This is a genomic window from Pirellulaceae bacterium (genome assembly GCA_029243025.1).
Lineage (GTDB): Bacteria > Planctomycetota > Planctomycetia > Pirellulales > Pirellulaceae.
In genome coordinates, this window is sequence record JAQWSU010000039.1 from 1 (window position 1) to 81,130 (window position 81,130).

At 51.8% G+C, this 81,130-nt stretch carries 60 protein-coding genes; 34 read left to right on the plus strand and 26 right to left on the minus strand.

What is annotated here, in order from left to right; translation table 11 throughout:
* Nucleotides 1–843 precede the first annotated feature (843 nt).
* From P8N76_17660 to P8N76_17675, 4 genes are all read right to left on the minus strand, one after another.
* The gene (locus P8N76_17660) at nt 844–1,083 is read right to left on the minus strand and encodes a hypothetical protein (GenBank protein MDG2383503.1); all 240 of its coding nucleotides are present in this window, start codon (nt 1,081–1,083) and stop codon (nt 844–846) included.
* An 843-nt stretch (nt 1,084–1,926) separates the two neighbouring features.
* Nucleotides 1,927–2,058, minus strand: a complete 132-nt coding sequence (locus tag P8N76_17665; protein ID MDG2383504.1) for a hypothetical protein — start codon at nt 2,056–2,058, stop codon at nt 1,927–1,929.
* Nucleotides 2,059–4,005: 1,947 nt separating this feature from the next.
* Complete coding sequence (locus tag P8N76_17670) at nt 4,006–4,194, minus strand: hypothetical protein (protein MDG2383505.1); 189 nt, start codon at nt 4,192–4,194, stop codon at nt 4,006–4,008.
* A gap of 26 nt (nt 4,195–4,220) precedes the next feature.
* A complete protein-coding gene (locus P8N76_17675; protein MDG2383506.1) occupies nt 4,221–4,406 on the minus strand; it encodes a hypothetical protein in 186 nt (61 codons plus the stop codon).
* Nucleotides 4,407–4,647: 241 nt separating this feature from the next.
* On the opposite strand from P8N76_17675, the gene P8N76_17680 reads away from it, so the two are divergent.
* From P8N76_17680 to P8N76_17690, 3 genes are all read left to right on the plus strand, one after another.
* Entirely contained in the window at nt 4,648–5,337 is a 690-nt protein-coding gene (locus tag P8N76_17680; GenBank protein MDG2383507.1) for a PEP-CTERM sorting domain-containing protein, read from the plus strand.
* Nucleotides 5,338–5,706: 369 nt separating this feature from the next.
* Nucleotides 5,707–7,107 (plus strand): hypothetical protein, encoded by a 1,401-nt coding sequence (locus tag P8N76_17685; protein ID MDG2383508.1) that lies wholly within the window; start codon nt 5,707–5,709, stop codon nt 7,105–7,107.
* A 407-nt stretch (nt 7,108–7,514) separates the two neighbouring features.
* Complete coding sequence (locus tag P8N76_17690) at nt 7,515–8,342, plus strand: haloacid dehalogenase type II (protein MDG2383509.1); 828 nt, start codon at nt 7,515–7,517, stop codon at nt 8,340–8,342.
* 111 nt (nt 8,343–8,453) lie between these two features.
* On the opposite strand, the gene P8N76_17695 is transcribed toward P8N76_17690, so the two are convergent.
* Nucleotides 8,454–13,712 carry a lamin tail domain-containing protein gene (locus P8N76_17695; protein ID MDG2383510.1) on the minus strand — a complete coding sequence of 1,753 codons (5,259 nt, stop codon included), beginning with the start codon at nt 13,710–13,712 and terminating at the stop codon, nt 8,454–8,456.
* Nucleotides 13,713–14,287: 575 nt separating this feature from the next.
* Here P8N76_17695 and P8N76_17700 point away from each other — a divergent pair.
* The gene (locus P8N76_17700; protein MDG2383511.1) at nt 14,288–15,544 is read left to right on the plus strand and encodes a hypothetical protein; all 1,257 of its coding nucleotides are present in this window, start codon (nt 14,288–14,290) and stop codon (nt 15,542–15,544) included.
* Between the two features lie 2 nt (nt 15,545–15,546).
* Here P8N76_17700 and P8N76_17705 read toward each other — a convergent pair whose 3' ends face one another.
* Genes P8N76_17705 through P8N76_17720 form a run of 4 tightly spaced genes read right to left on the minus strand, consistent with a single transcriptional unit; the run spans nt 15,547 to nt 19,790 of the window.
* The gene (locus P8N76_17705) at nt 15,547–17,010 is read right to left on the minus strand and encodes an O-fucosyltransferase family protein (protein MDG2383512.1); all 1,464 of its coding nucleotides are present in this window, start codon (nt 17,008–17,010) and stop codon (nt 15,547–15,549) included.
* On the minus strand, nt 17,003–17,953 hold the full coding sequence (locus P8N76_17710; protein ID MDG2383513.1) for a hypothetical protein: 951 nt from the start codon (nt 17,951–17,953) through the stop codon (nt 17,003–17,005). The genes P8N76_17705 and P8N76_17710 overlap by 8 nt, the downstream gene beginning before the upstream one ends.
* Nucleotides 17,950–19,257: a UDP-N-acetylmuramoyl-tripeptide--D-alanyl-D-alanine ligase gene (gene murF, locus P8N76_17715; protein ID MDG2383514.1), complete on the minus strand. Its 1,308-nt coding sequence runs from the start codon at nt 19,255–19,257 to the stop codon at nt 17,950–17,952. The genes P8N76_17710 and murF overlap by 4 nt, the downstream gene beginning before the upstream one ends.
* Complete coding sequence (locus tag P8N76_17720) at nt 19,254–19,790, minus strand: GNAT family N-acetyltransferase (protein MDG2383515.1); 537 nt, start codon at nt 19,788–19,790, stop codon at nt 19,254–19,256. Before P8N76_17720 ends, murF begins: the two co-directional genes overlap by 4 nt.
* A gap of 348 nt (nt 19,791–20,138) precedes the next feature.
* Between P8N76_17720 and P8N76_17725 the strand changes: the two genes are divergently transcribed.
* Nucleotides 20,139–20,321 (plus strand): hypothetical protein, encoded by a 183-nt coding sequence (locus P8N76_17725; GenBank protein ID MDG2383516.1) that lies wholly within the window; start codon nt 20,139–20,141, stop codon nt 20,319–20,321.
* A 223-nt stretch (nt 20,322–20,544) separates the two neighbouring features.
* On the opposite strand, the gene P8N76_17730 is transcribed toward P8N76_17725, so the two are convergent.
* Nucleotides 20,545–21,525, minus strand: coding sequence for an alpha/beta hydrolase (locus tag P8N76_17730; protein MDG2383517.1), 981 nt, complete (start codon nt 21,523–21,525; stop codon nt 20,545–20,547).
* Nucleotides 21,526–22,089: 564 nt separating this feature from the next.
* Here P8N76_17730 and P8N76_17735 point away from each other — a divergent pair.
* Entirely contained in the window at nt 22,090–22,671 is a 582-nt protein-coding gene (locus P8N76_17735; GenBank protein ID MDG2383518.1) for a hypothetical protein, read from the plus strand.
* On the opposite strand, the gene P8N76_17740 is transcribed toward P8N76_17735, so the two are convergent.
* The gene (locus P8N76_17740; protein ID MDG2383519.1) at nt 22,639–22,905 is read right to left on the minus strand and encodes a hypothetical protein; all 267 of its coding nucleotides are present in this window, start codon (nt 22,903–22,905) and stop codon (nt 22,639–22,641) included. The two genes, P8N76_17735 and P8N76_17740, sit on opposite strands and share 33 nt — an antisense overlap.
* 253 nt (nt 22,906–23,158) lie before the next feature.
* Here P8N76_17740 and P8N76_17745 point away from each other — a divergent pair, with 253 nt between their 5' ends.
* The 8 genes from P8N76_17745 to P8N76_17780 all read left to right on the plus strand — a co-directional run bounded on the left by P8N76_17745 (nt 23,159) and on the right by P8N76_17780 (nt 33,427).
* On the plus strand, nt 23,159–24,088 hold the full coding sequence (locus P8N76_17745) for a sulfotransferase (GenBank protein ID MDG2383520.1): 930 nt from the start codon (nt 23,159–23,161) through the stop codon (nt 24,086–24,088).
* 270 nt (nt 24,089–24,358) lie between these two features.
* Complete coding sequence (locus P8N76_17750; protein ID MDG2383521.1) at nt 24,359–25,864, plus strand: cytochrome P450; 1,506 nt, start codon at nt 24,359–24,361, stop codon at nt 25,862–25,864.
* On the plus strand, nt 25,861–26,661 hold the full coding sequence (locus P8N76_17755; protein MDG2383522.1) for a class I SAM-dependent methyltransferase: 801 nt from the start codon (nt 25,861–25,863) through the stop codon (nt 26,659–26,661). The genes P8N76_17750 and P8N76_17755 overlap by 4 nt, the downstream gene beginning before the upstream one ends.
* Entirely contained in the window at nt 26,661–27,629 is a 969-nt protein-coding gene (locus tag P8N76_17760) for a sulfotransferase (protein ID MDG2383523.1), read from the plus strand. Before P8N76_17755 ends, P8N76_17760 begins: the two co-directional genes overlap by 1 nt.
* On the plus strand, nt 27,617–29,134 hold the full coding sequence (locus P8N76_17765; protein ID MDG2383524.1) for an FAD binding domain-containing protein: 1,518 nt from the start codon (nt 27,617–27,619) through the stop codon (nt 29,132–29,134). Before P8N76_17760 ends, P8N76_17765 begins: the two co-directional genes overlap by 13 nt.
* Nucleotides 29,135–29,154: 20 nt before the next feature.
* On the plus strand, nt 29,155–31,497 hold the full coding sequence (locus P8N76_17770) for a molybdopterin-dependent oxidoreductase (protein MDG2383525.1): 2,343 nt from the start codon (nt 29,155–29,157) through the stop codon (nt 31,495–31,497).
* Nucleotides 31,498–31,850: 353 nt separating this feature from the next.
* Nucleotides 31,851–32,285: a hypothetical protein gene (locus P8N76_17775; GenBank protein ID MDG2383526.1), complete on the plus strand. Its 435-nt coding sequence runs from the start codon at nt 31,851–31,853 to the stop codon at nt 32,283–32,285.
* Nucleotides 32,282–33,427, plus strand: a complete 1,146-nt coding sequence (locus tag P8N76_17780; GenBank protein MDG2383527.1) for an RtcB family protein — start codon at nt 32,282–32,284, stop codon at nt 33,425–33,427. The genes P8N76_17775 and P8N76_17780 overlap by 4 nt, the downstream gene beginning before the upstream one ends.
* A gap of 524 nt (nt 33,428–33,951) precedes the next feature.
* On the opposite strand, the gene P8N76_17785 is transcribed toward P8N76_17780, so the two are convergent.
* Entirely contained in the window at nt 33,952–35,616 is a 1,665-nt protein-coding gene (locus P8N76_17785) for a hypothetical protein (GenBank protein MDG2383528.1), read from the minus strand.
* 464 nt (nt 35,617–36,080) lie between these two features.
* On the opposite strand from P8N76_17785, the gene P8N76_17790 reads away from it, so the two are divergent.
* Genes P8N76_17790 through P8N76_17805 form a run of 4 tightly spaced genes read left to right on the plus strand, consistent with a single transcriptional unit; the run spans nt 36,081 to nt 43,535 of the window.
* Nucleotides 36,081–39,179 carry a DUF1588 domain-containing protein gene (locus tag P8N76_17790; protein ID MDG2383529.1) on the plus strand — a complete coding sequence of 1,033 codons (3,099 nt, stop codon included), beginning with the start codon at nt 36,081–36,083 and terminating at the stop codon, nt 39,177–39,179.
* Nucleotides 39,180–39,181: 2 nt separating this feature from the next.
* A complete protein-coding gene (locus tag P8N76_17795; GenBank protein ID MDG2383530.1) occupies nt 39,182–40,576 on the plus strand; it encodes a DUF1552 domain-containing protein in 1,395 nt (464 codons plus the stop codon).
* A gap of 44 nt (nt 40,577–40,620) precedes the next feature.
* On the plus strand, nt 40,621–42,006 hold the full coding sequence (locus P8N76_17800; GenBank protein ID MDG2383531.1) for a Gfo/Idh/MocA family oxidoreductase: 1,386 nt from the start codon (nt 40,621–40,623) through the stop codon (nt 42,004–42,006).
* Entirely contained in the window at nt 42,003–43,535 is a 1,533-nt protein-coding gene (locus tag P8N76_17805; protein ID MDG2383532.1) for a sulfatase-like hydrolase/transferase, read from the plus strand. The genes P8N76_17800 and P8N76_17805 overlap by 4 nt, the downstream gene beginning before the upstream one ends.
* Nucleotides 43,536–44,165: 630 nt before the next feature.
* Here the strand turns inward: P8N76_17805 and iaaH are convergent.
* A complete protein-coding gene (gene iaaH / locus P8N76_17810) occupies nt 44,166–45,575 on the minus strand; it encodes an indoleacetamide hydrolase (GenBank protein MDG2383533.1) in 1,410 nt (469 codons plus the stop codon).
* A gap of 98 nt (nt 45,576–45,673) precedes the next feature.
* The gene (locus tag P8N76_17815) at nt 45,674–45,847 is read right to left on the minus strand and encodes a hypothetical protein (GenBank protein ID MDG2383534.1); all 174 of its coding nucleotides are present in this window, start codon (nt 45,845–45,847) and stop codon (nt 45,674–45,676) included.
* Between the two features lie 1,171 nt (nt 45,848–47,018).
* Between P8N76_17815 and P8N76_17820 the strand changes: the two genes are divergently transcribed.
* The 6 genes from P8N76_17820 (at nt 47,019) to P8N76_17845 (ending at nt 55,025) form a co-directional block, all read left to right on the plus strand.
* Nucleotides 47,019–48,374, plus strand: a complete 1,356-nt coding sequence (locus P8N76_17820; protein MDG2383535.1) for a PQQ-binding-like beta-propeller repeat protein — start codon at nt 47,019–47,021, stop codon at nt 48,372–48,374.
* 86 nt (nt 48,375–48,460) lie between these two features.
* Nucleotides 48,461–49,192, plus strand: a complete 732-nt coding sequence (locus P8N76_17825) for a hypothetical protein (GenBank protein ID MDG2383536.1) — start codon at nt 48,461–48,463, stop codon at nt 49,190–49,192.
* Nucleotides 49,193–49,267: 75 nt separating this feature from the next.
* Nucleotides 49,268–51,634 carry a kelch repeat-containing protein gene (locus P8N76_17830; protein MDG2383537.1) on the plus strand — a complete coding sequence of 789 codons (2,367 nt, stop codon included), beginning with the start codon at nt 49,268–49,270 and terminating at the stop codon, nt 51,632–51,634.
* A 195-nt stretch (nt 51,635–51,829) separates the two neighbouring features.
* Nucleotides 51,830–52,429: a DUF2271 domain-containing protein gene (locus P8N76_17835; protein MDG2383538.1), complete on the plus strand. Its 600-nt coding sequence runs from the start codon at nt 51,830–51,832 to the stop codon at nt 52,427–52,429.
* Nucleotides 52,430–52,447: 18 nt separating this feature from the next.
* A complete protein-coding gene (locus P8N76_17840; GenBank protein ID MDG2383539.1) occupies nt 52,448–53,068 on the plus strand; it encodes a PepSY-associated TM helix domain-containing protein in 621 nt (206 codons plus the stop codon).
* Nucleotides 53,069–53,468: 400 nt separating this feature from the next.
* The gene (locus P8N76_17845) at nt 53,469–55,025 is read left to right on the plus strand and encodes a hypothetical protein (GenBank protein ID MDG2383540.1); all 1,557 of its coding nucleotides are present in this window, start codon (nt 53,469–53,471) and stop codon (nt 55,023–55,025) included.
* A gap of 77 nt (nt 55,026–55,102) precedes the next feature.
* Here the strand turns inward: P8N76_17845 and P8N76_17850 are convergent, their stop codons facing one another.
* Nucleotides 55,103–56,557, minus strand: a complete 1,455-nt coding sequence (locus tag P8N76_17850) for a sialate O-acetylesterase (GenBank protein ID MDG2383541.1) — start codon at nt 56,555–56,557, stop codon at nt 55,103–55,105.
* An 837-nt stretch (nt 56,558–57,394) separates the two neighbouring features.
* Here P8N76_17850 and P8N76_17855 point away from each other — a divergent pair.
* The gene (locus P8N76_17855) at nt 57,395–58,630 is read left to right on the plus strand and encodes a serine hydrolase (GenBank protein MDG2383542.1); all 1,236 of its coding nucleotides are present in this window, start codon (nt 57,395–57,397) and stop codon (nt 58,628–58,630) included.
* A 261-nt stretch (nt 58,631–58,891) separates the two neighbouring features.
* Here the strand turns inward: P8N76_17855 and P8N76_17860 are convergent, their stop codons facing one another.
* The gene (locus tag P8N76_17860; protein MDG2383543.1) at nt 58,892–60,097 is read right to left on the minus strand and encodes a sialate O-acetylesterase; all 1,206 of its coding nucleotides are present in this window, start codon (nt 60,095–60,097) and stop codon (nt 58,892–58,894) included.
* Nucleotides 60,098–60,202: 105 nt separating this feature from the next.
* Complete coding sequence (locus tag P8N76_17865; GenBank protein ID MDG2383544.1) at nt 60,203–61,435, minus strand: serine hydrolase; 1,233 nt, start codon at nt 61,433–61,435, stop codon at nt 60,203–60,205.
* A 120-nt stretch (nt 61,436–61,555) separates the two neighbouring features.
* Between P8N76_17865 and P8N76_17870 the strand changes: the two genes are divergently transcribed.
* Together P8N76_17870 and P8N76_17875 are read left to right on the plus strand one after the other, a co-directional pair.
* Nucleotides 61,556–61,738 carry a hypothetical protein gene (locus P8N76_17870; protein ID MDG2383545.1) on the plus strand — a complete coding sequence of 61 codons (183 nt, stop codon included), beginning with the start codon at nt 61,556–61,558 and terminating at the stop codon, nt 61,736–61,738.
* 196 nt (nt 61,739–61,934) lie between these two features.
* Nucleotides 61,935–62,708, plus strand: coding sequence for an HAD family hydrolase (locus tag P8N76_17875; protein ID MDG2383546.1), 774 nt, complete (start codon nt 61,935–61,937; stop codon nt 62,706–62,708).
* A 245-nt stretch (nt 62,709–62,953) separates the two neighbouring features.
* Here the strand turns inward: P8N76_17875 and P8N76_17880 are convergent, their stop codons facing one another.
* The 4 genes from P8N76_17880 to P8N76_17895 all read right to left on the minus strand — a co-directional run bounded on the left by P8N76_17880 (nt 62,954) and on the right by P8N76_17895 (nt 67,877).
* Nucleotides 62,954–63,097, minus strand: coding sequence for a hypothetical protein (locus P8N76_17880; GenBank protein MDG2383547.1), 144 nt, complete (start codon nt 63,095–63,097; stop codon nt 62,954–62,956).
* A gap of 609 nt (nt 63,098–63,706) precedes the next feature.
* Nucleotides 63,707–64,822 carry a thioesterase domain-containing protein gene (locus P8N76_17885; GenBank protein MDG2383548.1) on the minus strand — a complete coding sequence of 372 codons (1,116 nt, stop codon included), beginning with the start codon at nt 64,820–64,822 and terminating at the stop codon, nt 63,707–63,709.
* Nucleotides 64,812–66,479 carry a fatty acyl-AMP ligase gene (locus tag P8N76_17890; protein MDG2383549.1) on the minus strand — a complete coding sequence of 556 codons (1,668 nt, stop codon included), beginning with the start codon at nt 66,477–66,479 and terminating at the stop codon, nt 64,812–64,814. Before P8N76_17890 ends, P8N76_17885 begins: the two co-directional genes overlap by 11 nt.
* 84 nt (nt 66,480–66,563) lie before the next feature.
* Entirely contained in the window at nt 66,564–67,877 is a 1,314-nt protein-coding gene (locus P8N76_17895) for a cytochrome P450 (protein ID MDG2383550.1), read from the minus strand.
* On the opposite strand from P8N76_17895, the gene P8N76_17900 reads away from it, so the two are divergent.
* A complete protein-coding gene (locus P8N76_17900; protein MDG2383551.1) occupies nt 67,817–68,080 on the plus strand; it encodes a hypothetical protein in 264 nt (87 codons plus the stop codon). The two genes, P8N76_17895 and P8N76_17900, sit on opposite strands and share 61 nt — an antisense overlap.
* A gap of 122 nt (nt 68,081–68,202) precedes the next feature.
* Here the strand turns inward: P8N76_17900 and P8N76_17905 are convergent, their stop codons facing one another.
* Nucleotides 68,203–69,123, minus strand: a complete 921-nt coding sequence (locus P8N76_17905) for a sulfotransferase domain-containing protein (GenBank protein ID MDG2383552.1) — start codon at nt 69,121–69,123, stop codon at nt 68,203–68,205.
* Nucleotides 69,124–69,708: 585 nt separating this feature from the next.
* Between P8N76_17905 and P8N76_17910 the strand changes: the two genes are divergently transcribed.
* The 4 genes from P8N76_17910 to P8N76_17925 all read left to right on the plus strand — a co-directional run bounded on the left by P8N76_17910 (nt 69,709) and on the right by P8N76_17925 (nt 73,931).
* Nucleotides 69,709–71,193: a UbiA family prenyltransferase gene (locus tag P8N76_17910; GenBank protein ID MDG2383553.1), complete on the plus strand. Its 1,485-nt coding sequence runs from the start codon at nt 69,709–69,711 to the stop codon at nt 71,191–71,193.
* A 58-nt stretch (nt 71,194–71,251) separates the two neighbouring features.
* Nucleotides 71,252–72,208 carry a hypothetical protein gene (locus P8N76_17915; GenBank protein MDG2383554.1) on the plus strand — a complete coding sequence of 319 codons (957 nt, stop codon included), beginning with the start codon at nt 71,252–71,254 and terminating at the stop codon, nt 72,206–72,208.
* Nucleotides 72,209–72,229: 21 nt separating this feature from the next.
* A complete protein-coding gene (locus P8N76_17920; GenBank protein ID MDG2383555.1) occupies nt 72,230–72,580 on the plus strand; it encodes a hypothetical protein in 351 nt (116 codons plus the stop codon).
* A gap of 121 nt (nt 72,581–72,701) precedes the next feature.
* Nucleotides 72,702–73,931: a hypothetical protein gene (locus P8N76_17925; protein MDG2383556.1), complete on the plus strand. Its 1,230-nt coding sequence runs from the start codon at nt 72,702–72,704 to the stop codon at nt 73,929–73,931.
* Between the two features lie 564 nt (nt 73,932–74,495).
* Here P8N76_17925 and P8N76_17930 read toward each other — a convergent pair.
* Entirely contained in the window at nt 74,496–75,245 is a 750-nt protein-coding gene (locus P8N76_17930; protein MDG2383557.1) for a molybdopterin-dependent oxidoreductase, read from the minus strand.
* On the minus strand, nt 75,242–76,009 hold the full coding sequence (locus tag P8N76_17935) for a cytochrome b/b6 domain-containing protein (protein MDG2383558.1): 768 nt from the start codon (nt 76,007–76,009) through the stop codon (nt 75,242–75,244). The genes P8N76_17930 and P8N76_17935 overlap by 4 nt, the downstream gene beginning before the upstream one ends.
* 460 nt (nt 76,010–76,469) lie before the next feature.
* Here P8N76_17935 and P8N76_17940 point away from each other — a divergent pair, with 460 nt between their 5' ends.
* Entirely contained in the window at nt 76,470–77,300 is an 831-nt protein-coding gene (locus tag P8N76_17940) for a hypothetical protein (GenBank protein MDG2383559.1), read from the plus strand.
* 110 nt (nt 77,301–77,410) lie between these two features.
* Here the strand turns inward: P8N76_17940 and P8N76_17945 are convergent, their stop codons facing one another.
* A complete protein-coding gene (locus tag P8N76_17945; protein MDG2383560.1) occupies nt 77,411–78,916 on the minus strand; it encodes a sulfatase in 1,506 nt (501 codons plus the stop codon).
* Between the two features lie 126 nt (nt 78,917–79,042).
* Nucleotides 79,043–80,452 (minus strand): DUF1501 domain-containing protein, encoded by a 1,410-nt coding sequence (locus P8N76_17950; GenBank protein MDG2383561.1) that lies wholly within the window; start codon nt 80,450–80,452, stop codon nt 79,043–79,045.
* 185 nt (nt 80,453–80,637) lie between these two features.
* Between P8N76_17950 and P8N76_17955 the strand changes: the two genes are divergently transcribed.
* The coding region (locus tag P8N76_17955; protein MDG2383562.1) for an ABC transporter permease subunit at nt 80,638–81,130 on the plus strand (493 nt) is incomplete at its 3' end.

Sequence of the window (81,130 nt, forward strand, 5' to 3'; positions counted from 1 at the left end):
AATGTCCAGTTTGCCATCTCGGCATTCAAATTGCCATCAGGCCGTCACGGCGGCGGTAGATGCGACTGCGACAATCTGGGTCGCGAGAACCCAGTTCGATGTCGCGCCGGCTGCTAACCAACTTCAAGAAAGTTCGAGGAGCGTTGGTTACCTCCGAGTCACCGTGGAGGTCTCGAACTTTTGCAAAGCATTGCTGGTTCACGACTTCGGGAATGGGGTCGCGCGCGCGTCGTTACGAAGAGCGTTTGGAAAGGGGAGCCTTTTAAAACGGATGCCCATTCCCGCATCCCGCAAACGTGTTAACCAGGCCGAAGCAAACGCTTCGGCCTTTTTGCGTTTGAGCCCCGGATTTCCGGGCTATCTATCAAGACTCGCGGCGATTCTCGCTTGTAGCGTCTCGAAAGGCCCCAGCTTCGAGAAAGCCCTTTCTCGCTCGCCACCCCGGATGAGACAAAGCACCCTCTCTCTTTCTCTGGGTTAATACTGACACTCTGGTTAACACTCTGCGCGCGAAAGCGCAACATCGAGAGTTTGCCGTCGCAAAAGGTACAGAGAGTTCGAGAGTTTTTATACTGGTTTCCGCTGCGAGACAAATGGTCTCAAGCTCTCTGGCCGACTGAAGCGACGAGATTTGCCGTGGACAAGACATTGCGAACTTTTGATTCTCACGAAGAAGCTGAGAGCCCACTCGACCGTCTCTGATCTCGCGCCTTCACTAGGTTAAATTCGAGTGATATCACGGTTCGCTTCCCAGGATAACAGGCCAACTTCGCTGAATCGCTGGCCGCAACCCGGTGATTTTGGACGTTATGCCGTAAATCAAAATGGGCTCCACCTATCGTTTTATCGTCGAACCGCGCGAGCCATCACCGATCCTTGAGTGGTTCCGGGAGTCTGCTTTTCCTTTAGTTGCCCGTCGTAGTTCGACTTGGCTTTTTCATCGAGCAGGCAAACCCGTGCGGCTGAAACTTCGTTAAGCAATCGCTCGGCCAGTTCAGCATCAGGTCCGGATTGATACTTATTTGGGTTACTAGGTTCTTCAGGGTGTTCAGGTCGATCGCGTTTAGTACTGTCATTATTCATCTGTCCTTTCGTTGTTAGGTGGTCTACCTCTACTTCGAGTCGACCGTATTTGGATCTCGCAGCCGATCGCCTCGGCAAGCTGTTCGCAGGACTCGACGGAAAGCCCCGCCTCGCCGTTCCGGAACCGGCGTAGTGCCCGTAGGTCTAATCCGGAGTCACGAGCAGTGTGCGAGAGATTGGCGACATTTTTTAGTCGCATCCTCAATTGCTTGAAGGTGTTTAGTTGTTTTGTGCTCATGTCAGTTAGACGTATTGCGAGGGTAAAAGTCCCCTCGTTCTTGGGGACTGTTTAGGTTTTTTTACGGGGACAATGGAGGGTAGGAGGGCCACGTGAATTACAGTCTGATGACATAGATTCAGTACAAAAACGGGCTTTTCCGCCTCGGGCGGGCCCCCCGAAGCGTGGCCCGAAAATATTGTTAGAGCTCCCCCCATGGGCTCCTGAGAGCCGTTTTAAGCGATTCGTGAATTTCGAAAGACTCTGTGAAACAAGGGGTTTCTTATCAGGGCGAGTACATAGGCATCGGTAGAGGTGCGATTGGACGTTGGCGGGTCCAGGTGGTTTTGAGCGGGCGAGTCGGAATCAGTCCTGGAGTTTCCTGCGACTTTGATGGCTCTCGGTTCTCTCTGTGTAAATGGGGCACCTGGGGGGTCTGCGCGTATTGATGCCGACCCACAGTACTGTTATCGTTGGGGCAGTTGAAGGCGTAGAGTATCACCGAGAATTTGAGACATCATCATAGCCAGACTGTCTTTCCTTTCAATTGGCGTCGTTCTCATTGTTGGGATGGCAGGCAATGTCCAGGCATCGTTAGAGCAATCTCAGCGGCTATGAAGATTTCTTTAGTGCCCTCCCCCGAACAGGCCAAAATGGTAAACCCAATTAAGGATCGATCCGGCAATGTAGCCAGAGCTATAGACAGTGCTATTGGAGGTTGCATCCGGGACATCCAGCGAAATATCGGAGTATGGCATAGGCTGAACTCCTCATATACATATTCTCAATTGAGGAATTTGGAATATGGCGAGTTTTTAAAGATGATGATGAATTGTGCCGCGGAAGCCTCTGGAATGCACCATGAAACACGGTCGCATGGCACCATCGAGAGAAATGCTTATAAAGTTGGCGTAAAGGGAATGAAGGGCGTTGCCAAACACGGGCTGGATCACTTTGGAAAGGGCGTGAGATTAGTATCAGTTCCGACGCCGATAGCGCATTCGATCTCGTTGGTATCGGTGGGTGGAATAGGAGCCGCGATAGGGCCATGGGTGACTGCCGCCACCATCCTTTGGGAGTATAGCGGCGATATCAACCCACAAAATTTACACGACCTAATTGGTAATAATAGTTACAAGTGCAACTGCGGAGCCAATCACGGATCTGAACCGACCGATTGCGACAGTGTCATTCGATGGATAATCGATCGCAAAGATTACGATCTCATCTGCACAGCGACATCGATATTTCTGGCTGGCATTCCTAAATTGGTGAAATTTGGGTACCGTTTCTCCCGGAAGCAGGTGAAAAAAGTCAGATGGGTTCCTGACGGGACGGCAGTTTACGCCTCTCCCGGGATCGGGGCATCTTGGAATCCTGATACTGATAAATGTGAGTCATGCGGGGAACCCTTTAAAGACCGTTCATTAATTGGAATGAAAGGACAGAGGCACCACTGTCGACTGTGCGGCTTTTGTTGCTGCAGTAAATGTTGCTCCTACAAGGGGCCTGTCAAAGATCCTCTAAAGTGTGGAGAGCAAAAACGGCAAGGCGGTGTAAGCAATCAAACGAAACCCAGTAATGAACGCATATGCATTTCGTGTTTGGCAGACATGAGAAAGCACCGACAGGGGCTCCAGGGGTATCAAACCGGACCCAAAAGAATGTCGCGGTACCTTGTGGACAATGCTATGCCGATGAAGAATTCCGCTGCCGGTTGCAATCGAGCGGCGGCCGCGATTTATGTTTTAGCCAGGGGGGATGTAAAAAAAATGCTGGCTTCTCTTATCGCGACCGATGGACACACGGCAGTTGCTCGGTGGGCAAAGATATAAGCGCACGTCACTCCATGCTGCCCTTTCCCCTATTCTTGACCTCCCCCCCCCTTAAACGATGCCCCATTTAGAGCGAGACTCTTCGGCCAGCGATTTCCTTGAGCAGGCCAACGTTGAATTTGAGCAACAAATGTCGGCCATGGTTTTCCTTTCGTCTGTCGTGTTGGGCTTTGGCGGGCGTCCTGTCGCTGTGCCTTGAACGTGGAGTCGGTCAACCTGCGGTAGGCTGTACGCACTGAAATGCCGGCGAGAGAGGCCGCATTCTCGATGTGGTACCCAGAAGCACGAGTGGGGGACTGGTCCCGGACCGGTCATTTAATCGAAGAGTGGTAAACCATTTTCCGTCTAGTACCTGAACGCAGCACTCTCGAGAATCGCCCGGCAATTAAACGCAACGTTGCCCGTCGATGTGAATCTTTCACTTGCCGCCCCCATGCTTCGACACACGGTACTAAAGATCGCTGCAGATGCGAAGCACACTTGCCTGGCCCTGGATATGGCCGGCCATGGTTTCTCGAGGAAGCTGGCAGAGACGTGACCAAGAAAGCTGTTGAGGACTCGTGCTTCAAAGTCCAGAATGCTCTGAGGAACAGCACGGCTATGCCGCACACAACGCAAAGCCCAGTAGCTTGTCTGTTCGTGTTCGTTCGAGTTTTACTTTCGTTTTCTTTTGTCAACGTACGTTCGCGTCGTAGTAACCCGATACGAGAGGTTTTTGGTTTGTCGCGCGGCTCCGATATTCGTGTTTCCGGTTGCTACTTCAATGGAATCTCGGCGCCCTCGTTCTTGGACTTCTGGTAGATCCCCGACATCGCGTTATACGTCTTGCGCAGCTTGGCGATCCATACTTCGAAGTGTTTGCTGTTGTGTTCATCGCAACTGGCGATCAGAACCTTGATCCCCCAACTGCTCCAGTTGTAGTTCTTTCGTGCGTGCAGATAAAGATGTAGTCCTTGGCTGCTCCACGCTTGTCTTGTGCACGTGGTAGAACTTGTGAATGGTGGTGATCTCCTCCCGCATCAGCGGATTGCCTGTTTCGGCGTTCGTCACTGCGATCATCGTGGATAGGTTCGACTTCTTCAGTATTACGCCGCCAAACACCTTGTTGCTATTGCGAACGCTTGCTGAGTGAGCGGCACGGTTTCTTTTTTAACGACCGTGAGCAAGCGATCGATGAACTGAAGTTTTTCCTTGGTGAGCTTGGTGAGATCGGCCTCGGTGGGAATGTCCATCGCGGGCAAATCGGCATGGCCTTCTACGTCCGTCGACAACGTGTGATTTAGTTCTGTCGTTGCACAGTTCCTTCGAGAGTTCGGTCCGTCGCTTTAGCCGGACCTTTTTTTATGAAGGATCCGATCGTTCGGGTAATGAAACCGCCGCTTTGGAAAAGAGCGACATTCAAGTTGATAAACCTTTGAAACAGCCAATCACCGAGCTTAGTGTGGAATTTGACGAGGCGAACTCGAGATTGAAAAAGTTGCATCCTTGAATGAACAGCTTGGAGTAGAAACCGTGAAAAACCTAACTTGGAAAACCTACCTCTGGATGATGTGCCTCAGCCTGCTCATTTCGTCAGCCGATGCAACAGTGATCGTTATCGATGATTTTGAAGACGGCACGGTCGCTTTGCAAGCAACGAACACCTCAAGATATGTTGAATTTAACCAACAGGCCACTCCATCCGCGATTGGTGGCTATCGAAACGGCAGAGTTGTGTTGAAGAGCGAGTATCTTTCCGCTGCGGCAAACAGTAATCCGATCCCGGGTGTCATGGCCTTTTCTTCCGGATCTCAAAGCCTTGCACAATTTGTATTGAGATACGCCGGCAAGGATTATGAGGGCCTGAAGGGAATCGATCTAAGTGATGGCGGCACCAACCAAGTCATCAATGTTGACTTTACCTCGGCCGACTTTGGAGCGCAAACCAGTATTATCCTTTTTGACATCGATGAACACTATGCCCGCATCGAGCAAGACCTTTCGAGTGGACCGGGCGTCGTCAGCTTCAAGCTTTCCGAATTCGCTACCGAAGGTGTCGACGTGACGGCGATCGATGTAATTGACTTCATTATCGACGGTGAAGAGAGTGGTGACTACGTCATCGACAGGATCTATGCGACGGTCCCGGAACCAGGCACGATCGCAATCTGGGATCTTTTGGGAGTCGGGATGGCCTTCTACATTCGTCGAAAACGTGTGTAGTTTTGCTTTCGAACTATTCCTTCAAGATAGCGGTCCGCCTATGGCGGACCTTTTTCTGCGCCATGACTTGTTGAGGGAGCACCCCAACCATCTCCCCCTCATGGGAAGGTCGAACGGTAATTTTGCTTGCGATTAGATGTGATGATGCATCCCTACTGGTTTTGTGCGATGCGACTTCCAAACAGCGAATTTCTGCTTGTTGTGGTACGCTCTAGATCGGCGTGGAGAATATACAGGAAATGACAAATGAATTGCGGATGTTGCCGGAAAAACTAAGCCGCATTTCGTTTCGATCCCTTCGCGTTCACAGAATCGAATCGGTCGGGTGAAAACTGATCTCTCCCAACTCTTTAGGAAAACATGACTGCGATGCGATGTTCGATTGTTTGTTTGATTGTTGTTTTCCTCCTTGTCGGTTGGGACACTCTTAGAGCCTCCGCAAACGAACCACTCCATGTTGGGGACAAGAGCGTGCGGACGATCGCCTTCCCTGGAGCGGAGGGATACGGACGATTTGCTCAGGGTGGTCGAGGGGGCGATGTCTATATCGTCACCAACCTGCAGGATGATGGGAAAGGTTCCCTGCGATATGGCATCGAAAATCAATCGGGGCCACGAACCATTGTGTTTGCTTTATCAGGCACCATCGCACTGAAGTCTGAACTAAGAATTACGCAATCTCATCTGACCATTGCCGGTCAAACTGCTCCCGGTGATGGTATTTGTATCAGGGATCACGGACTCAAGTTGAAGGAAGTTCGGGACATCATCATGAGGTACATCAGGATCAGGATGGGAGATCAAAACAAAGGTTCTTCCAGCGGTGGTGATTGCATCACCAGTTCAAACATCTCTGACGTTGTTTTTGATCATATTTCTGCCGGATGGGGTATCGATGCGATCCATGACAATCGCGAGGGAGGCAATTTCACGCTGCAATGGTCGATTTATGGGGAAACGTTGCACGACACCATTCATTATGAAGGGGCGCCTCATTCAAAGCTGGGCTCTTTCCGAGAAACAACGAAAAATATAAGCCTTCATCACAATTTGCTTCACTCAACTCATGACCGACATCCAAGCATGGGAGGTGGATATGACACGCCGGCCGATATGGTTATCGATTTTCGTAATAACCTGATTTACAACTCGGGTGGGCAAACCAACTTGGGAAGTGGTCGCCGAAACGTAATTAATAATTTTTATAAAAATGGACCGGAGACGAAAGCGAATAAGCTGCCAATCAGGATTAAAGCAAAGTCGGGCAAGGGACCGAATCCAACCGGATTTGCATCGGGTAATCTCTTTACCTGGAATCAGGATTGGACGGATGACAATTACTCAGCAATCCAATATGAACAAGACGGTGACAAGTATCTAAGCACCAACCAGGCAGTATGGGAACTGCCGGGTGAACTGGTTTTGGGTGCTGATAAACCTGTGACCGATTCGGCTGAAGAGGCGTATCACAAAGTCCTCCGATATGCCGGCGCATCGGACAGTCGGGATGCGTGTGATGAACGCATCGTAAAAGAGGTGAAAACAGCTACCGGACGGATCCCCGACTCTCAGCAGGAAGTGGGTGGATGGCCTACGTTAAAATCGCTGCCTGCACCAAGGGACGTGGACCAAGATGGGATGGCTGATGCTTGGGAAACAGCAAATGGACTCAATCCAAATGATGCTGAGGACAGGAACGAGGACCGGGACGCGGATGGATTCACCAATCTTGAAGAGTACATGAATAGCCTTGTAAAAATTCCCCGATAAGAGATGCTTCGCGGAGCAGGCTCGGATTGAGCGGTCAGACTGAAAAGCGACTCGCTATCAAGCCTTGTGGATGTCTCAGCACAAAAAAGGCACCTTTTTCAACGCAGGGGAATTCGTGAGATCGGCAGCTAGCTGGTGGCCATTTATTGCGCTCGGCCGTTGCCATGCGTGCAGGCGTGTTGCTCTTTCACCCTTCGGTCGATTTCCGCTCGTGGGTGGCTTCGCCGATTTTTCTGGAAAGTGCAGTTTCTAAAGGATTGGCGTTCAATGCACGAAGGAGCAAAATGTCGCTGCTCGTGATTTCCTTAACGCCCAATAGCCTGGAACCGTCGAGTAAACTATCACGATGGCAAAAAGAAAGCCGAAAAACCGGCTCAAAAAAATCAACTCGCAACTGGAAGTACAGAATGATGAAACGTAGACACTTGCTAATGGCTGGAACTGCTCTCGCCTTGACGCCACTCAGAAACGTGACGCCTGCTCACGCATCTCCCGCTGAACAGAAAGCGAAGAAGGGGGAGCGATTTGATTCCATCAAAGCTCTCACGTTTGATGTTTTTGGCACCGTCGTTGACTGGCGTTCGTCAATCATCCGAGAGGGGCAGTTGTTGTCGCAAGAGAAGTCGCTCGAGGTGGATTGGCCTAAATTTGCCGACCGCTGGAGGGATGGTTACATGCCAGTCATGCAGCGCGTACGAGAGGGGCAATTGCCATATTCCAAGATTGACGTCCTGCATCGCCTGATACTGGACGGCCTCATCAAAGATTTTGGGCTCGAGGGACTTTCTCCCAGCGAAGTGGATCACCTGAATCGTGTTTGGCATCGTCTTATGCCTTGGCCGGACTCCGTGCCAGGGCTGAATCGTCTTCGTGGGCGTTTTGTCGTTTCAAGTCTTTCGAATGGTAACGTATCGCTACTTGTCAACATGGCAAAGAATGCTGGGATACCGTGGGACTGCGTCCTTTCCGCCGAACTCACTGGACATTACAAACCTGACAAAGAAGTCTATGTGAAAGCAGCCGATCTGCTTGGATTAGAGCCAAGTGAGGTCATGATGGTTGCTGCTCATCCGATCGATCTTCGCGCGGCTGCCAAAGTTGGATATCGAACTGCTCTCGTGCTTCGACCTTTGGAACGCGGTCCGGATCGTGGCCTTTATTTCGAGCCGGATCCAAGTGAATTCGACTTAACGGTGAATGACTTCTGGGATCTAGCCAAGCAATTGGGGGCCTGATCAAAACCAATCGCTGTTCTGGCCGCCAGTCAATTCGGACGAGTCGCCTTGCTGGTCGGTCAAGGCTCTTGAATGGTAGGCCACTGTTGAATGACGTCGCCGAGTTTCACGTCATCGTTGACGCGAACGGTTGATGAAAATCGCATCCACGGCAGCCGCGATGGGTGATCGATAGGCGCCGGAACTAAACGCTGCCACCAAATCACCAGAATCAAACTCGCCATCGCCGTTCCAGTCGCCTTCGGCCCAGCCCGAGTTCGAGGCGATGCCATCTTCATACTCGTTGTTTTGCCATATCAAGACGAGATCGCTGGAGTCGAATACGCCGTCTAGATTGGTATCACCCAGATTTGTTCGCAACACGTTGTGTATCAGAAAGTTCCGGTCCTGATCGTCGACCCGCTCGTCGACGTTGAGATCGAATTGCGGTTCAGGGCTAACCGCCTGAATCGCAGCGGACAAGAGATCGATGTCGGCAGCGTCAATGCGTCCACTGTTGTTGATGTCAGCTGAGATGGGCGGCCCGTTACCTGGCGTTCCTCCGACCAGCAGGCTCGATCGCCAACCCTCGGCAAGACTCCACTGGCCAAGGTCTAGGGCGTGTGCATTGACGACCTGCAGTGAATATCCGCCGCCGTCAGTGGTCACGTCCCACGAGTCTTCGTATGAGAATTGCTGAATCGTTTGATCGCTCGAGACCAAGGTGATCGTTTCACCACGATTGCTCAACTGTCCGGTCCACTGTCCGGCCACCGGCAATCCTGAACCATAGCGAGTCTCGAAGGCTGCCAAGTCTTCGACCACTAGCACACGATCTCCTGGGGCAAGTTCGTTGATCAAACTTCCCGAAAAATCAAAACTCACACCTTGACTGTTGTCCGTGTTCCTGACGAACCGAATATCTTTCAAGTTGATCGATTGCTTACCTGGATTGACGATTTCGATGTACTCGAAATCATCATCGTTGTTGAATCCGGCTGACTGCTCAGAGGCCGAGGGAGCGGCCGGATGATACATGATCTCATCGATTCGTAATGGGTTTTTCCGAGTGAAAGTCGCTTCCGCGAGCGCGCTCCACTCACCCTTGGAGAATGCTCTGGCCTGTACCGTCGATGTTGCTTCGAGACGCAGAGGCTCGGAATACAACTCGGCCGACTTGGATAAGGACGATTCTTTCAAAACACCACCTTCCAACACCGGCGCAATCAAAAAATCTCGGCTTCCAGACCTTGAGTTGAGTCCGTGGATTGCGAGCACATTGCCCTTTGGTTTTAGGATGGGAAGGTGTGAGGTTAAGTTCAAAACGGTATCAGTCGGCTCTCGACGCACATCGACCTCTGCCCTCGATTCGAAGGACAGATCGTCGGGAGCATTGTTGCGTGCAACTTCGATTCCATTGAGATAGGCAACAAAACCATCGTCAACGTCTAGCTGCAATCTTAGGCGATCGGTTTGCGCGATATCGTCCGCATCGAACTCGACTCGAGCGTAAACCGTGGCGTTTTGTCGATACATGTTTTCGGAAACATTGGTGGAAAAATAGTCAACCAGTCGAGAGCCGAAGCCAATCGGTCCGGTGACGTTTGGCCACTCTGAATCGTCGAAATCGGTGGCTGTCCAGGATTGCCCCAACGATTCGTTGGCGGGCACATGGAATCGGGTTGAATTGCCAAATTGCACCCAGGGTGTCCAGCTAATGCCTTCGGGGCCAGAGCGAGGGTCGCTGCCGTCGGCGGTGAAATAGACCGTCGTGCCATCCGCTCCAGCGATGCTCAGCTGGTCTCCGATGCCGACCTCGCCACCGTGTTGTTCGAATCCGTTGACTTCAAATATCGGAGCGTCGACGTGAGGATAGAGCCCGTGACTTCTCATCTGGTCGAGCACAATGTCAGTGCGGAACGGAAAGTAATTCTCCAGCATATTATCGACCGCTGGTTGCCAATGCTCGCTGGGTGTGAACTGCGGGCCCAGCCAATCGCCCCATCGAGCTGATTCAGCAACCACGGCGTCTTTGATCTGGTCGGCAAGTGTTGACCAAAGCTCGGCAGCTGCCCGGGGAGTGTAAATGCCGTCATGAAACAAATGACGTTGGACGCGGTCGGCAAAACGCAGACGATACTCAGCATTTTGACGCAACGCCATATCGATGACACCGGGTGAATCGGTCCACCAGAATTCGAAACCCACATCGTTGGTGGACGTCGATTTGTCCTTGTTGACATCCGATTTTGGAAATGCCAAATCATTGTCCCAGGTGAAAAACTTGAATCCCTCACTCTCCGCCCGCTGGTCGCGCACTGCGTAGTAGTTACCGGGCCAATCCAACGACCCGTGGTATTGGCCGTTGATGACGTAGTCAATGAAACTGTCGACATCGATTAACACTTCGTAGTTTTCATTGCGGGTGCCGTCAGGATTGTTCCCCTGGATAAATTGGTAAGCGGTGTCGCTGACCAACCCCTGCTGCGAAAGACTCAGCAATTGATTCCACTTTTCGATGCTGCCGTCGACTGCCCGTTGTGGACAACAAAACTTGACCGTGTCGTAATCCGAGTCGTCCCCCCCGATCCGGTCGGCCAAAAACGCGGCGTCAGGTCGTTCGGTCGGGTTGTAGAGCCCCCAATAGAGTCCGTTGAGGTAGAGATGGACGAACTTGCCGGCCGTTGCTGGCTGTCCCATTGCCGCCTGTGATGCTTTCGCCCATTGATCCCGGATATAGGTTGAGTTGGGTCCTGCTGCATAGGTCCGGTCGTTGATGGGCCATCCGTCGCGAATGTTGGCTCGTAAGGCAATTGAATTGAATGATTCAACTTCTGCCTCCGGAAACAACGGATAATCGAGCCGGCCGGGGCCATATTGATTTTTGAACAACAACCTCATTGAATGCTTTGGCGTGGCTGTCGGATTCCGCGACGTGCCGCCCATGATCTGCAGACCCGCGTCAATCTGGAAGCCCCTCGTGCCATCGGGCAAGATGTACTCAAGCGATGCAGGGCGTTCCCATGCTGTTCCCCGTGATTCGGTGTTGGAATAAATTCCACGTGTTCCAAACAGATCTTCGTTGTCCATCACGATCGACATCGTCGGTAGCGAGAGAAGTGAGTCGGTGATGACTGCGTTGTACTGTTCCTCCGTCATACGAGGATCGCCTGCGATGAGAGCCAGATCGGTCGGATCCTGTTCCATTGCATAGTCGGCAGTCCTGCGTCTCCAGATTTCTGGAAAGCCGGCTGGGTCGCTTGGCTGTGCCAATACCGAATCGAGGAAAATGTAAGTGTGTGTCTCAAAATTCGAGGGGAGCAAATCAGTGTGAAACGCGCCGGCTCGCAATGTTGTCGTTTCATTGATCGAAACCATGGCGATCGGAGGCGTTCCGTTTATCCCCGTCACGGCGTTACCGTTTGTGAGTGATGGTGTGGAACCATCGGTGGTGTAAACGATGGTGGCTCCCGGTGTGGACGTGCGGATTTCGACGGCAAATGCGTCGGTGTCGGAGCTTGAAAATATACCTCGGTGAACACTCAATTCCGGATCGGCGACCAGGGGGTCACGGTTGGGAACGCCTGGGCTCGGCGTGGCGAAATTGTTGTTTGTGTCCAGCGTCGTGACTTCAGTGGAAAACAGTTCGGCCGAGATAAGAAAGTCCGCGTCGTCGCGGGTTACATTCAACCCCTGGATCGCCAGCACATTGTGCTCGCCTGCTTGCAACTGCGATAGGTGAGATGAGATATCGATCTGTTCAGATTGTGTCGCCGCAACATGATTGGGATACCATTCAATCCGTGATGCGGTGGCCGTGGAATCCCAAGCGGGCGAAGCCGGGGCGTTCCGTTGGGCAATCAGTTCACCATTCAGGTAGGCCACAAACCCGTCGTCATAGCGCATCCGTAACATGAGTCGATCGACCGCATCAATGTCGGAGATCGAAAACGGGATGCGCACAAACGCCGACGCGTTTTTCCCTGACATGGCTCCGGTCACGTCCGTGGCGATTAACGAGCCAAAAACTCCTGTCGCCGGGTCGCCATCCGTTACGTTGGCGGCGGCGACTTGCGCTGCAATCCTCTCGGCACTCAAGGCCTCTTTGAAAATGGCAACTTCATCAATCAGTCCATCCCAGAAACGTTGAGAATTGTCGGTTCGTCGGCCAAGATGCAAAGGTGCACCAGGAATTGACACGTCTCCGTCGTCGAGAACGACGCTGCCCGTGTCGTCAATTCCGTTAATGTAAACTCGAGAATTCGTCAGTGAATCTCGATCAACAGAAAATGCGATGTGATACCAGACATTTTCCATAAGCGGCGTGGTGCTAGAAATGTCCACCCGTTGTCTGTCATCCACAACAACGTCCAATTGAATGTTGTTTGAAATCTGCCACTCGATTTCAAAGTAGTCGTCCACTCCAGCCCGTTTGTTCAGCAAAACACGGCGATTCGCGGAGTCCTTTTTGGCCCACAGGCTAATCGTGAAGTCGCCCGTTCCAAGCTGCAGGTCATCGCTATCGGAAATCTCAATGTAACCCGTTTTGCCATCGAGACGAACGGACGCATCGCCGTTTGCTCTCTCGCCAATCCAGTGACTGGCCTGTTGAGGGACTACGCCATCCACGAATGCGCCGTTGTCAGAAACTAATCCGTTTGTGGCTGAATCTTGGACGGGACTGGCAGCTTCGCTTAAGTGCCAATAGGAGGTGGGTTTGTCTTCCAGGATGGTCGTCGCGTATTGGTTGAATCCGCCTGCGAAACGGTCTTCAAAGCCAATCCCTGATCCTTTGGGGCCTGCCGTCCAGTCGCCCGTGTTAAAGCTGGCATCACCCCAATGGGAGGCCAAGTCTTCGGCTTTGGTCGGCACCAATATGTCCACTGCGGACGTTTCCGAAATAAGTTTTGTCGACACGTGTTGTTGAAGGATACCGTGGGAGCGGTCTTCGCGCTGAGCTGGAAACTGTGGTGAAAATTCGCTGGCTAGGGTCGTACCGTCCGGTTGTACCAGGGCTAGGTATTCTCCGTCTGCGTTCAGGCTGAAATTGGTATGCAGTTCCGCCGTTGGTTGGGAGCGACTCTTGCCGGAAGCGAAGACGACCAGGTACTCACTTGGTCCAAGCAGCCGATCGGGAAATCGCCATTTCTGCAAATCCGTCGTGTCATCGGTGAGCGACCAACCCCGAAGCGAAACGGGTATCTCCCCTTTGTTGTAGATTTCAATCCAATCTTCGTAATGACCGTCTTCGTCGGCTAGCGTGCGAGTGTTGTCTGCCATTATCTCGCTAATCAAGAGGTCGCTGACGAGGAGTATTCGGCTTTCGAGCGACTCGTATCTCAATCGAGTCAGATCGTGTGATCGTGGTTTGGATTTCTTCCGGCTATGCATGGAATTTTGCCTTTTTCGACGGGTCGCTGGGATCAACTCAGCTCTTGGGTAGACCACGAATTTGCCTGAATCTTTTGCCGGTAGCCTGAAAGCCGACAACGAGAATGCACCTGGGCAAGACGCGTTTCTGAGTCGGTTATTCGTGAGTCGAACAGGCTGCCCATCTACTGATGAATAACGGACTGGCTATTCTAGCAACTGGATGAACACGGATTCACCAAGAAATCGTCGAAATACGAAGCTTGTAGCGACTGAGTTTCCCGTGCTCTTCGTTTTTTCTGCAAGGGATCATCCGCCTCCGTGCGATGCCGCATTGGGGGTTTGATTCGAATGCAAGATCAGAAGGGTTGGCGCCCGAAGGGTTCGATTCCACGGCTCCCAAGTCCGCCGACCGACTCGCAATCACTGCGTCGAGGATTATTATCTCAGCTCTGTTATCTCCCTGGAAGACTTCAATCGTTTGCGCTTCACAAAAATGTTAGGTTTACCATGGTGGCGGTGTTGGCCGATAATGAATCGTTGCTGAGTTATCGAATATCAATCTTTCTTGAGTGACCGCGGAGTTCGAACAAATCGTGAGGATCTATCAACACCAGATTACCGAAGAGGCTGATGACGTCTGCGTTTCAGCGTTCGTCGAAGTCAAGTCTGCGCGGATCGAGTTTCCGAAAAAGCTCTGGTTTCGGTTTCCCTCACGTTATCGAGCTAATGTCAGCACAGACATGAATGCGTTTGCAACGGCGTTACTGCCATTGAGCATGTACCTGGGCGAGGACTTGCTCGTGGATGGGGCGCTGTCTCCTCACTTATTACAGGGGCTGAACGAGTATCAACGGATTCAGTGTGGCTGGAAGCCGAGCCCTTTCCAGCCTGTCAAGATTCACTGTGAGCGGTTGGAGGAGAGTAAAAAGGATAGGGTTCCGAGTGCGGTCGGTAGTTCCTTTTCGGGGGGTGTCGATTCGTTTCAAACGTTGTGGCGTCATCTGCCGGAAAACGAACCGATTCCGCAGTACCGCATCACCCATTGCCTGATGATCAATGGCTTTGATGCGGATACGGATGTTGAAAATGCTGGACATTTTTTGGGTATTCAGCGCTCTATGGCCAGCGCCCTTGAGCGATCTGGCGTGGATCTGATCGTTTGCCGCAGTAACTACATGTCTTTTAGCGATCCGAACCTTCTCAAGCTAACCTTCGGTGCCATGGTGACCGCACCGGCATTGGCACTGGGCGGGCTGTTCTCCTGTTTCTTCATTCCGTCTTCCTATCGCTTTGATGAATTCTTCCGTGATGGATCACACCTGGTGATGGATCACTTGGTTAGTACGGAATCCATGCAGACGATTCATGATTCCTCCCATTTGGATCGTCCTCAAAGGACCGCTGCCATTGCAGAATGGGATGCCACTCACCGCGCGCTCAGGGTATGCTTCAATGCCACCGGAGTCGAACAGGAATCCAATACCATCAGGAACTGTGGCCGTTGCGAGAAATGTGTTCGCACCATGAAAACGCTAGAGATTCTTGGCAGCCTGGAGAGGTTCAGTACGTTTCCGGGCCGCGCCGGACACGCTGCCGTGTGGGCCTGTTACTATGGCGACAAGGGGGCTCGGATTCACGGTCGGGAGGTGATGAAACTGGCCTGGCAGCATCGCAAGTGGGGCATCTGGATGGACTATTGCTTAGCGATGGTTTTGAGCATGATCATCAAGTGGCCGCGCGAGGGGTTGCAGAGGATGCATTTGTATCTTGAAGATACGTCCGAGGTTTATGCCACCAACATGCGACGACTGTTTCCGCGTCTGCGTAGAAGGGCGTATTGGATTAGATAGACTCAAATTGATAGCCAGGTATGCTTATCGATCTCACCCCACCAGGGAAGTTGCTCAAGTTTCGAGCTAAACTTTGGCTCCGCATCAATGTGTTTGCCAGCATGCAACGACATATAACCGCGCCACTGGATGATGCCATTGGAGAAGGTCGAGAGGCGAGTGCCGACAAACCGCCAAGCGAGACAACAGCTCAACATATCGAGTACGCCCGCCAGCTTGTCGTCGTCGCTTTGGGAAGTGGCCCAGCAAACCGTCTTCCATCCCTGTGTGCGGCAGGCGCTGAGGAGATCTTCATCCCATGCGTCGCTGACGATCAATACTCTGCTTGCGGAATCAGCGCCGTGTTGCCGCAGGGATTTGATAATTTGTGTCGTTGAAAGATGACGTATCTTCGCTTGTCCAAAATCACCACGTCGAATGTGAGCGGCCAGATAGTCACCAGGTTGGAGACCGTGCTGCTCAAGCAATTCGGAAGTTTTATCCAGCAGGTCATCTCGTAGTCGAAAAGCGTCGTGCAACAGTTGATAGTCTTGAATATCTCTGCCAAACACATGGGCAAGAGTGCCAAACATTCGAGTTGTACTGGGAAAGTACCAGCATTCTCGGTGTTGTTGTGCATCGAATTCTGCTCGTTTCAGCCGTCCCGTGCTGATCACCGCGAGACGGGCCGGTACTTTCCAAACATCAGCCGATTGATTCTTCGCCTGGAGCACAGGGACAGCCGCCCTGAATGCCGCTTCGTTGAAGTAATCGAACAAATCGGTTTTGTTTCCGGGAATCAAATACCAGCGGTCGGCCGGTGGCAGCACCAGGGCACGCTGGTATCGCCTGGCCAAGCAGACCAATACCTCGGCTTGCATGCGGATATTATTCCAGCCACCCGGATCCCATTCAAACCGGATAAGCCGATCGCTGCGATGTGGCGTGCGTTCGATCGATGGAGAAGGGTTGCCGATTGGTGCACCCAAAGCCATTTGAAGCCATTGACGTCCCTGCTCCTGTTCGACTGGGCAGGGTTGGGGTGGGCGGGCAATGCGTTCGATGAGCGGATGCGGAAAAACCCCCAGTGACCGGCCCTGCTGGAAGTAGTGCGACAGCGGGTTGATTCCCGAGCTGGCCGCTGCGGGGCAGTTCTCCAGGTAATAACGTGTGTCGAAGAAAGGCCCGGGGTTCTGACGATCTTTTGCACCCTGTGCAATGAAATGTTCCAGCGGATTTCGCTCGGATTCGGCCTGGCCCAACATCTGGGTCCGATAGTATTCCGTATCAAAAAGTTCATTCGGATTCTTGTTGTCATTGGCACCGAAAAAAACGTAATGCAGCACGGGTGACAATCTCAATAGGTACCTGTCAGCTTTCAGTTCCTGATAAAACTGACTCCGATAGTGTGCCTCGTGCAGCAGATTCGAGCGTCGAATCAGCTGAGCAGCTTTGAGCTTTTGGAAAAGGGAAGACGATCTAGCCACGGGTCGTTTGCCAGTCAATGAATTGGTGAATCATTCGAAGTGTTCTCTGATCAGTCAGGGAAGCCGCCTGTTCGGGCTGTGGGGGGCGTTGCCAAGGCCGGTCGATGGTGTGCCGAGTGTATTTGCGTTTGTCCCAGATTTCCCTGCCGTTCCGGTTCAGAATCGCCTGCGTGTAATGGGAGATCGGAGCGCTGGCATCATTGCTAATTTCATCCGGCCAGTTGTTGCACGTGCCGAATGCCCGCAGGGCGTGACTTTGTAGGCCGCCGGCGCCGATGGCGATTACCAGTCCATACATTTCTGATTTCCAGTCACGGGAACGTTGATAAATCGCTTCCGATACGCTTGCATAGGTTTTGCTGATCCTGCGCATGTCCGCCACCGAAATGCAGAATGGAAACATGATGGCAGACTGAGGGGGCGGGCAAAATGCTTCGCTGTTCTCGCCTCCTTGTTGCAGGCACCAGGAAGGATCGTAGCCCCACCAGGATTGCCCCACGACATGACCTGGACGAACCATCGATCCATTCGCTTCCCAGGGTTGATTGAATATCATATCGGGGTCCAGCCACAATAGCATGGCTTCCTCATTCAGTTCAGGATGGGACTCCAGGAAACATTGCATCGCCAATGCTTTATTCAAACAATAAAAATGAAACCGGCCGTGAAGTTCCCCTTGAAACCAACGCTTTAGGCTCGGCACCAGGTGTCGAAGCAGGGGATTACCCAGTCCGGAATAGGAGGGTGTGACCAGCGTATATCCAACCGCAGATGGATTGACCGGCTCATTTCGCCTGCCGACCTCCCGGGAGACCAGACGCACGATCGTCCCCGTCTGGCCGCTGAAGCCAACGCTGAAGTCCAGCAGGTCAGCCTGCCACTGCTGGTAGGGCGAATTACTCATGCTGTAAATGATGTAAAGTTCAGACGCGGGAAGCTTCATATAACGACTCGCTTTCCTTGCCAGCCGCGTTCCAGCATGGGACATTCTTCACAGCTCACCACGCGGGTATCGCAGAAACCGATGTCGCATTTCACTTGGCGACCGGTCAGTGCCAACATGACTCGTTCCAGTCTCTGGGTATCGCGTCCCTTTAGCAGCACGCTGTCTCCCGGTTTGAGCTCCCGGCACAAAATGGCGGCTGCTTCGAGCACACTCCCTTTGGCGTCAAATAGGGCTCTGTTCTCCATTCCGCCTTGGCGGGCGCCTGCGGCATAGCGTTGAAAGTTACCGCCTACGAATACGGCGAGATCCGCCATCGTCGCAATTCGGTTTCCCAGCTCCCGGTAAATTGGCCCCTGGCTGCCTGGCGGTTCCGAGACTTCGCCCATCACCACGATACGTCGTGCCGCAGGCGTATCGGCGAAGACATCGAGTGCTGCCTGCACGGTTTCAAGGGTGGATTTGTAATCATCTCGAAGCAGTAGTATGTCACCATCAAGTTGTTGGGTTTGCAACCTACCCGGCGTGGGAGGCATCGTTTGCAGCGACGCCAGGATCTGCTCCAACGGCAGCCCTTCAGCCATCGCAACCGCAATGGCTGCGAGCAAGGTGTAAACCATGTGTCGCCCATAAAGCATTGTGGAAACCGGGTGTGTCTTGCTGTCCACATGCAGGAGGAATTTCATGCCGTGCGGCCAGTCAAGGATCAGTTCACTCGCTCTCACGTCGTTTGAGGCTTGAAAGCCAAAGGTTACGATGCGGGCTTGCGTTTGCGACGCCATCCACATCACGTTCTCATCGTCTCCATTCAAGATGGCGAGTCCGTCAGCAGAAAGCGCCCGTACCATTTCAACCTTTTCGTTACGGGTAGTGTCCAGCGATCCCAACGAACGATGGTGCTCACTGCCGATGGAAGTCACGACAGTAACATCCGGTTGGATCATCTGCGCATATTGGCGCATCTGTTCGGTATCATTGATTCCCACCTCGAGCACGGCATGGTGGTCACGGCGTCTGATGCGGAAGATCGCACCCGCCACGTACGACCAGCAGTTGAGGTATGACTTCGGATAAATCGGCCGCTGCAGGGCGGTCGTCGCGGCACGCGTGGTGGTTGTTTTTCCAAACGAACCAACAACGGCCACAATCCGGGTATTGCTTACCCATGTCCTTCGGTAAGTCCTGGCTAGACGAGATAATAACGGCCAAAGACGATAATAGATGCCGTGGAAAAACTGGATGCGCCCAAGCGGCGTGCGCAAGAGGTCGGGGATATCTCTGAGGCGATAGCGTCCCTGGTTCACGAGAGCGTCCAGTAAAAAAGGATTGGCCTGATGCCAGGTAGTTTTAGGATAGGAGCCAGCCGGAACCGTGTGCCTTCGTTGCCAAAGGCCTGAATGGAAGCGAAATTCATTCGATCAATAAGGCAGCAGATCGATTGATAACCATCCTTGCTTAGTTCATCACAAACAGTACGGAACAGAAATTGAAACACTCCCTTGCGACGTGCTGCGGGGAACACAAATACCGAATGGACGAAGCAGTGGCCCAGCGGTAGCTGTGGCAATTTCATGCCAAGGAATTTCATTGATTGACGATTGATCCACAGAAATCCTTGCAGTTTTCCACCATGATGGGCGACGTAGCAGTCACTGCCGAGTGTCGTGTATTGGTCGAATAATGCGGAAGAGTAACCCTCCTGGCGTCGGGTGATTTCTTCAAGATCGCCGGGCTCAGCCATCCTGATCTCGAGGGCCAAACCTGCATGGACCGGTGCGGTTAATGAAAGGAGACTTTTCTTGCCATAAAAGAGGTCATAGTATCGGGCACCGAACATCCGGGGTAATCGTCCGGCCATCGTTTGCCAGGCAGGTCTCCTTTGATAACGTGAAGACGTCATAATAAGAAGTGTTTCGGCAGTTCTTGCAATCGATGGAGATTTGAAATGTAATTGATTCAGTCTTGCGGCGTGTACTGGTTTGACAAAGAGGTTGCGGTAGGCTTTCCAGAGATCCGCTTCCATAAAATGGGTGTCGCGATACCGGAGTTTCTGCCGGATAAGGGCATTTCAGCCGAATGAGGTGGCTTTCACTGATTCGGGATCGGGTATCCGGACCTGTGTCGTTTCTACAGCTTGCAACTCTTTGATGGCCTCGATGCGTTTGGTATCGCTTGGTATTTTCGAATGAATGACGATTCGTTTTTTTATGCTCCAATCTGCTATGACTTGTTCGGTTTTATGCAGTTGAATGCGTATGAAAATAGAGATCGTCTGGACCTACAAGACAGGCGTAATGTCACCCATGAATTCGGTGCAGCCTATTTGATTGCCGAAGGTGTCGAGCCCGATTTTTCTACAGGCAGATGACTTGGAGTCCGAACCTCAACCCCTGGAGCGATCGTAGGGGGCACGAATTAAAATACTTCGTGGAAACGTGAGTTGACAACCGCACACGTTCCGCAGGTCGCCATCTGTTGCCCGTTTCGTGCGTTACGCGGTCTCAGTCAGTTGAGGCAGTTAATCGTAGAGTCAAATTAGGGGCAGTCGCAGAGGCCGTTGGCCCCCAACGGTTCGAACTAGTTGGGGAGCACTAGTTGGGGAGCACCTGCGCATTTTTGAGGAATTCCCAGATCACTTGGTGGATCTCTGTGCGTTCCTCGGGAGAAAAGTCTCCGTGCTTGCGTCCTTCCACCCAGTGCAGCCGATTACTGACACCCTGGGTGTTTAATTCTTTGTGAAGTAACTTCGCCTGGTCCGGCAAGACTGCCGGATCTTCTGTGCCGTGGATCGTGAGTATGGGTACGGACGATTCGCGAATGTAGTGAACGGGCGACAACGTTCGTATCGCCTCGTCAAGGTCATCGGTTGGATCAATCCACGGGTCAGGGGCGCCGCTGAGACGAGTATGGTATTTCGAGTGTGCTTCGTAGTCGGGAACGCCGAACCAGTTGATGATCGCTGCAACCGGTGGCTTGTCTTCCACAATCAGTTTGCCTCCGCATAGACGATCGCCTTTTTGCAGTAACCCAGTTAGCAATGCCAAGTGTCCGCCGGCTGAGTCGCCGTAGACAACAATACGAGATGTGTCGATGGGATAGGTTTCGGCATTTTGATGAACCCATTCCAACGCGGCGAGGCAATCATCGACGGCAGCGGGCGCTTTCGCCGTCCCGGCAAGGCGATAGTCAATGTTGACGACGACCCAATCACGAACCAGAAACGGAAGCAATTTTAAAACTCGCGACTGGCGATCACCTTCCACCCACCCACCTCCGTGAATGTAGAGCAACGTCGGTTTTTTACCCGACGCCGGTGTCCACCAGGGGGGCTCACCCAACCAGGTGTCTGGAACCCAGACGTCAAGCTTGACGTCAACACCATCCGCGCGTTGGTACACAATGTCAGGCACCACGCGGGACTTCCAGGCGACCGCTGTCAAAGGATCAACTTCAAGTTCCTCAGCTTTGACTTGAGAGCCTTCCGAGGAGTTACCCGTTTGGGGTCGTGCATTGCAGCCGCTCATTATGGCAAGTAGCACAATGAGGTGACCGACAAGAACCAAGGTTTTCATCTGATTGGATCCATTCCTGCGCGAGGAAAACAGAATGCGCGCCAAAAGTATCAGTGGATTTTGGATTTTGACGGAGTTTGAATCATCCAAGAAGTGATGCTGGAAGTCAATGATTTAGGACTTGTCTTCCTCCAGACGCCCGGTGGAAACAGAACGAACAGCGATGAACGCAGGCGACCTCCTTGTTCCCTTGGACTGCGCAGCCCGACGATGCATTGAATTGTCACCTGTCAGGTTGCTCTTACTGGAAATGTCTTGCGACGTGATGTTCAATCCATCTGATTGGTCAAAAATAGAGCGGTTTCCAACTACAGATTACGTGTGCTTTGAGGTAACCTGCCGTTGCTCAATACTGCGGAGTACGAAAACCATGAAGAATGATGAGATGAAAACTAGAGTTGGAAAAATGGAGGCTGCAGCAATCTTTTGTTGCTTGGGGTTGCGTAGCATCACGGTCTTGCGAGCACCTTTCAGACAACAATACAATGGTGATCCGCTTTGCAATTAATCTGTTTTCCCAACTGTTCCCACCCATTGAATCGTTTTCTCAAAAGGATCTCGGAAATGAAAAAGTGGATACTGATTTCTGTATTGACAACCTGTTACTTAAGTGGATTCGCATGGGACGGTGCGGGGCAATGGTCTCTGACCGTACACGCTGCTGATCATGACGGCGAGATGCAATCGACTCGCGGTGACTTCCAGGAATACTGCAAGACCATGAAGGGACGGTGGATCGGTGAGGTGGTTTGGGTCACCGACTGGCCTGGTTTCGGAAAAAAAGGTGACAAGGTCACGGGTTATTCCGATTTCAGAACCAGTCAGAATGGCAACGTGATGCACGGCCGATTTAATGCCGGGCGCGGTTCGGGTGTTGGCATGTACCATTACGATGCGGGTAAAAAGCAAATCCAAGGTCGATGGATTTCCTCAGGTGGCAATGTTTGGAATCAAGTGATTTATAAGAAGAATGGTCAGTGGCATGAGGCGGAAACAGGTAGTACTGTCGATGGAAAACCAATCAAGCAGTCGTCTATCCGCCATATTTCTGATAACGGTAAGACGCATCGTCGGTCTGGAACTGTTCAGGTTGATGGGAAGACAGTTGATCCTCTACAAGATACCTGGCGCCACATCGGTGACTGACGCATTGCTGTCAGAATGCGGATTGAACTGAAGCGGATGCAGTGTGATTTGCCCACGGCTGTCGAACGGCTCATTGAGCGGCGACACCTGTGGGCGAAGGTCGATCTCATTCTCGGATTTTAGAAAGAATACGATCATCTCGGGCGCCTCTCCTTGCCGACAAACATGTTCTGGTGCAGTCTGTTGAGCCGTGCGCGACACGGCGACTTCACTGGCCGATCTCCTTCGTCGCATGTCAAGCCAAATCGTAGCGACTCCGCGTTCGATGTTGCTAGAGACTTTTCTGTAGCTTGTCCCGTCGCTTTTGGGTGACGCGTGATGTGTGGATGTCGTTCGTAACAGGGCCCTTTTTTAGAAAGCAATATATCTGGATTGGATTCTTCAGCATGAATTGCATTACAGCCACGGAGAATCGCATTGAAGTAGCGACGCTCAAAAGCTGCATTCGAGCCAACCATTGGAACTTGAATTTTCCGAAAGAGCGACAGTGAGTGATCATCAATTGCTGAAAATGCCGGATTTCTATGTGGTTGGCGCCGGCCGCGCTGGGACGACGTCGTTGAGTCACTACCTGGCGCAACACCCGAAACTCTATGTACCGTCTTCCAAATCGTGCAGCTTCTTTTATGCGTCTGATCTGACAGGATCCCCGCTGGCGGATAATCACGCAGCGATACCGGAGTGGTTTGTTCAGGACAAAGTCAAGTATCATTCATCCTATTCATCGGCTCCGGTCGCGGCGATTCGTGGGGATGTTTCCCCGGTTTATCTGGCATCCACACGCGTGGCTTGTCGGATCGCTGCAGCCCGTCCGGACGCGAAGATTATCGCGATCATGCGGAATCCTGTTGATCGTGTCTATTCGCGATATGTAGGCCGCCGCCGCGACGGCTTGGAAACGACAGCCACATTTGAAGAATTGGTAGAATCTGAGATTAGCATGGATCTCGTACGTGATGATGCGCACGCGACTTATCTAGCAGGCGGCATGATGTCGCACTATCTCTGCTCTTATTTCGATGCATTTCCCGCCGAGAATATCCAGATTCACTTCTATGAGGAATTCGCGGGGAATACACGAGAGGTGATGGCATCAATCTGTCGCTTTCTGGCCGTGGATGAGGATTTTCGGTTCGATGTGGATCGGATCTACAACGCCAGCGGAGGCCGCATTCAGAATGCGGCCGTCGGGCGGATCTGGGCATCAAGCTTGCCTTTACGCAAGGGGTTACGGCCTTGGTTGCCGAAGTCGCTACGGGATTCCATGTTCAGGAAAGTGACGGCCAAGACTGAGAAGGTGCCGATTAAACCGGAGACTCGGCGCAGACTGATTGACGTCTATCGTGATGACATTCAGAAAATGCAACACTTGACGGGCCGCGACCTGTCTGCGTGGTTGAAACAGCCAGCCGTATAAGCGTGGGCAGTCCGCTCGAGTGAACCCAGACTGCTGTCGTCGAAATTAGAGTTGAATTGACTGATTGCCGGCGGGTTGCCTGGGAGGCTAATTATACTGGAAGTGAATGGCTTTGAACGGCCAGGAACGCATGAGCACGACCCCTATTAAGACCGAAATGTAGGTTGGCCTTGCACCCTTTGTTGCCAATCGTTCGATCTGCTTCTTAATGATTGAGTTCGTTTTAGTCTACCTTCTCCCAGTTGATTCGACATGTGTTGGTGGTTGATTGTGTTGAATTTGATACCTGTAAATTCGTTCTGGTCATTGGTGGCAACGTTAATTGCGCCGGCTTGGATGGCAAGTGTGTGTGGTTCGGCACGGTTTGCGAAGGTGTTTCCACATGAGGCTTGGTTCACGCGTCTCATCTTTCTGGTCTGGTCCAGTGTGGTAATCGCTTCCTGGTACTGCCTGCCAGTGTTGCTTCCATGGTTGTTGCTGTTGGCGGTTGGTACTTGGACGGTGATATTTTGCTGTGATTTGCGTGGGCAAAGAGCTGCGCGTGGGACGCCTCCCGGACGACTCTGGATCTTGGCCGGGGTTCGAGCACTCGCCGATCGTGACTATTACCTTCGCAATTTCGAACGGTATGGGCCTGTCTTCAAGATGTCGCAGTACGGTGCGCCCACGATCTGCGTGCTTGGACAGGAGAGGATTGAAAAACTGATCAAGGGTCACTCGGGATTTCTGGGACCCAGCACTTTGCCTATCTCCAACAGCGTTGAAGGGACCTTTCTACGCTATATGCCGAAGGTGACCCATGCGTTTTACGGAAAGCTATTTCGTCGCGCAATGTCGATGTCATTCGAGCCGAGTCAGGTTCGGCAAGTGGACCGCATCTGCGAAAGTCACCTCGCGTCTCTCGCAGAACACGAGTCAAGTCCCTATCCGGAGTTACAGTCGCTCGCCAGACGCTCGCTGAACCATCTGTTGTTGGGGCTTGGTGCGGAGACTCCCGAGGGGCAGAGGTTCGATGAACTGGCTCGCGGGTTCGCAAAGGCGGGTATCGGTAGGTCGCTGGTCCACCGCGATCGACAGGCATTCGCGGAGCTGCGGCGGATTCTTGCCGAGAAGGTGGAAATGGATGCGGCGGATATTGCCCGTGATGCTGATGCGGCCGATGGAACGTCCGTGCTGGTACGATTGCGACAGCTAGATCCGGCCATGCCAGACCGCGTTTGCCTGGATAATCTGATTGTCATGCACCGCATCGCGACCGGTAACGTTTCATCGCTGCTTGTTTGGCTGCTGTACCGTTGGGCCACTGAGGATACCATTGTGTCCGAGATCAGGGCGGAGCCATCTGATACGCGTGAATCGTTGCTGGCTCTTTTTCTGGCTGAGACGCTCCGCACGAGTCAGAGCGAGTACCTCTACCGGCGTGTGGTGAAAGAGTTTGATTTCGAGGGCTATCGGTATCCAAGCGGCTGGTTGGTTCGTGGCTGTGTGTGGGAAAGCCACAGCACGACCGATGCGATCGACGATCCGGCGCGGTTTCAACTGCGACGTGGGGACGCAGACTATGATCGTCGACACTTTATTCCGCTCGGTGTGGGCAGCCATGCCTGCAATGGTGGCGGTGTAAACGAGCTGATTTGTCTTGCCTTCCTGAAGCAACTCCTGTGCGCAGCCGATGTTCGCGTCACCTGTGCGGAACCGCTACAGCGTCAGATGAGGCATTGGAGTCATTGGCAACCGAACTATGCGATGCGGGTCAACTGTGGGGGAATCGCATGACACAATCAAACGACTTGACCCGACAACGCCACTGGGAAAAGATGGCTGACGAGTCGATCGACAAGTTTTCAACATCGTTATGGCGTTGTTTCTGCGACCAACTGTACCTTCGATTCCTGAACGAATGGACGGGCGATCGGCGGTTTCGAGCGGCGTTGAAGACTGATCTCTTTGACGAGGTGGTCGGCGATGGACTGGCGGAATGGCTGCTGTCAGCCAGTGATCGTGTGGAGGGTATTGACCTCGTATCGACGATTGCTCAGCAAGCCGCTCGCCGTCATCCAGGGCTCGTCGCACGTCAGGCCGATGTGAGGTGTCTCGACGCCTACCCTGTGGACCACTTTGATCTTGTGGTGTCTAACTCGACGCTGGACCATTTTGCCGACGCATCCGATTTGGCTGTGGCGATCGCGGAGCTTTCTCGGGTGTTAATGCCCAACGGTTTGCTGTTCATCGCGTTGGACAATCCTCAGAATCCGATTGTAAACGTCCGTAATCGCTGCTCGTCATCCTCCGAGGGGAACAGTCAACTGATACCCTATTTCATGGGCCACACCGTATCCCAGGCCGAACTCTGTCGAATGGTGGAGACGACCGGTCTGATCGTGGAGCGGAGCGATCATTTGATGCATGTTCCCCGCGTGCTTTTTCTGCACGCCAGCAAGATCTTCTCGCCGGAGTTGCGGTCGGGACAGGCGCTGCTCGGACTAATGCATGCCTTCGAGGTTTTGAATTATCTGCCGACGCGATTTTTGACGGGGCACTATTCTGCCGTGTTGGCGAGGAAACCGAACTGATGCGAGAAAATAGTTGCCGGCCGGCGTTCTTTGTGGTGGGTGGCAGTCGTTGCGGCACCACCAGCCTGCACCACGCGTTGGTTCATCACCCGGGAATCTTCGTGCCACGCAATAAGTCTCCAAACTATTTCACGGCCGAAGATCTGGCGGACTTTCCGGGGTCGGTGGCGATGGCTGCCATGAAGGGACATGCGATTACGAATGAGTCCGAGTACTTGGAACTGTTCGCTTCCGCAGCCGACGGGCAGTTGCCAGGCGAGGTCTCGCCCGTGTACTTGCAGTCGATCAACACGGCGGGCAGAATTTCGGCCTTTGCGCCAGAGGCGCGGATCGTAGCGATTCTTCGCGATCCTGTTGATCGAGCCTTCGCCCATTACATCGGACGCCGCCGGGATGGCCTCGAGTCGCGCACGAGCTTCGCCGAGGTGATCGCTCCGGAACTGGCCGATCGTGGACCAAAATCGGTGGCGTTTAACCAGTATCTGGCGATCGGACGCTATGCGCACTTTTTGAAAAGCTTCTACCGCGAGTTTCCCGCCGAACGCATTAAGCTTCTATTCTTCGACGACCTGGTTCACGATCCTATTGAGGTGCTCCAAGAACTATTTGCCTTTCTTGGCGTTGAGCAACTGGGGGATCGATTACCGCTGGAGCAGAAGAATCGAGGGGGCATCATTCGTAATCCCCTGCTGCGAGCCGTCTGGACTCGGTCCGCGTTGCTGCGAGCTCGTCTTCGCCAGCATATACCGGAAACGGTCCGTGATTCGGTAGGCCGGACATTCCTGGCAAATATGCGGAGGCCGACCCTTGAGGCGAGTATTCATCGTGATCTGACCGAGTATTTTGCGGATTCACTGAGTGAACTCAAAGCCTTCTGTGGAGATCAATTGGGTAATCGATGTCCATCCGTGCGATGGCTTCATCAAATCGAAATGAACAGGAAACGAGCGGACACGTGGACAGTGTAATAAGATCTTCCGTTGAGTTTCAGGTGAATGGCCGTCGATGCAATGTCTCGGGAGAAGATGTTTTTTTGACGGTCAGTGAGTTCGTGCGTGAAAAACTGAGGTGTACCGGTACGAAGACGGCTTGCGAGGAAGGCGACTGCGGTTCATGCACGGTGCTGATCGGGCAGCCGTCCGAACACGGCATGGATTACCGATCGGTCAACTCATGCATTCGCTTTGTCTTTCAACTCGATGGTTGTCATGTGATTACAGTCGAGGCGTTGGCGGCAGACGGTCAACTCACACCCGTCCAGCAGACGATGATCGACTGCCACGGTTCGCAGTGTGGTTTCTGTACACCGGGCTTTGTGATGGCGATGACCGCCGTGTGTCACAAGCGAGCGGAGTCTTGCGATGATACGCGGCCCGTTGATTGGCCGGTGGAACTCGCCGGAAACCTTTGTCGCTGTACAGGCTACTTGCCGATTTTCGAGGCAGCTCAACGATGCGAGTTGCTGGGTGCAGAGACCGTGAACTGGCCACCGATTACAGAGACATTCCAGGAAAGGTGTGCGTCGCTCCGAAACCTGCCGTTCGATGTGACTGGTACGCATCGCGGACAGCCTCGCAGGGTTCTCAGCCCCGTCACGTTGGACGACGCACTGCGCATCCGCGCTGAACATCCCGATGCGCAGGTGATTGCGGGCGCGACGGATCTAGGAGTCCGCTGGACGAAGTCGCGGCAGGCTGTATCGGAGTGGATCGACCTCGGACGCGTCGCGGAGTTGCGGGGGGGCGTCGTTGTGCCGGCCGGTAACGGCAGTCGATCAGGGAAGGAAGCCGATTCGCGGGAGACGCCCGCGATCGATGCGGGAGCGATGGCGACCTGGTCGGAATTGTTGCAGCTTGCCGAAAAGGTGTTGCCGGAATTTGCCGAATTGCTGCAACGGTTTGGTGGTCCTCAGATTCGCAATGCGGGGACGATCGGGGGGAATCTTGTCAATGCGTCCTCCGTAGCCGATTCACTGCCACTGCTCTGCGTCATGGAGGCCGAGTTGGAACTGGCTTCGCGTGAGGGGCGACGTTGGGTCGGGATTAACCAATTCTTTACAGCGAATCGCAGGACCTTGCTTCGAGACGATGAATTGTTGGCTCGCGTGCGACTCCCGCTGCCCTTGTCTCGCCAACGATTGCGTCTCTATAAAGTGAGCCGACGTCGCGACTTGGACATTGCGACAATCACAGCAGCCATTTGCGTGCAGGTAGAAGACGGACGCATCGAACAGGCCGCGATCGCGGTTGGGGGAGCGGGGCCGACGGTGCGGAGACTGAAGCGGGTTGAGGGCTGGTTGATCGATCGCCCCTGTGATGAAGAGACATTCACGCGGGCAGGCGAGGTTGCGGTGCAGGAAGTGTCGCCCTGGTCCGATGTACGCGGATCGGCCGAATATCGTCGCCAACTCGTGCGGAGTCTCCTGCTGCGGTACTTTCATGAAATGGCGTCTGGAATTGAGGCTGCTGAGTAGATCGCAGGTGCGGTAAGACAATGACGCAAAAGCTGAAGCAAAAAACATCTGGATCGGTCGGCACGCCAATCGCCCTTGAATCGGCGATCGGTCATGTGACGGGAACGGCCGACTTTCTAGCCGATATTCCACCTCGGTCGGACGAGTTGTGTGTTGGACTCGTCGTGAGTCCGCTGGCAAGTGGGCGAATCATTGAGGTCGATGTGGCGACGGCACGCACCTTGCCCGGCGTTGCGGTGGTGCTCACGTCGGATGACCTGCCAGCCGCCCGGCGGTTTGGGCCATTACAGGCGGATGAACCCGTCCTGGTGGAAGGTGAAGTGTTGTATGTTGGTCAACCGGTGGTCGTGATCGCGGCCGATTGCCCGGCGACGCTGGACCAAGCCCGGAAGCTGGTGCGGATAGAGATCGAAGAGACGCCGCCGATCCTTTCGGTCGACGAAGCGGTGGCACGGCAGCGGTTTCTGGGGCCCGAGGTGCGGTTCCAGCAGGGCGACGCGACGTCGGCGATGACCAGGGCTCCGCATGTGCGGGAGGGAGTGTTTCACACGTTGGGGCAAGAACATTTTTATTTCGAGACTCAGGCGGCACTGGCGGTTCCCGGAGAGGATGGGCAGATAACCATTCACTCGTCGACGCAAGGGCCGACGGAGATTCAACGCGTGGTATCGCTCGTGCTTGGCATTGGCATGCACCAAGTGGTGGTTGCCTGCAAACGAATGGGGGGTGGATTTGGAGGAAAGGAGACCCAGGGGACGTTGCCCGCGGTGCTGGTCTCGTTAGTCGCACGGGCCACCGGCCGAGCTGCTCGGATCGTTTATCGTCGGGAGGAGGACGGTGAGTTGACCGGTAAACGGCACGCTTACCGCGCCAATTGGCAGATCGGGTTCGACGACTCAGGACACGTGCTGGCCTATCGCGTGCATTTCTATTCCGATGGCGGTGCAGCCATGGACCTGTCTCAGGCTGTCTTAGAACGATCGATGTTCCACGCCGACAATGCCTATTACCTTGAGCATGCTGACATTCGAGGACAAGTCTGTTTCACGAACTTCCCGCCTGCGACGGCGTTCCGAGGTTTCGGAGGTCCTCAGGCAGTGGCAGTGATCGAGAACGCGATGCAGGAGATGACGGCCTGCTTGCATGGGAAAGGTGTCACAACTCTTGCCGCCGCAGACATCCAGACACGCAACCTCTACGGCCACGACGAAAGGAATGTTACTCCCTATGGCCAGGTCGTCCATGGAAATCACTTGGACCAAATTGTGGGGAAACTGCTTGTGAAGAGTGACTATCGGCCACGTCTGGCGGAAATCGAGCGGCGAAATGCGGTCGATCGTATCTGGCTCCGTGGGCTGGCGATGGTCCCTGTCAAATTTGGTCTGTCGTTCACGACCAAGATGTTGAACCAGGCGAACGCGCTGGTGCTGGTCTATGCCGATGGTACGGTGCAGGTATCGACAGGCGGTACGGAGATGGGGCAAGGATTGTACACGAAGCTTCGACAATTAGTCGCAGACGTGTTTGGTCTATTGCCTACGAGGGTGGTGATCATGACCACCTCAACAGAAAAGAACAACAATACGTCACCGACGGCTGCTTCGGCGAGTACCGACTTAAATGGCGCGGCAGCCGTATCAGCCTCGGAGACAATTCGCACGAGGTTGGCGATGTGGGCTGCGCGACATTTTGCTGGAGCGTCGAATCAAGCAGTGGAGGACATCGATCGGATCGCTTTCGAACAGGAATGGGTGTTCGATCGACGAGACCCATCACGCCGAATAAGATTCGCTGATGCTTGTGAAGGGGCGAAGGCGGACCGAGTGGATCTGGGGGCCCGAGGCTTTTTCGCGACGCCCGGAATCGATTTCAACCAAGAGACAGGGAAGGGGAATCCGTTTTACTACTTTGCCCAGGGCGCGACGGTAGCCGAGGTGTGTATCGACCGTTTCACCGGCGAGTTGACGGTGCCGCGCGCGGATATCCTCATCGATGTTGGACGGTCGATCAACCCTGCTATCGATCGGGGGCAGTTGATAGGTGGATTTGTGCAGGGGATGGGCTGGGTGACGAACGAGTGCCTGGTCTACGATGAGCGGGGCCGATTGTTGACGACGAATGCCTCGACCTACAAAATTCCCGCGGCCTCCGATGTGCCGGCCGAGTTTAACTGGGAGTTTTTCGCGACTGACGACTCGGTCACTGCGATTGCGGGCAGCAAGGGTGTGGGCGAACCGCCCTTCCTGCACGCGCTGGCAGTCTGGTCGGCGGCCAAGCACGCACTCGCTTGCGCGTCTCCATCCGCTGCCCGAAAACTCGGCCTCCCCGCCAGTGCCGAGGCGATCCGTGGCTCGCTGGGATAAATCTTCCGGAACGCGAGTCTCGCGTCCCTCGATGGCTCATTCGATTGCGGCGTTTCCCGCTCGTTGCGTCAAGAAATCGAAATTCACAAATAGCGCGAACCCTTGGGGCTGAGTGATGTCTGTCAAATCGATGCCGGGTCGTCGTCTCAGGTATCTTGCCGTAAATTTCAGTCCATATCTAAAACCCCCAAGGAGCTCTGAAATGCGATCTCGAACACTAACAAGTGCGCTGTTGAGCTCGAGCTTTCTGTTGGGGTAGTCCCGTCGTCTGCTGAGCTCTCACCGCAACGATTTCCTGTAGCTGATTTGTTTTTCTGCGCGCCCTGTGTGCGCCATTCTTCGAGAGAGCCAATATGACCCTTGATAAGCGTATTCGCGAGCAGTTGCTTGCGCATTGCGGACAACTTCACGACGACGATGGGGTAGATCCGCGTCAATTTTTTCGGAAAGAAAAAAATCGTACTCAACAGCATTACAAGGCTCAGCAACTCTGTAAGCAAGTTGCTGAGACATTAGCGCTCGTCTTAGCTAGCGAGTTTGCCGATGATCGACTTCACAATCTGCAGATCGAAAAAGTTGAACCGGCGCCTAATGCTTCTCAATTGTCCGTGACGTTCCGTACAGAGACGGTCTGTACTTGTGTTGAAAACGAAGCGATCCTGACACGACTCAACATGGTTGGTGGGCAACTTCGCGCTGCGGTAGCCGCTGCGATTACGCGAAAGCGTGCTCCGAAGCTCGTTTTTCGATTGGTCGGCCCGAGTGATGGCAAGGAGGTGGACGCATGAGCAAAAACGCCTCGAAGGGGAAATTGCGAACGTGGCTCACTGAGCCGTTGACAAAAGAAGTCAGCAGGTCGCTTCACCGCTTGGTGAATGCAGACGATGTCCAAAGAATCGTCGTCATGCCGGACGTTCACTTAGCCGCCGATGTTTGTGTCGGCGCCGTGCTGGCGACATCTCAACTCATTTATCCGGCAGCTGTCGGGGGAGACATTGGTTGCGGCATGGCTGCGGTGCGTGTGGATGGCGAGGCCGATTTACTGCACGGAGAGCAGGCAGCCTCGCTTTTGCTGTCGGCTTTATACAGTCGAGTGCCCACCAATCGCCACTCGCGGGACACCGCGCCCCATGCGCTGCCGACGGAATTGGGAAGTATTTCTCTGAATCATCCCAGCTTAGACCGACGTAAGCACCGAGATGGGCGTGTACAACTGGGTACCCTTGGGCGTGGTAACCACTTTCTCGAGTTTCAAGCAGATCAGGAAGGTCAACTGTGGTTCATGGTCCACAGTGGCTCTCGAGCGATGGGGCAGGCAATCACCGACTATCATTTGTCTCAGGCGGAAACAGGATTCACTGGCTTGAAGTACTTGGATTCGGAAACGATAGCCGGACAAGATTATCTGCACGACATGGAGTGGGCGCTTCGTTACGCTGAGCGGAATCGACTTTGCATGGCGAGAACCGTGGCAAGACTGTTGCACGACTTATTTGGCGTCGAGACGGATTGGACGTCGCTTATCCACGGTCACCATAACCATGTGGTTCAAGAAAAGCACTTAGGTGAAACGTTGTGGGTCCACCGAAAAGGTGCCCAATCATCACGACGCAATGAAGCGGGGATTATTCCGGGGTCGATGGGAACCGCCAGTTTTTTGGTGTCCGGCCGTGGTTGCCAATCATCGCTCTGTTCTAGTTCTCACGGAGCTGGACGCAAGCTGAGTCGCGGTAAGGCTCGGCAGGCGATTAGTACCTCGCAACTACATCGGCAGATGAGGCGAGTGCGATTCGATCATCGTAAGGCGTCAGTTTTGCGAGAAGAGGCCCCGGAAGCTTATAAGGATATCTATGCTGTGATGCGGGCCCAGAAAGAGCTGACTCGAATTACGGCTGAGCTGAAACCCGTTCTTTGTTATAAAGGGCATTGAATATTTGCCTTCTTATCGGCCTTCGGGGACACCGAGGATTTCTGACCAATCTCAGGTCTCGACTCGAAATTGTCGAAATCTGAGCTGAGGCACAGTTTGCAGCTAGGCCATGATCTTTAATGGATCGCAAAAAAAAATCTTACTAGGTCGGAATGTGCGATCGATGAGAGCCTTTCAACTCACTCACCTCTATCTTGATGCGGCTCGGATAGACAAAGATCTCAGCGAAGCCAATTGATTTTTTTTAGCTTGTCGTGTGCAGCCATGCGACACCCGCACTCCGCCGATTTTATCTTGGAAGGGATTTGATCTTCTGTTGAGATTCGCAGCAGGTAAGTCCCGTGTTGTCCATCGTTTGATACGACTTGCCGTACCTTGTTGTTGTTTGATTCGAGTTGTTTTGGGCTTCTTGCAAAGAGCGTGCAGGGCTGTGTCTCGCGCGGTGGCTGCCATGATGACAATGGCAGGCGATGGTGTGATCAGCGATGGATTGTCTCGTCCCCACAATCTCCCGGAGGTTTTTGTTATTGCGGATTGTTTTCTTTGGCGTCAAGGAAATCCAGCAGCAGTTGCTCGCTAATTCCGTGTGTGGCCCCGTGACCTTCGTTGTTCACCTTGCAGTGAACCACATCGCCATCCAGGTAGCTGAAGATTTCGACATTCTCAATGATTTTTGAGGGTTGAGATAACTGGTTTCCAGCGTGTCCCATTTCTTTCGCCCATAAAAAGGTCGATTCTTCGGCTGGAACAAACGCCAGCTTATCGCCCTTGGCGGGGATCACCTGGGAAGGCCCACCGAAATAGGGAACCAACTTGTCTTTCACGCCGGAAATATTCAAGAGTCGCCTGCCGCCTTGGGGAGTTGCGATTTTCCGGTAATTGTTGTCATCGCCTTTGGCTTTGAAATGTTCGCCGTCATGCTGCCACACGTTCAGTTGGCTAACGCCACTGATGTAATTACGAATGTTTGGCAATTTACTTTCGATTGCCAATTGGTTCACGAGTGCGGCGCCGTTGGATGATCCCATGATGGTGAAATTGTTGGAGTCCACGTTTTTCCGCGAAGCCAGCTTCAGAACGATGGCTTCGAGAAAACCGACGTCATCTGCTTTGGATCGCTCTGAAACGATGTTCCAGCTTTCCCGGTACCCCTGAGGAAATACCATGATATAACGTGCCGCGATCCGTTTTCGATGTCGCATTATCCCTCGCATGGCTTCCTGAGCATTACCCCCATTACCGTGTAAAAAAATGAGCACGGGCATTTTTCGTTGCTTGCTGGAACTATCCGGTTGTTGGGGGTTCGGCACACTGACGTAGTAAGGTCGCTTGAAATTCCGCTCCTGCGACCACGTCTGCGTCAAAAAATATTTGCCGGACTTCAGACGCGACTGGCCGTCTTCCGGAGCCTTCGGTCTCTCGGTCTTCACGGATACTCCGCGCCTGCCTTCCAATTCATTTTGTAGTTTGCTGATTTCGGGAGCTAGTTCTTCAATCGCCTCATCCCGATCGTTCTCCAGAGCCTCGAAGAAGTGGGAGATTTGTTCCACGAGTTCTTTATCGGCGTCGATCTGTTCCTGTAACGCATCCAGTTGCTGTTCAAGCTTGTCGCGAATCGGATTCGCAGCTTTCGGGCTGAGCGAGTGGAATTCGCCGTGAAGCTCTCGCAATTGTTTGAGCCGATCGACGGTCTTCTCCAGGTATCGACTCCAGCGAGTCGCCTCTTCAATCCCTTCGATTTCACGTAGCCGATTTGTAACTTCCTTGATCTCGTCGATTCGTTCGTGGAGTTCTCCATGAGCCTCCAACGCCTCGCGGAGATCGTCGATCCGGTGCTCGACGGCTGAGATTTTTGATTCCACTTGTTCCGTGAGCTTTTCGTTGTCGGATGACTCTGCTTGCGCCAACTGGTGGACTAGTCGATCGAGTTCTTTTTGGACCGCAGCGATACGATCAAGTTGCTCGAGTCGTCGTTGAATGCGGCGGGTCGCCTGCTCAAGGCCCAACAGCTCGTGACGTAATTCAGACTGCTCATGCTGAATCTCTCTCAGATCTTCGCTCGTGACGATAATTGCGGTATCGTCCCGAATGTTTTGAGTAAATGCGGCCCCAGCGAACAGTAGGGAGAGAACGATTGATCTAACGCAGGTGAACACGCGTTCGTGCGTCAAAGATTGGAGTTTGAGCATGACCGGTCTTTTTATCGAAGGTGAAAAGAGTAGGGAGTATTGGTTGACTCACGGCGCGGAGGATGCCTGGATTAACGGAAATTGATGCGGCCCTCTCGTAGTCTATCAAGCAGCAGGGAAAGGTGTCAGATGCGTTTTCGTTGGATTTTTGTCGGGTTTTAACTCGAACTGATCGTCGATGAGGGAGTGAACCAAACATCTGCTTGGAGTGACAGCAAATACTGGGTGAGAAACCTCCAAGCCTTTTTTGATTTGGAGTCGCTGAGCCTGATTCAGGCAAAGAATATAAAACGCCTTGCTGCTTTGGATGTTGCAACGAACCAACTCTTTCAACTTTAGGAATTTCCACGGTGATCGCGGTGGTGGTAGAATAATCGGCAGCCTTTACGGGGCATTGCCGAGATTCCCAAAGTTTAGGCCAGTGTTGGGCCAAGATGTCGAGAAGAGGGCAGAGAAACGACAACATGTCAGTGATTCGACTGTTTGTGACATTCATTCTGGTATCGATTTATGGGGCAGCGCAGGCTCAAGAATCTGTGATGGTGCCGAAGACCGCTGCGAACGTGTTGCAAGCGTATTGCATCGACTGCCATTCTGCCGACACGGACGAGGGAAACGTTCGTTTTGACTTGATCGGCGAACTCGATCTCGACGCGCGACTGGATCTCCTGAACAAGGCGCAAGAACAACTCTTTTTTGGGTTGATGCCGCCTGGCATGGAAGAGCAACCTGCGGATGTCGAGCGCGCGACGTTAATCGAATGGATATCTACTGAGCTCCGTCAACACAATGCGTCAAGTTTGGATGAAAAGCTTAAACGACCGGAGTACGGTAACTATGTCGATCACGACAAGCTTTTCTCCGGCGAATTCAAAGATCTGCCCGGATCTACCAGCGACCGGCGATGGTTGATCAGCGAGCATATTTTCAATGCAAAGATCAATCGGCTGCTGGACTACGAGGGAGTCCGAACGATTGATGGTCAACGAATGACTGTAATTGGCGACAACGGAGTCGGATTAGGGACAAGATTTGGTGGGGGCACTCTACGGCAAAGTATTGTCAACCCGTTTCTGCTTCCCAAAACGGTTGGTGTGCGGTACTACGACACCACGGCGTTAACCGGTGGACATTTGCTGACGATGATTGCCAATGCCAGCAAGATTGCTGGATACATGGCTTCCGAACAGGCAATGAAGTCGCACTATCCTGCCATGTCCCAAGTGATGCAGTTGGAGTTACGGAATCGCGAGATTCTGCGAGTCCGTCAACAATTCCTTGATCAGTTTATCACTCAGGTTGCCAGCGAATTGTATGGGGAACAAAACGACGAGCTGTTGCCGAAATTTGTGAGAATTGAGCTGGAACTGCCGGTCCTGCCACTCGACTCAAAAGGCAATCCAAAAAAGAAAGAAAGCAATCTCGGACTGCTCGACCGATACGATTCCGATGACATGCGGGCAATTTATCTAGGTATCGGCCAGTACAAGCGGGATGAGATCACTTTCGAACAGGTGATTGAACAGTGCGAACGCGATTGGTTTGTTTTCGGTCTTGCTGAATCGCGAATTCGTGAGCGTGTGGGAATTATGAACTCCCTCAATCGGTTGTGGGAGATGGACCTGATTTATGAAGACGTCAAAAGAAAGAAGCTGCGTCCAGCATCATACCAATCTTTGAGTGAATCAGAGATGCATGTTGTTCAGGCGTCGATCCTGAAACATCGAAAGCCTGGCGATACTTGGCAGCAGATTATTGACAAGTGCATGAATGACTGGCGGAAATTGTTCGAGCAGCAACGGGAATCAGTCGGTGCGCCGGGTGACGAGCAGATCGCCAACGTGGTGTCCGAACTTTCGGTGAAGATTCACGGACGTCAGCCAACAGCCGAAGAATTACAAGAGAAAACTGCGCTGACCAGATCGTATCTTGAGCGGCTCGGCACACAGGACGCTTTGGTCAGGCTGATCGAGACGCTGATCCTGAGTTCCGAATTTGTCTACCGTACGGAGTTCGGTCAGGGGCTGGCCGACGAACACGGCCGACGAATGATGTCGCCACGCGAGGCAAGTTACGCCATCGCCTACGCGCTTACCGACAGTCGTCCGGATGAAGAATTGGTGGCGGCGGTCGAAGCTGGCAAGATGAACACCAAAGCAGACTACCAGCGCGAAGTTCGTCGGATGCTCGAACGTCGCGATCAGTTTTACGTTATTGACGAGTCAGTACAGAAAGCCGGTTTTAACGCCAGTGTCACGAATCAGCCAATTCGTAAGCTGCGTTTCTTTCGTGAGTTTTTCGGGTACGGCAAAGCGATGACCATTTTTAAGGATGATGCGCGTTTCGGAGCGGGTCGGTACGATGATGCAAAAGGTCGTCTTGTAGATGAAGCCGATATGCTAATCGCACATATTCTTGAAGAAGATCAAGACGTTTTTGAGCAGTTGTTGACTGCCGATGAGTTTTACGTTTATCACTCCGGTGATAACGCCGCGATGCGTGTAGCCTCGGATCGACTACGAGTTATTTACGAGTATTTCAAGCCGTTTGACTGGGAGGATTTCAGCGAAGAACAGCTCTACGAACATTGGCCGTTCATCCAGAAAATGAAGATGCGTGGAACCGTCTTTCCGGATTTTGAAACCAACCAGCGACGCCGCGGCGGCTGGGTTAAAAGTTTCAAGACAACCATGACGAGTCTTGAACAGCGTTTTGCTAAAGGGCAAAAGTATGCCATCCCGTACGACGAGCTCCCCATGGCCTACTGGCACAAAGGAAACGCTACTGGTCGAACTGGCCAAGTCATGCGTGCTCACGAGGTGACCACCTATTTTAATATTGACTATCGCGACTGGGACTATCCCATCAATCAGCCGGCAAAGATCCCTAACCGCAAGGGAATGTTGACGCACCCCGCGTGGCTGATTGCTCATGCTCAAAACACCGAGACAGATCCAGTTCGCCGTGGTAAATGGATTCGCGAGAAAATGCTGGCGGGAACGATTATCGACGTCCCGATAACGGTGGATGCGGTGATCCCGGAAGATCATCACCAGACATTGCGTCAGCGTCTCGAAAAACGAACGGCTGATGAATACTGTTGGAAATGTCACCAACGAATGGATCCGCTGGGGCTTGCCTTCGAAGGCTACGACGACTTTGGGCGGTTCCGCACGGAAGAACGAATCGAGCACCCAGAAAATCTGATTCGCGAGGCAGACCGAAATTCGATCCCGAAAAATGGTATCCGCGTGGCGGAATATAAGACGTTGCCGGTCGATACCCGCGGTGTTTTGACGGGCACGGGATCCCCGTCGCTCGATGGGGAAGTTCGCGATGCCATTGACTTGACCGAGCGTCTGGCAAAATCGGCAAGAGTCCGGCAGTCGATCATTCGGCACGCGTTCCGTTACTTTTTGGGACGCAACGAAATGTTGTCCGATTCCAATGCACTCATCGATGCAGAGCAAATCTACCTCAGTAGCGGCGGCAGCTTTGATGCAGTAATCGTGTCACTGTTGTCCTCTGATTCGTTTATTTACCGTAAGGGAAATGAGAACTAGCGATGCTATTTAGCCGAAGACACTTCCTGAAAACATCGACGGCGACCGCCGGAGCGTTGGCGATTTCGCCGTCGTTTAATCATCTCCTGGCAGAGCCGAATCGGCTTGCCGCTCAGCCTCATCGGTTTGTCTTAATTCGTAAATCCAATGGCAATTTGCCCGCCATGTTTTCACTTCCGTCCTTTTCGGATCAGGAGAAAAAACAGCATAAAGAGAAAGTGGCGTTCGAGGCAGATTTGGACAGGCACGAATTGCCAACCTGGCTGCGAGCGTTGGATGGACATAAGGCTAACCTGACGATGTTGCATGGCTTATCAATGAAGATGAGTGGTGGCGGACATTATTCATTTACAGGTTGTCTGGGCGCCTATAAGGCAGGTCGAAACGTCGTCAATCGAATCAAACGAGCAACGATTGACTTTGAACTTGCCAGACTGTTTCCTTCGCCGTTTGGACATGTGGAGTTATCGCTGGCTTCCGGTTCAGGAACGGTCGCATTTCGCTCGGGAATTGTCCCCGGTTTTTCGGCTCCGGCGCCAAAGCAGCGTAATTATTGTTACGCTGATCCGCAGGCCGCCTATGATGAACTATTCAAATCCGTGACAAATACTGACGCGGTCGCATCGGAAAACGACTTGCTTGATTACCTACGTAACGAAGAAGGCGGGCGACTTTCCGGACTTGCCGGTTCGGAACGACTGAAGGTTAGCAATCACGTCGATTCAATTCAGGCAATTCGCGAACGAAATAATCGGGTCGCCTCACTATCAGACATCATCGAGAAAAACCTGCCAACTCTCGGAAAGGTGCACGCCAACGGCGGACCCGACGCGACACTCTTGCAGAAGCAAGAAGCATTTACCGAAGTTCTCCTGTCGGCGCTGATCACTGGTCTTACAAATGTCGTGACTTATACCATCGATGATCTTGGAACGCCCATCTCAACGATCCCGGGAAACAAGTCGAAGACGTCGATTCATCAGGTAGGACATCAGTCGCCCTCAGGTTTTCACGAAGTTCGGGAGCTCTTGCTGGCCAGTCACATGAGGCAGATCGCTCGAATTGTCGAAAAGTTGAAATCCGTTCCCGAGGGCGACGGCACGATGTTTGATAACACGACGATCATCTACATGCCGGAGACAGGGGATACGCATCACGGCTGGGGCACGGAAGCACCTATGGTGATCTTGACAGGTGCCAACTCAAAACTTGATCTTGCTGGCCGCTATTTGCGCCTTCCCTACCACGCGTCGGTGGGACATCAGACGTTGGGGAACTGGTACACCACACTGCTAAACGCCTACGGTAATCCGATTGAACACTACGGTGACCTCGATCCGGAACTCGAACGCAAACAGATGAACCAGACAGGCTCGATTAGGCAATTTTTGGTCTGACCTGGCGAACCGATGAGTCGGAATAACCTTCCGGTGAGAATTCAATGTCAATAAATCGTCCTCACATAAGCCGTCGCCGTATCTTGAAAGACTCGGTTGGAATTGCTGCAGCGTCGCTTTGCGTTGGGACGAACTCTCGTGCTTTTGGTTTTGAAAGTGCCAACGCACGTCCGCGAATTGCCGTGGTGGGTTGTGGAATCCGGTGGGATAAACAAGTGTTCGCACCGGATGGCCGTTACGGAGTCGGCAAGGAGTTTCCTAAGTTTGGCGATATCATTTCGGTTTGCGATGTGGATGCGAATCGGCTTGATCGAGCGACGGGTATCGTCAAAGGCTGGCTTGGTAAAGTTCCAGTAGCCACGACGGATTATCGAAAGATAATCGACGATCCGAAAATAGACGTGGTCCACATCAGCACGCCAGATCACTGGCATGCCAAAATCGCGATCGAGGCGATGTTGGCAGGTAAGGACGTGTATTGTGAAAAGCCAATGACGTTGACGATCGAAGAAGGTCGACGAATTTGTGATGTGTGTCAGAAAACGGGCGCCGTGTTTCAGGTTGGCACGCAACAACGTAGCTCGCGACGGTTCCTCAAGGCAATCGCGATGATTCGTGACGGTCGGATTGGGGGATTGCGCCGAGTGCAGTGTGCGGTGGGTGCCGCTCCGATAAGCCCCGATCTTCCTGCTGTCCAACCGCCCAAAGAGCTTAACTGGAATCAATGGCTGGGGCCGGCGCCGCTGACGGCTTATCGATATAAGCCAGAAGCGCCGAATATCATCAAATCATGGTCGCGATCTCATTACGAGTTCCGTTGGTGGTATGACTATTCGGGTGGCAAACTGACCGACTGGGGTGCGCACCATGTGGATATCGCAACCTGGGCGATGGACAAGATGGATACCGGGCCGCTCTGGATCGATCCAGTTAGAGTCGAGCATCCAGTCACGTTCAAAGATGGCGATCCGACCGTTGATAACCGGTACAACACTGCCACGAAGTTCAACATCAAAGCCAGTTACGATGACGGAGTAGAACTGATCATCCGCCACGATACGGACAACGGAATTCTTTTCGAAGGAACCCAAGGACGGATCTTTGTTAATCGCGGAAAACTTGTTGGTAAATCGGTGGATGAACTTGCCGCCCATCCGTTACCCGATGGAGCACTTGAGAAAGTTTATAAGGATCGAGAGCTGACCAACCACGTCGCGAATTTTTTCGAAGCGGTTGCTATGCGTCAGCAGCCGATTTCGGACGTCTTTAGCCACCACCGCGCGTTGACGACTTGTCACCTTGCCGGGATTGCTGCCCGACTCGGTCGGAAGATTCGATGGGACCCGAAAACCGAAAGAGTTGTCGACGACCAGATGGCTCAATCGCTGGTTGCGCGTGAGCAACGTCGAGGCTTTGGAATCGAGATGTGAGTTCGTTGCGCGGTGACTTGGTTGCTTGCCAAATTGCGAGTCTCCGCAAGCTGGAAGCTTGTACCGAAACGGGAAAAGATAAAGTAATGCTCAAGCATCATCAAACGATCGCGAAATCAGTCGTCATTCCTGTCTTCGTTACGTGTGCTGTGACGTGTGCCTTCAGTTTCGGAGATAGCACGGCTGCTGATGCCGTCAGGCAGCCTAACGTCGTTCTGATCATGGCGGATGACCTGGGCTATGGCGACCTCTCGTGTTACGGCAGTGATATGAACAAGACGCCCGTGCTAGATGAGCTCGCGAGCGAAGGCGCGAGACTGACCAGTTTCTATGCCGGTTGTACAATCTGTACTCCGTCAAGAATGGCTCTGCTCACGGGCGCCTATCCGCCGCGAACTGGCTGGCATGGTGGGGTCGTTGGCTATGGGATGAAACCGCACAATGGTTTGGCCCCCGCCGCGGTCACGATTGCCGAGATCTTTCAAGACGCTGGCTATCAAACGGCGCTAATGGGTAAGTGGCATCTGGGGGATACGCCGGAACTGTCTCCGATGAAACAAGGATTCGATACGGCTTTTTACATCAATAAGAGCAACAATCAGACAAAGAAACTTTGGCGAGGTGACCAGCTGATTGCTGATCCATTTGACAATCGGCGTCTGACAGAGCAGTTCACGTCCGAAGCGATTCGATTCATTGAACAGAATCGGAAGCGACCTTTCTTTCTGTACCTGCCACTGAGTGCCCCCCATTTTCCTGCTCAGGCTCATCCAGACTGGAAGGGCAAGTCGCAGAACGAGGCATATGGCGACGTTGTGGAAGAATTGGATAGCCGTGTTGGCGAGATCCTCGGCACCCTTTCGGATTGCAAGATTGCAGAGAATACTGTCGTCGTATTTCTGTCCGACAACGGTGTGGAACCGGGGCAGAAGAAATGGGCACGGTCGAATCCTTATCGAGGTTTGAAATGGGATTCGCTTGAGGGTGGTAATCGCGTGCCTTGCATCGTTCGATGGCCGAAAAGGATTCCTGCTGGTCAAGTTGTGGATGAATTGATTGCTGCCATTGACTTGTGTCCAACGTTGATCAACGCATGCGGCATTGAGTTGCCGGAACCATCACCAAGCAGCCCCAGACGTGACGGTGTGAACGTGTTGAGTACTCTCATGGGAAAAGCGGATCAACCTCACCCCAGGTCGAGCTTTTTGTACTGGCACGGCTGGGGAACCTTGCAAGCGATTCGAGTTGGAGAGTGGAAGCTCTATCTGGACGAAATAGAAGCAGTACCAGAATCAGAGCACGGGCCGGTGCTCATTAATCTCTCAAATGATCCGGCCGAACGGACGAACCTCAGTCAGGAACATCCGGATCGAGTCGCTGCCATGTTGGCTGAAGCAGCCAAGCAATTGTCTGACATCGAGGTGAACGCTATTGTCTTGGGCGGCCCTGCAGTTGACGAGAAGAGAGTTGCAAAACGCGCGAAGTGGTTGAAGTCATCAGGCCAGGGCAGCAATTCACTACGCCTTTAAGCACACTTGAAGGCGAGCTGCTAAACATGGAACAAAAAACAATCCCGATAAACGCTCACCCGTTGATGCAGGAATGGTGGATTCATCAGAGATCTTGCGGGCACTTGAAATTCGAGAGTTCATCTATTCGAGCGTAACCAGTCTCGTGGTTGCCTTCAGGGTTGTCTCGATTGGGTTAGTGAAAATATTTCGAGATAAGCCGATCAATCTCGACCGTCTTGAACTGCTCGATGAACTGGTAATGTTCTTCATTTTTACTGCGAAGCCCAGCCTTGTCACATGTCTCTGTTTTCGTATCTGCTATTGTTTCATGGTGCCCGTTAGAAAGGACCGGGAAATGGGGTTGCGGTGTTGTTCGATGCGCTCTCCGGGCTGATGTTTAACGCCTTTACTGCTATCACCGTGATCGAACACCTTTATGATTGGTAGGACGCTTTCGAGCGGTGAAATGGGGAGCGAAAGGCAGCCTGTCTTTCGAGCCTTGAAGAAGCCTTCCTCGTTCCTTGCTAATCAACGAAATTCGAATTGAGCGTCCACGGAACACCCGGTAGAGCGAGTCGCATGTGAGTTCATTTCAGTAAGGAATCACGTTTTGACGAGCCAATGAATGGAAACTCGACGATGCGGCGACTAGCATGAAGGTGCAGGTAGCCGTGGCAGGATATGCTCAATCGCCTGGGCGATCGACAGTAACATGGCATCGTTGTTCACGGACGAGTCAATCTCCAGCCCGATAGGCAAGCCGGTATCTGTTTGTGCCGCGGGCAAGCTGATTCCAGGAATACCCGCAACGCTACCTGGGCTAGTATTGCGAATGAAGGTCATGAAGGTGGGTGTTCGCTCGCCATTGAAGGTTACGGTTTCATCGTCACCAACAGGAGAAGCGGGGAGCGGTGTGGTAGGAAAGACGATTCCAGCCACATCGTGCTGGTCAAAGTAATTGCGATAAATCGCCTGCAATTGTGGCCGTAATACATCGATTGCGTGTTGATAAACTTGACCGGAAACGGCGGCTTCGCCCTGTAGGCTTTGCAGCATTGTCTTCACATCAGGACTCGCGCACTGTGCAACGAGTTGCTGGTAGTTGAGTTGCAAATTATGTGTCGTAAGATACGAACTCAAATCGGCTACTGTTTCATACAACGCGATCGGGAAACCGGCATCAAAATCCAGTCTGGCAATGTCGTCGATGTTGGCCTCGATCAGGATGACGCCAGCCTCTTGTAACCTTTCAAGTACATGTTCAAGCAAACGCCCTGTTTGTTGCTCAAGAGGCTCCCAGAAATGTTTACGGGGGATGCCCAACCGCAAACCTTTGAGGGGAATGTCGATAGAGGGCGTCGGAATACCGGTGACGACGGAATCAAGTAATGCACAATCGGCCACACTTCTCGTCATTGGCCCTGCTGTATCGCGTGTATGGGAAACGGGTAAAATGCCTTGCTGGGACCAGCGACCTGTGGTCGGACGGAAGCCTACAACGCCACAGAGGGCCGAAGGTATCCGAATCGAACCGCCGGTATCGGTTCCAATTCCACCAGGAACCAGCCGAGCTCCCACGGCCGCGCCGACTCCGCCACTCGAACCACCAGGGATGCGATCTTGATCGTAGGGGTTACGGGTTGTACCGAAATACGAGTTATTAGTGGTGACTCCGTAAGCCAGTTCGTGCAAATTTGCTTTGCCAAAAATAATCGCTCCAGCGTCGATCAGTTTCTGAACAATTTTGGCATTCGTTCGAGGTTGATTGTTCCGAAGTCCCGGCGTGCCGCCGGTCGTTGGCATCTTGGCGGTGTCGAGATTATCTTTGAGTGCTAAGGGAATACCGTGCAGTGGTCCCAATGTCGAGTTCTGTGCCCTCGCTTGATCGGCTACCCGTGCCGCTCTCAGGACTTGCTCGGAATCATGGAAGATGAACGCATTCAAGGCATGAGAACCTTCTGCCTTCGAAAGCAGGGCTTCCGCAAAGGTACTGGCGGTCATTGTTCCGCTGCGAATGGCTGCTGCAGCTTCACTGATGGTTAGGGATGCGAGATCCATGAACACTCGTTTTTAGTGAAAATGCAGTTGTTGGAAGGCTTGTGATCAACGAACGTTTGGCAGAGTTTAAGAAAGCCTTGCTGAATTGCAAGCTTCAATCACCAGACGACACGTTTACGACGAGTTTCCAAAACTTTGGCCCTTTGAATCTCGTTGCTGATGAGATTGATCTGCTTACCTGATGCGAAGGGCGGAAGCACGATCGATAGCAGACTTTTCAGCCCTGCTTGCCGAGCCGACTCTGTCGAAGTCTCGGATTCAGCTTCACTCACGGATCGGTGCCTCGTTTTTCGGAATGAGGGCAAAGCACGATCGACCCATCGTTAGGCAGGTTGCCACTCGAACGCGGGCATGGTTGATTCCATGCCTGATCGGCTGATTTCCGAATCGCCGTTGAATGAGATCTCGTTGTTTTTTTCTGGCACGCACCTTCGGGTGGGAGCAATATGCATGCCGGATAGGAAAAATATGCATGCCGGATAGGAAAACGTCATCTCGACGTTGGCAGGAACCGAGGCTTTGATGGTCGATGAATTCACTTTGGAAGGTCGCTGTTTTACGCAGGAACGGTAGCTCTTCTACGCAGGAACGATTGTGTGCCGATCATTCGATACGGGTAAAAGGCAACATTTGAAATGTATTAAAATCTGCTTTCTCCAACGGGGATTCCTTTTCAAACAAATTCATCTTTTGTTTTCGATGGGGAATTCTTCTGGAAGATTACCGAATCGATCGCTGGGGGCCACTGATCTTAGAAGCTGAATTAGTTTCTCGAGTTTCCGATGTTTGACGTTTCTTTTGGGCCAGCGGACAATTTTCGCGTCCTCGTTCGCAGGCCATTGACAATCGCAGTAATCCGAAAACAATAGACGAGAGCGAAATCGAGACGAGTTCTTTTTCGATTTTTGCCAGCCAGCAAACTCAAGATAGCTAGCCTCTAAGGGTTTTCCACTGTTCCTTCGATCGTCGATGTGACCAGGGTTTCTAATTTTGTCCCGCTTGAGTGTTGCTTCAGCCATGCTGATTGATCGTTATGCCGAAGTCGGCGTTAGCTTGTCAGATCGTGCACCATTTCTGCCGCTTTGGATAGGGCTCGGGGACTTATGGTTGGTTTCCGTGATTCAATTCTTAGCGCGGACCAGGGAGGGGATTCCCTGTGGAATCTTCCATTCATTGGGAGTAAGGGGGGCGAGTCGCGAAGAGGTTCCTGCGGGGGGAATCTGCGTTTGTGCTGATAAATGCCGACGCGGTATTGCGCTGAGCAGGGGTGTTTATTGCACGATGGGCTTGGTCTTACCGGTCTTTGTAAACAACCAGCGAACTCGTTCGTCAGCCGGTTGGGTAGATGCAGTGCGCCATTGGGGAACTGCGAGACAGAGGCGATCGCATTGTGATATTGGATATTGGAGAGGATTCGGGTGCTTGAGCCGAGTGAATTGAATCATGAATGAATTAAAGCAACGGCGTGAACGTTCTGTTTTTTGTTTCAGTCAATTTGGGACATGTGTGCTTGGCTTGTGTTTGTGTTTAACTTTGAAGTTGGATGCCAGTTTGTTTGCCGAATCACCACTGTGGAGCAAATTTCAAAATGGTGGGCAGCATGAAGTTCGCAACCAAATGCCTACCGAGTGGTCTCCCGATAGTAACATTGCCTGGACGGTAGACATTCCTGGCTACGGGCAATCATCGCCAATTGTTTCAGGTGATCAGGTAGTGGTGACATCTACCAGTGGAGAAAAAAAAGACGAGTACCACGTGATTTCTTACGCCTTAAAAGGTGGTGGAAAAAACTGGCAAGTCGACGTCAAAAATCCATCTCCGTTTGCGAATACGCCGATGGTGAGTCGCGCCGCTCCTTCGGCAATTGCGATTCATAACAGCTTCATTGCTTTTTTTGAGGGAGGTCTGTTGGTGGGGATATCTGCCAACGGTGAAAAGCAATGGGAACGGGATTTGGTCAAGGATTATGGCTCAATTGAAGCTCGTCACGGACTGGCTGCTTCACTTGAATCAGATGGTACCCGCGTTTTTGTGTGGGTTGAAAGGAGTCAAGATCCCTACGTCCTAGCGATCGACCCGAAATCCGGTCAGACGCTTTGGAAGGCCGAGGGAGTGGGTTCAACGTCCTGGGGATCTCCCCGACTGGTTCCGGTTGATGATGGGGCTCACCTCGTCTGCAGTGCGATTGGGAAGATCGTGGGGATTGACCCATTGTCGGGCGAGCGACTTTGGGAATTCGATGGGATTGCTAACAACAGTTCGAATACGCCCACGCCTGTGGGGCCAGGGGAATTTCTCATTGGCGCCTCAGAGGGGAGGGGCCAGAGTTCGGGTGGAAATGCTGCTGCAAGCAATGGTTTGATCCAACTTGTCCGACAGGATAACGGCGACTGGAAAGCATCTTTTAAATGGCAAGCGAAAAAAGCAACATCCAGTTTTGGCAGTCCGGTCGTAGCTGGAGGAACTGCTGCCATCGTTAACCGTGCTGGTGTGTTGTATCGACTTGACCTTGAAACCGGTGAGCAGATCTCGGTTGATCGGACCCAAGCTGGGGGAGTTTGGGCGACACCCATCGTGGTTAATGAACAGATTTATCTGTTCGGATACAAAGGGACAACCAGTGTGATATCACTCAAGGATGGGAAGTCGATAGCAGAAAATCGCTGTTGGTCAGAGGCTACCGAAGAAGGCGAAACACCGCCGTTCGGCGGTGGTCGCGTTTTGTATGCGGCTGCCGTGGCTGGAGGTCAATGGCTGATTCGAAGTGGTGACAAACTTTATGCCATCCGGAACCAGTGATGAATCGGATGCCTGCCAGGCAACTCCGTGAAAATACGATTGATCCACAATCCACATTGCAAAAAACGTCACAAGGAGAATCTTTGATGAAACGGTATACGCAGACCAGTGTCTTGTTATTCAGTGTCTTGTTATTCAGTGTCCTGTTATTCAGTGTCCTGTTACTCGCCGCAGGCACGGCAAACGCTCATTTTCCCTGGTTGACCATTGAGGACGGTAAGGCAACCTACTTCTTTGGTGAAGATCCGGCTGACCGTACTTACAAGTTGCCACCCACTATCGCGAAGGCAGAAATCACGATGCGATCGGGAGCTGAAAAATCGGCGGTTGAAACCAAGATGATCGAATCAGACAAGTTCATTGGCAAGCAGTCAGTCGCTGTGCTCCCGGGCAAAGTTGATTTGATAAGCCAAACCATTTTTGGTGTCTACAACGGTGCGAAATTGCAGTATTACACTCAACATCTTGGTGGTGTTATGCCCACCAGTTTCTCTGCTTGCAAGCCGATCAAGGGTATGGATCTCCAAGCACACGCGGTGAATACAGAAAGTGGCGTCGACATCTATGTGCTTTGGCAAGGAAAGCCGCTTGCAGATGCAGAAGTGACCCTTTTTTGTGATGAAGGCCATCAGGAAGGTGACGGAACCACCGGTAAGGATGGCAAAGTTTCATTCACGGATAAAGAGGTCGAAGAGGGGATTAATGGAATCATGGTAGGTCACACGCTGGCTGGCGATTCGGGGCGCGTCGGTGACCAAGAATACGACTCGGCCATGCATTACCTCACTGCCACGTTTGCCGATCCCGAGGATAAGTGAATTTCCGCAACCGTTGTTCACTGAAAGAAGTGTAACTGATTCACGCTCTTTAAAGGCTCAAAGGATTTTACCGCGATGAAGTTCCGATTATTGATGCTATTCGCGGCAGCCAATACGGTTCTGAGCCCCACGATGACGTGGAGCCAGGATCCGATCACGCCGCCGCTGACCGTTTCCACGTCGAAGATCCACAAGCCGCTTCCGGAATCATTAACCTCCTTCGGAGCGGCGGTTGTCGATGATTACTTGTATGTCTTCAGCGGTCACAGTGGCGAGGCACATGGATTTGGCAAAGATTTGCTAGTTAATCACTTTCGCAAGACTCGCTTTGATGATCCTCAGGCGGAGTGGGAAGAGTTGGCAATGCACGACTCTGCTCAGAGTACGGCTCTCGTCAGTGATGGCGTATCCCTCTATCGAATTGGCGGACTCTCCTTTTTGAATGGGGAGAAAGAAAACGAAGTCCTGTTTAATTCCACTGCCTACTTCACGCGATACGATTTGGATAATGACAACTGGACTGAATTACCGCCGCTGCCTGTCCCACGTTCATCGCACGACGCCGCGGTTGTCGGTCGAACGGTCTACGTTGTTGGTGGTTGGAATCTTCAAGGTGAGGGTTCTCGAGATGCACCGTGGCATGACAAAATGCACGGCTTTGATCTGGATGATCCTGATGCTGGTTGGCAAACGTTGGATGGACCTGGTTACGATTTGCGAGCCCTGTCCGCGGCCTCGCACCAGGGAAAACTGTACGTTGCGGGTGGAATTAGTCCTACTGGATTCTTAAGAAAAACATTCATCTACGATCCTGCTCAAGGGGAATGGACTCAAGGGCCAGACTTGTTCAATGATAGCGCAATGACTGGATTCGCCACCAGTATGTTTGCCGCGGGCGATTATCTTTACTGCACAGGTGCTTCGGGCGTTGTCTATCGATTGGCCGATGACGGTGGAGCTTGGGAGGTAGCGGACCGACTGCTATTTCCACGGATGTTTCTCCGTTTGCTTCCGGTGGGTACGGAACGGCTCATCGCAGTTGGCGGCACGGGTGGCGTGATCGGCCGTACCGCTGCGATCGAATCGCTAAGTGTCGATCCGAAATCGAAAGTCGGTCCGAAATTAGTTTCCTGGTCATTACCCTATGAGGGGGATGCCAAACATAGCCAGACTTTGATCATGGACGGCACAAAGCTTTATGCTTTTGGTGGTAACAAGAGTTGGGAGCCTCATGACTTCAGCCGGGAGGCTTTTGTCAAACAGGCATTTGTATTCGATGTCCCAAATCAGAGGGTGGAGCAGTTACCGGATATGCCGATGCCGGTGCAAAGTGGTGCTGGCGCCATTAATCGCCACAATAGCGAGCATCAAACCTTGGTTGTGGCCGGTGGTATGAATCATGCATCCTCCCAATTTTCGGCTCTACGAACTATTCTCGAGTTCGATCCGAACCTCAAGCAATGGTCTCAATCGGAAATCTCTCTGCCTGCACCTCGTTCAATGGCAGCGGCGGTCAATTTTGACGATGCGATCTGGATTTTCGGAGGTAGTGATGCGGGTTCGGGACACCGTCTGTGTGAAACCATCTTGCATTGGTGGGGAGATCAGACTGCAGTTGCGCCCTTGCCCGACGTCAAGCTGCCGCACGATCGACGTTCCTATGGCGGAGCAAGGATCGGTGATGAATTCTTTCTGATTGGCGGCCTCGGCGAAAAGATGAGCATCGAAACCAGTGTCGATGTTTTTGATATGAAAAATCGAACTTGGCGGGAAGCCAGTTCACCTCTCGTATCGCGGTTGTTTCCTAGTGTTGCGGTTGATGGAAAAAGAATTTATCTGTTTGGCGGATTCAGTAACTCAGGCGGGATTTTTTCGGAATGTTCATCGCTCGAAGTGTATGACAGTGAGACGAACGTTTGGAGTACCGTGGCTGAATCAATTGATGGAGTCGATGCTTCGATGAGGCTGTTTAACATTGCTGGACGACTGCTTTTTTTTGGCGTCGATCGTGAGAATGATCATCAAGTCAAATTTGTATTGTTTGATCCTGATCCCACAGTGATGCCTGAGGCAGTGGCAGCGATGAATTTTATGAGTCGAAGTCGCGGTGGGGATACCGAGCGAAATGCAAAGGCGCTCTTGCGCCGTGATACAGACAAGGATGGATTTCTTAGTCAGGAGGAACTCGGAAAACGTATGGCGACATTCTTTGTTGACGCCGATGTCAATGCGGATGAACGAGTGAGCTTCCAGGAATTAAAAACAAAGCTCGAGGCGGATGAAAAGGCTGCTGCCGCAGACCAGCGCGATGCGGAATCGAAAGAGCAGCAAGAGGATGTTGAGCCTGCAGCATCGAACTCCGATCGCACACCAGATTCAAATCACAAGGATAAACCGACGAAAGTGGATTCCAATCCCAAGGATGACAAGGGGACAGCCTAGCCGAGCAAAGCTAATTGCACGCCTCGAATCGTCAGCCAGGATTGACAAGAGTTAAGCGTGTTGATGCGTCTGATCGCCTGATCAAAAATTTAGCCTGGTCGGGAATTCGTTGCTTCTTCTTACAACGCGTTCAAAGCTTGACGGATTCCCAATCTCATTCAAATTCAGAAAAAAACGACGCAAGGATAAACTTCGATGAAATGGTACCTGCTGATCAGCGTCCTGCTTTTCACTGTCGCTATCGCCATTGCTCCGGTAGATCGCCAAGCGAGCGATCTACGCGCAGAGGATGCGTCGGCGGGTACTGCCAAATCAGGAGTGACCGACGAGGGGTTACACGTTTGGTTTTCACTCGAACGTCCCAAGGGTCGCCGTTACCGCCGGCCTTATTTGGCTGTCTGGCTGGAAGACGAAGACGGTTTTCCCGTAAAAACAGGTGTGCTGTGGCTGCAAACCGATCAGCCAGGTCCTCGATGGCATCGAGACCTGACCCGCTGGTACAGGAATGATCGGATGCGGAAATTGGTCGAAAAAAACGATTTGATCGATGGTGTCTCGGGAGCAACTCGTGGGCCGGGCAATTACCAGGCTCACTTCGACGGTACGGATAATACCGGAAAACAACTTCCGAATGGAGAGTACACTCTGTGCTTGGAAGCTGCCCGTGAGCATGGAACTTATAAAATTATCCGCGAAAAGATTCGGTGGGGTGGTGAGCAAATTGCAAAAAAAGATCTCAACGGGAATATTGAGATCCCAAGAGCGTCCTATCAGTTCGTCCCCTTGCAGCAATAGGCTTTCTTGTTCGCCACCATGAGCTCCAGTAAGTTCTATCCCAGCTTTCGAAAAGAGTGGTACAGGAAAAGTGCTGCTGCCTTTCGTTGGTTGCACATTTATCTCTCGATGCTCGGTTTCGGGGCCATCATGTTCTTTGCCGTGACTGGTATCACGCTTAACCATCCCACATGGCTTGGTGGAAGCGAACAGTATGTCGAAGATATCTCTGGGGAAATTCCTGTTGAGTGGTTGCGGAAGAACCCAACGGAGTTAGAAATTGCAGAGACGCTTCGCGAGCGTCACCGGTTGCGAGGCCGAGTAAAAGAATTCGAGAGCGACGAGTACGAATTTATGCTCGTCTACAAGACCCCCGGATATGCGGCTGACGTTTTTATTGACCGTGAAACTGGGAATTACAGCGTGACTGTGACTTCCACCAATCTCGTTGCGGTGATGAATGATCTGCACAAAGGGCGCGACAGTGGCGCCGTCTGGAATATCTTGGTGATTGACGGTTCAGCGATACTGATGCTATTGTTTTCACTCTCTGGATTCGGGCTTTTGTTCTATATCAAACGGCGCCGAATGACCGGGTTGACGACTGCTGTCGTTGGGACACTTCTAATGTTCGGAATTTGGATTTGGTGGATTCCTTGAACAGCCTCTCTGACTTCGAGTCAACGGAAATGATCGGTTTGTAATGGCGGATTCGCACGCTCCCGCCTGTTTCTAATCGACACGATCGTCGGCAATGCTGCGTGCATGACCGAAAGCATTTCAACGAAACGGAGCGATGCCATTGGGCACGGTAATGCCAACGAAGACGGAGTTTTTGATTGTAATGATTTGGCGCGACGCTTTTAGGCGAGTGAGTGCAGGAATGCGGCAGTTGGCGGTGACTTTGTAGTGAAGCGACTGCCCTTGGGCTGATCGCCACCTGGTCTGCAGGATTTCATGGTGGGTAGAACTTTCACTGTCGCGTCTATTGAAAAGGTAGACTTTCTGGTAACGGTTATTTTCTGAAGCAGTTTTTAGGTCGATTCTGAGGTTGGCACACGTGGAATTCAGATATCTCGAATCGGATGAGATTCCGAAATTGAGTTGGTGTGGCTGCCTTGAAAAAGGTAATGACGAAGTTTTCGTTGTTCATGGTAACGGAGTTGAGACGACCGACCGCTGTTTTCATGAGGGCGTCTGGTCCGGACAATTTGCAGACCATGCGATTGACCAAGCCATCATGATGTCTGGATCGGGGGCTCGCGTTTTCAAAGACGACGTCCTCTTCGTTACCCCTTCTCATCTCGGTGAAAAAATCTACACGGCTCAACGTGGATCGTTGTTTTATGCCGCGAATTCACTTACGTGTCTCTTTGCCGCTTTGGGAGAGAAGCCATCGATTGACGAACCAGACTATCATTTTCGGGTTTTGGAGTCATATCGACGTGGAAACAGTGTTGAATGTATTGACCTAAAGACGGATTCCGGAAATTCAATTCAAATACGGAATACAGCGAATTTTTATGTCGGGCGTGATTTGCAAATTCGCGTAACGCCAAAACCGGTTTCTCCATTTCCAAAGAATTTCGACATTTACATCGAGTCGCTCCGTGAGGTATCTGCGAGGTTGATCGCAAACGCGACGGACGTACAACGCAAGCAGTCTTTCATTCCACTCACCACGGTCAGCGTAGGATATGATTCCACGGCCGTAGCAGCCCTCGCTGTTTCATTGGGTTATTCCGATGCGTTGTGCATCCAATCAACGTTGGAAGACGGTCGGTCGGTTGCCGAACGGCTTGGTATGAATGTGATGACCATCGACAGAGAAGCATTCATGCGGAAGAAGTGCAATTCTTCAGAATTCTATGTTCTTGGGCTGGGGCACGCTTCGGTGTTTTCGGAAGTTGAGTCGGAATTGCCAGGGCGACTGCTGCTTACCGGATATTACGGTGATTCCATATGGTCTTTAAATCGCGAGATCTTCGAAGGGGCGGAGATATCCAGCATGCCCACTCCTGAGGGGATATCGCACGCTGAATTTCGGTTGCGTGTCGGATATTGCACGATGGCGCTTGCATCGTTCGGTGCGGAGCATGGCGTTCAAATACAAGCTGTTTCTCGATCCAGAGAAATGCGGGCGTGGCAAACACGTCCCCGGAGTTACAGTCGGCCCATTCCGCGGCGAATGGTCGAAGCTCAAGGAGTCCCTCGGGGATTTTTCGGCCAGGTGAAGAAAGCCACGGGGCATGTCTTTATTTGGGACTCAATGTCCCCGAGTTTAAAACGGGAATTTAGGAATTTCTTGGCTCAGATCCCCGAAACGTTATTGGAAGATCGGCGTTCTCTGGCTGCAAGAGCAGGGGGATTCGGAATCAAGCTGGCTTATTTCGTTTTGTCGAAGGTGCCAAGACGATTTGTGCAATTTCATCGATCAATCCAGCGATGGCGCTATGTGGCAAGGACGCATTGGCTTTGGGCTTCGAAGGAGCTCTACGCCTACCATTGGGCAATTGAAAAAAATATACCCCGATACAATGCCGTGCGCAAAAAGCTTGATGACCTTCTGGGCAAGCCATGCAAGCAAACGCCTTTCCACAAGGAAGCGAGGGATTGAGTTCCAAGAACGCTCTGACTTGATCGAGTTCTTTTGAGTTAGCGATTGCTGGGACTTTCCAGCTTGGTGGAATGCGATCAATCGACCGTCGTGAACGGTGAGGCGGGTAGACCTTCCTTGTTGTATAGATTCACGCGTGGGTTTGAGTCGTAGGCGTAACGCACATTCTGTGGCTCAGCAACCTCATCGCTCCAAACGACAACCGTTTCGCCGTCGATCGTTGCTTTCGCTCGGTGCCAGTTGCCATCCTTGTCCTGTACGGAGAACTCGGCGATCTCGGCGTCAGGCGTCTCGCTTACAGGATCGAGGTAGTACTCACCACCTTTGTCGGCGACTAGCAGTCCACTGCCGACATGATCGAAGGTAATGCGAGCCTTGTTGCCCTCGATCTTATGCGCCGCGTAGAGCGGGCCGGAGGGAACGATGTTTTTGTGGTAGTTATTCGCCAGTGCCCACAGCGAAAGTCGATGTCCGACGTCTTGTTTGTTCCTTGGATGAATATCCTTCTCCGCGCCGATGTCGACGATGACCGCCATGCCCGTGTTGGGGACACGCAATGCGCGGCGCTGACCTTCACGGATCGGTCCCCAGCCGCCACCAGCTGGTTGGCCAGTATGGTCGCTGCCGAAGTCTGCCAGCTGCACCCAGTAGAACGACAGGTCTTCATTCTGAAAGACCGAGCGCCAGCCCTTGACGAGCGCTTCTTTCAGGTAATCGTAACGCAGCCCGTCGCCCGCATTGGATTCGCCCTGGTACCAGATCGCCCCGCGAACGCTTAGCGGTGTGAGCCCCGCAACCATCCCGTTGTAGATTTGCGTCGCGCCGCCTTTGTATTTGCCTTGCTTCAGATCGGCGACGTAGTCTGCCAGCTGCGGTACCTGTTCGAAACCGACTGGCGGTGTGAACGGCTCGATACGTTGACCGCCCCAGTTCGTGCCGATCAGCCCGATCGGAATACCCAGTTCCTTGTTAAGTGCACGGCCGAAGAAGTAGCCGACAGCGCTGAATCCGCTGATCGTATCGGGCGAGCAGACTAGCCAGTCCGCTTCCTGTGCGTCCTGTTGCGGTTCGTTCTGCGTAACATGTTTGGGCACGTTGAAGAAACGAATGGTCGGGTGGTCGGCTGCGGCGATCTCCTGCTGCCCGTTGGCTGCCTGGTTAACCGCCCATTCCATGTTGGACTGGCCTGAGCAAATCCAGACCTCGCCGAGTAGGATGTCCTTGAACTCGATCTTCTCCTCGCCGCTCACGACTTGGAGCTCGAGTGTCTTGCCTTCGGCCTTTCGCGCCGGGAGTGCGACGAACCACTTGCCATCCTCGCCAGCTCGGAGCGATGATGTGGCCGCTGTTTTCAGATCGCTTAAACTTACCACGACTTTTGCCCCCGGCTCCGCCCAGCCCCACACGCGGATGGGCATCTCCTGTTGGAGCACCATGTGGTCACCGAATACGTTGGCGACTCTTAGCTCGGCGTTGGCCGTCGGGGCGAGTAGTAGTAGCAAGATGAAGGTGAGCGAGCGTCGCAGGTTCATTGTTCTCTCCGTTTGATGCATATTGATTCTTGGCCCGTATTTCCCAATCGAGTGGCGGCCGGAACCGCTTCAAGTGTTCACTGGCCCGATGGTAACATTTTTCGCTTGCGGTGAAAAACGCCGCCGAGGACGAAGATCCTCGGCTTTCTTGGTCTTGAAGTTGAGCGAGTTGGGATCGCTGATCGAAAGCGTAGTCGTGCGAACCGGTGTCTTGCGTGAGAAAGTGTCGCAGCGGGGCGTGATTCTTGTTTGGCTGGCAGGAAATACCAGGCTGGTCCTGGGATGAATTCATCACTGAGCAAAAAAAGCTGGAAAGAAAAATTATACTGACTGATCAGGCATTGAGTTTTCACGAAAAGGTAACCAACTCGTTGTCGAATCCGCATTTGCTGGCCGTATCGGGGTGTCAATTTATTGGCTCTTTCGTTCCTGCCCCAAGTGGGGGTGGTTGCAGCCAAGATTGTCGCTTGCGCGACGGTAGCTTTTGGTGACCGCGGTCGAAGGTGTGCCCCGTAAACGAGCGTAACAAAGGATTTCCTGCTCTGTCCCAACGTGCCGAGGGGGTCTCGAATCGACAACTAAATGCTTAGCGCAAATTGGAACGAAAGATGCGTTCGAGAAAATAGCTTGGACTGTCTTGCTTGGGGCGTCGTCAGAGACTAGGTTCTGGGAGAATCACCTGTAAGGATCTTCTGATACACCGCGTGGAAAAGTTGTCTGACAGGATTCAACGAGATTCGTGGCCGGTTGCTGTCTTCAGTGCTGACCTGCGAAGCGGTGCTTGGCCACTTTGTTTTTAAGCTAGTTCCTACACAATTCAAGTGAGTTAATCTAGCAATGAATTTATTTACATTCGGCCGTATCGGCATTCTCGGAATTGTAATCCTCGCGCCTAATTGGTCGTCTGCAGAAGAGCTGAACGGAGTTGTTCGACGGTATCAGCAATCTTTGATCGATCAAGATCGCACGGGAAGTAATGCGGTCATTCTTTTTCGCGATGGGCGTCGTATCTGTGATCAAACCGTGCAGTCCGGTAAGCAGGGGGATCGAGACATCAACTCACGGACTTTGTTTCCAATTTGGTCCATGAGCAAACCGATCACGATCGTTGCGACGATGCTCTTACATGAGCGCGGTAAATTTGACTGGAATGACGAAGTGTCAGCCTATATTCCTTGCCTGAAGGATCTCCGGTACAAGGAAAATGGGCAGCTCAAGAATTGCAAAGAACCGCTTCGTATTATTCACCTCATGACGCATCAGTCGGGATGGTCGTATCCAAGGCGCGAGAATGAAATCGACGTGGGATCTGTACCTGATGTTAGCTTTGATTCAATTTATCCAAACCAGACAAGGTTTGACAATCTGCAAGGATTTGTGGAAGCCTGTGCAAAACAGCCGTTAGCCTTCGAGCCCGGAACGCGCTTCTTGTATGGGGTTAACCAAGCGATTCTCGGACGTTTAATCGAAGTTATTTCTGGTCAGTCATTTGAGACGTTCCTGCAGCAAGAACTTTTTGAACCTCTTGGCATGATCGATACGGGATTCTCACTGAATGCCGATCAAAGAACTCGATTTCAGCCCTTGTTCATCAATACAGGTTCGTTGAAGGGTTTTACCTATCTTCTTGACGAGATGAGCTACAGTCCCGGCAGTCAGGCCTGTTTTGGTGGGGAGGGCCTTGTGTCGACGATGGAGGACTATGCCAGATTCTGTGAAATGCTTGTTGCAGGTGGGGAGTTTCGCGGAAAACGTATTCTATCTGAGGACAGCCTTGCCACCATGACGAAAAAGTGGGCCGACGGATATCCCCAGGAAGCCAATGCTGACCCTGATTTAGATGGGCATTACTTCGGCTTCTCTCTTTTCATTCTGGATGATCCTGAAAAGAAAGAGAAGAATGTGCCGCGAGGAATTTACGGATGGGCCGGCTATCACAACACCCATTTCTGGATTGATCCTGAAAACAATCTGTTGGGTTTGTTCATGAGTCGAGCACGTCCGTTTGACTGGGGGATTCCATTCGGCTTGAGAGAGGTCGTCTACGAGCAGCTTACAGCCGAGGATGAGTAGAAAGCGGGCCGGGGAGGGTTGTTGATGAAACGTATCCGAAACCTAGTTGTGTCGTGGTTCCTAATGCGTTTTTGTGCTCTGCTGGAAAAAATTAGGAGTGTGCACTTTTTGAATGCCACGGTCGACTAGGATTTCTGTCTCTTATGAGGCTACGATCGGGACAGAAACAATTTCGTATCAACTTAATTGGCACTTGGCACGAGCGAAATCGGAGGTCGTGCTCTGCGCTCCCGGGATTTGGCAGCCAATTCGATAACCGAACTATTGGTGGATTAAGTCGACCATTGAATTGGCAAACGCATCTCCAAGTCGAACGAAGAACGCACCGCTTCCAAGATAGTGATAAGGACGGTCACTGCCAACCGTGTCCCATTCATGGAAATGCTCCGGCCAGCCTTTTTGGAAGACGTCATTGGAGTACAGAGAGTACTCCTGATAACTCTCGACAGCTGCCACATTGTTGGCGGCTCCCAAAGTCTCGGCGGCTTCTCGTTGGGCGAGGGAGACTTTATTCTCCGCCACTTTTTCAGCCGTTACTCCTGTTCCTAGCACTCCAATTACAAATGGCATGTTTGGAGTCTTATACTCTTCACGAACATCGTTGACAAAAGCGACCATATTGTCTTTATAGTTGTCTCGGAATTCAGGGGCGAACTGATCGTTGAATCCCTGGAACCAGACGAAGCCATCGATTTCATAGCCCGTCTTGGGATCATACTCTGGATGATGTTCTTTCAGATTTGCGAGTACCTTCTGAATGGCTTCGTTCATCATTCGATAATTCGATCCAGCATTCTTGCTGATTTCATCGGCCTTGTCGCTTGTCTGTTCCTTCTTGTTGAGTTCATAGGTTCCGGCGGATGGAGGACGGAAATTATAATGAAGCGATTTGCCACCCCAGGAGGTTTTAATCAATAGGATGGGGCCGTCGATCTTCTGCGCGAGAGAGAGGCCGAAGCCATATTCGGGCCCGATTTTTTCCGTTGAACCACCGTAACCGATTCCAAGCTTACCCGCTCTCTTGTTGCCGTCGGCAATCGAGCTGATATAGACTCGATCGGAATCAACACAAGCTGAAGTGACTTTTTCTTTGTACGCTTCATGTGCGGCTTTGAGGTCTTTGACCTTAGCTTCCAGGGCCGTTTTTTCTGGCCCGTCGCTCATCGCTTTTACCTTTTCGTTGGAGATTCCTCCGGTCAGTTCGTCCAGCTTTCTTCCCCGCTCCAATTGCTTTTCCAGAGTTGCTCGGGAAACAACGCTATCCTGGCCTAAGACCGATTGCACGAGTTCCTGGTCACGAGTGTTGTCCGATGCAAGTAGAGTAGCAATTGTATGTGCTCGTGCGTGTCCCACCATATTCGATTGCCCTGCCAGGATGAAAATCTTCAGAGGTTCCCCAGCAAAGGTCGAACTAGCGATTAGAAAGAAGAGGGTTGCAACAGCCGGTTGCTGGAATTTTTTCGGCATGATTGAAACTTCTTTTTTTAGGTGAAAGAATGACTTGGTTTTGTCCCAGGTGTTGATTCTTTTCGTGGGTGAGCATCCGGGAAGATTATCATACCCGATCGTAATCTACTTCGATCCATAAACAGCCTGCCGAAGTTGTTTGGGGATCTCATAAGTGAACTCTCTAGCCCTTGTCATAAAGAGAACGTACAGCTCGTTTTGTGGATCAATCCAGAAATGGGTGTTGTGATAGCCAGCCCATCCGTAGATGCCACGTGGAGCTTTCGAAGTCTCCTTGGCCGTATTGTTTAGCACAAATACACTGAATCCCATGTCCGTTCCTGGCCAGTCATCGGGGGAAATTTCCTTACTGTGGATTTCCGTCATTTCCTGGATGCTCGCTTTTGAGACGAGGCGGCTGTCCCGATCAACGCCTGCTTTGGCGAGCATAGCACAGAACCTCGCGTAGTCGCTCGGGCTGGAAACGAGGCCATCGCCGCCGAAATGCGCACGGCTCGTTGGACTGTAATTCAATTCATCGAGAAGGTGCGTGAAGCCCTTCAAGCCACCCGTATTGATGAACAGTGGCTGGAAGCGTTTGCGCCTTTCTGAATTGAGCGCAAAACTGGTGTCATTCATCCCGAGCGGGTCGAAGATCGTCTTCTTTAGATAATCGGAAAATGACTGCCCGGAAAGCACCTCCACAAGCCGGCCGAGGATGCCCTGGCTATTCCCGTAAAGAAAATCAGTTCCGGGGTCAAACGCCAGCGGATAGCGAGCCGCTACTTCGCAGTATTCCTGCAGATCACGAAACCGAGTTTGATTGGCTTCGGGTTCAATATTCTCGGCCGGGATGCCGTCCATCGCATAATAACCGTAGCCGGATCGATGCGTCATCAAGTCAATGATCCGTAGCGGTGTTTTAGCTGGGCGTATCGTCTTACCTTCCCGTACCGTAAGTGTTTCAAAGCAAGCAATGTATTTCGAAATTGGGTCATCCCAATCGAAGAGACCTTTTTCGTGGAGAGTCAACATCGCGACAATCGTGATCGGCTTGGACATCGACCAAATTGGAAACAGCGTTTTGGGGGTGACGTCGCGATCGCCCTGTTTGCCAGAGTTCTTAATCGCCTCATAAATTACTTTGTCACCTCGGGCTACGATCACGATGTTGCTGCCGGTAACCTCATCACGAATTAAGTTTTTTTGAACGTATTGCAAATCCTTTGCAATACGTGGATTGAGTCCATGCATGAATTGATTCGATTCGTCGCTATGAGCTTGAGTTGATGAGATGCATGTTGCTACAGTGAGAGTGATGAAACAACGATGAAGTAGTTGAATCGTATTGTAATTCATATTGAGCTTTCGTATGAGTCTGACAATTCGCCATACAGAGGGCGCCTCGTACCATTCTAGGCGATTCTGTCTGTTGATACGAAAACCTTCTCGACTTCTTCCGCAGTGGTTACCTCTCGAATGATGCTCTACGTGCTGGTCGGCTTGGGCATCGACATTCTGTTTCTGTTTTTCTGCTTTGTCGAGGACGGAAATGATTGTTCAGCAGCAGAAGAGGCATTCAAACGCTTTGCCGCAATAGATATTGCCCCGGATGAGTCACAAGTTGTAACATTGCAACGGACAGATCTGGTAGACATGTGATACCGCAAGCTTGTGGTTCTGGATTCTCGAGGAAAACGTTGGTCGGTTCTGCAGTTCAATGCAGACGAGTTGATTTGGCAGCACGAACGGATGGTGCAGATCCGAGTATCGTTAATGGTTTTCTAATCGTCCGCTGAGGTTCGCTACCATGGTTTACGCTGAGTCTTCTTACAAAAAATCTTCGTGAAAACCAAGGATGGCCAAAGACTCACATTATCGATCTATGGAACGACCAAAAGCAGTCTTGTTTGACTTGGATGACACCCTCTACGACCATCTGCATAGCGCACGACAAGGGCTGATTGCATTGAGTCGGCGGCATCCGACCTTGCGGGATGTGCCAGTACCTGTGTTAGAAGAACGTTATTCTCAAGCTCTTGAAAAGTTGCACCTGCAAATGCTCAGGGGGGATCTGACCCAGACGGAAGCACGAAGCCGGCGGATGCAGGAATTCTTCGGTAGTTTCCAGATTCGACTCACCCATGACGCTGCAATCGCTGAACACAGTCGGTTTCGCCACGACTGTGATCGGGCTTTTGAACTCGTGCAGGGGGCAGGGGAAATCTTGCGTTGCTTACGAGAACTCGAAATGAGAATGGCAATTATCACAAACAATCTCGTTTCAGAGCAGATCAGCAAGTTGAAGCAGTTGGGCATCGAGAACTATTTCGAGGTCGTTTCCATTTCAGAAGAAGTGGGGGTCTCCAAGCCTGATCCCAAGATTTTTGAAATCACCCTCAATCGACTCGCACTCCAAGCCAACGAGGTTGTCATGGTTGGCGATTCCCTGGAAAGTGATATTCGAGGAGCGCAGGCGGCAGGGATACGAACGGTCTGGTTGAAACGACGTCCGGAGTTGCAGGGTCAGCTGCCGCCGGGAATCGCCGTTATCGAGAGCGACTTTTTGAAACACGAAGAATCGTTGGCCCGCATTCTCAATCATAGGGCCAAGGCAACGCCCGGAGATTAAAGCCGACCTTGCTAACAGTCTCGACTGCCGCCCGAGAATGAACAGAGGATCGAGCTACGAGCTTATTCGAAGCTGATATTGAGTCGGAACATCGGACCGTGAACTAGCCTGTCGTATGCGTGAGCGGTGATGATATCCCAGGGGAACTCACTCCCCGCGCAGAAGATCCCGACATCACCTTCGAGCCACAGTTCGTTGCCTGGGCGGATCATTCGCCGAATTCGTGCCCCGACGATGGGGTCGACTCAGTCGATGCGACCTGGACTCGCTTTGGCGGTCTCCTTTTTGACGTTGAAACCGTTGACATTCAATGTCTCGGTCGACTCAAACATCTGATTCCAATCGCGGGCGGCGCCGAACAGATCGATCGTGGTGGTGCCACTAGCCACTTTGCAATCTCATCGACTATGCCTAATTCAACGAGGGCCGGTTCGATGTCGAGGCCGACGCCAGCTGAGAGTGATTGGTCGGGCCCGGTATTGACGGCTGATTTTGAACGCCTGATACCCGCATACATCATTTCGGGAAATAACTCTAACCGGCCTTGCCGTATTTTCGTGTAACCCATGACAGGCATTTTGCTCGGGCTTTCCACGGTCTCAATCGGATTGGCATCGACCTCGATTGATCGACCGATAACTGTTTGCGTTCCTGTGCTCCAGGGTAGCCAAGTGTACGGGACTACATCAATGGTTCACCTGGTTTGTGGAGGTGGCGCGCAATCGTCGGTTGAACAGTCATCGCAGCTTGAATCGCAGTTGCCATTGGCGTGAGACTTGGGAGCAACGAATCCCAGGATCGATACGAACTCGAGAAGGCATGCTCAGATTTGTAATTCTATCAAATGAGCAGCAAGGTGTTCGATACTTGCTTTTGGGCAGCATGTTTTTGCTTCCCAAATACGCAGCCAGATGAACATAAAAAGATTTCTCGACGTCAAACGGTTTTCAGCGATGGACTCTCGATGTTTTGCACGTTGATGACGTTTCAGAGTATCGTCAATGGTCTGCTAGACGTTCGTTAAGGATCGTTCCGATCTGCTGCCCTGACTCTTTATTCAAAACATGTTCATGAAGTCCGGGGACTACTAAATATTCACATTTGGATTGAACGACATTTTGCCAATGATGATGTTCAATGGTGTGGGTAACGGCGAATTCTCGACTGTGTATCAAGGTTACAGGGCCGCTCATGACGCCGGGCCTGTAGGCGTTAGCAGCTTTCACGCTGGATGTAACATCTGCTTGCCCAAAATGCTCGCTCGCGAGAAAGCTTAAGTCGTTCCTGACTGTCGCGGTAAGTAGGTGTTGGAGGCGATAAACGAGGTAGGACCAACGGCGTCGTAATCGCGCAATCAGTGATTTCGGTTGCTGTATCGATTCTTGGGCCAGAAAAAGTGGCAGCTTTAGACATTGCTGCAACCGAACACCTAAAGTCAACAATCTTCCGAGCTCTGATTTGTGTTGGAAAGGTTTCGGGAATGGAGGATCGATCAAGACCAGAAGTCCAATCTCTTCGCCATCTTGTTGAAGTTGACGAGCAACCTCAAACATCAATAACCCGCCGAAACAATAGCCGCAAAGGTGGTAAGGTCCTTTGCGTTGAACTGCTCTTAAACCATCAATGATGGTTTTTGCAGCCTGTTCAATTGTTTGGTTTTTTTCTTCAGGAGCTTTGAGCCCATAAGTCGGTTGTGATTTGTCCAGGTAGGTCAACATGTGATTGTAGAGGTTAAACCCACCCACAATACTTTGGCCGACGAATAGCGGTGGTCGATTGCCATTGGGTTGAATTGGGCGTACTGTGGAACGGGTTGCGGTCGTAGAGAGATAGGGATTCGTAACCGTTGTCTGATCCGTCGCACCGTGGATTTGGGGAGATTCACTTTCCAAATGGGTGGATAACAGTCGAATGGTGTCATTTTCCCAGACTTCGTCAGCGGAAACATCTTGTCCGAGCATTTCGGCGAGTTCCCCTGCTATGTTGACGAGTGACAGCGAGTCGACGCCCAGTTCCAAAAAGCTGACGTCGGCGTCGAGAGACTCAGAGGGAACATTTAGGAGGTTTGCGATACGATTCTGTAGCCAATCATGGATGACTAAATCATTTGTCATTGGGTAGCATCTCCAAGCTGTTACTTCGATACATATCGCGACACTCTTGTCTTTGTTTTTTTCCACTGCTGGTCTTTGGTAGGGTGCGGGGTCGAACGAAAACAACCTCACTAATTGGAATGTCGGCGTGGCAACTTATCGCGGTCCTTATCTGTTGCTCCAGATCTCGAATCGCAGCGATCTCGGGATGACGTTCGTAGATCGCGACCACTAAGATGACACGTTCAGATCGCTCTCCCTGAACGCTAAAGGCGATGACACAACCTCTCAGTTTCGTTGCGTCCACCTGCTCGGCAATTGCTTCAAGGTCCTCTGGGTACAAATTTCTTCCATCCAGAATCATGATGTCCTTAACGCGTCCAGCAATGTACAATTCGCCATCGCAAACAAACCCAAGATCGCCGGTTGCGAGATACTGGTCAGGGTTATCCAATGGCTGTTGGCAGTAAGTCTGTTCGCTCACCTTGGAGTTGTTCCAATAACCGGGAGTCACACTGTCTCCTGAAACCCAAATCTCTCCCAAGCTGTTCGGAGGCAAGGGTTGGCGATTGTTTGGATCCACAATTTGTATCTTCGTTTTGTCCGCTGGTATGCCGCAGCTTACAAGGGCCTGGCCCGCAGGATCATCGATCACCTCGCCGTCTCGTAATGCTTCGCGACTCACGAATTTGAAGGTTGGTCGTTGATTCAGCGGTGTACTGCTTACCAATAAGGTTGACTCTGCCAGTCCATAGCATGGACGCATCGACTCAGCGGCAAAGCCACAAGAGGAAAAGCTTTCGATGAATAGCTCGATGGAAGAATCGCGAACCGTTTCAGCTCCGTTCCAGGCAACTCGCCAGGATGAAAGGTCGAGTTCAACTCGCTGATCGCTGTCGACTTTTTGACTGCAAAGGTCGTACGCAAAATTAGGAGCTGGCGAAATTGTCCCGCGATATTTTGAAATCGCTCGTAGCCATCGAGCGGGCTTCATGACGAATGCTTCCGGGCTCATGAATACAAATGGACAGCCGCAGAAGAGCGATACGAATAACCCTCCCACCAGACCCATGTCATGAAATAACGGTAACCAAGAGACAATGATGTCTTCTGGCCCACAGTCGGATGCCAAAGCGATGGCACGACAATTCGCAAGTAGGTTGTCATGAGTGACAATAACACCCTTCGGATCTTGGGTCGATCCTGATGTGTACTGTAGATAGGCGGTATCCGTATGGGGTGTCGGTTTTGAACATGGACCGCCCAAAGCCAACTGTTCACACGTTAATATCGAACACTGGTTGTTTTCTTCAAAGCTGGAAAATAATTGCGACCGTGCGGCCATGGTTGCTTCGGAGGTGATCATGGCGCACGCTTCCGCATTCTGCGCGACCCGCGTCAATCGGTTGTGGTGGCGTTTGGGGCGAGGAACGCTGAGTGGTATGGCAATCGCCCCAATCCACATACAGGCAAGCATGGCATGCAGGTAGCTGAGGCCAGCGGGGAGAACTATCTGAACCCGCTCACCCACAAGATTAAGACCTCTTAAGGCACCCGCCATGCACATCACGCTTTCTAGTAGCTCGCTGTAGGTCTGGATCGATTCTTGTTCCTCACCATCGATCAGAAAGCAGATTTGTTGACAGTCCGACGGGCTTTTCAAGTGACTGCGCAGCACATCGATAATGTTCTTTGAACAATTGTCCCTATTTGAATGTGATCGTAATGTTGGACGGGAGCGATGAAGCATGTCAGGTTTTTCTTAACGTGATTCCAATTGAATCATAAACGGTTGGCGCATCCGTAAGGAAAGGAGAGGGAGGAAATCTTCGGGTAAGGACGCCGCGCGGCGAAAACGGAATTGTTGAGCGAGAGTTGCGGCGACGATAACGGCTTCCAGCAGTGCGAAATGCTTGCCAATGCAGATGTGTCGGCCAGTTAGGAACGGAATAAAGGCGCGGTTGCTTTCTGAGCTCCGATGTTGGAATCTGTCTGGATCAAACTGATCCGGGTTGTTCCATGCATCGGGCCGCCGATGAATCACGAAAGGACTGACAACCACATTGCTGTTCGCTGGGATCAGGTAGCCACCGATTTCCATCTCTCGAATTGCCGTTCGAGAAATCATCCAAATTGGCGGATAGAGTCTCAGCGTTTCGTCAAGGATCTGCCGCGTATAAACCAAGCGAGGAACATCTTCCATCGTGATGGGTTTGCCTTGCAAGATATGATCAACTTCATCGTAGAATGTCTGCATGACCTCCGGGTGGGACAAAATGGCGTGCCAAAACCACGACATGGTGACCGCTGTTGTTTCGTGTCCTGCGATGACAAAGCTTAGGACTTCGTCCCTAAGTTGCTTCTGAACCGCCTCAGCGTCGTTGTTTTTGAATGTCTCGCAGAGGCTGCTTAGAAACGGCATCCGACCCGCCTCGGAATTTTGGGTGACGTTAGATACCATTTCCTCAAGGGTCGTCATCGCGCTGCTTAATTCTTTATTTGCTCGCGGTCCGCGAATTAAAGGCAATCCAAAAACGGCACTGTTGGTGATTTCTCCTATCTGTTGTAAGACCAGTGAGAATGGTTTGAGAAACGCATCGCCGAGGTCACAGTTAAACATCGGCCGCGTGATATTGGACAAGGCGATGCGGTTCGTCAGATCCGCAAAATTCAGAACGCGATGGTCGGCCGATAGTCCGTTTGTTTCTTCTATCGTGACAGCGCGAAAAAGGTCCACCAGTTTGTTTATGCGTGCGGGAGTGAATTCAGGCAATAAGGTGCGTCGACTCCGTTCCCAAACTGGGCCATCCGACACTAATAGACCATTCCCAAGAATAGTCTTTAGTGGCGAATGGTCACTTCGCACGTAGTTGTGATTGTTGAGTACATCCCTCGCCAATTGAGGCTCGTTGACAAGTGTGAAAGTACCAAATCGGGTTTGGTATCGAACCACGTCTCCATAGGCGTCAACCATTTCCTGCAGGATATCGATTGGGGACCTACGATCTTGCGGAAATGCCAATTGGTTTGAGGGACCCGGGGGGCATGGGGCTGTCGACTGATTATTTTGTGGCATTCAAACGACCAGTCTGGTGTGAGGATCTAGCAGAATTGGCAGCCATGAAAGATGCATTCTATCGATTTCCGATTTTTCAATGGATCGACGTGGGGGCCGATTTCTACGAAATAATGTCGCTTTGCAAGTATGGTACAGAAAAGACCGGACCGGATTTCCGAGGATGCGCGCACGCCATGAAAATCGCGGCGGAATCCATTTAATTGCTGTAACGGTTTCAGGTGTCACGAATTCAAGGAGCAAGTAGGGCTAAGTCAGTTGTCACTGGACTGATGATGCCACGCTGAGGGACGCAATTCTGCGGCGACTCTAACGCGAATTGCGATCAATGGCCCCAATGACTCAAGTCGCGTTGAAGGATTTCCGCAATTTGTTCCACATCAGCGCGAAAGTAATCGCGTAATTCAACACGTAGGTCTTCCGGCATTGGTTCCGTAATCGTGATTGGTTTTGGGCAGACTGCGCTGAAGACGCCGAGGATTATCTGCCTCGGAAGACCGGTAAAAAATTGGCCCGCAAATTGGAACTGTCTTGGGAATCTTCGTCGAATCCAATTGATCCGTTCGATTTCCAAATCAGTCGTTTCGTTTTGAGGAGTGCAGTCAATCCGTACATCGGTTTTTAGATCGAGGAAGTCAAAGAGATCAGAGCATACGTGATGTGGTTGGGCGACCAAATCGTCAAATAGAATGAATTTCAGTTGCGAACGGTCGAATTGCGCGGTGTAGCGATCGACCTGATTCTTATACGATGCGGCCGCACGATAAAGAAGGAGGCTTTTCATGAGCAGTGACCGCGGCAACTGTTCACCTCGGCGTCTGGCGGGTTCAGCAGCCAATGCATCCCGAAAGGATCGAATTGTTTCGGACCCATTTTTGACAGCGAAACGAAACAGCGAGTAAACCATTTCGACTGGGTCACGCAAGATGATCATGATTTTCGCATTCTGATTGAATTCGTAAATGCGCTGTGCCGCAATCTTGGAGTAGAGGTACCAAACGGATGCTTCGCCGCGTATCAAATAATCATTTGCATCTTCAAATAGTTCTAGATAGGACTCCTCAGTATTGAGCGGGGGTCCTCGGAAACGCCATTTCAAATCGGTGGAAAAATAGTGCGGCTCCTTGGGATTTGACATAAAAATGTCAGGGTGCTGTCCAAGGTGATAGTACAACGATGTGGTTCCGCATTTCGGAGCACCAACAAGGAATAGATTGGGTTTGGTGGATAGATCTAAATGCGTCATTAATCATTTCATGATCAAGTGACAGCTGGGGAGCATTCGTTGTTCACGTTTTTTGAGATTGTTTTGAAAGTCGAATATAGGAATGCCATGAACCATGAATGCCGTTTGTTGACCGCTGATCGGCGAGTCTTGCAATAGTCTTAGCGAGGTAGTTGATTGTGCTTAGGTGAGATGATTGCCGGTACTCTATTATAGCATTTACGACGATCAAAACGATTCAGCTGAGACCGTTTGTTTTCAGTGTCGTTGAGGAAGCAATTCGTGATTCGGACGCTGGCGTTTTTTCTGTATTGTCTTTCTGCACCGAGCTAGTTGAACCGCGGGTTCGCTGAGACGCAGTTGATCATTTGAACTTTGTCTCTGGCTTCTTGTTCTAAGGTTCGGTTGTCAAAGTTGATTGACAATACGGTCGCTTGTCGGCAACTGTTTTGTCCGCAAGGAAAAGTGTCGTTGGGTGTGTTCGACTTATTGAACTTCATTAGGAGGCAACTCGGGAGTTGTCGTGTTCGGTTACGTTCCGTTGGCTTTCGCCATTGAATATCTTTAGTCCTTGGGTAGATTAGCTATGTTGGGAGGTTTCGTTCGGTGCAAAGAGGTGAGGGTGACACAGTGTTAACGCCAGTTCCTCTCAAGCTTCCGGACTCTTTTGAAACGCCCGTTATCTTCGTCGATCTCGAAAGAACCTTGATTGATGCAGATTTGATGTATGAAGCGATCGTCGATGCAGTTCGTAGCGATACTCGCAATCTGTGTCGTATTCCGCTCTGGGCTGCTGCCGGATCGTTGACGCTGAAAAATGAAATGCGGCACGTTGCAAAGCCGAGCCGTTTTCTTCCGTTCCGCGATGAATTGCTAAGCTTCTTGCGTTCTGAGCATCAATATGGCGTGCGGATCGTACTCGCGACTGCCTCACACCAAGATTGGGCGGAGGCGATTGCTTCCAGAGTTGACATGATCGATGGTGTTCTGGCAACGGACGCCCGCACCAACCTGAAAGGTGCTGCAAAGCTGGCTGAGATTCAGCGTTTTTGTCGTGAGCACGAGTATGACTCTTGGGGCTACATTGGAGACGACGATTCAGATCTTTCCATCTGGAAGGCTGCTACAGTTGCCTATGCCATTGATCGGAGTTCAAGAGGCATTCGAAAGTTTGAGGAAATTGAATCGTCAGCGCGTGTGTTCGGATCATCCGTTTCGAGCTGGCGAGCACGGGTGGAAAGCCTCCGACCCTACCAGTGGGTCAAGAATTTGTTGCTGTTCGTCCCGCTGATAGTCAGCCACCAAATTTTCAACTTGCCGTTACTGGTTCTGACGTCGTTGGCTTTCATTGCTTACAGTTCCACCGCGTCTTTCATCTACCTGCTCAACGATTTGCTGGATCTGAATGCCGATCGGCAACATCCGGTTAAACGGAATCGTCCCTTGGCTTCCGGTCGTTTGGCGATCACTCAGGCGGCAGGCATCATGGTGATCTTGGCAATCATCTCGATTGGCTTCGCCTCGGTTCTTCCGTGGGGATTTCAGTTTGTCTTACTGCTTTACGCAATGGCCAGCGTCTCCTACGCCTTCTGGTTGAAAACCAAGCCGATAGTTGATGTGATGTTACTGGCAAGCTTATATACGCTTCGCGTGATTGCAGGAGGCGCGGCTTCAGATGTTGTCCCCTCTGCATGGCTATTGGCGTTTTCTCTGTTTCTCTTTACTTCTCTGGCATTTGCAAAGCGATATGCCGAACTGTATCGCTTGCGGTCGGAGGCTGGTGACAAAGTTCCTGGTCGGGGCTATCAGGTTAATGATCTTGGATTGTTGGAGACGTTTGGAGCAATTAGTGGTTATTTGGCTGTGTTGGTGATCGCTCTTTATATTCAAAGCCCTGCCATAAATGCCCTTTATCAGAGGCCCGCGTTTCTTTGGCTGCTGTGTCCCTTAATCTTGTACTGGGTTAGCCGTCTTTGGCTCCTTGCCCGCCGTGGATCGCTCGTCGAGGACCCCGTTGTCTTTGTGACTCGGGATCGCGTTAGCCTGGTCATCTTCCTGGTGTCAATCGCGGTATTGGTCGCCGCAACCTAGTTGCGAGATTTATCATGCGAAGTGTCGCGAAACTACTGACTAGATCACAAGATACCGAATGGGTGGCAAGGGTTTAATCGATCGAAGAGATTTCTACGCCTTAGGGGTGGCGGGAATTCTTTGCGCGGTAATTTCCTGGGCCTGTTCTGAAGCCGTGTTTTCGAGTGTGATTACCTTGAATCAAACCGATCCCTCAAGCGAACAAGAGCCTCGTCCGTATTCGGAACTCATCCGACAAGGTAACATTTGGTTTGATGGCGATCCCTTAATCGTTTACTCGCAGATGACCGAGTTGTGGTCGGGGGCTCATGCTCTACGAGGCCAGCGTCATCCTCTTTTCTCACTTTTTACGACTCCTCTGGTCATAGCTATCCACGACCTAACTCACGTACCGTTTTCGATAATCATCAGGGTTTTACTCGCGATTTGGGCAGCCGCTGGTGGCAGTTTGTTCTTTCTGATTTGCCGCCAAATTACAGGGCGACTTTTAGAAGCATCTGTCTGGACTCTGCTTTTTGCGAGCAGTTCTGGATTTGTGTTTTGGAGTGGCATTCCCGAATCGTTTCCCTTTGGAATGGTGACTATTCTATTGCCGTTCGCAATGTTGGCGTACCTGAGCAGGTTGCGGCATTCAGAGATGCAGTTCACCTTGGCGACGTTCCTGTCACTTGTGGTCACAGTAACAAACGTGATGAGCGGTTTTATTTGCACGCTACTTGCTTTTCGTCCTAAGCAGAGCCTGGGAATCTTCAAGACAGTGGTTTGTCTCGTCGTCTATGGACTCTTCTTGCAGGCGTTTCTGTTGCCCCAGACTCAAAGAGTAAATTGGCTGCAGCTGAACGTGAGTAAGCAGTTGCGTTGGGGCAATGCACCGGAGTCGGGCGGTGCTTTTATGAAAGCAAGAGACGTTCTCGTTTGCGGGCAATTAATACCCGACGTCGCACAACGTGCAGTTCCCATTACAGCGGATAATGTAATGGCTGGACTTACGGTCCAAGCGGAGCCTTTCACGTAAGTCGGACAATTTGGTGTCGTATTGTGGTTGTTGCTTTTGATGCTCGGGGTTTATGCGGGTGGGCGAGTTGCATGGAGAGGTGACCACTTGTTTTTCGCGATTGCTTTTGTGGCAGCTGGCCAACTGGGACTTTATCTGCTCTATGGACAAGAAACATTTCTATACGCCGCACACTACGGGCCTGTGTTCACGTTGCTTTCAGCGTTCGTTGGTCGGACTCAGTTTCGTACCATCGCGACTTGCTTGGCGGTGATGTTATTGTTTAATCAAATTGCGCACAATTCGGCGGAATTTAATTGGAGCAGACAATTTCTCAATCACAGTGTAGTCAACAATCAACTTGTTATCTTGCATGATGTAAATCACAATTGATTAATCGAGATTGCAGGCGTGAAGGAAAAGTGTATCGCAGCGTTCGTTAAGGCGCCCTTGTGAAGTGATCCCTGTACCGAGCGCCTGACATGCCATCTTCACTAGCTAGACGGTTAGTGAAATGGCGGAACGACAAAGAAACTTCAGGACTTCGAAAGGGGAGAAGATGTCGTTGGAGGTAAACACTCTAAAAAAAATGCTTCATGAGGAAATAGACCAACTTGAAGACATGGCTGTCAGAAGAAGGTTACAGTATCTCATGGTTTGTTCCCCACCTGAAAAGCGAGAACAGCTTGCAGCAAGCTTTGTGGAAGTTGTTTCCAATTATTTAAAGGAGAATGGAATACAGAATCCTCCGATTCTTGATCAGGCTGAAGAAGATCGTGTGACCGTTCACTTCGAGGAGCTGAAAGAGGATGGTATTACCAGACTTGGGCCTCTTCTTTCTCCTCAACAGGCATCAGAGATTCGGGGCCATTTAGCCCATTGCCCTGTGTTTGGTGGTGGAACAGTAAACTCCGGAACGAAAACAGGATGGGAGCCCATCTCGGAGGCTAAAAAAAAACATGCGCAGTGTTCCTACAAGCTCAATGACTTGGTCGAAGCTCCTCACCTTCTCGAAATGATGTCATCTCCCGTTATGATTCGCCTCGCAACGAGGTATCTTGGCGCACCTCCTACGATTTTTTCCCCGAACCTATTTTGGTCCTTCTCTCATTCCAAAAAAGCCTCTGCGGGTCAGGTGATACACCGGGACTGGGATGGTTTTCGTCACCTTGCTCTTTTTGTCTACCTCGTCGATGTCGATAAAGAGAACGGAGCCCATCAGTATTTAAAGAAGAGCCACGCCCTGGATTCCATTAATGAACTCTTGTTGAGAGAAGAAGGTAAAAGCGAGTTGCCTTCAAAAAGCGATCTCTTTTATTATCATTTTGATGATCCATGCCCCGGCAATGAGCGGCTTTTGTCTCTCTTTTCAGAGGAGGAGGTTTCTCTGAGCGGTGTTGCTGGTGAGGCCTTTCTCGTCGATCCCTTTGGTCTCCACCGAGGTCATCCTCTGATCAAAGGCGAGCGTTTGCTCTTTTGGGCCCGATACAGTTTTTACCACAACGGAAATGCCGTCGATATTTCGAGATCCCTGATTCCGATGGAGTCCGTCCGTCAACGGATACCGAACGACCGCCTGCACAAGTACATGCTTCGAACCTTTATCGAGTCCGAATTTAGCGTGCTTTCAGAATCCGAATTACATTTGCCATCGTTCTTGTTAATGGATCCACCTCTAAGGTTTCATCAACCTAGAGAATCGGGAATGTTTGACCTTCTTCGTAAGTTGCTTTCCTGGAAATAAAACAGAGTCTGTTGGTTCAGACGACGACGGCAACATCGAAGTGGTGGACGGTGGAGTCATTTCGATAACGCTTGTCAAGTCAATTTATTGAAGGATAAGGCTCTGCTGGCAGATCGCCTCGAAAGGAATGTGCCTGCAAAAAGTTCTACACGCGATCTGACTTAGGGTTGGAGACTGGCCATTTTTATTCACGACCTGGGTTCTTGTAACCATCTTCCCCAAAGTTCTCGACGTTGTCGATTCAAGAACGAAGTAATAGGCAAGCAGAATTATTATGCCAATCAAGAATCCAGGTGTTTCGTCAAGAAAGGAAGCCCCTCTTTCGCCGCCAATGACCAAAATGACGACGCGAACACGAAAGGAACAATAGTTTGGGCAACATAGTCGATGGGTAAGTTTCTGAATCACGCTCTTCGACTGGCCGGCAGGATGGACAGTTGAGCGTCCAATGAGTGCGATACGGTTGTGGAGGCGTACGGATTTTCTGGAGTATCGATGTGGTTCTTTCGGGACTCTATGCGCCTCAGTTCTTCTGTTGGGTATTCACTTTTGATTTCGCGATGATCAGATACCGGCATACCAGGACCACCCGTTTTGGATGGATCCGCTCTCACCGCCGTCATTAAATTTATCCGTAACGACGATGCCTTTCAGATATTTCATGCTTTTGTATCCCAATTGCCGCTCAATTCTAATGCGCAGCGGGGCCCCGTGAGGGATGGATAGATCTCGGCCATTCATCCCGTATGCGAGAATGCTTTGGGGGTGCATCACATCAAGCATGTCGAGGCTGTCGACCCAGCCATCATACGAATAGAGAGTAACGAAGCGGGCTGTAGGGAGCAGACCTGCCGCATTCAGGACACGACTTAGGGGCACGCCTGTCCATTCCGCAATGGCGGACCAGCCCTCTTCGCACGTGTGCCTTGTAATCTGCGTCTGGGAGGGGAATTGTTTCAGGGCGGCCAACGAAAAAGAGCCGGGGCGACTGACTAGGCCTTCGACCGATAGGCTCCAGTCGGAAAAATAGTTGCGCTGTAATTGGCCGTAGATTTCACTCGGATTGGGTCGGTTGCTATCTGCCGGATTTGTGGTGCCAATGGCAGGAAACGAAGTGATGTCGTCGTGACTGTATTCCTTGACCAGTGACTGACCAGGTAGCAGAGTTCGGTGTGCGGCATAAGTGAGATTGTCACCCATCCGTAGAATGTTTCCGTAGGTCGGTGGTAGCTCTTTTGAGCAACCGGGGAGGTAGAGTCCGCCAACGGAGGCCAGTCCTGTAACGAGTGCTTTGCGACGTGTGTGTTGTTTCATTTCGACGCTTTTTTCCCCAAGGTCATTGCGAGCATCTGGCGTTTAAATCCTGACCTGCTGACCATTACCACATGCACGAGTAGAAACATGAAGAGAAAGATGGAATCAAAAAAATGAATTGTGCGGGCAGACTGGAATCCGCCAAACATGCCTGACAGGAAAGGGAAAGGAGCCGTAATCGCCGGTGACATTGCGAGCCCCGTAAGCACCATTAACGGGAAGGCAACGAAGATGACGACACAATACGCGAGCTTCTGTAGTAGCCCGTATTGAGGTCCACCCGTGGCAGGACGAATCTTCAATTGCAGATGGCGTTTTAAATCCTGCAGAAATAACGGCGGAGTAAACTCGCCTTGTCGGGGAACGAGATATCGCCAGAAATACCCAGTGAACATACCGGTCAGGACATAAATCCCACCGGCAATGAACAGGAACCAAGCGGCCAAGAAATGCAAGCTGCGCCCCCAGTTGTTCTGATTGTAGATATCGTAGGTGCGACTCGAGCTGATGGGCGGGGCTTGACCGCCGAAAAAACTTTCGCTGCCCTTCCAGCCGCCATGCTGATGGTTGCGGCTTATGGGGATCTCAAACAGTGCCGGTGTCAATTCGTTTCCGCTCTCGCCCCAATAGAGACGTGGGTGACACATGAGAATTACGAAACCCGATACTGCTAATGTCAGAAAACTTGTAGCAACGATCCAGTGTGAGATTTTGACCCACGGTTTGTGTCGTACTTCCGAGTCAGCTGAGCTATGAGTGCGCATCGGTTTGAAGAGGCGTTTGTTTCTTAAGAGTTGTTGCTAAAGCCGCGGTTCCATCATGTCGTTTTATATCCGCTACTCTTTTGGCGAAATCAACTACGCCTTGTGTAGCAGATGCCGCAGTCGGTTGTCTACCGAATTCTGAGTGGAAGAACAGAGGAAGTTGAGGCAAGGACTCAGGTTTGCAGCATGGGATGCGTGATGAGTCGTTGTACAATTAACGCTTGAAGATATCCATCTCGTTGAAGAAAAAGGACAATTCACGGGGTAATTTATGCGGTGATCTCGCACAACGTGACAGAAGGCCAGTTTGTTAAGTTGCAACTTATAAGGCGGGAGGCTTTGAGTGTGTCTACCAGGAATCTGCGGAGAGCATTGAGGGAGATAACTGGCATCCCAGATGCGTAGCGAACCAAGGAACTTTTTCGTACTTGAGGAGAAACCTAGTCAGATGAATCAATCAATGAATAGAATTCTTATCCGTGTTGCTTTTTTAGTCATCTGTGCTCCTGCCCTGGCCACGCCTACGCTGGCCGATGAAGTTTCGAATCAAGCGAAGGATTCAGAAGACGATGTTTACTACTATGGATCATTCACTCGTTTTCAACCAGGGAAAGAGGATGAGGCGCGGAGTTTTATCTATCAGCATTTTTGGACGGTCGACAAGGTGATTGGTCGAAAGCCTATCCCCTTTGATTTTGTCACCGGCCCCTGGGATCACGTTGTGTTTTTTCGTCTCGAGAATGGGCTTGCCGATGCAGAGATCGAGAAAACCGCCATGCTGCAACAGTGGAAGCAACAATTTGAAAAGCAAGAGGGAGGCTCGGAGGAAGCAGCTAAAGCACAAGCGAATTTTGACGCGATGGTCGATCAAACCGTCTCGGGATTATTTAAGATACCCTCCGACGACGTGGAAGTCATTGAAAACGCGTACAGTTGGAACGCCAAGGAAAGCTACTTTCGTGTGCAGTTCGTCAATTACAAGGCGGGTAAGAAGCCGGCTGCTACCGACTTGATCATGAAATATTTTAGACCGGCTCGGCAGAAAATTGACCGAGTCGTCGTACCGCTTTTCTCTGTCGCCGGACCTTATGATCAAATCGTATTCATCCAGATTGAGCCCTCAAGCCTCGAAAGCATTACCGCTGACAGCCAGGATGCTGCCTGGATCCAAGCAATGGGTGGTGAAGAAAAGGCGGCGAAAGCTCGCAGCCTCTATAACGGTTTTGTCCAACAGGATCTTCGAGAGATCGCGATTGGTCGCTGGTGTCGAGACCGCGCGGCCCGTCATTAGGCACCATCTTAAGCACTATCGCTGCTAGAAAAAGTAACAGCGACTTGGCGATCAGGTGACTCATTTGCGAGGTGACTCGTTTTTTGCTCTGCCGAATTCTGCCCGCTTTGCTAGTTGGTGCGGAAATAGGGTTGGGTGGCTTGTTGTTCGAAACGGTCGCCGATCGCTTTCAAATTGAGCGGCGCCTTGTTGCGGCGATTCCACCACTGGTCGGCCAGCTTGGGGTCATATTTTGGATTCTTCGTTGGCATCTGAGCACCGATTCGTTGGCGCCATATGGCCAAATCCTCTCGTAGTTGATTGGCCTTTTCCGGCATTGCAGATGCCAGGTTGTTTGTTTCGCCGATGTCGTTGGACAATTCATACAATTCAACGGAGCCGTCATCCAACCATTCGATCAATTTGAAATTTCCCTGGCGTATTGCGCTTGCGGGTTCACTGTGGTGATAGTGAGGATAGTGGTAATGCAAGGCCTCACGCCCAATGTCTTCTTTGGGGTCAAGCAGCAAGGGTTTGAGGCTGACGCCATCCAATGGCTGGTCGGGCGTATCAATTTCCGCAATCGCACAAAATGTCGGTAGCAGATCCCAGGTTGCTGTCGGCTGGTGGCAAAGGCTTTCGGCCGGCGTTATATCAGGCCAGCGGATAATGAGTGGAACGCGAATACCACCTTCATAGATCGTTCCCTTTTCTGCTCGCAGCGGCGCGTTGGTTGAAACGACTTGGCCATTGCGGGTGTAGATCTCCCGAAGTCCACCGTTGTCGGACGCGACCACGACGACGGTATTGTTCGCCAGTTGTAATTCATCAAGCGTGTCAAGCAGGCGGCCGATTTGCCTGTCTAAGTCTTTGATCATGGCGGCGTACACTGGATGGTTCACGCCATCATTTGGCTTTGGCTTGTGTTTGTATTTATCGACCGACGTGGGTTCGGCCTGAATTGGGATATGAACGGCATGATGTGACAGGTGTAAAAAAAATGGCCGATCATGTTTCGCTTGCTCTTTGAGAAACCAGATTGCTTGGTCGGTGATTAAATTCATTCGCTTAGGACCGTCTGGTCGGCCGTCACGCCACTCTTGAAATGACTCGCCGAGTTGCCCCGCTGTGATCTGATATCCGTGTTGTGAGGGGGAGTGTTTCGGGCCCCGGCCTAGATGCCATTTTCCAAAATAGCCGGTTACATAGTCTGCATCTCCGAGAGCTTCTCCGGGTGTTGTCAGATGGTGGTCGAGATGATCAGGCATCGGGGGCACGACAAGCTTTGCAAACGGCTTCCAGTGTCCTGGCAAGAAGTCGGTGATTCCAACGCGAGCAGAGTTCTGTCCTGATTCGATCGTACCTCGCGTCGATGAACAAACAGGCGTCGCGTAAAAATCGGTAAATCGAATTCCCTCTTTTGCAAGCTGATCGATCCGTGGGGTATCGTGAAATGGGTGCCCATAGCAAGCAAGGTCGGGCCACCCCATATCGTCGATCAAGACGAAGAGAATATTGGGTCGGTGCTCAGCCAAAGCTCTTTGGGAGACATTGATAGTGAGCAGCATGCCAGCAACGCAAACGGCAACGAATCGCAATGCCTGTTGAGATAATCTGCAGCGTGATTGGTTCTTCATTGATTTGCCTCGACAAGATTGCTAGGGCGAAAGCGATGCGGATGGAAGCGGATTTGGTTGATTCTCGCTTCTTTCACTGGATGATCGTATTGGCGATTTATTATTGGCTTGCAGCGTAACGCGTTGCTATCGCAAACCGGGAATGACAGATACACCAGATGTCGCATTTAAGACATTGTTGGAAAGACCAGGCTGTAATCGAACATCACCACCATGCAGCACTGTTTCCATGACGGTTCCTAGCAGTTGATCGGTGGTGATCGGTGTCGTTGCCGGTCTTTCTCCATGACTGGCTGATTGGCCAATGACGCAGCCGCCGGGGGTCCCGCCACCATGCAGCAGCAGGGGCGTCAGGTTTCCCCAATGGTCGCGCCCACCACGCGGATTGAGTTTTGGTGTCCGGCCCATCTCGCCGGTCGCCACAAGCAAGATATCGTCTTGTAAGCCACGGGATTCGACATCTTCGATGTAGGCCGATAAGGCGTGATCGAATGGTCGCCCCACCACTTCCATGCCTCGTTCTACGTTCAGATTGTTCTGATCCGCATGCATATCCCAGACGAAATCGGTGCTGACAGTCACAAATGTACAGCCTGCTTCGCACAAGCGTCGAGCCAGTAGCAATAACTTACCGAGTGACTTTGCATTGTGTCCGTAACGTTCACGATTGTTTTTGTCTTGCCAGGAATCAGGGAGGTAAAAATCTGCCGTATCGTAACGGGCTAAAGTTTTTGGATCCTCGTCGGATAAATCGAAGGCTTTCCCCACACCACCCATGATGGTCTCAAATGCCTGTTGTTGGATGCTGTCCAAACCAAGCCGTTGCGAATCGTCGAGTGCTCGCCGAGCGTTGTCCAACGTCGATAACAGCTGTTTACGGTCTTCCAGTCGTTGGCGAGACAAGTGTAGCTTCATGGACTCCTGCAATTTGCCATCGCCGCCAGGCAGAAATGGTTTGGTGGAGAGTCCCAAGTCACCCGTTGAGGTGAAATCTCCGAAATTTGGAATCGGGCCGTTGAGTTCTCCGTCAACGGCCTGAGGGAATAATCCGACGTTAGTCGGCATACCTGTGCGAGGGTCGTTTGCGCCCAAAACCTTGGCGACAATAGAACCCATATTCGCTTGCAAAGTCTGTGTGCTGACAATGGGTTGTAATTTGTGAGCGCTACTCCCACTTTGGTAGGATCGCACAATCGATGTGCGGTGAGCCCATTGTGCGAGGTTCGGCATGTTTGCGCTGTATTCCACACCGGGTACTGAGGTAGCGCAACTGCCGTAGACGCTGCGGATTTCAGACGGAGCGAGTGGCTTGGGGTCAAAGGTTTCAAATTGACTCGGGCCACCGTGCAGGAACAGAAAAATCACCGACTTTCCTGTGGCGAGTTGCGTAGCGGCTCTCAGGTTGGAAGCTCCGAACAGTCCGCTTGCGCCCAGTAGTCCCCCTACACGCAAGAACGTACGTCGATTACCGCCCAGTTGATCGGAGAATTCTAACGCTGCCATGCGATTGTTACCCAGTCCCGTCCCGTTCTTCACCGTTTTGATATCAAAAACCGTTTTCTATCCTAAAGAAGCTTGATCTCGTCGTCCAGGTAAATACCAGCCGGGTCTGGGGTTTGCTGTTTATTGCAAGTCCGTGCCTAATGCTCGCCAATCAGTTGGGGCCTGCGTTGGTGCGTTGGTGCGTTGGTGCGTTGGTGCGTTGGTGCGCAGGTGCGTAGGTGCGTAGGGAGATCAATGAAAAGGGCTGGATGCTTTGGCCGCCGGTGCGGTTTAGTTATGACACCGTCAATTATGAGCTTCCCGTCCCCGCCCCCGCACCGCCCAGCGCCGTCAACTGGCTGGGGACCGACGACCAGGGACGTGATGTGGTCGCGCGCCTCATATATGGCTTTCGCATCTCAGTGCTGTTCGGCTTCGTTCTCACCATCATCAGTGCCGCCGTCGGCGTCTCGGTCGGCGCGTTCCAAGGGTTCTACGGCGGCCTGATCGATTTGATCGGGCAACGGTTTATTGAAATATGGGCCGGCATGCCGGTGCTTTATCTGTTAATTATTTTGGCCTCCATCATTACGCCCAATTTCTGGTGGCTGTTGGGCTTGTTGTTGTTGTTCAGCTGGATGGGTTTCGTCGGCGTCGTGCGCGCCGAATTCCTGCGCGCCCGCAACCTGGATTTTGTCCGCGCCGCCAGGGCCTTGGGCGCCTCTGATTTAG

What these genes read in the sequence shown, in the direction of transcription:
- P8N76_17775 (MDG2383526.1), top strand. Translation starts at nt 31,851, where the DNA reads ATGACCCTTGATAAGCGTATTCGCGAGCAGTTGCTTGCGCATTGCGGA.
- P8N76_17800 (MDG2383531.1), top strand. Translation starts at nt 40,621, where the DNA reads ATGTCAATAAATCGTCCTCACATAAGCCGTCGCCGTATCTTGAAAGAC.
- P8N76_17770 (MDG2383525.1), top strand. Translation starts at nt 29,155, where the DNA reads ATGACGCAAAAGCTGAAGCAAAAAACATCTGGATCGGTCGGCACGCCA.
- P8N76_17695 (MDG2383510.1), bottom strand. Translation starts at nt 13,712, where the DNA reads ATGCATAGCCGGAAGAAATCCAAACCACGATCACACGATCTGACTCGA.
- P8N76_17660 (MDG2383503.1), bottom strand. Translation starts at nt 1,083, where the DNA reads ATGAATAATGACAGTACTAAACGCGATCGACCTGAACACCCTGAAGAA.
- P8N76_17855 (MDG2383542.1), top strand. Translation starts at nt 57,395, where the DNA reads ATGAATTTATTTACATTCGGCCGTATCGGCATTCTCGGAATTGTAATC.
- P8N76_17900 (MDG2383551.1), top strand. Translation starts at nt 67,817, where the DNA reads ATGCCAATTGGTTTGAGGGACCCGGGGGGCATGGGGCTGTCGACTGAT.
- P8N76_17735 (MDG2383518.1), top strand. Translation starts at nt 22,090, where the DNA reads ATGAAAAAGTGGATACTGATTTCTGTATTGACAACCTGTTACTTAAGT.
- P8N76_17905 (MDG2383552.1), bottom strand. Translation starts at nt 69,123, where the DNA reads ATGACGCATTTAGATCTATCCACCAAACCCAATCTATTCCTTGTTGGT.
- P8N76_17690 (MDG2383509.1), top strand. Translation starts at nt 7,515, where the DNA reads ATGATGAAACGTAGACACTTGCTAATGGCTGGAACTGCTCTCGCCTTG.
- P8N76_17915 (MDG2383554.1), top strand. Translation starts at nt 71,252, where the DNA reads ATGGGTGGCAAGGGTTTAATCGATCGAAGAGATTTCTACGCCTTAGGG.
- P8N76_17840 (MDG2383539.1), top strand. Translation starts at nt 52,448, where the DNA reads ATGAGCTCCAGTAAGTTCTATCCCAGCTTTCGAAAAGAGTGGTACAGG.
- P8N76_17865 (MDG2383544.1), bottom strand. Translation starts at nt 61,435, where the DNA reads ATGAATTACAATACGATTCAACTACTTCATCGTTGTTTCATCACTCTC.
- P8N76_17685 (MDG2383508.1), top strand. Translation starts at nt 5,707, where the DNA reads ATGCGATGTTCGATTGTTTGTTTGATTGTTGTTTTCCTCCTTGTCGGT.
- P8N76_17860 (MDG2383543.1), bottom strand. Translation starts at nt 60,097, where the DNA reads ATGCCGAAAAAATTCCAGCAACCGGCTGTTGCAACCCTCTTCTTTCTA.
- P8N76_17925 (MDG2383556.1), top strand. Translation starts at nt 72,702, where the DNA reads ATGGCGGAACGACAAAGAAACTTCAGGACTTCGAAAGGGGAGAAGATG.
- P8N76_17930 (MDG2383557.1), bottom strand. Translation starts at nt 75,245, where the DNA reads ATGAAACAACACACACGTCGCAAAGCACTCGTTACAGGACTGGCCTCC.
- P8N76_17780 (MDG2383527.1), top strand. Translation starts at nt 32,282, where the DNA reads ATGAGCAAAAACGCCTCGAAGGGGAAATTGCGAACGTGGCTCACTGAG.
- iaaH (MDG2383533.1), bottom strand. Translation starts at nt 45,575, where the DNA reads ATGGATCTCGCATCCCTAACCATCAGTGAAGCTGCAGCAGCCATTCGC.
- P8N76_17720 (MDG2383515.1), bottom strand. Translation starts at nt 19,790, where the DNA reads ATGTTCGGTGCCCGATACTATGACCTCTTTTATGGCAAGAAAAGTCTC.
- P8N76_17820 (MDG2383535.1), top strand. Translation starts at nt 47,019, where the DNA reads ATGAATGAATTAAAGCAACGGCGTGAACGTTCTGTTTTTTGTTTCAGT.
- P8N76_17740 (MDG2383519.1), bottom strand. Translation starts at nt 22,905, where the DNA reads ATGCGACGAAGGAGATCGGCCAGTGAAGTCGCCGTGTCGCGCACGGCT.
- P8N76_17665 (MDG2383504.1), bottom strand. Translation starts at nt 2,058, where the DNA reads ATGCCATACTCCGATATTTCGCTGGATGTCCCGGATGCAACCTCCAAT.
- P8N76_17760 (MDG2383523.1), top strand. Translation starts at nt 26,661, where the DNA reads ATGCGAGAAAATAGTTGCCGGCCGGCGTTCTTTGTGGTGGGTGGCAGT.
- P8N76_17710 (MDG2383513.1), bottom strand. Translation starts at nt 17,953, where the DNA reads ATGAAGCTTCCCGCGTCTGAACTTTACATCATTTACAGCATGAGTAAT.
- P8N76_17895 (MDG2383550.1), bottom strand. Translation starts at nt 67,877, where the DNA reads ATGCCACAAAATAATCAGTCGACAGCCCCATGCCCCCCGGGTCCCTCA.
- P8N76_17795 (MDG2383530.1), top strand. Translation starts at nt 39,182, where the DNA reads ATGCTATTTAGCCGAAGACACTTCCTGAAAACATCGACGGCGACCGCC.
- P8N76_17670 (MDG2383505.1), bottom strand. Translation starts at nt 4,194, where the DNA reads ATGATCGCAGTGACGAACGCCGAAACAGGCAATCCGCTGATGCGGGAG.
- P8N76_17790 (MDG2383529.1), top strand. Translation starts at nt 36,081, where the DNA reads ATGTCAGTGATTCGACTGTTTGTGACATTCATTCTGGTATCGATTTAT.
- P8N76_17850 (MDG2383541.1), bottom strand. Translation starts at nt 56,557, where the DNA reads ATGAACCTGCGACGCTCGCTCACCTTCATCTTGCTACTACTACTCGCC.
- P8N76_17935 (MDG2383558.1), bottom strand. Translation starts at nt 76,009, where the DNA reads ATGCGCACTCATAGCTCAGCTGACTCGGAAGTACGACACAAACCGTGG.
- P8N76_17830 (MDG2383537.1), top strand. Translation starts at nt 49,268, where the DNA reads ATGAAGTTCCGATTATTGATGCTATTCGCGGCAGCCAATACGGTTCTG.
- P8N76_17785 (MDG2383528.1), bottom strand. Translation starts at nt 35,616, where the DNA reads ATGCTCAAACTCCAATCTTTGACGCACGAACGCGTGTTCACCTGCGTT.
- P8N76_17945 (MDG2383560.1), bottom strand. Translation starts at nt 78,916, where the DNA reads ATGAAGAACCAATCACGCTGCAGATTATCTCAACAGGCATTGCGATTC.
- P8N76_17870 (MDG2383545.1), top strand. Translation starts at nt 61,556, where the DNA reads ATGATGCTCTACGTGCTGGTCGGCTTGGGCATCGACATTCTGTTTCTG.
- P8N76_17730 (MDG2383517.1), bottom strand. Translation starts at nt 21,525, where the DNA reads ATGAAAACCTTGGTTCTTGTCGGTCACCTCATTGTGCTACTTGCCATA.
- P8N76_17825 (MDG2383536.1), top strand. Translation starts at nt 48,461, where the DNA reads ATGAAACGGTATACGCAGACCAGTGTCTTGTTATTCAGTGTCTTGTTA.
- P8N76_17755 (MDG2383522.1), top strand. Translation starts at nt 25,861, where the DNA reads ATGACACAATCAAACGACTTGACCCGACAACGCCACTGGGAAAAGATG.
- P8N76_17885 (MDG2383548.1), bottom strand. Translation starts at nt 64,822, where the DNA reads ATGACAAATGATTTAGTCATCCATGATTGGCTACAGAATCGTATCGCA.
- P8N76_17875 (MDG2383546.1), top strand. Translation starts at nt 61,935, where the DNA reads ATGGCCAAAGACTCACATTATCGATCTATGGAACGACCAAAAGCAGTC.
- P8N76_17725 (MDG2383516.1), top strand. Translation starts at nt 20,139, where the DNA reads ATGAATGACGATTCGTTTTTTTATGCTCCAATCTGCTATGACTTGTTC.
- P8N76_17940 (MDG2383559.1), top strand. Translation starts at nt 76,470, where the DNA reads ATGAATAGAATTCTTATCCGTGTTGCTTTTTTAGTCATCTGTGCTCCT.
- P8N76_17835 (MDG2383538.1), top strand. Translation starts at nt 51,830, where the DNA reads ATGAAATGGTACCTGCTGATCAGCGTCCTGCTTTTCACTGTCGCTATC.